General features: G+C 71.6%; 94 protein-coding genes, 2 tRNA genes and 2 pseudogenes (1 of these 98 cut by a window edge). 62 read left to right on the top strand and 36 right to left on the bottom strand.

Translation table 11 applies throughout. From position 1 onward, the window contains the following. Positions 1 to 1,303: the 3' portion of a GGDEF domain-containing protein gene (locus AB0C12_RS20835; RefSeq protein WP_360550213.1), read on the top strand. Its footprint begins 215 nt before the window's first position; 1,303 of the gene's 1,518 nt are visible here — the last part of the coding sequence; the start codon falls outside the window, past its left edge; it ends in the stop codon at positions 1,301 to 1,303. 94 nt (positions 1,304 to 1,397) lie between these two features. Next, complete coding sequence (locus tag AB0C12_RS20830; RefSeq protein WP_360550211.1) at positions 1,398 to 2,516, top strand: substrate-binding domain-containing protein; 1,119 nt, start codon at positions 1,398 to 1,400, stop codon at positions 2,514 to 2,516. On the opposite strand, the gene AB0C12_RS20825 is transcribed toward AB0C12_RS20830, so the two are convergent. Together AB0C12_RS20825 and AB0C12_RS20820 are read right to left on the bottom strand one after the other, a co-directional pair. Beyond that, complete coding sequence (locus tag AB0C12_RS20825) at positions 2,509 to 3,138, bottom strand: Pr6Pr family membrane protein (protein WP_360550209.1); 630 nt, start codon at positions 3,136 to 3,138, stop codon at positions 2,509 to 2,511. The genes AB0C12_RS20830 and AB0C12_RS20825 overlap by 8 nt on opposite strands. Before the next feature lie 73 nt (positions 3,139 to 3,211). Continuing rightward, positions 3,212 to 4,750 (bottom strand): M4 family metallopeptidase, encoded by a 1,539-nt coding sequence (locus tag AB0C12_RS20820; protein WP_360550207.1) that lies wholly within the window; start codon positions 4,748 to 4,750, stop codon positions 3,212 to 3,214. A 159-nt stretch (positions 4,751 to 4,909) separates the two neighbouring features. On the opposite strand from AB0C12_RS20820, the gene AB0C12_RS20815 reads away from it, so the two are divergent. The 3 genes and pseudogenes from AB0C12_RS20815 to AB0C12_RS20805 all read left to right on the top strand — a co-directional run. Then, positions 4,910 to 6,583: a methylmalonyl-CoA mutase family protein gene (locus AB0C12_RS20815; protein ID WP_360550205.1), complete on the top strand. Its 1,674-nt coding sequence runs from the start codon at positions 4,910 to 4,912 to the stop codon at positions 6,581 to 6,583. 83 nt (positions 6,584 to 6,666) lie between these two features. Next, positions 6,667 to 7,581, top strand: coding sequence for a tetratricopeptide repeat protein (locus tag AB0C12_RS20810; RefSeq protein ID WP_360550203.1), 915 nt, complete (start codon positions 6,667 to 6,669; stop codon positions 7,579 to 7,581). A gap of 20 nt (positions 7,582 to 7,601) precedes the next feature. Then, positions 7,602 to 8,501: pseudogene (locus AB0C12_RS20805) on the top strand (arginase family protein); the annotation flags it as partial. 1,776 nt (positions 8,502 to 10,277) lie between these two features. Here the strand turns inward: AB0C12_RS20805 and AB0C12_RS20800 are convergent. Next, a complete protein-coding gene (locus AB0C12_RS20800) occupies positions 10,278 to 12,206 on the bottom strand; it encodes a penicillin-binding transpeptidase domain-containing protein (protein ID WP_360550201.1) in 1,929 nt (642 codons plus the stop codon). 215 nt (positions 12,207 to 12,421) lie between these two features. On the opposite strand from AB0C12_RS20800, the gene AB0C12_RS20795 reads away from it, so the two are divergent. Beyond that, complete coding sequence (locus AB0C12_RS20795) at positions 12,422 to 17,389, top strand: NAD-glutamate dehydrogenase (protein WP_360550199.1); 4,968 nt, start codon at positions 12,422 to 12,424, stop codon at positions 17,387 to 17,389. 213 nt (positions 17,390 to 17,602) lie between these two features. Here the strand turns inward: AB0C12_RS20795 and AB0C12_RS20790 are convergent, their stop codons facing one another. After that, the gene (locus AB0C12_RS20790; protein WP_360550197.1) at positions 17,603 to 18,394 is read right to left on the bottom strand and encodes an alpha/beta hydrolase; all 792 of its coding nucleotides are present in this window, start codon (positions 18,392 to 18,394) and stop codon (positions 17,603 to 17,605) included. A 51-nt stretch (positions 18,395 to 18,445) separates the two neighbouring features. Between AB0C12_RS20790 and AB0C12_RS20785 the strand changes: the two genes are divergently transcribed. Further along, the gene (locus AB0C12_RS20785; RefSeq protein ID WP_360550195.1) at positions 18,446 to 19,051 is read left to right on the top strand and encodes a TetR/AcrR family transcriptional regulator C-terminal domain-containing protein; all 606 of its coding nucleotides are present in this window, start codon (positions 18,446 to 18,448) and stop codon (positions 19,049 to 19,051) included. 752 nt (positions 19,052 to 19,803) lie between these two features. On the opposite strand, the gene AB0C12_RS20780 is transcribed toward AB0C12_RS20785, so the two are convergent. The 4 genes from AB0C12_RS20780 to AB0C12_RS20765 form a co-directional block, all read right to left on the bottom strand. Beyond that, positions 19,804 to 20,505, bottom strand: a complete 702-nt coding sequence (locus AB0C12_RS20780; RefSeq protein ID WP_360550574.1) for a TetR family transcriptional regulator — start codon at positions 20,503 to 20,505, stop codon at positions 19,804 to 19,806. A 175-nt stretch (positions 20,506 to 20,680) separates the two neighbouring features. Beyond that, a complete protein-coding gene (locus tag AB0C12_RS20775) occupies positions 20,681 to 21,106 on the bottom strand; it encodes a DCC1-like thiol-disulfide oxidoreductase family protein (protein WP_360550193.1) in 426 nt (141 codons plus the stop codon). Next, entirely contained in the window at positions 21,103 to 21,927 is an 825-nt protein-coding gene (locus AB0C12_RS20770) for a hypothetical protein (protein WP_360550191.1), read from the bottom strand. The genes AB0C12_RS20775 and AB0C12_RS20770 overlap by 4 nt, the downstream gene beginning before the upstream one ends. 138 nt (positions 21,928 to 22,065) lie before the next feature. Beyond that, a complete protein-coding gene (locus AB0C12_RS20765) occupies positions 22,066 to 23,523 on the bottom strand; it encodes a glycoside hydrolase family 3 N-terminal domain-containing protein (protein WP_360550189.1) in 1,458 nt (485 codons plus the stop codon). A 173-nt stretch (positions 23,524 to 23,696) separates the two neighbouring features. Here AB0C12_RS20765 and AB0C12_RS20760 point away from each other — a divergent pair, with 173 nt between their 5' ends. The 3 genes from AB0C12_RS20760 to AB0C12_RS20750 are packed head-to-tail and all read left to right on the top strand — an operon-like array spanning position 23,697 to position 26,659. Beyond that, positions 23,697 to 24,875 (top strand): ROK family transcriptional regulator, encoded by a 1,179-nt coding sequence (locus tag AB0C12_RS20760; protein ID WP_360550187.1) that lies wholly within the window; start codon positions 23,697 to 23,699, stop codon positions 24,873 to 24,875. 36 nt (positions 24,876 to 24,911) lie between these two features. After that, positions 24,912 to 25,745 (top strand): ABC transporter ATP-binding protein, encoded by an 834-nt coding sequence (locus tag AB0C12_RS20755; RefSeq protein WP_360550185.1) that lies wholly within the window; start codon positions 24,912 to 24,914, stop codon positions 25,743 to 25,745. Between the two features lie 8 nt (positions 25,746 to 25,753). Continuing rightward, positions 25,754 to 26,659, top strand: a complete 906-nt coding sequence (locus AB0C12_RS20750) for a ribokinase (protein WP_360550183.1) — start codon at positions 25,754 to 25,756, stop codon at positions 26,657 to 26,659. On the opposite strand, the gene AB0C12_RS20745 is transcribed toward AB0C12_RS20750, so the two are convergent. The 4 genes from AB0C12_RS20745 to AB0C12_RS20730 are packed head-to-tail and all read right to left on the bottom strand — an operon-like array spanning position 26,656 to position 28,985. Next, a complete protein-coding gene (locus AB0C12_RS20745; protein ID WP_360550181.1) occupies positions 26,656 to 27,543 on the bottom strand; it encodes a methyl-accepting chemotaxis protein in 888 nt (295 codons plus the stop codon). The two genes, AB0C12_RS20750 and AB0C12_RS20745, sit on opposite strands and share 4 nt — an antisense overlap. Next, on the bottom strand, positions 27,543 to 28,082 hold the full coding sequence (locus tag AB0C12_RS20740) for a PAS domain-containing protein (protein WP_360550179.1): 540 nt from the start codon (positions 28,080 to 28,082) through the stop codon (positions 27,543 to 27,545). Before AB0C12_RS20740 ends, AB0C12_RS20745 begins: the two co-directional genes overlap by 1 nt. A 53-nt stretch (positions 28,083 to 28,135) precedes the next feature. After that, the gene (locus tag AB0C12_RS20735; protein WP_360550177.1) at positions 28,136 to 28,498 is read right to left on the bottom strand and encodes a hypothetical protein; all 363 of its coding nucleotides are present in this window, start codon (positions 28,496 to 28,498) and stop codon (positions 28,136 to 28,138) included. Positions 28,499 to 28,520: 22 nt separating this feature from the next. Beyond that, a complete protein-coding gene (locus tag AB0C12_RS20730) occupies positions 28,521 to 28,985 on the bottom strand; it encodes a DUF6232 family protein (RefSeq protein ID WP_360550175.1) in 465 nt (154 codons plus the stop codon). Between the two features lie 88 nt (positions 28,986 to 29,073). Between AB0C12_RS20730 and AB0C12_RS20725 the strand changes: the two genes are divergently transcribed. The 4 genes from AB0C12_RS20725 (at position 29,074) to AB0C12_RS20710 (ending at position 34,411) form a co-directional block, all read left to right on the top strand. Next, on the top strand, positions 29,074 to 29,847 hold the full coding sequence (locus AB0C12_RS20725) for an enoyl-CoA hydratase-related protein (RefSeq protein WP_360550173.1): 774 nt from the start codon (positions 29,074 to 29,076) through the stop codon (positions 29,845 to 29,847). 73 nt (positions 29,848 to 29,920) lie between these two features. Beyond that, positions 29,921 to 30,469, top strand: a complete 549-nt coding sequence (locus AB0C12_RS20720) for a hypothetical protein (RefSeq protein ID WP_360550171.1) — start codon at positions 29,921 to 29,923, stop codon at positions 30,467 to 30,469. 40 nt (positions 30,470 to 30,509) lie between these two features. Then, positions 30,510 to 32,729, top strand: coding sequence for an Hsp70 family protein (locus AB0C12_RS20715; RefSeq protein ID WP_360550169.1), 2,220 nt, complete (start codon positions 30,510 to 30,512; stop codon positions 32,727 to 32,729). 59 nt (positions 32,730 to 32,788) lie between these two features. Continuing rightward, positions 32,789 to 34,411, top strand: a complete 1,623-nt coding sequence (locus AB0C12_RS20710; protein ID WP_360550167.1) for an acetolactate synthase — start codon at positions 32,789 to 32,791, stop codon at positions 34,409 to 34,411. 10 nt (positions 34,412 to 34,421) lie between these two features. Here the strand turns inward: AB0C12_RS20710 and AB0C12_RS20705 are convergent, their stop codons facing one another. From AB0C12_RS20705 to AB0C12_RS20695, 3 genes are read right to left on the bottom strand one after another with little or no spacing between them, the layout of a single operon-like run. Beyond that, positions 34,422 to 34,754, bottom strand: coding sequence for a PLDc N-terminal domain-containing protein (locus AB0C12_RS20705; RefSeq protein WP_360550165.1), 333 nt, complete (start codon positions 34,752 to 34,754; stop codon positions 34,422 to 34,424). A gap of 38 nt (positions 34,755 to 34,792) precedes the next feature. After that, the gene (locus AB0C12_RS20700; protein WP_360550164.1) at positions 34,793 to 35,095 is read right to left on the bottom strand and encodes a DUF202 domain-containing protein; all 303 of its coding nucleotides are present in this window, start codon (positions 35,093 to 35,095) and stop codon (positions 34,793 to 34,795) included. Beyond that, the gene (locus AB0C12_RS20695) at positions 35,092 to 35,499 is read right to left on the bottom strand and encodes a DUF202 domain-containing protein (RefSeq protein ID WP_360550162.1); all 408 of its coding nucleotides are present in this window, start codon (positions 35,497 to 35,499) and stop codon (positions 35,092 to 35,094) included. The genes AB0C12_RS20700 and AB0C12_RS20695 overlap by 4 nt, the downstream gene beginning before the upstream one ends. 182 nt (positions 35,500 to 35,681) lie before the next feature. Between AB0C12_RS20695 and AB0C12_RS20690 the strand changes: the two genes are divergently transcribed. The 5 genes and pseudogenes from AB0C12_RS20690 (at position 35,682) to AB0C12_RS20670 (ending at position 41,610) form a co-directional block, all read left to right on the top strand. Continuing rightward, the gene (locus AB0C12_RS20690) at positions 35,682 to 36,461 is read left to right on the top strand and encodes an electron transfer flavoprotein subunit beta/FixA family protein (protein WP_212994079.1); all 780 of its coding nucleotides are present in this window, start codon (positions 35,682 to 35,684) and stop codon (positions 36,459 to 36,461) included. 14 nt (positions 36,462 to 36,475) lie between these two features. Beyond that, positions 36,476 to 37,426 (top strand): electron transfer flavoprotein subunit alpha/FixB family protein, encoded by a 951-nt coding sequence (locus tag AB0C12_RS20685; RefSeq protein ID WP_360550160.1) that lies wholly within the window; start codon positions 36,476 to 36,478, stop codon positions 37,424 to 37,426. 101 nt (positions 37,427 to 37,527) lie between these two features. Then, complete coding sequence (locus tag AB0C12_RS20680) at positions 37,528 to 38,703, top strand: cysteine desulfurase family protein (protein WP_360550158.1); 1,176 nt, start codon at positions 37,528 to 37,530, stop codon at positions 38,701 to 38,703. 680 nt (positions 38,704 to 39,383) lie between these two features. Next, a pseudogene (mnmA, locus tag AB0C12_RS20675) lies at positions 39,384 to 40,445 on the top strand (tRNA 2-thiouridine(34) synthase MnmA); the annotation flags it as partial. A gap of 166 nt (positions 40,446 to 40,611) precedes the next feature. Then, positions 40,612 to 41,610 (top strand): methionine synthase, encoded by a 999-nt coding sequence (locus AB0C12_RS20670; protein WP_360550156.1) that lies wholly within the window; start codon positions 40,612 to 40,614, stop codon positions 41,608 to 41,610. Positions 41,611 to 41,619: 9 nt separating this feature from the next. On the opposite strand, the gene AB0C12_RS20665 is transcribed toward AB0C12_RS20670, so the two are convergent. Continuing rightward, positions 41,620 to 42,021, bottom strand: a complete 402-nt coding sequence (locus AB0C12_RS20665) for a type II toxin-antitoxin system PemK/MazF family toxin (protein ID WP_360550154.1) — start codon at positions 42,019 to 42,021, stop codon at positions 41,620 to 41,622. Positions 42,022 to 42,124: 103 nt separating this feature from the next. Here AB0C12_RS20665 and ligA point away from each other — a divergent pair, with 103 nt between their 5' ends. From ligA to gatB, 6 genes are all read left to right on the top strand, one after another. Further along, on the top strand, positions 42,125 to 44,401 hold the full coding sequence (gene ligA, locus AB0C12_RS20660; RefSeq protein ID WP_360550152.1) for an NAD-dependent DNA ligase LigA: 2,277 nt from the start codon (positions 42,125 to 42,127) through the stop codon (positions 44,399 to 44,401). A gap of 663 nt (positions 44,402 to 45,064) precedes the next feature. Continuing rightward, the gene (locus tag AB0C12_RS20655; protein ID WP_360550150.1) at positions 45,065 to 46,975 is read left to right on the top strand and encodes a bifunctional diguanylate cyclase/phosphodiesterase; all 1,911 of its coding nucleotides are present in this window, start codon (positions 45,065 to 45,067) and stop codon (positions 46,973 to 46,975) included. A gap of 8 nt (positions 46,976 to 46,983) precedes the next feature. Then, complete coding sequence (locus AB0C12_RS20650) at positions 46,984 to 47,460, top strand: GNAT family N-acetyltransferase (protein WP_360550148.1); 477 nt, start codon at positions 46,984 to 46,986, stop codon at positions 47,458 to 47,460. 247 nt (positions 47,461 to 47,707) lie between these two features. Next, a complete protein-coding gene (gene gatC, locus AB0C12_RS20645) occupies positions 47,708 to 48,007 on the top strand; it encodes an Asp-tRNA(Asn)/Glu-tRNA(Gln) amidotransferase subunit GatC (protein ID WP_360550146.1) in 300 nt (99 codons plus the stop codon). Between the two features lie 5 nt (positions 48,008 to 48,012). Continuing rightward, a complete protein-coding gene (gatA, locus tag AB0C12_RS20640) occupies positions 48,013 to 49,494 on the top strand; it encodes an Asp-tRNA(Asn)/Glu-tRNA(Gln) amidotransferase subunit GatA (RefSeq protein WP_360550144.1) in 1,482 nt (493 codons plus the stop codon). Positions 49,495 to 49,496: 2 nt separating this feature from the next. Further along, complete coding sequence (gene gatB, locus AB0C12_RS20635; RefSeq protein WP_360550572.1) at positions 49,497 to 50,990, top strand: Asp-tRNA(Asn)/Glu-tRNA(Gln) amidotransferase subunit GatB; 1,494 nt, start codon at positions 49,497 to 49,499, stop codon at positions 50,988 to 50,990. A 241-nt stretch (positions 50,991 to 51,231) separates the two neighbouring features. Here gatB and AB0C12_RS20630 read toward each other — a convergent pair whose 3' ends face one another. Both AB0C12_RS20630 and AB0C12_RS20625 read right to left on the bottom strand, forming a co-directional pair. Beyond that, positions 51,232 to 52,854 (bottom strand): metallophosphoesterase, encoded by a 1,623-nt coding sequence (locus tag AB0C12_RS20630; RefSeq protein WP_360550142.1) that lies wholly within the window; start codon positions 52,852 to 52,854, stop codon positions 51,232 to 51,234. A 50-nt stretch (positions 52,855 to 52,904) separates the two neighbouring features. Beyond that, the gene (locus AB0C12_RS20625) at positions 52,905 to 54,074 is read right to left on the bottom strand and encodes a PQQ-dependent sugar dehydrogenase (protein WP_360550140.1); all 1,170 of its coding nucleotides are present in this window, start codon (positions 54,072 to 54,074) and stop codon (positions 52,905 to 52,907) included. A 107-nt stretch (positions 54,075 to 54,181) separates the two neighbouring features. On the opposite strand from AB0C12_RS20625, the gene AB0C12_RS20620 reads away from it, so the two are divergent. Next, a complete protein-coding gene (locus tag AB0C12_RS20620; protein WP_360550138.1) occupies positions 54,182 to 55,108 on the top strand; it encodes a 2-hydroxyacid dehydrogenase in 927 nt (308 codons plus the stop codon). On the opposite strand, the gene AB0C12_RS20615 is transcribed toward AB0C12_RS20620, so the two are convergent. Continuing rightward, positions 55,052 to 55,474, bottom strand: a complete 423-nt coding sequence (locus tag AB0C12_RS20615; RefSeq protein WP_360550136.1) for a PH domain-containing protein — start codon at positions 55,472 to 55,474, stop codon at positions 55,052 to 55,054. The genes AB0C12_RS20620 and AB0C12_RS20615 overlap by 57 nt on opposite strands. Before the next feature lie 64 nt (positions 55,475 to 55,538). Between AB0C12_RS20615 and AB0C12_RS20610 the strand changes: the two genes are divergently transcribed. From AB0C12_RS20610 to AB0C12_RS20600, 3 genes are all read left to right on the top strand, one after another. After that, complete coding sequence (locus tag AB0C12_RS20610) at positions 55,539 to 56,615, top strand: exo-alpha-sialidase (protein ID WP_360550134.1); 1,077 nt, start codon at positions 55,539 to 55,541, stop codon at positions 56,613 to 56,615. Continuing rightward, positions 56,615 to 56,890, top strand: coding sequence for a ubiquitin-like small modifier protein 1 (locus tag AB0C12_RS20605; RefSeq protein WP_360550132.1), 276 nt, complete (start codon positions 56,615 to 56,617; stop codon positions 56,888 to 56,890). Before AB0C12_RS20610 ends, AB0C12_RS20605 begins: the two co-directional genes overlap by 1 nt. 900 nt (positions 56,891 to 57,790) lie before the next feature. Continuing rightward, on the top strand, positions 57,791 to 60,412 hold the full coding sequence (locus tag AB0C12_RS20600; RefSeq protein ID WP_360550130.1) for an EAL domain-containing protein: 2,622 nt from the start codon (positions 57,791 to 57,793) through the stop codon (positions 60,410 to 60,412). A 2-nt stretch (positions 60,413 to 60,414) separates the two neighbouring features. Here AB0C12_RS20600 and AB0C12_RS20595 read toward each other — a convergent pair whose 3' ends face one another. Beyond that, entirely contained in the window at positions 60,415 to 61,434 is a 1,020-nt protein-coding gene (locus tag AB0C12_RS20595) for a LacI family DNA-binding transcriptional regulator (protein ID WP_360550128.1), read from the bottom strand. A 304-nt stretch (positions 61,435 to 61,738) separates the two neighbouring features. Between AB0C12_RS20595 and AB0C12_RS20590 the strand changes: the two genes are divergently transcribed. From AB0C12_RS20590 to AB0C12_RS20575, 4 genes are read left to right on the top strand one after another with little or no spacing between them, the layout of a single operon-like run. Continuing rightward, on the top strand, positions 61,739 to 63,025 hold the full coding sequence (locus AB0C12_RS20590) for an extracellular solute-binding protein (RefSeq protein ID WP_360550126.1): 1,287 nt from the start codon (positions 61,739 to 61,741) through the stop codon (positions 63,023 to 63,025). 60 nt (positions 63,026 to 63,085) lie between these two features. After that, entirely contained in the window at positions 63,086 to 64,084 is a 999-nt protein-coding gene (locus AB0C12_RS20585; protein ID WP_360550124.1) for a sugar ABC transporter permease, read from the top strand. Continuing rightward, positions 64,081 to 64,968, top strand: a complete 888-nt coding sequence (locus AB0C12_RS20580) for a carbohydrate ABC transporter permease (protein ID WP_360550122.1) — start codon at positions 64,081 to 64,083, stop codon at positions 64,966 to 64,968. The genes AB0C12_RS20585 and AB0C12_RS20580 overlap by 4 nt, the downstream gene beginning before the upstream one ends. Positions 64,969 to 64,990: 22 nt before the next feature. Further along, positions 64,991 to 67,393 (top strand): glycoside hydrolase family 2 protein, encoded by a 2,403-nt coding sequence (locus AB0C12_RS20575; RefSeq protein ID WP_360550120.1) that lies wholly within the window; start codon positions 64,991 to 64,993, stop codon positions 67,391 to 67,393. Here AB0C12_RS20575 and AB0C12_RS20570 read toward each other — a convergent pair. After that, positions 67,377 to 68,792, bottom strand: a complete 1,416-nt coding sequence (locus tag AB0C12_RS20570) for a methionine--tRNA ligase (RefSeq protein ID WP_360550119.1) — start codon at positions 68,790 to 68,792, stop codon at positions 67,377 to 67,379. The genes AB0C12_RS20575 and AB0C12_RS20570 overlap by 17 nt on opposite strands. A 335-nt stretch (positions 68,793 to 69,127) precedes the next feature. On the opposite strand from AB0C12_RS20570, the gene AB0C12_RS20565 reads away from it, so the two are divergent. Together AB0C12_RS20565 and AB0C12_RS20560 are read left to right on the top strand one after the other, a co-directional pair. Then, positions 69,128 to 69,817 (top strand): lytic transglycosylase domain-containing protein, encoded by a 690-nt coding sequence (locus tag AB0C12_RS20565; RefSeq protein WP_360550117.1) that lies wholly within the window; start codon positions 69,128 to 69,130, stop codon positions 69,815 to 69,817. Continuing rightward, positions 69,817 to 70,275: a hypothetical protein gene (locus AB0C12_RS20560; protein ID WP_360550115.1), complete on the top strand. Its 459-nt coding sequence runs from the start codon at positions 69,817 to 69,819 to the stop codon at positions 70,273 to 70,275. The genes AB0C12_RS20565 and AB0C12_RS20560 overlap by 1 nt, the downstream gene beginning before the upstream one ends. Before the next feature lie 97 nt (positions 70,276 to 70,372). On the opposite strand, the gene ilvD is transcribed toward AB0C12_RS20560, so the two are convergent. Continuing rightward, the gene (gene ilvD / locus AB0C12_RS20555) at positions 70,373 to 72,220 is read right to left on the bottom strand and encodes a dihydroxy-acid dehydratase (protein ID WP_360550113.1); all 1,848 of its coding nucleotides are present in this window, start codon (positions 72,218 to 72,220) and stop codon (positions 70,373 to 70,375) included. Between the two features lie 145 nt (positions 72,221 to 72,365). Here ilvD and AB0C12_RS20550 point away from each other — a divergent pair, with 145 nt between their 5' ends. From AB0C12_RS20550 to mpgS, 5 genes are all read left to right on the top strand, one after another. Then, positions 72,366 to 74,750 carry a bifunctional diguanylate cyclase/phosphodiesterase gene (locus AB0C12_RS20550; RefSeq protein WP_360550111.1) on the top strand — a complete coding sequence of 795 codons (2,385 nt, stop codon included), beginning with the start codon at positions 72,366 to 72,368 and terminating at the stop codon, positions 74,748 to 74,750. A gap of 157 nt (positions 74,751 to 74,907) precedes the next feature. Next, positions 74,908 to 76,740, top strand: a complete 1,833-nt coding sequence (locus AB0C12_RS20545) for an acetolactate synthase large subunit (protein ID WP_360550109.1) — start codon at positions 74,908 to 74,910, stop codon at positions 76,738 to 76,740. 5 nt (positions 76,741 to 76,745) lie between these two features. Further along, a complete protein-coding gene (gene ilvN / locus AB0C12_RS20540; protein ID WP_023561968.1) occupies positions 76,746 to 77,261 on the top strand; it encodes an acetolactate synthase small subunit in 516 nt (171 codons plus the stop codon). Positions 77,262 to 77,279: 18 nt separating this feature from the next. Continuing rightward, entirely contained in the window at positions 77,280 to 78,293 is a 1,014-nt protein-coding gene (gene ilvC / locus AB0C12_RS20535) for a ketol-acid reductoisomerase (protein ID WP_360550107.1), read from the top strand. A gap of 182 nt (positions 78,294 to 78,475) precedes the next feature. Next, positions 78,476 to 79,726, top strand: a complete 1,251-nt coding sequence (gene mpgS / locus AB0C12_RS20530; RefSeq protein WP_360550105.1) for a mannosyl-3-phosphoglycerate synthase — start codon at positions 78,476 to 78,478, stop codon at positions 79,724 to 79,726. Positions 79,727 to 80,192: 466 nt separating this feature from the next. On the opposite strand, the gene AB0C12_RS20525 is transcribed toward mpgS, so the two are convergent. Next, complete coding sequence (locus tag AB0C12_RS20525) at positions 80,193 to 81,320, bottom strand: hypothetical protein (RefSeq protein ID WP_360550103.1); 1,128 nt, start codon at positions 81,318 to 81,320, stop codon at positions 80,193 to 80,195. Positions 81,321 to 81,472: 152 nt separating this feature from the next. On the opposite strand from AB0C12_RS20525, the gene serA reads away from it, so the two are divergent. Continuing rightward, entirely contained in the window at positions 81,473 to 83,074 is a 1,602-nt protein-coding gene (serA, locus tag AB0C12_RS20520) for a phosphoglycerate dehydrogenase (RefSeq protein ID WP_360550101.1), read from the top strand. Between the two features lie 79 nt (positions 83,075 to 83,153). Here serA and AB0C12_RS20515 read toward each other — a convergent pair whose 3' ends face one another. Then, entirely contained in the window at positions 83,154 to 83,516 is a 363-nt protein-coding gene (locus AB0C12_RS20515) for a hypothetical protein (protein WP_360550099.1), read from the bottom strand. Positions 83,517 to 83,873: 357 nt separating this feature from the next. Between AB0C12_RS20515 and AB0C12_RS20510 the strand changes: the two genes are divergently transcribed. The 3 genes from AB0C12_RS20510 (at position 83,874) to AB0C12_RS20500 (ending at position 86,965) form a co-directional block, all read left to right on the top strand. Beyond that, a complete protein-coding gene (locus tag AB0C12_RS20510) occupies positions 83,874 to 84,905 on the top strand; it encodes a 3-isopropylmalate dehydrogenase (protein WP_360550570.1) in 1,032 nt (343 codons plus the stop codon). A 152-nt stretch (positions 84,906 to 85,057) separates the two neighbouring features. Beyond that, positions 85,058 to 86,155: a branched-chain amino acid aminotransferase gene (locus tag AB0C12_RS20505; protein WP_360550097.1), complete on the top strand. Its 1,098-nt coding sequence runs from the start codon at positions 85,058 to 85,060 to the stop codon at positions 86,153 to 86,155. 60 nt (positions 86,156 to 86,215) lie between these two features. Continuing rightward, a complete protein-coding gene (locus AB0C12_RS20500) occupies positions 86,216 to 86,965 on the top strand; it encodes a P-loop NTPase (protein WP_360550095.1) in 750 nt (249 codons plus the stop codon). Between the two features lie 59 nt (positions 86,966 to 87,024). Here AB0C12_RS20500 and AB0C12_RS20495 read toward each other — a convergent pair whose 3' ends face one another. From AB0C12_RS20495 to AB0C12_RS20485, 3 genes are all read right to left on the bottom strand, one after another. Continuing rightward, on the bottom strand, positions 87,025 to 87,642 hold the full coding sequence (locus AB0C12_RS20495) for a hypothetical protein (RefSeq protein ID WP_360550093.1): 618 nt from the start codon (positions 87,640 to 87,642) through the stop codon (positions 87,025 to 87,027). 1,032 nt (positions 87,643 to 88,674) lie between these two features. Then, positions 88,675 to 89,826 carry a glycosyltransferase gene (locus AB0C12_RS20490; RefSeq protein ID WP_360550091.1) on the bottom strand — a complete coding sequence of 384 codons (1,152 nt, stop codon included), beginning with the start codon at positions 89,824 to 89,826 and terminating at the stop codon, positions 88,675 to 88,677. A 37-nt stretch (positions 89,827 to 89,863) separates the two neighbouring features. Continuing rightward, positions 89,864 to 90,610, bottom strand: a complete 747-nt coding sequence (locus AB0C12_RS20485; protein WP_360550089.1) for a tyrosine-protein phosphatase — start codon at positions 90,608 to 90,610, stop codon at positions 89,864 to 89,866. Between the two features lie 246 nt (positions 90,611 to 90,856). Here AB0C12_RS20485 and cimA point away from each other — a divergent pair, with 246 nt between their 5' ends. Further along, the gene (gene cimA, locus AB0C12_RS20480; protein WP_360550087.1) at positions 90,857 to 92,464 is read left to right on the top strand and encodes a citramalate synthase; all 1,608 of its coding nucleotides are present in this window, start codon (positions 90,857 to 90,859) and stop codon (positions 92,462 to 92,464) included. Positions 92,465 to 92,470: 6 nt separating this feature from the next. Here the strand turns inward: cimA and AB0C12_RS20475 are convergent, their stop codons facing one another. Together AB0C12_RS20475 and AB0C12_RS20470 are read right to left on the bottom strand one after the other, a co-directional pair. Continuing rightward, positions 92,471 to 93,208: an ABC transporter permease gene (locus AB0C12_RS20475; protein WP_360550085.1), complete on the bottom strand. Its 738-nt coding sequence runs from the start codon at positions 93,206 to 93,208 to the stop codon at positions 92,471 to 92,473. Beyond that, positions 93,189 to 94,094 (bottom strand): ABC transporter ATP-binding protein, encoded by a 906-nt coding sequence (locus AB0C12_RS20470; protein ID WP_360550083.1) that lies wholly within the window; start codon positions 94,092 to 94,094, stop codon positions 93,189 to 93,191. Before AB0C12_RS20470 ends, AB0C12_RS20475 begins: the two co-directional genes overlap by 20 nt. Before the next feature lie 84 nt (positions 94,095 to 94,178). Here AB0C12_RS20470 and AB0C12_RS20465 point away from each other — a divergent pair, with 84 nt between their 5' ends. Continuing rightward, entirely contained in the window at positions 94,179 to 94,799 is a 621-nt protein-coding gene (locus tag AB0C12_RS20465) for a TetR family transcriptional regulator (RefSeq protein WP_360550081.1), read from the top strand. Here AB0C12_RS20465 and AB0C12_RS20460 read toward each other — a convergent pair. The 4 genes from AB0C12_RS20460 to AB0C12_RS20445 form a co-directional block, all read right to left on the bottom strand. Further along, entirely contained in the window at positions 94,768 to 95,766 is a 999-nt protein-coding gene (locus tag AB0C12_RS20460; protein WP_360550079.1) for an endonuclease/exonuclease/phosphatase family protein, read from the bottom strand. The two genes, AB0C12_RS20465 and AB0C12_RS20460, sit on opposite strands and share 32 nt — an antisense overlap. Positions 95,767 to 95,824: 58 nt before the next feature. Beyond that, complete coding sequence (locus AB0C12_RS20455) at positions 95,825 to 97,279, bottom strand: hypothetical protein (RefSeq protein WP_360550077.1); 1,455 nt, start codon at positions 97,277 to 97,279, stop codon at positions 95,825 to 95,827. Positions 97,280 to 97,404: 125 nt separating this feature from the next. Then, positions 97,405 to 98,751, bottom strand: a complete 1,347-nt coding sequence (locus AB0C12_RS20450) for a pitrilysin family protein (protein WP_360550075.1) — start codon at positions 98,749 to 98,751, stop codon at positions 97,405 to 97,407. Further along, positions 98,748 to 100,064, bottom strand: coding sequence for a pitrilysin family protein (locus AB0C12_RS20445; protein WP_360550073.1), 1,317 nt, complete (start codon positions 100,062 to 100,064; stop codon positions 98,748 to 98,750). Before AB0C12_RS20445 ends, AB0C12_RS20450 begins: the two co-directional genes overlap by 4 nt. 187 nt (positions 100,065 to 100,251) lie before the next feature. Between AB0C12_RS20445 and AB0C12_RS20440 the strand changes: the two genes are divergently transcribed. Genes AB0C12_RS20440 through arfB form a run of 8 tightly spaced genes read left to right on the top strand, consistent with a single transcriptional unit; the run spans position 100,252 to position 107,590 of the window. Next, positions 100,252 to 101,271, top strand: coding sequence for a MoxR family ATPase (locus AB0C12_RS20440; protein ID WP_360550071.1), 1,020 nt, complete (start codon positions 100,252 to 100,254; stop codon positions 101,269 to 101,271). Beyond that, positions 101,268 to 102,233, top strand: coding sequence for a DUF58 domain-containing protein (locus AB0C12_RS20435; RefSeq protein WP_360550069.1), 966 nt, complete (start codon positions 101,268 to 101,270; stop codon positions 102,231 to 102,233). The genes AB0C12_RS20440 and AB0C12_RS20435 overlap by 4 nt, the downstream gene beginning before the upstream one ends. Continuing rightward, positions 102,230 to 103,210, top strand: coding sequence for a VWA domain-containing protein (locus tag AB0C12_RS20430; RefSeq protein ID WP_360550067.1), 981 nt, complete (start codon positions 102,230 to 102,232; stop codon positions 103,208 to 103,210). The genes AB0C12_RS20435 and AB0C12_RS20430 overlap by 4 nt, the downstream gene beginning before the upstream one ends. Positions 103,211 to 103,222: 12 nt before the next feature. Continuing rightward, entirely contained in the window at positions 103,223 to 104,098 is an 876-nt protein-coding gene (locus AB0C12_RS20425; RefSeq protein ID WP_360550065.1) for a trypsin-like peptidase domain-containing protein, read from the top strand. Between the two features lie 7 nt (positions 104,099 to 104,105). Further along, on the top strand, positions 104,106 to 104,789 hold the full coding sequence (locus AB0C12_RS20420) for a response regulator transcription factor (protein WP_360550063.1): 684 nt from the start codon (positions 104,106 to 104,108) through the stop codon (positions 104,787 to 104,789). After that, positions 104,786 to 105,973: a HAMP domain-containing sensor histidine kinase gene (locus AB0C12_RS20415; RefSeq protein WP_360550061.1), complete on the top strand. Its 1,188-nt coding sequence runs from the start codon at positions 104,786 to 104,788 to the stop codon at positions 105,971 to 105,973. Before AB0C12_RS20420 ends, AB0C12_RS20415 begins: the two co-directional genes overlap by 4 nt. 39 nt (positions 105,974 to 106,012) lie before the next feature. After that, the gene (locus tag AB0C12_RS20410; RefSeq protein WP_360550059.1) at positions 106,013 to 107,119 is read left to right on the top strand and encodes a hypothetical protein; all 1,107 of its coding nucleotides are present in this window, start codon (positions 106,013 to 106,015) and stop codon (positions 107,117 to 107,119) included. Positions 107,120 to 107,164: 45 nt separating this feature from the next. Beyond that, positions 107,165 to 107,590 (top strand): alternative ribosome rescue aminoacyl-tRNA hydrolase ArfB, encoded by a 426-nt coding sequence (gene arfB / locus AB0C12_RS20405; protein ID WP_360550057.1) that lies wholly within the window; start codon positions 107,165 to 107,167, stop codon positions 107,588 to 107,590. 4 nt (positions 107,591 to 107,594) lie between these two features. Here arfB and AB0C12_RS20400 read toward each other — a convergent pair whose 3' ends face one another. Next, positions 107,595 to 108,533, bottom strand: coding sequence for a 3-methyladenine DNA glycosylase (locus AB0C12_RS20400; protein ID WP_360550055.1), 939 nt, complete (start codon positions 108,531 to 108,533; stop codon positions 107,595 to 107,597). Between the two features lie 28 nt (positions 108,534 to 108,561). Further along, positions 108,562 to 109,386, bottom strand: a complete 825-nt coding sequence (locus tag AB0C12_RS20395) for an alpha/beta hydrolase (RefSeq protein WP_360550053.1) — start codon at positions 109,384 to 109,386, stop codon at positions 108,562 to 108,564. 47 nt (positions 109,387 to 109,433) lie between these two features. Here AB0C12_RS20395 and AB0C12_RS20390 point away from each other — a divergent pair, with 47 nt between their 5' ends. Genes AB0C12_RS20390 through AB0C12_RS20375 form a run of 4 tightly spaced genes read left to right on the top strand, consistent with a single transcriptional unit; the run spans position 109,434 to position 112,346 of the window. After that, on the top strand, positions 109,434 to 110,396 hold the full coding sequence (locus AB0C12_RS20390; RefSeq protein WP_360550051.1) for an ABC transporter ATP-binding protein: 963 nt from the start codon (positions 109,434 to 109,436) through the stop codon (positions 110,394 to 110,396). After that, positions 110,393 to 111,241, top strand: coding sequence for an ABC transporter permease (locus tag AB0C12_RS20385; protein WP_360550049.1), 849 nt, complete (start codon positions 110,393 to 110,395; stop codon positions 111,239 to 111,241). The genes AB0C12_RS20390 and AB0C12_RS20385 overlap by 4 nt, the downstream gene beginning before the upstream one ends. Positions 111,242 to 111,251: 10 nt before the next feature. Next, the gene (locus AB0C12_RS20380) at positions 111,252 to 111,500 is read left to right on the top strand and encodes a helix-turn-helix transcriptional regulator (protein WP_360550047.1); all 249 of its coding nucleotides are present in this window, start codon (positions 111,252 to 111,254) and stop codon (positions 111,498 to 111,500) included. A 42-nt stretch (positions 111,501 to 111,542) separates the two neighbouring features. Further along, positions 111,543 to 112,346, top strand: a complete 804-nt coding sequence (locus AB0C12_RS20375) for a fumarylacetoacetate hydrolase family protein (protein ID WP_360550045.1) — start codon at positions 111,543 to 111,545, stop codon at positions 112,344 to 112,346. Here the strand turns inward: AB0C12_RS20375 and AB0C12_RS20370 are convergent. Further along, entirely contained in the window at positions 112,301 to 113,098 is a 798-nt protein-coding gene (locus AB0C12_RS20370; protein WP_360550043.1) for a TetR/AcrR family transcriptional regulator, read from the bottom strand. The genes AB0C12_RS20375 and AB0C12_RS20370 overlap by 46 nt on opposite strands. Positions 113,099 to 113,154: 56 nt before the next feature. Here AB0C12_RS20370 and AB0C12_RS20365 point away from each other — a divergent pair, with 56 nt between their 5' ends. The 4 genes from AB0C12_RS20365 to AB0C12_RS20350 all read left to right on the top strand — a co-directional run bounded on the left by AB0C12_RS20365 (position 113,155) and on the right by AB0C12_RS20350 (position 115,125). Further along, entirely contained in the window at positions 113,155 to 113,958 is an 804-nt protein-coding gene (locus tag AB0C12_RS20365) for an NAD(P)H-binding protein (RefSeq protein WP_360550041.1), read from the top strand. A 93-nt stretch (positions 113,959 to 114,051) separates the two neighbouring features. Continuing rightward, positions 114,052 to 114,123, top strand: a tRNA-Gln gene (locus tag AB0C12_RS20360). A gap of 133 nt (positions 114,124 to 114,256) precedes the next feature. Next, a tRNA-Glu gene (locus tag AB0C12_RS20355) sits at positions 114,257 to 114,329 on the top strand. 103 nt (positions 114,330 to 114,432) lie between these two features. After that, positions 114,433 to 115,125, top strand: a complete 693-nt coding sequence (locus AB0C12_RS20350) for an N-acyl homoserine lactonase family protein (RefSeq protein ID WP_360550039.1) — start codon at positions 114,433 to 114,435, stop codon at positions 115,123 to 115,125. The last annotated feature ends 218 nt before the right edge of the window (positions 115,126 to 115,343 follow it).

Here is a 115,343-nt window from a genome sequence, read left to right as displayed (position 1 = left end):
GCTCTGGCTGTCGTTCTCGCTGGCCGGCGCCGCGTTCCTGGTCGGTGACGCGGCTCAGCTGGTGGCGGCGGTCCGCGCCCCGCTGGCCCCGTCGTCCCTGGTCGGCACCGAGTTCCAGTTCGGCTCGGTCGCGGTCGGGATGGTGCTGCTGGTCACCGGCCTGCTGCGCTACCCGCTCGGCGAGCTGACGGGCAGTGCCCGGGCCCGGCTGCACCTCGACGCGGCCACGGTGCTCGCCGCCGCCACGACGTTCGGTCTCTGGCTCTTCGAGGTGCCGGCCGGGCCACGGGACGCCGGCTGGGTACTCGGCCTGCTCGTGGCGCTGCTGGTGATGCCCGGGATCTTCCTGGTGGCGATCTTCGCGGTGCTCCGGCTGGTGCTCAGCGGGCGGACCCCGTTCACCCGGATGTGCGGGATCGTCGGAGGCGTCGCGGCGGTCCTGCAGGCCGTGCTGCAGACGGTGCCGGGCTCGGTCTACCTGACGCCGCGGTACACACCCTGGCTGTTCGCCGGCAACGTGGTCGCGAGCACCTTGCTCGCCCTGGTCGCCCGCACCCAGCAGCTCGGTGCGGGCAGCACGCCGCGGCCCGGTACGCGGGAACAGCGCCGGCCGTACAGCGTGCTGCCGTACGCGGGGATGGCCGCCGTGTGGGCCCTGACCCTGACCGTGCTGGTCACCCGGGGCCTGGACGCGCGCTCCTGGGTGGTCGGCATCGGGGCGTCGGTGACCACGGTGCTGGTGATCAGCCGGCAGCTCAACGCGTTGCGGCACATCACCGAACTGCTGCGCGAACGCGACGAGCTCACCGCCCGCCTGACCGAGCTGGCCTACCACGACGCGCTCACCGGCCTGGCCAACCGCGGGCTGTTCATGCGGCTGCTGGACGAGGGGCTGGCGGCCGGGCCGGTGACCGTGCTGCTCATCGACCTCGACGATTTCAAGCCGGTCAACGACGCGTTCGGGCACGCCACCGGCGACCAGTTGCTGATCGAGGTGGCCCGCCGGTTGCGCGCCGGGGTGCGCGCGGGCGACACCGTGGCCCGGCTGGGCGGTGACGAGTTCGCCGTCCTGATGCCCGGGCTGGCGGCCGCGCGGGGAGCCGAGGTGGTGCGGGAGCTGACCGGCAGCCTGACGGGCGCCGTCCGGATCCGCTCCGCCGACGTGCCGCTGCGGGCCAGTGTCGGCCTGGCCACCGGGCGGCCCGGGGAGCACGACCCGGACAGCCTGCTGCACGCGGCCGACATGGCCATGTACGCGGTGAAGGAAGCCCGCCGGCACCTGACTGCCAGTGACCTTCGGTAGCGATGCGTATCCATTGAGTCGCAGTCGCGATCATCGGGTTACCCAGCGCGGATGCCTGGTAACCTTGCCGCCCTGTGCCCGGGAGGAAGTCGCGATGCGTACGAAAATGGTCGCTCTGGTAGCGGTGGGTCTGCTCACGCTCGGTGGCACCGCCGCCTGCACCGACGATGACGGTGACGGCGCCGGCTCCAACGACGGCGGGCCTCGTGGGGGCACCGGGAGCGGCAAGGTCGGCGTCATCCTGCCCGACACCACCACGTCGCAGCGCTGGGGCACCGACGACCCGAAGCTGCTGAAGGCCGCCTTCGACGCCGCCGACGTGCCGCTGGACATCCAGAACGCGCAGGGCGACAAGGCGAAGTTCGTGCAGATCGCCGACAGCATGATCGCCAGCGGCGTCAAGGTGCTGATGACGGTCAACCTCGACCCGGCCAGCGGCAAGGCCGTGCTCGACAAGGCCAAGGCCGCGGGCGTCAAGACCATCGACTACGACCGCCTGACGCTCAACGGCGGCGCGAACTACTACGTCAGCTTCGACAACGTCGCGGTCGGCAAGCTGCAGGGCGAGGGCCTGGTCAAGTGCCTGGCCGACAAGAAGGCCAAGCTGCCGCTGGTGGCCGACCTGAACGGCTCCCCGACCGACAACAACGCGACCCTGTTCAAGGTCGGTTACGACGCGGTCCTGCAGCAGCGGTACGACGACGGCTCCTTCCTGAAGGGCCCGGACCAGTCGGTCGCCGACTGGAACAACAAGGAGGCCGGCGTGGTCTTCGCGGAGATGTGGCAGCAGACCGGCAAGCAGATCGACGCGGTGCTGGCCGCCAACGACGGCCTGGGCAACGCGGCGATCGAGGTCCTGAAGAAGGACAAGAAGAACGGCATCGTCCCGGTGACCGGCCAGGACGCCACCATCCAGGGCCTGCAGAACATCCTCGCCGGTGACCAGTGCATGACGGTCTACAAGGAGATCAAGAAGGAAGCCGAGGCGGCCGCCGACCTCGCCATCAAGCTGTACAAGGGCGAGAAGCCCGACACGAAGGGCGTGGCCGTCAAGGACCCCGAGTCGGGCGCCTACGTGCCGGCGGTGCTGCTTCCGCCGACGGCCATCGACATCACCAACATCAACAAGGTGATCAAGGACGGCTTCGTCGAGAAGAAGGCCGTCTGCGCGGGTCGCTTCGCCGCCCTCTGCAAGGAGAACGGCATCAAGTAGTGGTGGTCGGGGCCGCCGCGCGGTGCCGGCGCAGCAGCCGGCCGCTCCAGCGGTCGATCGCCACGAAGAGCAGGCCGAGGATCCAGAAGGCGACGGCGAAACCGGCCGAGCTGATCGAGACACCGTCGTAGCCCAGCTCGTTCACGTCGATGAACGGGTACGGGTACTTGTCCACGACCAGGCCCCGGATCAGCGCGAAGGCCAGGTAGCCCAGCGGGAAGGCCAGCCAGTACAACGCGTGGCGCCACCGGAAGCGGCCCCGCTCGTCGAAGACCAGCCAGTCGAGCACCGCGAGCAGGGGCACCACGGTGTGCAGCAGCTGGTTGCCGATCGCCTCCGGCAGGTCGCGGTGCACCGGGTCGACGGCGAAGCCGCTGGCGGGATTGGTCAGTACGAGGTGGTAGACCAGCCCGGTGATGGCCACGTAGAGGGTGACCGCGCCCTTGAGGGCCGCCGGAGTGTCGCGACCCCGGAACGCCGCCCAGGCCGCGAAGACGCCGTACGCGACATTGCTCTGGATGGTGAAGAACGGCAGCAGGCCGGTCACGGTCGCGGGCCCGGCCGCGGTGAGCACCACGCCGGCGATCACCGCGGCCACGGCGATCAGCCTCATGATCTTCATGGCGACACGGTAATGCCCGGCGGTGCTCGTGGCACCGCCGGGCATCCTCAGCACTGTCGATCCGTCCGGTGCGTCAGCAGGCCGCGTCGGTGCCGGTCACGTTGACCGCGGTCCAGGCCTTCTGCACGGCCTTGTACTCGGTGCCGCACCGGCCGTAGAGGTCGGTCGCGGCGGAGAGGGTGTAGCCGCGGGCGGCCTTGTAGTTGGTGCTGGAAGTGAAGTAGGTGCTCAGCGCCCGGTACCAGATGGCGGCGGCCTTGGTGCGGCCGATGCCGGTCACCGCGGTCGCCGAGCCGCACAGCGGCGAGGTGCCGTACGCGGTGGCGCCGCTGCCCTCGGCCAGGTTGAAGAAGAAGTGGTTGCCGACGCCGGAGGAGTAGTGCACGTCGACGTTCTTGGTGGTGCTCGACCAGCAGCCGATGCCCTTGCCGTCCAGCGTCGGGTTGTACATGTAGCGCAGCGGCTTGCCGTTGCCGTTGATGTTGATCTTCTCGCCGACCAGGTAGTCGCCGGCGTCGGTGCTGTTGGCCGCGTAGAACTCGACCATCGTGCCGAAGATGTCGGAGGTGGCCTCGTTCAGGCCGCCGGACTCACCGGAGTAGGTCAGGTTGGCGGTGCGCTCGGTGACGCCGTGCGACATCTCGTGGCCGGCCACGTCCAGCGAGACCAGCGGGCGGGTGTTGCCGCTGCCGTCGCCGTAGGTCATCGACGAGCCGTCCCAGAACGCGTTGACGTACGCGTTGCCGTAGTGCACCCGCGACGGGACGCCGGTGCCGTTGTTGAAGATGCCCTTCCGGCCGAAGGTGCTGTTGTAGTAGTCGTAGGTCTTGGCCGCGCCGTAGTGCGCGTCCACCGCGGCCGACTGCCGGTTGGAGGTGGCGCCGGTGCCCCACACGTTGTCCGCGTCGGTGAACAGCGTGCACGTGCCCGAGGTCTTGTTGTTCATGTCGCAGGTGGTGCCGTTGCCGTGCGCGGCGTCCTTGAGGCTGAAGCTCGACGTCGACACCTGGGTCGTGTTGATCGACACGGCCCCGGAGTAGACGCTGTTGCCGGTGGCCGTCTCCACGGTGTCCCACGAGCTCAGCACCGCTCCGGTGTTGGCGTCGGTGACGACGTGCAGCTTCGACGGCGTCTGGCCGTCCGCACCGAAGCCCTCGACGACCGTCTCGTAGGCCAGCGTGCCGGTGCCGCTGGTCGCGTCGACGACCAGTTCCGGGGCGCCGACCGCGCTGACCGTACCGGTGAAGTGCGCCTTGGCGGTCGCGCTCGCGGTGGCGGCAGCCCGCTTCGGGGTGGTGCTCAGGCTCAGCGGCGCGGCCAGGCCGACCGAGGCCTGGCGGAGAGCCCCGTCCTTGGTGCCGTGCAGGACGAAGTCGCCACCGAGCACCCGCAGGCCCTCGTACGTGCGGGTGTAGCGCACGTGGCTCGTACCGTCGGCGTCCTTCACGCTCGCCTTGAGCGCGAAGGCGTCCGCGGCGCCGGCCTTGACGGCGGCGCGGTGCGCGGACGGCGAGAGGGGATCGGGCGCGGCGGCAGCCGACGTCGCGCCCACGCCCGCCAGCAGGCCGCCCATGAGCAGGGCGGAGCCGACAGCAGCGAGAGATCGTTTCACGGGGACTCCTGAACGGTGGGGGACCGTGGCGGTAGCCACACCTGTAGATATATCGATTCATGCACATGCTGTGAACATGCTGAAAACGTCATAGCTTTCGTGAGAGCAAGACGCCCGAGGCCTTAGCGATCGTTCAGCTTTGGGCCTACGATGTGCGCCATGGACGCAGCCGACATCGCCGCCGGCCGGGAGCGCTGGCAGCAGCGCTACGACGCCGCCCGCAAGCGCGACGCAGACTTCACCACGTTGTCCGGGATGCCCGTCGAGCCGGTGTACGGGCCCGCCGACGGGGACACCTACGCGGACTTCGACCGGATCGGCTGGCCGGGGGAGTTCCCGTACACCCGCGGCCTGTACCCCACCGGCTACCGCGGCCGCACCTGGACCATCCGCCAGTTCGCGGGTTTCGGCAACGCCCGGCAGACCAACGAGCGGTACAAGATGATCCTCGCCGCCGGTGGCGGCGGACTGAGCGTGGCCTTCGACATGCCGACGCTGATGGGCCGCGACTCCGACGAGCCCGAGTCGCTCGGCGAGGTCGGCCACTGCGGGGTGGCGATCGACTCGGCCGCCGACATGGAGGTGCTGTTCGACGGCATCGACCTGCAGCAGACCACCACGAGCATGACCATCTCCGGCCCCGCCGTGCCGATCTTCGTGATGTACCTGGTCGCCGCCGAGCGGCAGGGCGCCGACATCAGCAAGCTCGACGGCACCCTGCAGACCGACATCTTCAAGGAGTACATCGCGCAGAAGGAGTGGCTCTTCGCCCCCGAGCCGCACCTGCGCCTGATCGGCGACCTGATGGAGTACTGCGCGGCCGAGATCCCGAAGTACAAGCCGCTCAGCGTGTCCGGCTACCACATCCGCGAGGCCGGCTCGACCGCCGCGCAGGAGCTGGCGTACACGCTGGCCGACGGCTTCGGCTACGTCGAGCTGGGCCTCTCCCGCGGCCTGGACGTCAACACCTTCGCCCCCGGCCTGAGCTTCTTCTTCGACGCGCACGTCGACTTCTTCGAGGAGATCGCCAAGTTCCGCGCCGCCCGCCGGATCTGGGCCCGGCACCTGCGCGACGACTACGGCGCCACCAGCGACAAGGCGCTCTGGCTGAAGTTCCACACCCAGACGGCCGGGGTCTCGCTGACCGCGCAGCAGCCGGTCAACAACGTCGTGCGTACGGCGGTCGAGGCGCTCGCCGCCATCCTCGGCGGCACCAACTCACTGCACACCAACGCCCTCGACGAGACCCTCGCCCTGCCCACCGACGAGTCCGCCGAGATCGCCCTGCGCACCCAGCAGGTGCTGATGGAGGAGACCGGGGTGACCAACGTCGCCGACCCGCTCGGTGGCTCGTGGTACCTCGAGGCGCTCACCGACCGCATCGAGGCGGAGGCCGAGGAGATCTTCGCCCGCATCCGCGAGCTGGGCCACGACGGCAGCATGACGGCCGGCATCCTGCGCGGCATCGAGGACGGCTGGTTCACCGGCAACATCGCCGAGGCGGCCTTCGTCTACCAGCAGGCCCTGGAGAAGGGCGAGAAGCGGATCGTCGGCGTCAACGTGCACACCGGCACGGTCGCCAAGGACCTGGAGATCCTCCGGGTCTCCCACGAGGTCGAGATCGAGCAGAAGCGCGCGCTCGCCGAGCGCAAGGCCGGCCGCGATCCGGTACGCACCGAGCAGGCGCTGGCCCGGCTCGTGGCGGTCGCGCGTACGACGGGGAACATGATCCCCGCCATGCTCGACGCGGCCCGGGCCGAGGCCACCCTGGGCGAGATCTGCGCGGCGCTGAAGGGGGAGTGGGGCAGCTACCGCGAGCCCGCCCGCTTCTGACCGGCCGCACCCCCTGTGACGTCCGATATCACCAGCCCGGCGGCGCGGCGAACAGTCCGGCGCGCGTGCGAGACTAGATAACCATGAGCGACCCACGGACCACTCCGTCGATCTTCACCCGCGGCGCGGTCGATCTCGGTGCACTGCGCCCCGCGAGCAAGCCCGCACCCGCGGGCCCCGCCGGCCCGGCCGCGAGCCCCGCGGCCACCCCGCAGCCGGGCGGGTCGCCGCCCGCGGTCATCGACGTCACCGAAGCGAACTTCCAGACGACTGTCCTCGAACTGTCCATGACCACCCCGGTGATCCTGGACTTCTGGGCCGAGTGGTGCGAGCCGTGCAAGCAGCTCTCCCCGGTCCTGGAGAAGCTCGCGGCCGAGGGCGGCGGCAGCTGGGTGCTCGGCAAGGTCGACGTGGACGCCAACCCCCGGCTGGCTCAGGCGCTGCGGGTCCAGGGCATCCCGATGGTTATCGCGGTGGTCGGCGGCCAGCTCGTCGAGGGCTTCACCGGCGTGCTGCCCGAGGCGCAGGTCCGGCAGTACATCGACGCGGTGCTCAAGGCCGGCGGCGTCGAGGTCGCCGCCCCCGAGGACCCGCGGCTCGACGCGGCCGACGACGCGCTGATGACCGGGGACCTGGACGCGGCCGAGGCGGCGTACCGCAAGATCCTGGCCGAGTCACCGCAGGACCACGCGGCCGAGTCCGGCCTGGCGCAGGTCGAGCTCTACCGCCGGGTCACCGGCGTGGACGCGGAGAAGGCCCTGGCCAAGGCCGCGGCCGACCCCGACGACGTGGCCGCCCAGCAGCTCGCCGCCGACATCGAGGTCCTCAGCGGGCAGGCCCCCGAGGCCTACGAGCGGCTGGTCGCGGCGGTGCGGCGGTCCAGCGGCGAGGAGCGGGACAGCGTACGCAAGCATCTGCTGTCACTCTTCAACGTGGCCGGACCCGACGATCCGGCTGTGGCGAGCGCGCGGCGCGCGCTGGCCCGCGCGCTCTTCTAGGCAAAGGTACGGGGGGCTCCATGCGCCGCATCGCCGTGCTCGACGCACCGTCCAACCTCGGCCTGCGCCCGCCGACGGCGACGTCGGTGCCGGGCTGCGTCAAGGCGCCCGGAGCTCTCCGTGACCACGGCCTGCTGCGCCGTCTCAACGCCCGCGACGCCGGCTGCCTGACCCCACCCCGGTACGACCCGGGCGACTGGAGGCCCGGTGACGGGGTGTGCCACGCGCCGGAGATCTCGGCGTACTCGCGGAAGCTGGCCGACCGGATCGGCGCCATCCTCGACCAGGGCGAGTTCCCGGTGGTCCTGGGCGGCGACTGCTCGATCGTGCTCGGCTCGGCGCTGGCCATGCACCGCCTGGGCGAGGCGGTCGGCGGCCGGATCGGCCTGGTCTTCGTGGACGGCCACTCGGACTTCCGCCACCCCGGCAACGCGTCCTACGTGGGCGCGGCGGCCGGCGAGGACCTGGCGCTGGTCACCGGCCGAGGCCAGACCGACCTGGCGGCGATGGAGGGCCGGCGGCCGTACTACCGCGACATCGACGTGGTGGTGATGGGCATCCGGGCCCAGGACGAATACCGCCTCGACCTGCAGGCGGCCGGCATCGTCACCCGCCCGGTGCCGACCCTGCGCGTGGAGGGCGCGGCCCGCAGCGCCCAGTGGGCGCGCGACCAGCTGGTGGACTGCGCCGGGTACTGGGTACACATCGACGTGGACGTGCTGGACCCGGCGGTGATGCCGGCGGTGGACGCGCCGGAGCCGGGCGGCATCGCGTTCCCGGAGCTGGAGATCCTGCTGGCCGGGCTGGTGGAGTCGCCGCACTGCCTGGGTGTGGAGATCACGGTCTTCGACCCGGACTACGACCCGGACGGCAAGTACGCGGAGGAGATCACCTCGGCGATCGTGGCTGGGTTGAAACCGGCTCAGCTGGTCGACGCCCGCCCGGACCTGGTGGCGGCCCGTCGCGACCTCGCCGGTCCGGGTCGTCTCGGTCCCGGTCGTCTCGGTCCGGGTCGGCTTGCGCCGGGGCAGCGCGGTCCGGCCGAGCAGGACCCGGTCGAAGCGCGCCGGGCCGCGGCAGCCGGCGACGACGTACGCGCGGCTGCGGCGGCGATGTCGAACGGGGAATCCCTGGCGACGACTCTGGCTGGTGTCTCGCAGGGCGGTGAGGTGCCGGCGTTCCCGGCTGCGGAGGAGGCTTCGGACCAGGCGGAGTTCGAGGCTTTCGCACGGCGGGCTGATCCGGACGGTGTCTCTTCCCAGGAGGCCGAGGTCGTGTCCTCGGGCTTGGGCGTTGCGTCGCCATCCGCTGGGGCGGGTCGAGATGTTCCCTCGCCCTTCGCGGACGGCGATGAGGGTCCTGAGATCGCCTCGCCGTTCTCGGGTCCTGGCGCCTCTCACGACAGGGCCACGGATGACGCCGGACTGCCCGATGGTCCGAACGCAGCCTGGCGTGACGCGGGGTCGGTTGATCTGGACTATGGCGCTCAGGCCGACGTCAGCACCTTCGCCGATGCGGACGACAGCTCATCCGACACCGGCGACGGAGTGCTGGCCACCGACGAGGCCGGGGACGATCACACGGCGACTGACGAGGCCGGGGACGATCGCACGGCGGCGGCCGTGGATGCCGGTGGTGATCTTCCGGCGGCGGCCGTGGATGCCGGTGGTGATCTTCCGGCGGCGGCCGTGGATGTCGGTGGTGATCTTCCGGCGGCGGCCGTGGATGCCGGTGGTGATCGCCCGGCGGCGATCGTGGATGCCGGTGGTGATCGCCCGGCGGCGATCGTGGGTGCCGCGGAGAACGAGCCCGGCGAGGCGGCGGACCCGGACCGAGACGACCCCGACTCGGTCGCCGACCGCGGCGATGTGAACTCCTTCGAGGAGGGGGACCACGAGCCGGCGCCCGAACCCGAGCACGATGATTTCGGTCTGCCGGCCGCCGAGCAGGCCTACGAGGATGCCGAAGAAGCAGGCTTCGCCGAAGCCGCCGAAGCCGCCGAAGCCGCCGAAGCCGCCGAAGCCGCCGAAGCGGTAGAGGCCGCCGAAGCGGTAAAGGCTTCCGAGGCCGCCGAGGCCGCTGAAGCGGTAGAGGCCGCCGAGGCCGTCGAAGCGATAAAGGCCGTCGAAGCCGTAGAGGCTTCCGAGGCGGTAGAGGCCCTTGAGACTGCTGAGGGGTCCGCCGGGCCGGAGGCCGACGACCGGCCTGCTGAGCCTGAGGCCGACCAACGGTCCGCCGAGCCCAAGCCCGAGGCTGACGAGCCGCCGGCGGAGCCCGCGCCGATCCGGCCGCTCGGCTCCGCGCCGCTGCTGGACTCCAAGCCGTTACCCGCGACCATGCCCGGCATGCTCCGCCCGCGCCAGATCGAGGACTTCACCCTCCCGGCGCAGCGCCCGGCCTTCGAGGTCGGTCCCGAACAACCGGCCGACCGCGGCTGACCAAACTTCGGCCTTGGCCTCGGGCCTCCGGCCTTGGCCCCGGGCCACGGCCCGCCTCTTACCCCGGCCCCGGCCTCTGACCCCGGCCCTGGCCTCTGACCCCGGCCTCTGAACCCGGCCTGCCCCGGCCCGGCCTGCCCCGGCCCGGCCTGCCCCGGCCCGGCCTGCCCCGGCCCGGCCTGCCCCGGCCCGGCCTGCCCCGGCCCGGCGAGACGGCCCGGGCAACGAGTCGTTCCCGACAGCAGCCGCTCGCGGCCGCTACTTGTTGAGCGCGGTCAGGAATCGGGAGGCGATCGGCACCGCCGCCTCAGCCCCGGCCCCGCCCTTCTCCACCATCACCGCGAACGCGATGTCACCCTGCCAGCCCACGAACCAGGCGTGAGTTTCCTCTTCGCCGTCCTTGAACTCGGCCGTGCCCGTCTTGCCCAGCACCGGCTTGCCCGGCACGTCGGCCAGGTCCGTCGCCGTGCCCTTGGTCACTACCTCGCGCATCATCGTGTGCAGCGGCTGGATCGATGTCGCCGCCAGTTTCGGGCCGTCGGCGATCGGTGCGGCCGGGGCCGGTTCCGTCACGAGTTTTGGCTGGATGAACTGGCCGCGGGCGACCGCCGCCGTCGCGCCGGCCATCGCCAGTGGGCTGACCGCCGTCGCGCCCTGGCCGAAGGTTGCCGCGGCCAGCTCGGTGGGGCTGTTGGCCGGGGAGATCTTGCCGCTGAAGGAGTCCGCGCCGAGGTCCCACTTGGCGCCGAGGCCGAGCTTCGTCGCGGCGTCCTGGAGGCCGTCGGCGCCCAGCTTCGGGGCCAGGTTGACGAACGCGGTGTTGCACGACTTCGCGAAGTCCACCCGGAACGGGACCGAGCCGAGCTCCATGTCGTGCGAGTTCTTGAACGAGCGGCCGCTGACCTTCTTGGTCTTCGGGCAGTCCACCTCGCCGTCGAGGGTCACCGCCTTCTTGTCCAGCAGGCCCAGCGTCGACACCATCTTGAACGTGGAGCCGGGCGGGACCTGGCCGGTCATCGCGGTGTTGACGCCGGCGCCCTCCGGGCCGTTGGCCACCGCGACGATGCTGGAGTCGCTGATCCGGATCGCCACCAGGGCGCTGGGCTGCTTCTCCTTGGCCACCGCGGCGTCGGCCGCATTCTGCGTCGCGACGTCCAGGGTCGTCTTGATGGGTTTGCCGGCGACCGGCTCGTTGCTGAACAGCTGGGAGTCCTCGACCTGGTCGTCGGGGGTACGGCGGGCGATCACCACGGACTGGCCGGCGGTGCCGCGCAGCTGGGCGTCGTACCGCTGCTGCAGGCCGCCGTGGCCGACCTGGTCGTTCTCGCGCAGCGCTTCGGGGTTGGCGTCCAGGTCGTCGCGGGTCGCGGGGTCGACCGTGCCGAGCAGGGCGCGGGCGAACGGCCGGGTGGGGGCGAGCTCGCGCTGCCCCTCCTGGAAGACGGTGCCGTCGAGGGCGCGTACCCGATCTCGGATCTTGTCGTAATCGGGGCGCCGCAGGGTGACGATGTCGATGAAGGCACCGTCGTCGGTCGCGTCCTTGACGCGTTCCCCGATGAGTTTGAAGTCCACGGTGACGCCGATGGACTTGAAGAGCTTGCCGAGCTCGGTGAAGAGCTTGGCCTGGTCGGTGATCCGGTTGGGGGTCACCCCGACGGTGACGACCGGCCGCTGGGTGACGATCGGCTTGCCGTCGGCGCCGAGCACGTCGGCCCGGTCGGCGGCCTTGCGGCGCAGCTCGAGCCGGTCACCGGCGGTCAGCTCGCTGTGCACGATGGCCGGCTCCCAGATCACCCGCCAGCCGTCGGTGTTGCGCTTGGTGAGCCGCACGGTGCTCTGGTACGACCAGGAGGTCCCGCCCGGCAGCGTCCAGTCGAGCTTCACCGGGCCCGAGGCGATCTCGCCGGTCTCCTTGGGCTTGCCCTCGGCCGAGAGCAGCAGCGACGACTTCTTCAGGTCGCCGGCGAGGCCCTGCAGCTGGGTGAAGACGTCGTTCGCCGAGATCTTGGCGCCGTCGGCGGTGACGAAGCCGGTCTTGCTGAGGTCGCCGTTGCGCCAGCCCTTGAGGAACGTGTCCAGGGTGTCACCGGGGCCGTCCGAGCCGGAGCAGGCGGCCGCGCCGCCCGTGATCAACAGCAGGCCGGCCATGGCGGCCAGGACCCGGCCAGCACGTCCGTTGCCGCGCATGATGCCACCCTTCCCTCGGCTCGATTCGAGAAACCTACGGAACGGTAACCGGAGTCGGGCCGCCGCGTTGACCCGTGGTGGGTGAGATGTATCAAATTCGGGTGTCGGATCTCTTCCGCGCACCCCGGGTGTGGCCCGGACTGTCGGGGGGACGTTCTAGGCTGATGCCCGAAACGTCGAACCCACAGTGTCGTGGGTGAGGGGAGCCCTAGGTCATGGCCGTCGCCGATGAGGCAGCGATCGAATCCGATCCCGAGCTGGATTTCGGGCCCGGCCCCGGGCTGGCCCTGACGGGCCGGCTGGGGACGTCCGACGATGAGCTGGACGAGCCGCTGCCCAACGCCGAGCGCCTGGTGGCGCAGGCGGTGGAGCTCGCGGGGGCGGACCACACCACCGCGTCGCTGGTCGGCCGCTTCTGGCGGTTCGCACCCGACGAGGAGCTGGTCGGTTACACGCCTGCCGAGATGCATGCGGCAGCGCTCGCGCACCGTGAGCTGGCCCAGACCCGGCGCCCGGGTGAGCTCCGGCTGGACATCAGCGCCCCGACCGAGCGGCAGTCGCACACCGTGCTGTCGATCGTCACCGACGACATGCCGTTCCTGGTCGACTCGGTCACCGCCCTGCTCGTCGCCCACCAGCTCGACGTGCACCTGCTGGTGCACCCGCTGATCGTGGTCCGGCGCGGGCCCGACGGCGAGCTGACTCAGGTCGAGGCCGACGTGGAGCCCGACGACGCGATCGACGGCGACCTGGTGGAGAGCTGGATCCGGGTCGAGGTCGACCCGGTCCGCAGCGCCGAGGCGCGCGCCCAGCTGCACCAGGAGCTGTGCCGGGTGCTGACGGACGTGCGCGACGCGGTCGACGACTGGCCCCGGATGCGCCAGCGCGCGGTGGTCATCGCCGACGAGCTGGCGGCGGCGCGCGGCTCCGAGCGCAAGCTGCCGGTGCCGGACAAGGACGTCACCGACACGATCGAGCTGCTCAAGTGGCTCGCCCACGACCACTTCACCTTCCTCGGCTACCGGGAATATCAGCTCCAGGGCGACGACGTGCTGACCGCCGTGCCGGGCACCGGCCTGGGCATCCTGCGCGGCGACAACAGCACTCCCCGCAAGCTGTCCTCGATGGCGCCCGAGGCGCACCGCCGCGCCCTGGAGAAGCGGCTGCTGGTGATCACCAAGGCCAACTCCCGGGCCACCGTGCACCGCTCGGCCTACCTGGACTACATCGGCGTCAAGGTCTTCAACGAGTCCGGCGAGGTGGTCGGCGAGCGCCGCTTCCTGGGCCTGTTCTCCAGCTCGGCCTACCGCACCAGCGTCCGCGAGCTGCCGGTGGTCCGCCGCAAGGTGATGGAGGTGCTGGACCGCTCCGGGCTCTCGCCGCGCGGGCACTCCGGCAAGGACCTGCTGCAGATCCTCGAGACCTATCCGCGTGACGAGCTCTTCCAGATCAAGACCGATGACCTGTACGAGGCGGTCGTCGGCGTGCTGCGGATGGCCGGCCGCCGGCAGCTGCGGCTGTTCCTGCGCCGCGACGGGTACGGCCGTTTCATCTCCTGCCTGATCTACCTGCCCCGGGACCGGTTCACCACCAGCAACCGCCAGGCGATGCAGGAGATCCTGCTGCGGGAGCTGAACGGCATCGGCGTCGACTACACGACCCGGGTGACCGAGCGGATGCTGGCCCGGGTGCACTTCATCGTGCGCACCGACCCGGCCGACCCGCCGGGCGCGGTGGACCCGAACGTGCTGGCCGAGCTGCTGGCCGACGCGACCCGGATGTGGGACGACGACTTCTCCCTGGTGCTCGAGCGCAAGCTGGGCGAGGAGCCGGCCAAGGACCTCTTCCACCGGTACGCGCCCGCGTTCCCGGACAGCTACAAGGACGGCCACACGCCGTACGAGGCGGTCCAGGACATCGCCAAGCTGGAGCTGTTGGAGGAGGCCGGCCAGCTGGAGATGCACCTCTACCGCAAGCGGCACGTCAACCGCGACGGCAATGCCGAGCCCGACGACGCCGACGTGCGGTTCAAGGTCTTCCGGTACGGCGAGCCGATGATGCTCTCCGCCGTCCTGCCGGTGCTGCACTCGCTGGGCGCCCAGGTCGTCGACGAGCGGCCGTACGAGGTGCGCCGCCCCGACGGCACCGTCTACCTGTACGACTTCGGTCTGCTCCCGCCGGCCGCCCACCGTGAGCTCTCCGAGGTGCGCCCGCAGGTGGAGAACGCGTTCGCGGCGGCGTGGCGGGGTGAGGCCGAGGTGGACGGCTTCAACGAGCTGGTGCTGCGGGCCGGGCTGACCTGGCGGCAGGTCGTGGTGCTGCGGGCGTACGCGAAATATCAGCGGCAGACCGGCAACGTCTTCTCCCAGCGCTACGTGGAGTCGACCTTCATCGCCTACCCGGAGATCGCCCGCCTGCTGGTGCAGCTCTTCGAGGCGCGGTTCTCGCCGCGGCTGGAGCTGGGCGAGGAGGAGCGCACGCGGCGCGGCGACGAGTTGGTCGAGCAGATCACCACGCTGCTGGACGGCGTCGACAGCCTGGACCAGGACCGCATCCTGCGTTCCTATCTGACGCTCATCCAGGCCACGCTGCGCACGAGCTTCTTCCAGCGCGGCGCCGACTCCCGCCCGAAGTCGTACGTGGCGTTCAAGCTGGACCCGCAGGCCATCCCGGACCTGCCGGCGCCGCGGCCGAAGTACGAGATCTTCGTCTACTCGCCCCGCTTCGAGGGTGTGCACCTGCGCTTCGGCGCGGTCGCCCGCGGTGGCCTGCGCTGGTCGGACCGCCGGGAGGACTTCCGCACCGAGGTGCTGGGCCTGGTCAAGGCGCAGATGGTGAAGAACGCGGTGATCGTGCCGGTCGGCGCCAAGGGCGGCTTCGTGCTCAAGCAGGCTCCGGGCGACCGGGACGAGGCCGTCGCGTGCTACCGCCTGTTCATCGGCGCGCTGCTCGACGTCACGGACAACATCCACAGCGGCAAGATCGTGCCGCCGGTCGACGTGGTCCGCCACGACGGCGACGACCCCTACCTGGTGGTCGCGGCGGACAAGGGCACAGCCACGTTCTCCGACATCGCCAACGAGATCTCGGTGAGCAAGGACTTCTGGCTCGGCGACGCGTTCGCCTCGGGCGGCTCGGCCGGCTACGACCACAAGAAGATGGGCATCACCGCCCGCGGCGCCTGGGAGTCGGTCAAGAAACACTTCCGCGACCTGGGCGTCGACACCCAGTCGCAGGACTTCACGGTGGTCGGCGTCGGCGACATGTCCGGCGACGTCTTCGGCAACGGGATGCTGCTCAGCGAGCACATCCGGCTGGTGGCCGCCTTCGACCACCGGCACATCTTCCTGGACCCGGACCCGGACGCCGCCACGTCCTACACCGAGCGCCGCCGGCTGTTCGACCTGCCGCGCTCCTCGTGGGCCGACTACGACGCCTCGCTGATCAGCGAGGGCGGCGGCATCTATCCGCGAACGGCCAAGTCCATCCCGGTCACGCCGCAGGTCCGCGCGGTGCTGGGACTGGGCGACGCGAAAGCCGTGAGCCCCACCGAGCTGATGCGGGCCATCCTGGCCGCTCCCGTCGACCTGCTGTTCAACGGCGGCATCGGCACTTACGTGAAGGCGAGCACGGAAACCCACGCCGAGGTGGGGGACAAGGCCAACGACCCGATCCGGGTCAACGGCCATGAGGTACGGGCCAGGGTCGTCGGCGAGGGCGGCAACCTGGGCCTGACCCAGCGCGGCCGGATCGAGTACGCCCGGGTCGGCGGGTCGCCGGACGAGAGCGGCAGTGGCCACGGCGGCCGGATCTTCACCGACTTCATCGACAACACGGCCGGCGTGGACTGCTCCGACCACGAGGTCAACATCAAGATCCTGCTCGGTGCCGCGGTCACCGATGGCGAGCTGAGCCTGCCCGACCGCGACGAGCTGCTGGCCGCGATGACCGACGAGGTCGCCGCGCTGGTCCTGCGGGACAACTACGAGCAGGCCACCGCGCTCGGCAACGCCCGGTCGCAGGCCCACTCGCTGCTGCCGGTGCACCGCCGGATGCTCACCACACTCGAGCAGTCGGGCCAGCTCAACCGCGAGCTGGAGGCGCTGCCGAGCGACAAGGAACTGGCCGCGCGGCACGAGGCCGGTGAGGGGCTGACCGCTCCGGAGTTCGCGGTGCTGCTCGCGTACGTGAAGATCTCGCTCGAACGCCAGGTCCTCGCCGACGTCCTGGTGGACGAGGCCTGGACCAACGACGTGCTGGCCCGGTATTTCCCCACCCCGCTGCGCGAGCGTTACGCGGCCCGGATGGCCGGCCACCGGCTGCGCCGCGAGATCATCTCGACGGCCCTGGTCAACGAGGTGGTCAACCGGGGCGGCACGTCGTTCGTCTTCCGCGCGATGGAGGAGAGCGGCGCCTCGGCGGCCGACGTGATCCGCGCGTACGTCGTGGTCCGCGACGTCTACGGCCTCCCCGACCTGTGGGCGGCGGCGGAGCAGCTGGACAACGAGGTGGCGACGCCGGCGCAGACCCTGGTCTACCTGGAGACCCGGCGGCTGCTCGACCGGGCGGTCCGCTGGCTGGTCAGCAACCGCCGCTCGCCGATCGACGTGGCCGGCGAGATCGCCCGGCTCCGCCCCGGCGTCGAGGCACTGCTGGCCCAGCTCCCGACGGTGGTCGTGGGCGTCGAACGCCGCTCCCTGGAGAGCCACGTCACCACGCTGGCGGAACGTGGCATCCCGGAGCCGCTGGCCGACGCGATCTCCCGGGTGGTCTACGGCTTCGGCATGCTGGACATCCTGGAAACGGCCCGGGCCACCGGCCACGACGCGACCGAGGTGGCGAAGGTCTACTTCGTGATCTCGGAACGCTTCCAGATCGACGTGCTGCTGTCACACATCTCCCGCCTCCCGCGCGGCGACCGCTGGCAGACCCTGGCCCGCATGGCGCTGCGCTACGACCTGTACGCGGCCCTGGCCGGCCTGACGGCGGAAGTGCTGCAGTCGACTCCCACCTCGGCGGCGCCGGAGGACCGCCTGGCCGAATGGGAACAGGTGAACGCGGCATCGATGGCCCGCACGGGAAACGCGATGGGCAACGTGGAAGAGGCCCCCGCGGACCTGGCGGCGTTGTCGGTGCTGCTGCGGCAGATCCGTACGTTGGTGAAGACTTCGTCGGCTGTGTAAGGGCTGAGGCCGCGTCCGGCACTGCCGGGCGCGGCCTTGCTCCCGAGTAGCGCGGGCGGCGCGGCCTTGCTCCCGAGTAGCGCGGGCGGCGCGGCCTTGCTCCCGAGCAGCGCGGGTGGCGCGGCCTTGCTCCCGAACAGCGCGGGTGGCGCGGCCTTGCTTCCCGAGCAACTCGGGCGACTCGCTGTCTTGCTTCCCGCGCGACCGTGGGGGTCAGCGAGGGGCGACGTTTTCGTCGATGAACTTGGCGATGGCCTTTGCCACTCTCTGCGGTGCGCGGCGTTCGGCGTTGTGGCCCTGGCCGTGCAGCAGCAGCCGTCGGGTGTTGGGCAGCGCCTGCTCGAGCGCGTCCAGCCGTTCCGCCAGATGTCGCGGTGACTTGTCCCCGCCGAGCAACAGGATCGGCATCTTCAGCTCCGCGTACGCCGCCAGCCGCACCCCCAGCGCATCCAACGCGTCGTTGTCGTCCAGCTGCCGCACCACCCGCTGCCGGTACTCCGGGTGCCGCCCGACGATGAAGCCCGCCAGCCAGGCCAACGGCGCCGGCATCCGGACCACGTCCCACAGGAAGATGGCCAGCGCCTTCCCCGGCCTGTCCTGGGCGATCGCCACGCGGGCCCGTGCGAGCTTGTCGTCACTCAGCGGCGCGCCGATCACCACCGGCGGCTCGTAGAGCACCGCGCCCGCGTATGCCCCCGGGTTCGCGACCAGTGCCTCCAGTGCCACCACCGCTCCCGACGAATGCCCGACCAGCACCGGTCGGTCCAGTTGCGCCGCGATCGCCGCCACGTGGCCGACCTCCTGCGCCATCGTCGACGGGCCGGGCAGGTCCATGCGGTAGCGGCGGCGTTCCAGCCGTACCGTCCGGAAGCGGTCCCGCAGCAGGTCAGTGACCGGCTGCCAGGCCGTGCGGTCTCCCATGCCGCCGTGGATGACCAGGATCGGCGTGCCGATGCCCTCCTCCACTGCTTGTGCTTCCGTGCCGTCTCCCGCGAGTGCCAGCATGACTCCTCCTTAGCGCCGCTAAGGGAAACTTAGCACTGCTAAGGTGAAGCCGTGAAGGGCTTGACGCGCGACGTGCTCATCGAGGCCGGGCTGAAGTTGCTGGACGAGGTGGGCCTGGAGGGTCTGACCGTGCGCCGTCTCGCCGCCGAACTGGGCGTCCAGTCGCCGGCGCTCTACTGGCACATCCGCACGAAGCAGGAACTGCTCGACGGCATGGCGAACGCGATCATCGTGCGCGCCGGGATGGGACCACCCTTGCCCGGCGAGCCCTGGCAGGAGTGGCTCGCCCGGCGTGCCAGGTCCTACCGAGCGTCACTGCTCGCCAGTCGCGACGGTGCCCGCGTGGTCTCCGGAGCCGTGCGTGGCGGTGACTCGGTCCGCCACTTCGAGCAGGAACTCGCGGCGATGGTTGAGCGCGGCTTCACCCCCGTCCAGGCCCTGCGCACGATCACCGCGCTGAGCCACTACATCAACGGCCACGTCCTGCAGGAACAGGCAGTGGCCTCGACCATGGCCGAGCGCGGCGAGCGCCCGGACCTGAGCGAACTGCCGACCCTGGCCGCGGCCCTCCGGTCCGGCAGCCCGATCGGCGACGAGGTCTTCGAGTACGGCCTCGCGACGCTCATCAAAGGTACGGAATCCGTCCTGCGGCCATAGCCGGTTATCCACAGCCCCAACGTTGTCCACAGGGGTGCCCGCGGGAACCGTGGTTTGCGGCAAGCTCTTCGCATGACTTCCACGACGGCGACAAAAGGCCTGGCCGGCCGCGTTCGGACTGCTCGCGGCGCTGGTCAGCCGGTGTCGCCGGGCAAGCGGTCGCGCGGCACTCAAGGTCGTGCCGACGGCGGGGCGCCTGGCCTTGACCGACGCGGTGATCCCGACGAGCAATGCCACCGTCGCGGCGGCGGCCCGGTTCGCTACGCGGTCCGACGGTCGCTGGCGCTTGTGGGGTGTTCGTGTCGAGGGCGGCCCGGCGGTCGCTGGCGCTTGTGGGGTGTTCGTGTCGAGGGCGGCCCGGTTCGCTGCGCGGTCCGATGATCGCCGGCGCTCGTTCGGTGTCCGGGTCGGCAGCTGATTCGCTGCGGCAGTGTGAGCCGGGCGCTTCACCCGATGATTGCTCCCGAAATCATCGGAGCGCCCGGCCCACCATCCGTGCCGCAGGGTGGTCTCGAACCGGTCCCGAGGTTCGAAGCCCTGCGACATCCCCAGATCCACCTGCGAAAGTGACGCTACGTGGTGATCGGTGCACCGGGGAAGCACTGGGTGTGCGATATGACCGTTCGGCTGGCCGATTCCAGGCGACAGATCCGGCTATAGCTGCCCGCCCGGTCGGAAACCACCACCCAGCAGCGCGCCCAGCTCACCTGGCGGTAACGCAGAGTAAAGGAGGTTCCCGGTGCGGAACGTGATCAGTCTTCGCGGCGGATGGTGTCGAGCAGGGCCAGGACCTGGCGCAGGGCGGGCCGCAGCACGCGCAGCCGGGACAGCCCGACCAAGCGGTCGATCAGCGGCACGACGCCGTCGATGAGGCGCCGGGTTCGGCGCTGGTCGGGGGAGCGGTCGTAGACCCAGAAGAGGACTACCCCCATCCAGCCGAGCCACAGCAGCTCGGGCAGTTCCTTGCGCAGCTCCGGGTCGAGCTTCGCGGAGGAACCGTCGACCGCATCCCGGAAGATCGCGATGGCTGCCTCCCGGGCCGGCGACGACTCCTGGGAGAACGGGCTCAACGGCGAAGTCGGCTCGGCAGCGGTCTTGAAGAAGGTGGCGGCGAACGAGTGGTAGGGCTGGTTGACGTCGATCCCGGCGTGCAGCGCGCCCCGCAGCCGGGCGGCGAAGTCCTTCTCGTTGGCGAACACGACCTCGGCCGCCGCTCGGTGCGCGGCCTGGGTGCGGTCGTAGAACCCCTGGATGAGGTGTTCCTTGGAATCGAAGTAGTAGTAGGCGTTGCCGACCGCGACCCCGGCTTCCTTGGCGACGGCCCGCATGGTGGTTTCGGTGTAACCCCGCTCCCGGAACAGCCGCAGTGCGGTTTCCAGGATCAGCTGCCGGGTCTGCTCACCTCGCGGCCGCCGCGGCTTCTCCTCGCCACCCTCCGACTTCCCGCCGGCGATGGCGCCACCGTCGTCCGTGCCGGAACCGGAGGCGGCTTCGACCGGGTTCACGCTTTCAGCCTTCGGAGCAGCGCCAGGCCCACCCGTCGGAGCCGTTCCCGTGGCCGTCGCCGGCTCAGGGGGCGGACTGTGGGGGAGCGCCGGAGAGCCGACGCCGGGCTCATCGGCGGCGGGTTCAGCGGCACTGGTCGTCACACACGTCACCGTAGTCGTCCGCCCGCGTCGACTGGCGGACGGCAGCGGCCGCGGCGATGAAGCGCCGCGCCGTCGGCAGCAGCCGCGGGGAGCTGAGCCGCTCGGCCATCCCGCGGTAGTCCGCCAGCGCCCAGAGACAGGCCAGCCAGGCCCCGTCCGAGACATAGACCAGGCCACCATCGGTGATCACGGTCAGATCCCGCAGCGTGGCGGCATGGTCCAGGCCGGGAAAACGCCGGCGGGCCTCGGCCGACCCGGCGGGCACGAAGAGCAACGGTACGAGCTGAGCGCGGCCCGCAAGCCACCGATGCGCGGCGCGGCAGATCGGGCAGCCCTCGTCGTAGAGAACGGTGAAGTACCCGACCCGGCCGGCCCCGTGACCGGCCGGATCGATGGTCCCCGTCACGCCGGCGCGGGCGGCGGAACGGGCCCCGCCATCCCCTGCCCAGGCCACTCACTCGACCGGGCGCCGCCTTGGTCCGCTCCGGCGTGGCCCGCACCGGAATAGCCGGCCCCGCTCTGGCCACCGGGATGCGCGGCGGCGCCCGACCCGGCGGCGCCCGACCCGGCGGCGCCCGGCCCGGCAGCGGCCCCGCCCGGACCTGCAGCGCCCGACACAGCTACGCCGTGCCCGGCCGTACCAAGACCTGGCCCACCCGGTCCCGCCGTCCCGCCAGGACCAGCCGCGCTGGGCCCACCGACGCCCGGCCCGGCCCACCCGCCGGGACCAGCCATTGCGCCGGGACCAGCCATCGCGCCGGGACCGGCCATGCCGCCAGGCCCACCGGGCTGTCCAGCCCCACCGGGCCCGCCACCCGGCCCCCCAGGCCGCGGAGGCATAGGCAACCGCCCAGCCGGCGGCAACGGCGGCATCCCCTGCTGCTGCCGCAACCGCCCCCGCCGATACCGCCCCAGAAAGAAGACGTTGCAAACGTGCAGCACCCCGAGCACGAGCAACACGAACCCGATCTTGTAAGACAACGTCTCCAACGCCCGGGCCGCGTCCGGCACCCGGGCATCCGAGCGCATGGCCACCGCGACGAAACCCAGGTTCAGCAGGTAGAAGCCCATCACCAGCAGCTGGTTCACCGCCCGGGCCAGACGGTTGTCGGCGAAGACGTCTTCCAGGAAGACCAATCCGTTGCGGGACAGCGTGGTCGCCACCCAGACGGTCAGCGCGATGCTGACGATCAGGTAGGCGAGGTACATCCAGACCTTGTGATCCACGACCTCCGCCTTTCTTGAACGCGTTCAACTGGTGTCGTGATCAGCGTAGGGCGTTAGTTGAACGCGTTCAAGGAGATTTGAGGCACAAAAAGAGGCAGCGGCGGGTGGCGGCCCGCCGCTGCCCCGGTTCCGGGTGTCTCAGGTGGTTGCGGTCAGCCCGAGGGCTTCCGCCGCGGCGCGACCACTGGCATGGCTCGCGCCGTACGTGGTGACAAAAGCTCGCGCCCCGACCGGCCGCCAGCTTGCCGGCCAGCCCATCTCCACCACCGCCACAGTATGCCGCGCCGCGAGGGTTTCGATGAGTGCTCGGCTCGCCTGTGCTCGATGGGTGTGTCGCCCGACGATCACGATCGGCCGGGACCCCGCCCGCTCGACCAGGGTCTCCGCATTCGTTTCAGCGGCCACCACGGACACTTGCTCGGTTCCGTTCAGGTGCGGCCGCAGGCCCCACGGCACGCGACCTTCCGCTATCGAGTGACCCGACTGGAGGTGCACCACCAGCGGGTCGGTGAAGTCCGCGAGGGAGCCTTCGACCCGTACCGCCCGGCGGGCCGCCGTGTAGCCCAGCCCGGCGTCGTGCCGCAGTGGCGCCACCGAGCGTTGGGTCCACGCGGTCAGCGCCGCTGTTCGTTCCGCGGCGTTCTCCAGCCTGCTCAGCGGAAGCCTGCCGTCGCCGAGGCCCGTGACGATCTCGGCCGCCACCAGTTCGACCAGCTCCAGGCTCACCCGGGCGCCGATGCACAGCAGATCAGCGCCCGCCACCAGGGCCAGCACCGCGGCTTCGCCGATGCCGCCCGCCGCCTGGGCGGCCCCCTTCATCTCCAGCGCGTCCGTGATGACCGCTCCGCGGAAGCCGTATTCGCCGCGGAGCAGGTCGGTCAGGGCCGCGTGGCTGAAGGTGGCCGGACCGGCGCCGGTCAGTGCCGGTACGCGAATGTGCGCCGTCATGATCGCTTGCGTGCCCGCCGCCACCGCAGCCGCGAACGGTGGCAGGTCGCGGTCGCGCAGCACGTCCAGCTCGGCGTCCACCGTAGGGAGTTCGAGGTGGGAGTCGGCCGTCGTCGCGCCGTGGCCCGGGAAGTGTTTGGCGCAGGCGGCGACGCCCGTTGACTGCAGGCCTTCGATCGCTGCGCTCGTGTGGCGGGCCACCAGTGCGGGGTCCGCGCCGAACGAGCGGGTGCCGATGACCGGGTTGTCGTCGGCCGTGTTCACGTCGACCGTCGGGGCCAGGTCGAGGGTGATCCCGGCCTCGGCCAGGTCGGTGCCGATGGCCGCGTAGACCGAGCGGGTCAGCTGCGGGTCGTCGACGGTGCCGAGGGCCGCGTTGCCCGGGTACGGGCTCCCGACCCGGTGGGCCATCCGGGTCACGTCACCGCCCTCCTCGTCGATCGCGATCAGGGCGTCCCGCCGTACCGTGCGCAGCTCGGCCGTCAGCCGGCCCACCTGGGCCGGGTCCGCGATGTTGGTCCCGAACAGGGTGTGCCCGGCCAGGCCCTCGGCCAGCAGCGCGGCCGCCCACTCCGGGGCCTCGGTCCCCGGGAACGCCGCGAGCAACGTGCGCAGAGCCAAGCGGCGCAGTCCTGGGTCGATCGCCATGGTGTCCTTCCTCGGGTCCGGCTCTGGTTTTCCGGCCGGCCGGCCTGCATGATCGTCAGATGTCTATCGGGTACGCGGCGCAACCAGTGTGCGCGCTGACCGTTACGCTGCGGCTACATGATCTGCGCCGGTCACCGCAATAGGAAGCACTCCTAAACACCAAGGGACGAGTTATGGCCGCCACCCGCCTACCGGGTACCCCGCGACTGCTGCGGGCGCTCAACGACCGTGCCGCGCTCGAGCTGTTGCTCGCCAAGGGTCCGCTGACCCGCGCGCAGCTCGGCGAGATGACCGGGTTGAGCAAGGTGACCGCCTCCCAGCTGGTCGAGCGGCTCGAGGAGCGGGGCCTGGTGCGCCGGGTGGGTGAGCAGGCCGGCGGCCGCGGCCCCAATGCCCAGCTGTACGCGGTCACGCCCGGCAGCGCGCACGTCATCGGCGTCGAGGTCCTGCCGGACCGGGTGATCGCGGCCTGTGCGGACATCACCGGCGAGGTGGTCGGCCGCAGCGAGCAGTCGACCCAGGACAGCGACGATCCGGTACGCGCAGTGCACAGCGCCGTGGTCCAGGCGGCCGGCCGGGGTGGCACCGACATGGCCTCGGTGCGCCGGGTGGTCCTCGGCACCCCCGGTCTCGTCGACCCGAAGACCAGTGAGGTCTCCTTCGCCTTCGACCTGCCGCGCTGGCACCGCGGCCTGCTCGCCGAGCTGCGCAAGGACCTGAGCACGCCGGTGGTGTTCGGCAACGACGTCAACCTGGTCGCCATCGCCGAGCAGCACGTCGGCGCGGCCAAGGGCGTCGACGACTTCGTGCTGATCTGGGTCGGCCGGGGCGTCGGCCTCGCCACGGTGATCGGTGGCCGCCTGCACCACGGCAGCACCGGTGCCGCCGGCGAGATCGGCTACCTGCCGGTGGCCGGCGCCGAGATCCCCCGCGACGTGACCAAGCGGGGCGCCAAGGGTGCCTTCCAGACCCTCGTGGCCTCGGACGCGGCCAAGGCGATCGGCAAGAAGTACGGCTTCCGCGGCGCCGAGTCCGCCGACGTGGTGCGCGCGGCCGTCGCGGCCGGCGCGGCGGGTGAGCCCCTGCTCGACGAGCTCGCCGCCCGGCTCGCCCTCGGCGTGGCGGCCACCTGCGTGGTGCTGGACCCGCCGCTGGTGGTCCTGGCCGGCGAGGTCAGCCAGGCCGGTGGCACCGCGCTGGCCGAACGGGTCGAGAGCGAGGTCGCCGCGATCACCCTCGTCGCGCCCAAGGTTGTGATCAGCGAGGTCGCCGTCGAGCCGATCCTCAACGGCGCGCTGCTGACGGCCCTGGAGTCGGTCCGCGACGAGGTCTTCGGATCCACCACCGGTTGACCGGGCACGGCGTCCGGGGCCCCGGGCCCTGCATGGTTGGATGGATGCGTGCTCGAGGCAGCGACTGCGACCCCCACCCCACCTGACGAAGACACCGTCATCTCCTTCGACCGGGTGAGCGTCATCCGCGGCGGCAGCCATCTGCTGCGCGGGCTCTCCTGGCAGGTCGAGCTGGACGAGAGATGGGTCGTGCTCGGCCCCAACGGCGCCGGCAAGACCACGCTGCTCAACCTGGCGTCCGGTCGGCTGCACCCGTCCCGCGGCACCGCCTGGATCCTCGGCGAGCGGCTGGGCCGCACCGACGTCACCGAGCTGCGCACCCGGATCGGCATCACTACCGGTCAGCTCGCCGACCAGGTGCCGCCCTCGGAACGCGTGCTCGACGTCGTGGTCACCGCGGCCTGGTCGGTCGTCGGCCGCTGGCGGGAGAGCTACGACCCGCAGGACGAGGCGCGGGCCCGGGCGCTGCTGGTCCAGCTCGGCATGGGCGCGCTGGTCGAGCGGGAGTTCGGCACCCTGTCCGAGGGTGAGCGCAAGCGCACCCAGATCGCCCGCGCGCTGATGACCGACCCCGAGCTCATGCTGCTCGACGAGCCCACCGCGGGCCTGGACCTGGGCGGCCGCGAGGACCTGGTCGGCCGGCTGACCGAGCTGGCCGAGGACCCGGACGCCCCGGCGATGGTGCTGGTCACCCATCACGTCGAGGAGATCCCGCCCGGTTTCACCCACGCGATGCTGCTGCGCGAGGGCACGGTCGTGGCGGCGGGCCTGCTCGGCGAGACGCTGACGGCGGCCAATCTGTCCAAGACGTTCGGGCTGCCGTTGCAGGTGCAGCGTTCCGGTGACCGGTACATGGCCCGGGCGGCCTGAGGCAGACGATGGCCGAGATCTCCCCGCGCATCGTCGTCGCCGGCAGCGCCAACATGGACCTCGTCGGGCTCGCGCCGCGGCTGCCGCTGCCCGGTGAGACCGTGCTCGGCGACGACTTCGTCATGACACCGGGTGGCAAGGGCGCCAACCAGGCCATCGCCGCCGCCCGGGCCGGCGGCCGGTGCGTGCTGCTCGGGGCGATCGGCTCGGACGCGTTCGGCGTGACCATCAAAGCCCGGCTCAACGCGTCCGGGGTGGACACCGAGAACGTGCGGACCAGCTACGGCGCCTCCGGTGTCGCCGTCATCATGGTCGACCGCGCGGGGGAGAATTCCATCATCGTGAGCCCCGGCGCGAACAACTCGTTCGCCGGGCTGAGCGCGGCCGAGACAGCGGTGATCGCCGACAGCGACGTGCTGTTGTGTCAGCAGGAGATCCCGGCGGACACGGTGATCGCGGCGGCGCAGGCGGCCCGGGCCGGCAACACGCGGATGATCCTGAACGCGGCCCCGGCCCGCGAGCTGCCGCAGGAACTGCTGGACGCGGTGGATCTGCTGGTCGTCAACGAGGGCGAGGCGAACGCGATCACCGGGTCGGCCGAGCCGGACATGCCCGGCCTGCTGGCCCGGGTGCCGCGGGTCGTGCTGACCCTGGGCGGCGCCGGCTCCTGGTACGCCGACCGCGACGGGCACGACGAGCGCATCCCGGCCTGCCGGGTCGAGGTGGCGGACACCACCGCGGCCGGTGACGCCTTCACCGGGGCGCTGGCGGTCGCCTGGGGCGAGGGCCGGGATCTGGTGCAGGCCGTGCGCTGGGCGAACGCGGCCGGCGCGGCGTGCGTGCGCAAGGTGGGTGCCAGCAACGCCCTGCCCAGCCGGGCCGAGATCGACGCGATCTACGCCCAGAACTACTAGGACTGGCGGGCCATCGTCACGAAGCGGTGCACCTCGCTGCGCAGCACCTCGGCCAGCTGGCTCAGTCCCGCCGTACCGGAGTCCTGACCGCCGTCGACGGCGGCCGCGATGCCGTTCACCAGGCCGCTCATCTCCCGGATGCTGCCGGTCACGACCTCGAGCACGCCGACCGCGTCCGCCGCCGCCTGCTGCACCGTGTTGACCTGGCCCAGGATCTCCGAGCTGGACTCGCTGGTCTCGTTGGCGAGGTTCTTGACCTCGCCCGCCACGACGGCGAAGCCGCGGCCGGCGTCGCCGGCCCGGGCCGCCTCGATGGTGGCGTTGAGGGCCAGCAGGCGGGTCTGCGAGGCCACCGAATTGATCAGATCGACGGCGGTACGGATCTGCTCCGACGCGGTACGCAGCGAGCCCACCGTCTCCACCCCACGCTCGGCCCCGGTGACCGCCTCACGCGCGAAGTCCGCGAGCCCGTTCGCCGAGGCTCCCATCTCGGTCGCCGCCGTCGCCACCTGCTCCGAGACGGTGAGCACCGCGTTCTCCAGCTCGTCGGCGAGGGCGGACCTCGACCGGGCCGCCTCGGCGAGCTGCGCGGTGGACCGGCTCATCTCGTCGGTCGACTGGGCGATCCGAGCGGCCGCGTCGCGGAACGCGCCCTGCATACCGCGGGGCAGGAAGCGCCGGTGAAAGCGGCCCTCGGCGGCCGCGCCGAGCGCCGCGCCGGCTTCGCGGACGAACGAGTCGGTCTTGTCGAGCAGCCCGTTGAGCGCGTGCCGGGCCGCCTGCGCCTCCGGTGACTCGCCGATGGACGGCAGCCTGGCCTCGAAGTCGCCGGCGGCGGCGCGGGCGCAGACATCGGTGATGAGCCGCAGGGTATCGGTCTGCACTAGTACGCACCGTTCGTGAGGGACCAGACGAATTCGTCATATGTCTGGTTGCGTTCGGCCAGGATGCCCTGCAGCCGGGCCCAGGACGCGTCCAGCCCGGCGGGCGAGTTCTCGTGCCGGCGTTCCTCGGCGCGCAGCTCGGCATAGATCTTGCTGATCGCCGCCACCGGGCCGGGTTCCGGGCGCCGCCGGCTGGAGTGGTAGCCGACCAGCCGGCCCTGCGCGTCCGACGACGGCGTGACGTGCGCGAGCACCCAGTAGTGCGCGCCGTCGGTGGCCAGGTTGACCACGTAGGCGAAGACCTCCTGGCGCTCGCCGAGGGCGTCCCAGAGCAGTTTGAAGATCGCCCGGGGCATGTCGGGGTGCCGGATGATGTTGTGCGGCTTGCCGATCGTCTCGTCCTCGTGCAGCGCGGACAGGCGCAGGAAGACGTCGTTGGCGTACGTCAGCACGCCGCGGGGATCGGTCTTCGTGACGATCAGTTCGTCTTCGCCGAGCGTGCGCTCCACGCCGGTCGGTCGTACCTGGGTGGCCCTCATGATGTACGTATCGTCGCCGCCCCGCAGCCCATCGCGGGGCGATTTCCGGGAAATCAGCGGCGGGCCACGCGCAGCCCCCAGAGCACCAGCGGAATCTGCAGCGGCAGCCGTCCATAGGCGATCGCGCGGCGCGCCGGCGGAGCGTCCCGCCAGTCCATCGCCATCTTGACGTTCGCGGGGAACACCGCCGCGAACAGGCCGGCGGCGGCCAGCCCGCCGAGCCGGCGGGTGCCGGGATTGGCGACAGCGGCGGCGACAGCCAGCTCGGCCGCGCCGCTGAGCAGGGTCCACGTGCGCGGGCTGCCCGGCAGCGAGCGCGGCACGATGGAGTCGAACGGCCTCGGGGTGAGGAAGTGCAGCACTCCGGAGGTCGCGAGCAGGCCGGCGAGCGGCAGCGCGCCCCGGGCGTTCGTCATGGCACTCCTCGCCCGTGGCACCTCAGTGGGCGACGGTGTCGTGGTCCAGGGCGCGTTGCAGGGCCCGGTAGATCTGGCCGAAGCGCTGGGCGTTGTCCGTGTCCAGCAGCAGGACCTCGGAACCGCGGATGCGGGCCCAGATCTCGCGGCGGCGGCTGCCCTTGTCGTACGAGCGGTCGACGAACTCCAGCAGGACGTCGGACAGGGGCGCGGCGGCCAGGCCGATCAGGATGCCGCCGCCGATCAGGGCGACTGTGGTGGCCGTCGAGGCGTTGATGACCAGGGCCACCAGGACGCCGACCGCGCCGATCACGAGCGGGACGATCATCGCGATGCCGAGGGCGCCGCGCCCGGCCACCGCACCCCACGAACGGCGGCCCTGCCGGTGCCACACCTGGGCGAAATCGCCGAGGCGGTACTCCCGGCCGCTCATGCGGACCCCGGCGGACGTGACCAGCACGTCCGGATCGCGGTAGTAGGTGATCATCGCCCCTCCTCGGTGTTCCATGCTACTTACCCTGGCGAGCCTGGCCTTACGCTGTCGGTGACTGAACGATCGCTAGGGAGGCATGCGCGTGGGTGAGTTCGTACGACTCGAGACGAGCGACGGCATCGGCACGATCCGGCTCGACCGTCCCCCGATGAACCCGTTGAACACCCAGGTGCAGGAGGAACTGCGCGAGGCGGCCCGGGCGGCGGCCGAGGAGCCGCAGATCAGGGCGGTGATCGTGTACGGCGGGGAGAAGGTGTTCGCCGCCGGCGCCGACATCACCGAGTTCACCACCACGACGTACCAGGAGATGACCGTCCGGGCGGCCGCCCTGTCCAGCGCGTTCGACGCGATCGCCCGGATCCCGAAGCCGGTCGTCGCCGCGGTGACCGGCTACGCGCTCGGCGGCGGTTGTGAGCTGGCGCTGGCCTGTGACTGGCGGGTCGTCGCGCAGGACGCCAAGCTCGGTCAGCCGGAGATCAAACTGGGCCTGATCCCGGGCGCCGGTGGCACTCAGCGGCTGGCCCGGCTCATCGGCCCGGCCAAGGCCAAGGACCTGGTGTTCTCCGGCCGGATGGTGGACGCCGAGGAGGCGCTGCGGATCGGGCTGGCCGACCGGGTGGTGCCCGCCGCCGACGTGTACGCGAGCGCGGTCGAGCTGCTCAAGCCGTACCTGAACGGCCCGGCCCTGGCCCTGCGGGCCGCGAAGCTGGCCATCGACGGCGGCCTGAGCACCGACCTGGCCTCGGGTCTGGCCTGGGAGAGCCAGCTCTTCGCCGGGCTGTTCGCCACCGACGACCGGATCGAGGGCACCACCGCGTTCGTCGAGAAGCGCAAGCCCAAGTTCACCGGCCGCTGAGCCGCCCGGCTCGACCGAGAAACGCCGCGACAGATCTCGCGGATATCGATCTGTTGCCATAAAGTTCCCCTCTGTGACGATGCCCGGTGTGCGCGTGACCTCGGTCCGGCGCACCGTGCGCATGGCCGTGGCCCTGGTCACCGGCCAGGCCCTGCTCTGCGGGGTCATCGGATTTGTCACATTCGGCGGTGACGATGCGAAGTCCGGCGGGCGGGCCGCGGAGCCGCAGCTCGCCGGGCCGCCGATCGTCGTGCCGAGCACCAACTCGCCACCGCCCAGCGAGCAGGCCGAGCGGCCGGTGTCCGCCAGCACCGAGCAGACCCGCACGGAACGGCCGACCTCGCCGGCTCCGGCCGCCGTGCGGAGCTCCCCCACCCGGTCGATCAGCCCGACCCGGACCTCCGCGACGCCCGTGGCGCCCGTCCCACCGCCGACACCGACCACGTCACCGACGGATCGCGCGCTGCTGCCGCCGTCGGCCCCGGCGCCCGCGGACGACGCGCCCATCCCCGTGGTCGACGAGCCCTGCGACGACGCGGGCGCGACCGGCCGGACCGCCGAGGGCAAGGCCGTCCGCTGTGAGCGGAACCGCAACGGCGACCTGCGCTGGCGCCTCGTCTAGCGAGATCATCAACTTCCCGGCTGCGCCTACACTGGCGCGCATGTCCATCGACCAGGGTCGGCACTCGCTCGGCGTCGACTTCGGCACCTCGAACACCGTCGCGGTGGCCCGCTGGCCCGACGGGCGGGCCCGGCCGATCCTCGTCGACGGCTCCCCGCTGCTGCCCTCGGCCGTCTATGCCGAGGCGGGCGGGCACCTGGTGGTGGGCCGCGACGCGGTGCACAGCGCCCGGCGCGACCCGGGCCGCTTCGAACCCAACCCGAAACGCCGCGTCGACGACGGGCTGGTGCTGCTCGGCGACGAGGAGTTCGAGGTCGTCGACATGATCGCCGCGGTGCTGGTCCGGGTGGCCGACGAGTGGCACCGCGCGGTCGGCCCGGTCCGCCCCGAGCTCACCCTCACCTGCCCGGCGACCTGGGGCGCCACCCGCCGAGGCCTGCTGGCCGAGGCCGCCGCCCGGGCCGGGCTGACCCGGGCCCGGTTGGTGGCCGAGCCGGTCGCCGCGGCCACCTACTTCGCCGAGGTGCTGGGCCGGGAGGTGCCGATCGGCTCGGTCGTGGTGGTGCACGACTTCGGTGCCGGCACCTTCGACGTCAGCGTCGTCGCCCGCACCGCGGAGGGCTTCGAGGTGCTGGCCGTGGACGGCCGGGACGACCTCGGCGGGCTGGACATCGACGCCGCCCTGGTCGAGCACATCGGCCGGCTCTGCGCCGAGCGCGACCCGGCGATCTGGCAGCGGCTGACCGAACCGGCGACCCTGGAGGACCGGCGCGCCCAGCGGCAGCTCTGGGACGACGTCCGGATCGCCAAGGAACGCCTGTCCCGGCTCCAGTCGGCCGACGTGGTGGTGCCGCTGCTCGACCTGGAGCTGCACGTCACCCGCGAGGAGCTGGAGGAGCTGGCCCGGCCGGTGCTCGACCAGACCGTGCAGGTGACCCGGGACCTGCTGCGCTGGGCCGACCTGGCCGACGGGCGGCTGGCCGGGGTGTTCCTGGTCGGCGGAGCGAGCCGGATCCCGCTGGTGGCGACGCTGCTGCACCGGGCGCTGGGCGAGGCGCCGGTGGCGATCGAGCAGCCCGAGCTGGTGGTCGCCGAGGGCAGCATCCTCGCGGACGCCGCGCTGCTGGCCGAGGAGCCGGCCGCGCCTGGGCCCACCGCCGAGATGCGGCTGCTCTCCCGGCAGCCGCAGAGTTCCTTCCCCGCGCCGCCCGATTTCCCGGCACCGCCCGCTTTCCCGGCACCGCCCACGGTGTCGCATGCCGCCGCTGGGATGCCGCACGCGGCGGCGTCCGCCTCGCATTCGGGCGCTCCCGCGGATTCCGCGCCGCATTCAGGTGCTTCCGCTGGATCCGCGCCGCATCCGGGCGGCCCGGCGGCGGCCCCGCATCCGGGATCCTCAGCGTCTTCTGCGCCGCATTCGAGCGCTGCGACAGCATCCGTGTCGCATTTAGGTGCTTCCGCCGGATCCGCGCCGCACCCGGGCGCCCCAGCGGCGGCCCCGCACCCGGGAGCCCCAGCGTCTTCTGCGCTCCATTCGGGCGCTGCGGCGGCTTCCGCGCCGCATTCGGGCGCCGCAGCGGGATCCGCACCGCACTCGGGGCCTCCGGCGACCTCTGCGCCGCGCTCAGGGCCCTCGGCGACTTCGTCGCCGCGCTCGCGGCTGGACGACGCGGAGACCGTGCCGTCAGCGCGGGATCAGCTGCTGCCGCCGCCGGCCGTCGACCCATGGCCCGACGCCCAACAGCACTGGGTGCCGGACCCGGACCAGACCGTCGCGTCCGAACCCTCCTGGGACGTGCACGCCCTGCCACGGACCCCGCCGCCGACCAGCGACGCGGCCTCGGCCGGGGCAGCCGACAAGACGGCGCGGCGGCCCACGGCCGTGACGCGTCCGATCTCCCCGTCCGGCGCCCGGCTCGCGACCGGTTCCGTGGCCGGCCGGCCCGTGTCCCCGCCCGGCGCGCGCTCCGCCTCGGGCACGGTGTCCTCCCGGCCGGTGCCACCGCAGGCACGTCCCGCGGCGGTCAAACGGCCTGCCCGCACGACCAGACGAGGTGCGCCGTCGCAACCGGCGCCCCGTCAGCGCAAGCGCACCGGCGGACCGCTGCGCTTCCTGCAGGTGCTGCTCAGCATGCTGGTTCTGGTCACTGTGCCGGTGGTGGCGATGGTCGCGGCGTACAGCGTGATCGCGAGCGTGTCGATGGAGGAGGCCGTCCGGTTCATCGCGGACGACCTGCGGCGGCTGCTGGAGCGAGTCTGATTCATCTTTTCCCGATCGACCGGTAGCGTGCTGGCGAGGACCGAGCGGCGGGAGCTGGCATGGCGGAGATGATCGAGGGCCACGGCGGGGACCTGGCGCTGGCGGCACTGCGGGCGTACGGGGTGACGGAGATGTTCACCCTCTCCGGCGGGCACGTCTTCCCGCTGTACGACGCCGCGCACAAGGCCGGTTTCCCGATCTACGACGTACGGCACGAGCAGTCAGCCGTCTTCGCCGCCGAGGCCGTCGCCAAGCTCCAGCGCCGTCCCGGCCTGGCCGTGCTGACCGCCGGGCCCGGTGTCACCAACGGCATCTCCGGCCTGACCAGCGCGTTCTTCAACGCCTCGCCGGTGCTGGTGCTCGGGGGCCGGGCGCCCGCCTTCCGCTGGGGCTCCGGCAGCCTCCAGGAGATCGACCACGTCCCGCTGGTCACCCCGGTCACCAAGTACGCCGCCACTGTCACCGGCACCGAGGAGATCCCCGGCGAGGTGGCGAAGGCGCTGACCGCCGCGCTGACCGCCCACCGCGGCCCGGCGTTCCTCGACCTGCCGCTGGAGGTGTTGTTCTCCAGCGAGGACGTCGCCGCGCCGGGCGCGCCCGAGATCCCGGTCGTGCAGCCCGACCCGGAGCAGGTCGCCCAGGCCGCGACGCTGCTGGCCGGCGCCGAACGCCCGGTGATCATCGCCGGTTCCGACGTGTGGAGCGGTGACGCGATCGCCGAGTTGCGGGCGGCGGCCGAGGCGCTGCAGATCCCGGTCTTCACCAACGGCATGGGCCGCGGCGCGCTGCCGCCCGGTCATCCGCTGGCCTTCGCCAAGGCCCGCCGCCCGGCGCTGAACGAGGCCGACGTGGTGGCCGTCATCGGCACTCCGCTCGACTTCCGGCTCGGCTTCGGCGAGTTCGGCGCCGCCCGGGTCGTGCACATCGTCGACGCGCCGAGCCAGCGCGCCGGGCACGTGGAGACAGCCGTCTCACCCGCCGGTGACCTGCGGCTCATCCTCACCGCGCTGGCCGAGCACAGCGGCCGGCGGGCGGATCACAGCGAGTGGATCGAGGGCCTGCGCGCCGCCGAGGACGCCGGTAAGGCCCGCGACGCCGAGGCGATGGCCGCGGAGAGCGACCCGATCAAGCCCGCCCGGATCTACGGCGAGCTGCGCAAGGTGCTGGCCCCGGACGCGGTCACCATCGGCGACGGCGGGGACTTCGTCTCGTACGCGGGCCGCTTCCTGGAGCCCGCCCAGCCCGGCACCTGGCTCGATCCGGGCCCGTACGGCTGCCTCGGCACCGGGCTGGGTTACGCGATGGGGGCCAGGGTCACCTACCCCGACCGGCAGATCTGTGTGCTGATGGGCGACGGTGCGGCCGGCTTCTCGCTGATGGACGCCGAGTCGCTGGCCCGGCAGGGGCTCCCTGTGGTGATCGTCGTCGGCAACAACGGCATCTGGGGCCTGGAGAAGCACCCCATGCAGGCCATGTACGGCTACGACGTGGCCGCCGACCTGCAGCCCGGCCTGCACTACGACCGGGTGGTCCAGGCGCTGGGCGGGGCCGGCGAGACCGTGGAGAAGTCGTCGGACCTGGGCCCGGCCCTGGAGCGCGCGTTCGACGCGGGCGTGCCGTACCTGGTCAACGTGCTGACCGACCCGGCCGACGCCTACCCCCGGTCGTCGAACCTGGCCTGACCGGCCCGGTTCACTCGTCCTTCTCCAGGTCACGCTCCCATTGGGCGAGCAGCTCCCGGTCGCGCTTGGACTGCTCGGTGTCCACCGAGCGCAGGAAGTCGGGATCGTCGTCCGGCGCGGCCGGACGCGGTTTGCGCAGCACGGGGCCGCGCTCACGCGGTGGCGCCTTGGGGCGTCCCGTGAGGAAGTAGGCGAGCGGACCGAGCAGGGGGATCAGCAGGATGACGAGCACCCAGAGCGCTCGGGGCATGTTGCGGACCCGGGGGACCGACAACGCGCTGATGAGCGCGAGCACCAGAAGGACGAGCTGCACCGCAGCCAGGAAGACGAACAACCGGACCATGAGGCAATGATGACGCGCCGGCGGAGTAACGGCGACGATCAGAGCGTGACAAGCACCGTTGCGAGGATCGCGAAGGCCACCGTGATCCCCGCATAGGCGGTGATAGTGCGCTGACCGGGCCGCGGCGGCTGCAGCCTGAGACCACGGGCGCGCCGGTACGCGAGAGCGACCAGCGCGGCCCAGCCGGCCAGGGCGCCCGCCGCCACCAGATACGTGCCGGGCCCCGCCGCCGGGCTGAACGCGGGCCGCGCCGCCAGCAGTGCGACCGCGGCCGCCGACAGGCCGGTACGCCGCCAGGCCAGCCTCGTGCGCTCGGCCGACGCGCCGGGATCGGCGGTCACCCGACGGCCTTGATCACCACGGCGGCGACCAGCAGCAGCGCGCCGAACGCGACCACCAGCGCCAGGATCGCCGGGAAGCGGGACTTGGGCAGGTCGGCGCCGAGCCGCATGGCCCGTTCCGTACGCGCCCAGTGGTCCACCGCCCGCAGCGCGACCACCCCGCCGAGCAGCAGCAGCGCGATGGCGATGCCCTCACGCAGGTGGGCGATCGGCAGCGGCGGCAGGAACTGGGCGCAGGCCAGTCCGCCGGCCAGCAGGGCCAGCGCGGTCCGGATCCAGGCCAGGAAGGTGCGCTCGTTGGCCAGCGAGAACCGGTAGTCCGGCTTCTCGCCGACCACCGGGGTCTTCTGCGGGTTGAACCACTGGTCGAGCACTGGCTGATTATCGACCAGCGAAGTGAACATTCGCACCCGGCTCCTGCGGCCCCTCCGTCGCTGCCGTGGGAGAAGATGGATCAGATCCATCGGTGAGGTGAGTCACTCTCGGTGGTGGAGACCCCTATGCTACCGACGGGTAACATCGGCCGGGGGGACAGCGGCCACGGCTGCAGGCGTGCGTCCACAAACAGGAGGGTCGTCGAAGCGCGATGAACATCGTCGTACTGGTCAAGCAGGTACCCGACTCCGGTGCTGAGCGCACCCTGAGCCCGGGCGACAACACCGTCGAGCGGTCCTCGGCGAACAACGTCATCAACGAGATGGACGAGTACGCCATCGAGGAGGCGCTGAAGATCAAGGAAGCGCACGGTGGCGAGGTGACCGTGCTGACGATGGGACCCGAGCGCGCCACCGAGTCCATCCGCAAGGCACTCTCCATGGGCCCCGACAAGGCCGTACACATCACCGACGACGCCCTGCACGGCTCGTGCGCCGTCGCGACCTCCAAGGTCCTGGCCGCCGCCCTGGGCACCCTCAACGCCGACCTCGTGCTCTGCGGCGCGGAGTCGACCGACGGCCGGGTCCAGGTCATGCCGCACATGCTGGCCGAGCGGCTGGGCGTCGCAGCGCTCACCGGCGCCCGCAAGCTCACCGTCGACGGCAGCCAGCTGACCGCCGAGCGGCAGACCGACGAGGGCTACGAGGTCGTCACCGCGGCCACGCCGGCCGTGGTCAGCGTCTGGGACACCATCAACGAGCCGCGCTACCCCTCCTTCAAGGGCATCATGGCCGCGAAGAAGAAGCCGGTGCAGACGCTGTCGCTGGCCGACCTGGGCGTCTCCGCCGACGAGGTCGGCGCCGCCGGCGCGACCTCCGCGGTGGTCGAGTTCGCGAAGCGGCCGCCGCGGTCGGCCGGCACCAAGATCACTGACGAGGGTACGGGTGGCGAGCAGCTCGTCGCGTACCTGGCCGCCGAGAAGTTCGTCTGAGAAGGGCTCCCACCATGGCTGAAGTACTGGTCGTCGTCGAGGCCTCGCAGGCTTCCGGCGTCAAGAAGGTCACCCTCGAAATGCTGACGCTCGCCCGCACGCTGGGTTCACCCAGCGCGGTCGTCTTCGGCGACGCCGCGGCGTTCGCGGCCAAGCTCGGCGAGTACGGCGCCGAGAAGATCTACGCCGCGTCCGGCGACGACATCGAGAACTACCTGGTCGCGCCGAAGGCCACCGTGGTCGCCGAGCTCATCAAGTCGGTCCAGCCGGGTGCCGTGCTGCTGGGCTCGACCCAGGAGGGCAAGGAGATCGCCGGCCGGCTGGCGGTCAAGCTCGACAACGGTCTGCTGGTCGACGCGGTCGAGGTGACCGCCGACGGCACCGCCACCCAGGTCGTCTTCGCCGGCTCCACGATCGTCAAGTCCAAGGTCACCAAGGGACTGCCGATCATCACGATCCGCCCGAACTCGGTCACCCCGGCCCCGCAGCCGGCCACCCCGGCCGTCGAGCAGCTCACGGTGGCCGTCACCGAGACCGACAAGCTGACCAAGGTCGTCGAGCGGGTCGCCGAGCAGAAGGGCTCACGCCCCGAGCTCAGCGAGGCCTCGATCGTCGTGTCCGGCGGCCGCGGCGTCGGCAACGCCGACAACTTCAAGCTGGTCGAGGAAACGGCCGACCTGCTCGGCGCGGCCGTGGGCGCCTCCCGCGCGGCGGTCGACTCCGGCTACTACCCGCACCAGTTCCAGGTGGGCCAGACCGGCAAGACGGTCTCCCCGCAGCTGTACGTGGCCCTGGGCATCTCCGGCGCGATCCAGCACCGGGCGGGCATGCAGACCTCGAAGACCATCGTCGCGGTCAACAAGGACCCCGAGGCGCCGATCTTCGAGCTGGCCGACTTCGGTGTCGTGGGCGACCTGTTCAAGGTCGTACCGCAGGCCAACGACGAGATCCGCAAGCGTAAGTAAGCAGCGTGCGGAACCGGCCCGGCGGGTTCTCCGCCGGGCCGTTCCGCGCTCCATCCAGCCGGATCGTTTCGGTTGACGGCTCAAGGCATAAGCTTCACTTGATGGCCTACCTGGATCACGCGGCGACCACGCCGATGCTCGCCGAAGCGCTCGACGCCTACGTCGCGGCCGCCCGCGAGGTCGGCAATCCGTCGTCCCTGCACGCGGCCGGTCGCTGGGCCCGCCGCCAGGTCGAGGAGTCCCGCGAACGCATCGCCGCGGTGCTCGGTGCCCGCCCGTCCGAGGTGATCTTCACCAGCGGCGGGACGGAGAGCGACAACCTCGCGACCAAGGGCATCTACTGGGCCCGCCGAGGCGCCGACCGCCGCCGCAACCGGGTGGTGGCCTCGGCCGTCGAGCACCACGCGGTCCTGGACGCGGTCGAATGGCTGGCCACCCACGAGGGCGCCGAGGTCAGCTGGCTGCCGGTCGACGCGACCGGCCGGGTCGACCCGGAGTCCCTGGCGGCCCTGCTGGCCGAGCACGGCGACGAGATCGCGGTGATCAGCACCCAGTGGGCGAACAACGAGGTCGGCACGATCCAGCCGATCGACGAGCTGTCCCGCCTGGCGATCGGGGCCGGCATCCCCTTCCACACCGACGCGGTGCAGGCGGTGGGCCAGGTCCCGGTCGACTTCGCCGCCAGCGGCGTGGCCGCCCTCACGGTGACGGGACACAAGCTGGGCGGCCCGATCGGGGTCGGCGCGCTGCTGCTGGGCCGCGACATCGCCGCGACCCCGCTGCTGCACGGCGGCGGCCAGGAGCGCGACGTACGCTCGGGCACCCTGGACACCCCGGGAGTGGTGGCGTTCGCGGTGGCGGTCGAGGCCGCGGTCAAAACCCGCGAGGAGTACGCCCAAAGGGTGGCCGCCCTCCGCGACGAACTGGTGGAACGGGTCCACCAGGCGATCCCGGACGCGGTCTTCAACGGCCACGCCGCAGACCGTCTGCCGGGCAATGCTCACTTCTCCTTCCCGGGATGCGAGGGAGACGCGTTGCTGCTGCTCCTGGACGCTCAGGGAATCGCATGCTCGACGGGATCGGCCTGCTCGGCCGGGGTGGCGCAGCCGTCGCATGTCCTGCTGGCCATGGGCGCGGACAACGACCGGGCCCGCTCGTCGCTGCGCTTCACTCTGGGCCACACGTCGACGACCGAGGACGTGGACACGCTGCTGGCGGCGTTGCCGGGGGCGGTCGAGCGCGCCCGCCGGGCTACGGCCTGGAAAACACCCCGCTGACCCAGCGCACAACCGACCGCTGCCCCCGCTGCCGCTGCTTGACGTCCGCCGCCGGTTGGCCCCGCCCGCTGCCCGCTGCCCGCTGGCTCGCCGGCCCGCCGCCCGCCCCCCGCCCGCTGCCCGCTGGCCCGCTTCCCGCTGCCGGCCGCCTGCTGGCCTGCCCGCTGCCGGCCGCCCGCTGGCCCGCTTCCCGCTGCCGGCCGCCTGCTGGCCTGCCCGCTGCCGGCCGCCCGCTGGCCCGCTTCCCGCTGCCGGCCGCCCGCTGGCCTGCCGCCCGCTGGCTTGCCCGCTGCTGACCGTCCGCTGCCGGCCGCCCGCCGCCCGCCGACCAACCGCTGCCTGCCGACCGCTGCCCGCTGCCAGCTGGCCCGATGGCCCGCTCGCTGCTAATCGCCCGCTGCCAGCTGGCCCGCCGACCGCCGGCCCGCCCGCTGCCTGCCGCCTGCTACCCGCTGGCCCGCTTGCTACCCGCTGGCCCGCCTGCTGCCCGCTGTCCGGCGGCTGCGGAGCAGCTCTCCACCGCTCTCAGCCCGGATGGTGGCGCGGCGGGGTCGGGACGGCAGGTGCTGGGCCGTGTGTCACTGGACTTTGCGGTGCGCGTACCGGAAAAGGTTCGGCGGTTGAGACAGGGGGTTGAGGCGGCACGGGGGGATGTCGGTGGGGGCGGATAGGCTGAACGGGTGCGAGTTCTTGCAGCTATGTCCGGCGGGGTCGACTCCGCTGTCGCTGCCGCGCGCGCTCGGGACGCCGGCCACGATGTGACCGGGGTGCACCTGGCGCTGGCGCGGAATCCTCAGACCTACCGGACCGGTGCGCGGGGGTGCTGCACGCTCGAGGATTCGCGGGATGCGCGGCGGGCCGCCGACGTCATCGGGATCCCGTTCTATGTGTGGGACATGGCTGAGCAGTTCCACGACAACGTGGTCGACGACTTCGTCGCGGAATACGCGGCCGGGCGCACGCCGAACCCGTGCCTGCGGTGCAACGAGAAGATCAAGTTCGCCGCGGTGCTGGACCGGGCGGTCGCGCTGGGCTTCGACGCCGTGGTCACCGGGCACCACGCCCGGCTGGGGGCGGACGGTCTGCTGCGGCGCAGTGTCGACATCGCCAAGGACCAGTCGTACGTGCTGGCTGTGCTGACCCGCGAGCAGCTCGACCGGGCTGTTTTCCCGCTCGGGGATTCGACCAAGGAGCGGGTCCGGCAGGAGGCGGCCGAGCGTGGGCTGGCCGTCGCCGACAAGCCCGACTCGCACGACATCTGCTTCATCGCCGACGGTGACACCAAGGGCTTCCTGGCCGAGCGGCTGGGGGCGACGCCGGGCGACATCGTGGACGGTCGCACCGGGGCCGTGCTGGGGCAGCACGACGGCACATTCTCGTACACGATCGGTCAGCGCAAGGGTCTCGACCTGCGGGTTCCGGCGCCGGACGGGCGTCCTCGATATGTGCTCTCGATCACGCCGAAGACCAACACCGTGACGGTCGGGCCGCGGGAGGATCTGGCCGTCGACACCGTGACGGCGACCCGGCCGATCTGGCACGGCGAGCAGACTCCGGTCGAGTGCGACGTGCAGCTGCGTGCTCATGGCGAGGTCGTTCCCGCTGTGGTGAGCGTCGGTCCGGACGGGCTGGTGGCCCACCTGCGCGCGCCGGCTCGGGGTGTTGCGGCTGGTCAGGCCATCGTGGCTTATCGGCCGGATCCGGCTGGTGACATCGTTCTCGGCTCGGCGACGATCGCTTCCGGCACCTTGGGCTCGGGCGGTTCGGGCTCGGGCGGCGCGGGTGCGGGCGGTTCAAGCGCGGGCCTTTCGGGCGCCGGCGGTCCAGGCGCGGGCAGTGGCGGCGGGTCCGGCGACGGTTCGGCTGACCGGGTGTCGGCGGGCTCCGACGGGGTCGGGCCGGCGCGTCGTGCCTGATTTTCCCTGGCCGGCCGGTGCGGCCACCGGGGTCGGCTCGCTTCCCGGCACCGACATCGCCGAGGCCCAGCGCCTGATCATGGGCGAGCTGCCCGATCTGCCACACCTCGCCGAGCTGCCCGACCGCGGTCCCGGCGCCGACATGATCGGGCGCACCGCCGGGCTGCTGGTCGAGCTGCCGGTGCAGATCTACGTCGGCCGCTGGCAGATGGCCCCCCGCCCCGGCCGGGACCAGCGTCGCATCGCCGACCTGATGGAACGGGACCTCGATCAGCTCTCCGAGCAGGCCGACCGGTTCACCGGGCCGGTCAAGCTGCAGGCCGCCGGCCCGTGGACGCTGGCGGCCAGCCTGGATCTGCCGATCGGTGGCCGCCTGCTGCGCGACTCCGGTGCCGTGCGTCACCTGACCGAGTCGCTGGCCGAGGGGCTGCGCCGGCACGTGATCGAGGTGCAGAAGCGGCTTCCGCAGGCCTCGGTGCTGCTCCAGCTCGACGAGCCTTCGCTGCCGGCTGTGCTCGCCGGACGTATTCCCACGGAGAGTGGGCTGGGGGCGTACAAGGTTGTCGACGGGCCCGATGCCGCGACGGGGCTGCGGACGGTGGTTGAGGCTGCCGGGGTGCCGGTCATCGTGCACTGCTGCGCTCCGGCCGTACCGTTGCCGGTAATCCGGGATGCGCGGGCCGCCGCCGTCGCGCTCGACCTGTCGCTGATCAAGGATCTTGATCCGCTGGGGGAGGCGCTGGAGGGCGGGCTCGGTCTTTTCGCCGGTGCGGCGCCCACCCGGCCGCCGGCCGACGGCCGGGCGTTGACGTCGGCGCAGGTCGCCGATCGGGCGCAGAAGCTGTGGAGCCGGCTCGGCTTCCCGGCGGCCCGGCTGCCGCAGCAGGTCGTCATCACGCCTGCTTGCGGGCTCGCCGGCGCTTCGCAGTCCTACGTGCGCGAGGTGCTCAAGGCCTGCCGTGACGCCGGCCGGCGGCTCAGCGAGGTCTGACGCCCGGCTTCACCGGGACCGGCTGCCGAAGCGGGCGACCTGGCGGCGGGTGCGCAGGTCCGCCGCGCCCGCGCGGCGCTGGAAGGCGGCCGGGCGGACGACGATCGGTTCACCCAGATTCAGGTACGAGTCATGGCTCGCTCGCGCGTCCCATCGGCGGGTCGGGATCAGCACGTGGTCGCGGCGATGGCTCTTGTCCTGACTGGTGATCTTCAGGACCACGATGCCGTCGCCGCGGCGGCGCAGCACCAGGCACGGGCGCAGCTTCGAGCCCTGCCCGCGGGCATAGGGCACGTCGGCCCACCAGATGTCGCCGCTGCTCGGCCGCCCGGCCCGCCACCGCCGGCGCAGCCACCAGCCGGCCGCGACCAGCACCGCAGCTCCACCCACCCACAGCCACCAGTCCGCCACCGGCAGAACGTACCCGGGCGCCGCCGGCCGCGCATGTCGATGGTTTTGTCGGACCGGGCGACTAACGTGCCGGTAGAGAAGAACGAACCACGGAGGTCTCCCGGTGCCGGAAAAGCAGCCTGTCGATACGCCCGCCGACGGTGCCGAGGCGGCCGCGGTCGCCGAGCAGCTCGCGGAGGGCCGGCCGACCGCCGAGCAGGTCGCCGCCGCCGGTGCCGAGCCCACCCCGGAGGCCAGCGCCCGGCACGCCGAGCTGAGCGACGAGGTCCGCGGCCATCAGTACCGCTACTACGTCCTCGACTCCCCGACGGTCTCCGACGCCGAGTTCGACAAGCTCCTGCACGAGCTGGAGGCATTGGAGGAGCAGTTCCCGGCCCTGCGCACCCCCGACTCCCCGACGCAGAATGTGGGCGGCACCTTCTCCACCCTGTTCACCCCGGTCGAGCACGCCGAGCGCATGTTGTCGCTCGACAACGTCTTCGACGACGCCGAGCTGGGCGCCTGGGCCGAGCGCACCGAGCGGGACGCGGGCGGCCCGGTGCCGTTCATCTGCGAGCTCAAGGTCGACGGCCTCGCCATCAACCTCACCTACGAAAAGGGCCGCCTGGTGCGCGGCGCCACTCGCGGCGACGGGCGCACCGGCGAGGACGTGACCTCCAACGTCCGCACCATCCGCGAGATCCCCGACCGGCTGGCCGACGACGATCCGCCCGAGCTGCTCGAGGTGCGCGGCGAGATCTACTTCCCGGCGTCCGCGTTCGCCGATCTCAACGCCTCGCTGGTTGAGCAGGGCAAGGCCCCGTTCGCCAACCCGCGCAACGCTGCCGCCGGCAGCCTGCGGCAGAAGGACCCGCGGATCACCGCGTCCCGCGGCCTGCGGATGGTCGTGCACGGCATCGGCGCCCGGAAAGGGTTCCGGCCGGATTCGCAGTCCCACGCGTACGAGGCCCTGCGCTCCTGGGGACTGCCCACCAGTGACCGCTGGCGGCTCGTCGACGGGATGGCCGAGGTCCGCGACTACATCGCCTACTACGGCCAGCACCGGCACGACGTCGAGCACGAGATCGACGGCGTGGTGGTCAAGGTCGACCCGGTCGCCATCCAGGGCCGGCTCGGCTCGACCAGCCGGGCGCCCCGCTGGGCGATCGCCTTCAAATACCCGCCCGAGGAGGTCACCACCAAGCTCCTCGACATCGCCGTCAACGTGGGGCGCACCGGGCGGGTCACGCCGTACGCGGTGCTGGAGCCCGTGCTGGTGGCCGGTTCCACCGTGGCCCAGGCGACGCTGCACAACGCCCGCGAGGTCGAGCGCAAGGGCGTCTGGATCGGCGACACCGTGGTGCTGCGCAAGGCCGGCGACGTTATTCCGGAGATCCTCGGTCCGGTCGTCGACCTGCGGCCCGACGACGCGCACCAGTTCGTGATGCCGACCCGGTGCCCCGAGTGCGACACCCCGCTCGCGCCGGCCAAGGAGAGCGACGTCGACATCCGCTGCCCCAACCAGCACTACTGCCCGGGGCAGCTCCGCGAACGACTCTTCTACCTGGCCAGCCGCAACGCCCTGGACATCGAGGTCCTCGGCTACAAGGCCGCCCGCGCGCTCTACGAGTCGTCGGTGCTGACCGACGAGAGTGACCTGTTCGGCCTGACCGCCGACGACCTGCTGCGGTCCCCGTTCTTCGTCAACATGGACGGCACCCTGGGCACCAACGCGGTCAAGCTGCTGGAAAAGCTCGAGGAGGCCAAGAGCCGGCCACTGTGGCGGGTCCTGGTGGCGTTGTCGATCCGGCACGTCGGCCCGACCGCCTCCCGGGCGCTGGCGCTGGAGTTCGGTTCGATGGCGGCCATCGAGGCCGCGGTCGAGGAAGGCCGGATCGAGGAGCTGTCAGCGGTCGACGGCGTCGGGCCCACGATCGCGGAAAGCCTGCGGGAGTGGTTCGCCGTCGACTGGCACCGCGACATCGTCCGCAAGTGGCGCGAGGCCGGCGTCAAGATGGCCGAGGAACGCACCGACACCGGGCCGCGGCCCCTGGCCGGCATGACCCTGGTGGTGACCGGCACCCTGTCGACCCATACCCGCGACGAGGCCTCCGAGGCGGTGCTGGCCCGGGGCGGCAAGGTCAGCGGCTCGGTGTCCAAGAAGACGGCGTTCGTGGTGGTGGGGGACAACCCGGGCAGCAAGTACGACAAGGCGTTGTCGCTGAAGGTGCCGGTGCTCAACGAGGACGGGTTCGCGGTGCTGCTGGCCGACGGGCCGGAGGCGGCTCGGGCGGTGGCCGAGATCGCCGAGGACGCGCCCAAGGAAACGGCGGACGGCGAGCCGAAGAAGGCGGCGGCGGCCCGGAAGCCGAGGAAGAAGGCGGCTGAGCCGGCCGAATAGGACACGCCGAGCGGGCGGTCCTGATGCTTGGCGTGCCGCCGGTGAAGATCCACCAACGGGTGAATCTCGGGAGGTTCCACGTTCAGGTCGATACGGCAATTTGGTAACGGCGAGTCTGTTTCGCGTAGTTTTGTCCATGCGGATCTATGGTGAGGAAGATCGTTCGGTCGACGCCACCGTGGAGGTCGCATGGGTGCCGCAGAACAGCGCAGCTCCATGCCGGGTGAAGAGCAGCCGGCCGGCGAGCCGATCACCGACGTGCGCGCGGATGGCGGTTCGCTGGATCATGCATTGCCCGGTGGGGGAACTGCCGGTCGGCGGTCTGACGGCCGCGAGGCCCGCAGCCGGGAGTCGCGTGACCGCGAGTCGCGTGACCGCGAGTCAGGCGGCCGAGGGGCATGGGGTGGATCGCTGCGGGGCTGGAGGTCGCGCGGCTGGAGGCCCGGTGGCGGGCGGGCCGGCGCCGGTAAATCCGCGGCCACGCCAGGAACGTCGGCATCGGCGCTGCTCGGAGCGCCGTTCGAGTCTTCACCGGCCGGGACCAGCCCGGTCACCGCCCGGCGAGGCGCGGTCACAGCAGTCGGCGGCGCCCTCCTGGTCGACCTCGTCCTCTGGCTCACCTCGCCGCGCACCTTTGCGGAACTGCCCACCGCCTTCTGGGTCATGGCCGCCCTCGCCCTGGCCGTCGACGCACGGCCCTACGTCGTCGCCAACCGGCGGGCCAGTTCCGTGATCCTGCCGTCCATCTGCTTCACCTTCGGCATCGTCCTCGCCTGGGGTTTCGTGCCCGCGCTCGCAGTACAACTGGCGGCCATGGCCGTCGCCGGCGTACGGATGCGCCAGTCCCCGCGCCGCGCCCTGCACCTGGCCGTGCAGCATGCTGTGGCCCTGGCCGGAGCCGCCGCCGTCGCGGCCCTCGCCGGTCTCCATGTCGGCGCCCAGCCGCACTGGGACGACGCCCTGCTCACCGTTGCCGCCGCGGTCGCGTGGATCGGCGCCCGCACCGGCGTCGACGTGCTCTTCGCCCGGTGCGCGACTGCCGGTCGCCGCCGGCGTCGGGTGCAGCGGTGGGGAGTGGAGCTGTTCGCCACCGCCGCGCTCCTGTTGCTCGGGCCCGTGGTGCTGGCCGCGGCCCAGGTCGGCATCGCCCTGGTCCCACTGGTCCTTCTTGCCCTGCATGCCGTGCACCGGATGGTGCGTTCCGCCGGCGAGTACGAGCGGGCCGCGCGGGTCGACTCCCTGACCGGGCTGCCCAACCGGCGTGCCCTGCAGACCTCCGTCGCCGAGCGGGGAGCCGCGCGCGGTCTGCACCGGTCCGAGCGCGGGCTCGCCCTCCTCCTGCTCGACCTCGACCGGTTCCGTACCGTCAACGACGCCCTCGGGCACACCACCGGGGACCGGCTGCTCGTCGAGGTCGCCCGCCGGCTGGCTGCGGTCGTACCGTCGCATGATCTTGTGGTCCGGCTCGGCGGTGACGAGTTCGCCGTGCTGGCCACCCGGGTCGACGGGCCGGCCGCGGCCCGGCGGCTCGCGGCGCATCTGGCCGAGGAGCTCGGCCGGCCGTTCGCCCTCGACGGCCTGCCGATCGACGTCAGCGCCTCCATCGGCATCGCGCTGCAGGGCGAGTGCGGCGGTGACGGCGCCTCCCTGCTGCGCCAGGCCGAGGCCGCCATGTACGACGCCAAGGAGCGCGGCGATCACGTCGCCGTCTACGCGCGCGACACCGACCACACGCCCGACCTGGCCCTGCTCGCCGATCTGCGCCGCGCCGTGCAGGCCGAGCCGGGCAGCGACCCGGCCACCGACGGGATCACCCTCTACTACCAGCCGCAGATCGCCATCACGACCGGTGAGCTGGTCGGCGTCGAGGCGCTGCTGCGCTGGCGGCATCCCGTGCGCGGCATGGTCGGGCCGAGCGAGCTGCTGCGGGTCGCCGAGCAGACGCCCGTCATGCGGCTGCTCACCAGCCGGGTGCTGCGCGAGGTGATCGCCCAGCTCGGCGCGTGGCGCGCGGCCGGCCGGCCGCTGCGCGCGTCCGTCAACGTCAGCGTCCGGGACCTGCACGCGGCGGACATCGCGGTGGAGATCGACACCCTGTTGCACCGGTACGACGTACCGCCCGACCTGCTGCAGCTCGAGATCACCGAGAGTGCGCTGATGGCCGACCCGCACCGGGTCCTCGACACGATCACCCGGCTGGACCGGATGGGGGTGGCGATCTCCCTGGACGACTTCGGCACCGGCTACTCGTCGTTGCAGCATCTGCGCCGGTTGCCGTTCGCCGAGGTCAAGATCGACCGCTCGTTCGTGCTGGGGATGGCCGCCGACCGGGGTGACGCCGCGATCGTGCGGTCGGTCATCGCGCTGGCCGACTCGCTGGGGCTGCGAGTCGTCGCGGAGGGCGTCGAGGACGAGCGGACCTGGCGTCTGCTCGCCGCGGCCGGCTGTCACGCGGCGCAGGGCTGGTTCCACGCGCGGCCGATGCCCGCACCGGATCTGGCGGTGTGGCTGTCGCGTTATCGTCCTCTGCGACCCGGCCGCGAGCCCGGCGCCCTGGCGGTGCCGACGTCCTGAGGAGTGCCATGGCGATCGAGGTGCGTCCCGTCACGCCCGCCGACATCGCGTACGTGCAGCAGTCGTTGACTGCCGCGTTCCATGGCACGGTGGTCGCCGTCCATGACGAGTTGATCGACGCCGGGGATCTTCCCGGCGGGATTGCCTGGGACGACGGCGAGCCGGTGGGACTGCTCACCTACCGGGTCACCGGCTCGGAGTGGGAGGTCATCTCGATCGCCGCCGACCGGCCGGGGAGCGGGGCCGGCAGTGCGCTGCTCGGCTGGGTCCGCGAGGCGGCCGTCGCGGCCGGCGCCTCCAGGCTCTGGCTCGTCACGACGAACGACAACGTCACGGCGCTGCGGTTCTATCAGCGCAACGGCTACGACCTGGTCGCCGTGCACCGGGACGCGGTGACGCGGGCGCGCGCCCGCAAGCCGGCCATCCCGCAGGTCATCGACGGCATCCCGCTGCGCCACGAGCTGGAGCTCGAACTCCGGCTCTGACCCGGGCGTGGCCCTGGGGGAGCACGGACCCGGCAGGGTGAGGGTGGCCGTTCATGAGCCGCCAGGCGATTGGCCGCCCTCGCCCGGTCTCGGCGGGAGCGACGGTCAGGGCCATGCAACCAGGCACGACGTCGTCAATTGATCTTCGGATTGCTGGGTTGTCCACAGACCGGGGAGCCGCCGCCCGCCGCCCGGGCCGAAAGAAATAGACTTCCCCGGTCAGCGACATCCACACCAAGGGGGCACGATGGCCGCCATCTCCCGCGAAGAGGTCGCGCATCTGGCGCGCCTGTCGCGGCTCGCCGTGACCGAGCAGGAGCTCGACCAGTTCGCCGGTCAGCTCGACGTCATCCTGCAGTCGGTCGCCCGGATCGGTGATGTGGCCGCCGAGGACATCCCGCCGACCTCGCACTCCGTGCCGCTGACCAACATCTACCGCGACGACGTCGTGACACCGTGCCTCACGCAGGAGGAGGCGCTCTCCGGCGCGCCCGATTCCGCCGAGGGCCGGTTCCGCGTGCCGCGCATCCTGGACGAGGAGGACTGAGCGCCGTGACTGACGTCACCAGGATGACCGCTGCGCAGGTCGCAGGCCTGATCAGCGGCGGCGACGCCTCCGCCGTCGAGGTCGCGACCGCGCACCTCGACCGGATCGCCGCCGTCGACGGGCAGGTGCACGCGTTCCTGCACGTGGACCGCGACGGTGCGCTGGCCGCGGCCCGCGCCGTCGACGAGAAACGGGCCCGGGGCGAGGAGCTCGGACCGCTGGCCGGGGTGCCGGTGGCGGTCAAGGACGTGATCGCCACGCGTGGCATCCCGACCACCGCCGCCTCCAAGATCCTCGAAGGCTGGAAGCCGCCGTACGACGCGACGGTCGTCGAGCGGCTGCGCGCCGCCGGCACGGTCATGCTCGGCAAGACCAACATGGACGAGTTCGCGATGGGCTCCTCCACCGAATATTCGGCCTACGGCCCCACCAACAACCCGTGGGACCTCGGGCGCATCCCCGGCGGCTCCGGCGGCGGCAGTGCCGCGTCGCTGGCCGCCTACGAGGCGCCGCTGGCGATCGGCACGGACACCGGTGGCTCCATCCGGCAGCCCGGCGCGGTCACCGGCACGGTCGGCGCCAAGCCGACGTACGGCGGCACCTCCCGCTACGGTCTGATCGCCTTCTCGTCCTCCCTCGACACCCCCGGGCCCTGCGCTCGCAACGTCGAGGACGCGGCCCTGCTGCACTCGGTCATCGCCGGCCACGACGTGCGCGACTCGACCTCCATCCCGCAGCCCGTGCCCGACGTCGTGGCCGCGGCCCGGCTCGGAGCCACCGGCGACCTCACCGGGGTCAAGCTCGGGCTGGTCAAGGAGTTCGCGGGCGAGGGCGCCGAGCCCGGCGTGCTGGCGGCCTTCCGTGAGTCGGTCGAAGCGCTGGTCAAGCTGGGTGCCGAGGTCGTCGAGGTGTCCTGCCCGCACTTCGAGTACGCCCTGCCGGCCTACTACCTCATCGCGCCCAGCGAGGCGTCGTCCAACCTGGCCCGCTTCGACGGCGTGCGCTACGGCCTGCGGGTCGGCGACGACGGCAACCGCTCGCTCGAAGAGGTCATGTCGCTGACCCGGGACGCCGGCTTCGGCCCCGAGGTCAAGCGCCGGATCATCCTGGGCACGTACGCGCTGTCCAGCGGCTACTACGACGCGTACTACGGCCAGGCGCAGAAGGTCCGCACGCTCATCACGCGCGACTTCACCACCGCCTTCGAGCAGGTCGACGTGCTGATCTCGCCGACCACGCCGTTCGTGGCGTTCCCGTTCGGCTCGCGCACCAGCGACCCCTACCAGATGTATCTGGCCGACCTCTTCACCATCCCGACCAACCTCTACGGCGGCCCGGCGATCTCGGTGCCGTGCGGGCTCTCCGAGGGACTGCCGGTCGGATTCCAGGTGATGGCGCCGACGATGGCCGACGACCGGATGTACCGGGTCGCCGCCGCTCTCGAGTCCGCGGTCGGCACCCTGACCCCACCGACGCTGGAGGCGTGAGCATGACCACCACCGCGTTGCCCTCCTACGAGGACGCGATCGCCCGCTACGAGCCGGTCATCGGCCTGGAGACGCACGTCGAGCTGGGCACGAACACCAAGATGTTCTGCGGCTGCCCCACCGAGTTCGGCGCGGAGCCCAACACCCAGGTCTGCCCGGTCTGCCTCGGCCTGCCCGGCGCGCTGCCGGTGGCCAACCGCGCCGCGATCGAGGCCACCATCCGGATCGGGCTCGCCCTCAACTGCGACATCGCGTCGTGGTGCCGGATGGCCCGGAAGAACTACTTCTACCCGGACATGCCGAAGAACTTCCAGACCAGCCAGTACGACGAGCCGCTCTGCGTGGACGGCTACGTCGACGTGCTGGTCGACGGCGAGACCGTGCGCATCGAGATCGAGCGGGTCCACCTCGAGGAGGACACCGGCAAGTCGCTGCACGTCGGCGGGGCCACCGGGCGCATCCACGGCGCGACCGAGTCGCTGGTGGACTACAACCGGGCCGGCATCCCGCTGGTCGAGATCGTCACCAAGCCCGTCCCCGGCATCGGCGCCCGGGCCCCCGAGGTCGCCAAGGCTTACGTGACCGAGCTGCGCGACATCATCCGCTCGCTCAACGTCTCCGATGTGCGCATGGAGCAGGGCTCGATGCGCTGCGACGTGAACACCTCGCTGAACCTGCCGGGCGAGGAGTGGGGCACCCGGACGGAGACGAAGAACGTCAACTCGCTGCGTTCGGTCGAGCGGGCGGTCCGTTCCGAGATCATCCGCCAGGCGGGCCTGCTCAGCCAGGGCACCCGGATCTTCCAGGAGACCCGGCACTTCCAGGAGACCACCGGTGACACCCGGCCGGGCCGCTCCAAGGAGACCGCGACCGACTACCGCTACTTCCCCGAGCCCGACCTCGTGCCGATCGCGCCCGACAAGGCGTGGGTGGCCGACCTCAAGGCAGCCCTGCCCGAGCTGCCCAGCGTCAAGCGCGCCCGGCTCGCCGAGGAGTGGGGCATCTCCACGCTCGACATGCAGTCGGTGGCCAACGCCGGCGCGATCGAACTGATCGAGGAGACCATCGCCGCGGGCACCACCGCGGCCGGCGCCCGCAAGTGGTGGATGGGCGAGCTGGCCCGGCGGGCCAACGAGACGGGCGTCGAGCTCGCCGCGGTCGGCGTGACGCCGGCCCAGGTCGCGCAGCTGCAGGGCCTGGTCGACGCGGGCAAGCTCAACGACAAGCTGGCCCGCCAGGTCCTCGAGGGCGTCGTGGCCGGCGAGGGCGACCCGGCAGCGGTGATCGAGGTCCGCGGCCTGGGCGTGGTCTCCGACACGGGCGCGCTCACGGCGGCGGTCGACGAGGCCATCGCCGCCAACCCGGACATCGCGGCGAAGATCCGCGACGGCAAGGTGGCAGCGGCGGGCGCGCTGGTCGGCGCGGTCATGAAGACGACCCGCGGCCAGGCGGACGCCAAGACCGTCCGGGAGCTGATCCTCTCCCGGCTCTCCTGATCAATTTGTACGGTACGGCCGGCGCCCGGTCCTGTGGCACACAGGGCCGGGTGTTGCCGTCCCGGCCTGGTGACGCCGCCGTCCGGGCTGAGAGCGGTGGCTGAGCTCGGCGCCGGGCGCGCGGCGCGGCGCCGCCCGCTTTGGGTGGCCCGCTTTGGGTGGCCCGCGCCGGGTGGTCTGCTCTGGGTGGTCCGCTTCGGGTGGCCCGCGCCGGGTGGTCTGCGCCGGGTCGCCCGGCGCGTCAGCGGCCGGGTGGCACGCTGCCGTTGGGGCGGATTTCCGGGGTCACGCCGCTGATCGCCGACGGGTCTGTGGTCGGTTCCGGCTCGTCCTTGCCGACGACCTTGCGCTGCATCGTCACGTTCTGCTCGCCCGTGCCGCCCAGCTGGATGTCGTCGTAGGCCTTCAGCGCGTGCGTCTCGTCGAAGTACAGCACCGACATCATCAGCGGCGTCGGCTCCTCCTTCTCCAGCCCGCGCAGGCCCGCGCCACCGCTCGAACCCTCCACCAGCAGCCGCGTCTCCTGCGGCGGTGCCGTCACCCCGGCCGACGCGCTCGGCGCCGGCGCACTCGGGGCCACCGACGACGAGGGCGCCGGGGACGGTGCCGCCAGCACGCTCACCTCGCGCTTGTGGGTGTGGCCGGCCAGCACCACCGGTACCAGTCCGGACAGCGGTGGCGCCATCGCCGGGTCGTGCACCACCGCCACGTCCACCTTCGTCTGCGCCGCGCGGATCGTTGTCGCCAGGCGTTCACCGCTGGTCAGCAGGGGGGACGTCACCGGCTCGTCCGCGTCGGCCGGCGGGTTCTCGCTCTTGTCCGGGGTGAACTCCGGGTCGCCGATACCCGCCAACGTCAGACCATCGATCGTCACCGTGGTGTCGTCGAGCACGATCGCGTTCTTCTGCCGGGCCACGGCCTCCTGGATCGCCAGTGAGTCGTGGTTGCCGCGCACGTACACGTACGGCACCCCGAGCTGGCCGATGTTGCTCACGTACGAGGTCTCGGCGTTGCTGCCCCAGTCCACGATGTCACCGGTGTCGACCACCGCGTCGATGTCCCACTGCTTGACGACCGTACGGATCACGCCCCACGACGTCGGGTTCAGGTGCAGGTCGGACACGTGCAGGATGCGGGTGCTGTTACCGGACGGCTCGAAAACCGGCAGCGCCGACACCGTCGTGTAGATCCGGCTGACGTTGCTGACCAGCTGCTGGAGCTGGTCGGCGTACCGGCCGTAGTTGTCCGCGATACGCCGCGCGTCACCGACCACCGCCGGCGCGTTGACCAGCAGGCCCTCGTACCTCGGCTCGCTGATCGAGTCCGGCCGGATCGTGCCCGCGGCCAGTCCCAGGCTGCCGCCGGTCACCACCAGCGCCAGCACCCCGGCCGCCGCCACCCGCCGGACGTTGCGGAAGATCAGCGCCGACAGGATCAGCGCGCACACGATCGCCGCGCCCAGCGCCCGCAGGCCCAGCTGCAGCACGCCCTTGGTCACGTCGTCCACCGCCGACTGCCCGGCCGCGCTGATCGCCGTCGGGTCGTCGATCAGCGCCTCGGTGCGTCCCTGGTCCAGCGAGCCCAGGTTGACCTTCAGATGGATCGGGCCGTCGTGGCTGTCCAGGTGCAGCGAGCCCAGGGGCGGGATCTGCACCTCGGTGCCGCCCTCGACCGACGGGCTGATCGACATGTCGGCCCGGAACGGGCCCACCGCGATCTCCGCCTGGGCAAACAGCATCGTGCCGACGACGACGCCGGTCAGGCTGACGGCCACGACCGCCGCCCAGACGCTCAGGCGCCGGGCCCACGGCCGCTGCCAGGTACGTTTCACCGCGTCGCGGGCCTGCAAGATCTTCTCGTTCATGGTCGCCGGCTCACCTGCCCCGTGCGCTGGTCGTCAAACAATGACGACGGTCAGCTCCGGCCGGCTCCGCCGTCGGAGAACACCAGCCGGATGATCTGATCGTCGTCCGGTCCCGGCTCGGCGCCTTTCTCCCGGTTGGACGTGGTGACCCAGAACGAGCCGTCCGGGGCGGCGACCAGCCCGCGCAGCCGGCCGTACTCACCGGCCAGCACCGACTTGGGCTGACCCAGCAGGGTGCCGTTCTCGGTCATGTCGACCATCCACACCCGCTGGCCCAGCAGACAGGCCGTCGCGACCATGCGCTCCAGCACCGCCACACCCGCGCAGGACGAGTCGCCGAGCGGCCAGCTCACCACCGGAGCGGTGAGCTTGGCGTCCGAGCTGGCGCCGTCCGCCTTCGGCCACCCGTAGTTCTTGCCCTTCTGGATCACGTTCAGCTCGCCGGACTTCTTCTGATCCGACTCACTGGCGTACATCTTCTTGGCCGAGTCCCAGGCTATGCCCTGCACGTTACGGTGACCGGACGACCAGACCGGCGAGTTCTTGACCGGATTCCCCGGTGCGGGCTTGCCGGCGGTGGTGATCCGCAGGATCTTGCCGCCGAGGCTCTTCGGGTTCGGCGCCTGGTTGCCGGTCGACGAACCGTCACCGGTGGTGACGTAGAGCATGCCGTCCGGGCCGAACGCGAGCTGACCGCCGTTGTCGTTCGCCGAGTGCGGGATGCCGGTGAGGATCGGCTCCGGCTTGCCCTTGAGCTTGAGCTTGGCGACGCGGTTGTCCTTGGCCGTCGAGTAGTAGATGAAGACGGTCGCGTCGGTCTTGTACTTCGGGGAGACGGCGATGCCCAGCAGGCCGCCGTCGCCGCCCGGCTCCGGCTCGGTGAGCCGCTGCACCTCGGTGACCTTGAGCCCCTCGGCATCCGACTCCGGGCCGACCTGCAGGATGCGGGCGGTGTCACGCTCGGTCACCAGCGCGGCGCCGTCGGGCAGGAAGGCCAGGCCCCACGGCACCTCGAGGTCCTTGGCCAGGACCGTGGCCGCCGCGGTGGCCTCGCCGGCGCTGCCGCTGTCCGGGTCGGCGGAGGCGGACGGAGCCGGCAGGTTCGGCGGCTCCCCGGCCACGTCGGGCTCCGGCGGGCCGAAGCTGCACGCGGTGGTCAGAGCCAGTACGGCACCAAGTGTCACGGCGCCCGCTCGGAACCGGCGACTGCGCTCGATCACACGACCTCCTCGTTTCCCCGGTCCAGGGTAGCGGGGCCGGCTGGGACGTCCGGCACACCTGGATCTCCGGCCGGGCAGCCGGCGCCCGGCGCGGCTAGGTTGGCACCGTGAAGGTCTGGATCGCCCATGAGAAGGGCCGCGAGCTGCTCGGCGACGTGCCGGCCGGCGTCGAGGTCGAGGTCTGCGCCGATGCGGCCACGCTGCCGTCGGACCCCATGGACGTCCAGTTCTGGGTGCCGCCGTTCAGCTCCACCGTGCGCGCCTCCGACCTGCTGCCGAAGCTCACCGGCCTGCGGGTCGTGCAGCTGCTCTCGGCCGGCGCGGACAACTGGGTCGGCCACGTGCCCGCCGGCGTGCAGCTGTGTGACGCGGCCGGGGTGCACGACGCGGCGGTCGCGGAATGGGTCCTGGGCGCCACGATCGGCTCGCTGCGGCAGTTCCCCGCCTTCGCCCGCGCCCAGCAGCGGCGGGAGTGGGCCCCGGGGGCGTTCACGCCCACCGAGGAGCTGACCGGCAAGCGGGTGCTCATCGTGGGGGCCGGTTCGATCGGCCGGGCCGTCGAGCAGCGGCTGGCCCCGTTCGAGGTCACCGTGACCCGGGTGGCCCGCACCGCGCGTCCCGACCAGGACGTGCACGGGGTCGGCGAGTTGCCCGGCCTGCTGCCGCAGGCCGAGATCGTGGTGCTGCTCGTGCCGCTGACCGAGCAGACCCGCGGGCTGGTCGACGGTTCCTTCCTGGCGGCGCTGCCCGACGGGGCACTGCTGGTCAACGCGGCCCGCGGGCCGGTCGTGGACACGGCGGCGCTGCTCACCGAGGTGGCCTCCGGGCGGATCGGCGCGGCCCTCGACGTGACCGATCCGGAGCCCCTGCCCGTGGGGCACCCGCTGTGGGAGCTGCCCAACGTCTTCATCACCCCGCACGTCGGCGGGGCCGTCGTGGGTCTGCTGCCCCGGGCCTACCGCCTGGCGGGAGAGCAGCTACGTCGGTTCGCCGCCGGGGAGCCGCTCGTCAACCGGGTCGTCGACGGCTACTGAGTCGTCCCGCAGCTCCTGCCCACCGGCCGCGATGACCGCGGGCAGATTGGCGGTGGTGACCCCGGTCAGCCGGATCACCGAGCCGTCGGTGAGCAGGGCGGACACCCGGCCCCGGTCGTCCGGCCCGAGCTGGTCGACCCGGGACCACGGGATGTCGACGCTGCCGAAGAGCGCGCGCACCCGCAGGCCGGCGGGACCCACGTCGGTGCCGGCCCGCACCGCCCAGATGAGCACGGCCAGCGGGATCAGCAGCAAGGGGGCCAGCGGCCAGGCCGCTCCGGCGAACGGGGCGGTGCCCACGAACGCGATCAGCGCGGCGACGACGAGGGCGCCGGACTTGCGGACGCGCAGGGCGGGTCGACTCACGTTCTCATCCTCGCACCCGCCGGATGCGGCGTTTTTGTCGGACCGGGCGGGGATACTGCTGGCCATGACCGAGCTGATAGCCATCGGCACCAAGAAAGGCCTCTTCCTGGCCACGAGTGAGGACGACCGGCGGAGCTGGCAGCTGAGCTCCGCGCACTTCCCCGGCATGTCCATCTATGCCGTCGCCATCGACAACCGCGGACCGCGGCCCCGCCTGCTGGCCGGCGTGGACAGCTCCCACTTCGGCCCCAGCGTCGCCATCAGCGACGACCTGGGTGCCACCTGGGAGGAGCCCGACGTCGCCCCGCTGGCCTTCCCGGCCGACGCCGGCGTGGCGGTCGAGCGGGTCTGGCAGATCACCCCGGCCGCCTCCGGCGTCGTCTACGCCGGGGTGCAGCCGTCCGCGCTGTTCCGCTCCGAGGACGGCGGCCGGACGTACGAGCTGGTCCGCGCCCTGTGGGACCACCCGCACCGGCCCGAGTGGGGCGCCGGATTCGGTGGGCAGGCGGTGCACACGGTGCTGCCGCATCCCGAGGATCCCGACCGCGTGCTGGTGGCCATGTCCACCGGCGGCGTCTATCGCACCACCGACGGCGGCGCGTCCTGGGCGCCGGCCAACACCGGCATCAAGGCCTACTTCCTGCCCGATCCGTGGCCCGAGTTCGGTCAGTGCGTGCACAAGGTGGCCCGCGACGGCGCCGACCCGGAGCACTACTACGCGCAGAATCACCACGGCGTCTACCGCACGGTGGACGGGGGCGACACCTGGCAGTCCATCGCCGGGACGCTGCCGGCCGACTTCGGCTTCCCGATCGTCGCGCATCCCCGGCGCGGCGGCACGATCTGGAGCTTTCCCCTGGTCAGCGACGGGCAGCGGGAGCCGGTCGACCTGCGCTGCCGGGTGTTCCGCTCCACCGACGCGGGCGAAAACTGGGAGCCGCAGCAGGCGGGCCTGCCTGAGGAGCCGTTCTATCAGGTGGTGCTGCGCGACGCGATGTGCGCGGACGACGCCGAGCCGGCCGGTGTCTACTTCGGCACCCGCTCGGGCGAGGTGTTCGCCAGCCGCGACGAGGGCGAGAGCTGGACGACCGTGGCGGCGCACCTGCCTGACGTGCTGTGCGTGCGGGCGGCGAGCCTCTGATGCCGACAGTGCTGGTCCCAGGAGTGCTGCGTGCCGAGGCCGGCGGCGCGGCGCATCTCGAGGTGGGAGACGGCGGGACATTGGGCGCGGTCTTGGACGAGATCCGGGAGCGGTGGCCCCGGCTGGAACGGAGGATCCGCGACGAGAGCGGTGCGCTGCGGCGGTATGTGAACGTCTACGTGGACGGGGAGGACTGCCGCCGCTCCGGCGGCCTGGATACCCCGGTGCCGGTCGGGGCGGAGATCCAGGTGCTTCCGTCGGTCGCCGGCGGCTGACGGCCCGGGGTACGGCCGTTCGGGGGCGTGCGCTGACGAGCTCGGGTATATCCGCCGGGCGGGTGGAAGGATCGCGGGTGCTTCCGGTCGTCCGAGTGGGTGATCCGCGCGGCCAGGCGGCTGACGGAATGGCCGCTGCTGCCGTGCTGGTCGCTGGGCTGCTGGGCCCGGCAGGTCGCTGAGCCGCTGCGTCGCTGACCTGCTGGGTTGCCGGGTTGCTGGGCCGCTGCACCGCCGCGCGGCCGCTGGGTCCGCCGGGCCGCCAGGGTTGCTGGGCCGCCGCGCCGCCAGGGCCGCTGGGCTGCTGGGCAGCGATGGCTGCTCGGTCGCCGTGCCGCCAGGGATGCTGGGCTCGCTGCGCTGCCCTCGCTGCCCGCGCTGCTGGGCCGCTGGGCTCGTCGCGCCGCCGCGCCGCCGCGCTGCCCGGGCTGCTGGGCCGCCGCGCCGCCAGGGCCGCTGGGCTCGCCGCGCTGCCTGGCTGCCTGGGCTGCTGGGCGCGCCGCGCTGCCCGGGCTGCTGGGCCGCCGCGCCGCCGCGCCGTCAGGGCCGCTGGGCTCGCCGCGCTGCCTGGCTGCCTGGGCTGCTGGGCTCGCCGCGCCGCCAGGGCCGCTGGGCTCGCCGCGCTGCCTGGCTGCCTGGGCTGCTGGGCTCGCCGCGCCGCCGCGCTGCCCGGGCTGCTGGGCCGCCCCTCCGCTGGGCCGTCGGGAAACGCTCGCGGAATCTTTCGGCCGGATTGCCCTGCGGCTGTCCATACCCGACGATCTCGACGTGCGAAGCGATACCGCGCGCACGTAACCTGTCCGGGGGACACTCGTTACCCGGTGTGGGTGCAGTGACTTCCCCTCGTCGCCGCCGCCTGTTCCGCTCAGCCCTCACCGTCCGCAGAGGATCACCCCCCACGTGGCAGTGCAGCCCATCGCGCGTATAGGCACCTGGCGCCACCGGGTGGCGTTTCTGGCCGTCCCCGTGACGGGCGCCCTTGTGCTGGTCGCGGGCCTGATCAACCTGATCTCCGATCCGGCCGCGCTGGCTGTCGGCGTCGGTGGCGTCGCCATCTGGGCCACTGTGGTCCTCGTGCACACCGCCCTGGCGATCCACCACCGGGACGGCACGTTCGCGGCCTGTCGCGGCGCCGGCTACATCGGGATGGGCGCTCTGGCCACCGGTGCGACCACCGCCGTGCTCGTCGCTGATCCGCCCGGCCGGGGCATCTACGCCGCTGCCGGGGTGGGCGCGGCCGCGGTCCTCTACATTCTCGGCACCATGCTGCTGCCCGGCGCGGCCTCGACCGTCGCGGTCCGGCTGCGGCGCGCGTTCGACGGGCTGGGGCTCGGCGTCGCTCTGGGTTTCGCGGCGTACCTGGTCACGCCGATGAAGGACACCCCGGCCGCGGCGTTGATCTGCGTCCTGCTGGCCGCGGCCGGCATCTCGATCGTCACCGTGATCGTGCTGCGGGCCCGGCTGCATCGACCGGCTGCCCTGCGGTGCGGGGGTGGCGCCATCGTCGTGCTGCTCTCACTCTGTGCCGCGGCCAACCTGATCCTTTCGGACCGCGCCGGGTGGGTCGTGACGATCTTCGGTCTGCCGATCGTGGCCGGTCTCGGTTTCACCGCCGAGGGCGGATCCCGGCGCAACCTGCCCGATGCCACCGCGCCGCGTGAGCAGGACCGGTATCTCTCCGGTTATCCGCTGCTCGCGGTGCCCGCCGGCATCGGGGTCGTCGCCGCGCTGTACCACCTCGCTTTCCTCGGGCCGTTCGACAAGACCGCCGTGCTGCTCGGCATCTCGATGGTGGCCGTGTTGACCATGCGCGAGCTGCTGGTCGTCAGCGACATCCGCCGCTACACCAGCCAGCTGCGCACCAAGGAGGCGCACTTCCGTTCGCTGGTCGCCGGCGCCACCGATCTGACGCTGGTGCTCGACGACAAGCTGACCGTCCGCTGGCAGTCACCGGCCGCGGCCCGGCTCTTCGGTCTCTCCGATTCCGAGGTCGTCGGCCGCACGTTCCTGCAGCTCATCCACCCGGAGGACGTTCCCGGCGCGCAGGCCGGCCTGGAGACGCTGCTCTCCGGCGAGCACGACGACGGCCCGCCCGCGCTGCTGAACGCCCGGATCCGTGACGGGCACGGGATGTGGCGCGACACCGAGTCCACGGTGGCCGACCAGCGGTCGGTGCCCGAGGTGGCCGCCCTGGTGGTGCACGTCCGTGACGTCGGCGAGCGCCGGCATCTGGAACGCACCCTGCACAAGCTGTCGTACACCGACCAGCTCACCGGCCTGGCCAACCGGCGGGCGCTGATGCGGGACGTGCTCGAGCACCGGCGCCGCGCCGGGCAGCACGGCACCCTGCTGGTGATCGACCTGCACGGGCTCGCGGAGATCAACGACAGCAAGGGGCGTGAGATCGGCGACGCCGTCCTGATCCAGGTGGGCCGGCGGATCCGCAGTCTGCTCGCCGAGGACGACGTGGCTGCCCGCTTGGGCGGGGACGAGTTCGCGGTGCTGACCACCGACGGCGCGGTGCTCGCCTATGCGCTGGCCACCCGCATCGTGACACTGCTGATGGAGCCGTACCAGCTGCCCGGCACGATCGTCGAGCTGCACACCAGCGTCGGCCTGGCCGAGCTGACCGGCGGCAGCGACTCCGAGGAGGTGCTGCGCCACGCCGACCTGGCCCGCAGCCGGGCCCGGCAGCTCGGCCACGACCGCGTCGAGTGGTACGACACCGACATCGAGATGCAGCTGCACCGCCGGATGGACCTGGAGCGCGAGCTGCTCGGCGCGGTCGAGCGCGGCGAGCTCGACCTGGTCTTCCAGCCGGTCGTCTCGCTGCGCGACGAGCAGCCGGTCGGCGTCGAGGCGCTGCTGCGCTGGCGGCACCCGAAGCTGGGCACGATCATGCCGGCCGAGCTGCTGCCGATCGCCCGCGCGGTCGGCTGCGCCGCCGAACTGGACGAGTGGGTCCTCGACGCGGCCTGCCGCCACCTGGCCGGCTGGAGCGCCGGCGGCAGTGACTTCTGGCTGTCGGTGAACGTGTCGCCCCGTGAGCTGCTGACGGCCCGCTTCCCGGAACGGGTGGCGGAGATCCTCGACCGCTACGACCTGGAACCGGAACGCCTGGTCATGGAGGTTCAGGAGACCTGGGTCGCGGAGGACCTGCCGGCGGTGGTGGCGTCGCTGACCAGCCTGCGCAAGCTGGGCGTCCGGGCGGCGCTGGACGACTTCGGCGCGGGCCAGGCGGCGCTGTCGCACCTGCGCAGGCTGCCGGTCGACATGCTCAAGCTGGACCAGGTCCTGGTGAACACCCCGCCGGAGCCGGCGGTCGGTCCGGCGGTGATCGACGTGGTGGTGAGCCTGGGTCGCCGGCTGGGCCTGGAGACGGTCGCCAAGGGCCTGGAGACACCGGAGCAGATCGAGCGCGCCCAGCGCGCGGGGTGCCTCTACGGGCAGGGATTCGCGCTGGCCAGGCCCGCGCCGGCGGAGCGCATGGAAGCGTATCTGGACACCCACCGAACCTCGTGAGATCAATTCTCCCGGGGCGGGGCGGTGCTGCCCCGGGGAGTCAGGTGGGCCGTTCCCTCTTCCACGTCGCCCACCGGCTCGCCGGCTATCGCGGCCAGGAGCTGGCGGGCCGCGTGCGCCCCGTACGCCGCGATGTCCCGGCTCAGGGCGGTCAGCGGCGGGTGGACCAGGGAGCACAGCGGGGAGTCGTCCCAGGCCACGATCGACAGGTCGCCCGGCACCGACAGGCCCATCTCCTGCGCCACCGACAGGCCCGCCACGGCCATCACGTCGTTGTCGTAGATGATCGCCGTCGGGCGTTCCGCGTTGATCAGCAGGCGGCGGGTCGCCCGGCCACCCTCCTCGCCGGTGTAGTCCGACGGGACCGTGATCGCCTCGCTCAGGCCCAGTGAGGCGCAGACCTGGGAGAACGCGCGCGTACGGGTCTGCGTGTGCAGCAGGTCCGGCAGGCCGCCGACCCGGGCGATGCGCCGGTGGCCGAGCGCCATCAGGTAACCGACCGCCTCCGTGATCGCACCGGCGTCGTCGGACCAGAGCTGGGCCAGCTTCCCCGTGTCGCCGGGGCCGCCGATCACCACCGCCGGTAGCTGGAGTTCGTTCAGCACCGGGATGCGGACGTCGTTCTCCCGCAGGTCGGTCACGAACACGCCGTCGACCCGGCGTTCGCCCCACCACCGGCGGTAGACCTCGGTCTCGGTCTGCGGGGTGGCCACCACCTGCAGCGTCAGCGCGTACGACCGGGCGGCCAGCTCCTGCTCGAAACCGCTGATCAGGCCCATGAAGAACGGCTCGATGCTCAGTATGCGGGCGGGCCGGCACAGGGTGAGGCCGACCGCGCGGGCGCTGGCCCCGGACAGAGCGCGGGCCGCGCTGTTGGGGTTGAAGCCGATCTCCTGGGCGATGGCCACGATCCGCTGCCGGGTCGCGTCGGAGACGCCCGGTTGCCCGTTCAGCGCGTACGACACCGCCCCTTTGGACACGCCGGCTCTGCGCGCGATGTCGGCGATCGTCGGCCGCTTCACTCGGGTCGCCTCTCTCTTCCAGGAACATCGCCAGTGGAGCGCTCTCACGCTACCTCGCTCCACCATGCCCCTGGCGGGGGCTGGGAACTTGATCGGTTAAGTGTTGCAGACCACAACCGATCGCGTAACCCCACCGAAGCATAGTGGGGGCTTTGCCCCGCTTTACGGGCGCTTACAGCGGTTGGTAACGGGCGGGGATATCAATATGAAACACGCTCTTGACACCACGTGAGCCGCGTCATACGGTCGCGTCACTTATCCGGTTCAGTAAATTCTCACAGCACTTTCCCTGGGTGGAGGAGTAATGGAACGGTTCGCCAAGCGGGGCGTGGCGCTGATCGCCGCCGGCCTTGCCGGAAGCCTGGTTCTTGCGGGCTGCAGTGGCCAGGACCTGGAGGGCGGCAGCGACAAGGCCGCCGAAGGGCAGGTCACCCTGAAGGTCAACTTCTGGGGTGACATGGGTCTTGACAAGCTCAAGGCCGCGTACGAGAAGGACCACCCGAACGTCAAGATCGTGCTGAACTCGGGCGAGTACAACGCCCAGCACGAGGACCTGCAGAAGAAGCTGGTCGCCGGCTCCGGCGCGCCGGACATCTCCGCGGTCGACGAGGGCTTCATCGTCCAGTTCCGCGGACAGAGCGACAAGTTCGTCAACCTGCTCGACAAGGGCGCGGCGAGCTACGAGTCGAAGTACCTGCCGTGGAAGTGGCAGCAGTCGATGTCCACCGACAAGAAGACCCAGATCGGTCTCGGCACCGACGTCGGCGGCCTGGCCATGTGCTACCGCTCCGACCTGTTCAAGAAGGCCGGCCTGCCGACCGACCGCGAGTCGGTCTCGAAGCTCTGGGCGACCTGGGACGACTTCATCGCCACCGGCCAGAAGTACACCAAGGCCACCGGCAAGAAGTTCGTGGACTCCGGCACCAACATGTTCAACCCGGTGCTCGCGCAGCAGCCCCAGGGCTTCTACGACGAGTCCGAGCAGCTGCAGATGGAGGGCGGCCCCAAGGTCGCGTTCGACGTCGCCATGAAGACGATCGACGCCGGGCTCTCGGCCAACCTCGCCAGCTTCCAGCCCAACTGGGACCAGGGTTTCAAGAAGGACCAGTTCGCCGTGCTGGCCTGCCCGGCGTGGATGCTCGGCCACATCCAGGACACCGCGCCCGACCAGAAGGGCAAGTGGGACATCGCCACCATCCCCGGTGGCGGCGGTAACTGGGGCGGTTCCTGGTGGACCATCCCGAAGCAGGGCAAGAACGCCGACGAGGCCTACAAGTTCGTCGAGTGGATGGTCCAGCCGGCGCAGCAGATCGAGGTCTTCAAGACCGTCGGCAACCTGCCCTCGCAGCCCGCGCTCTACAAGGACCCCGCGGTGCTGGACTACAAGAAGGAGTTCATGAGCAACGCGCCCACCGGGCAGATCTTCGCGTCCACCGCGGAGGGCCTGAAGCCGCAGTACCTGGGCAAGAAGAACGGCCCGACCCGGGTCGCGGTGGAGAACGTGATCACCCGCGTCCAGCAGGGTTCGCTCAAGTCGAACGCGGCCTGGCCCGAGGCGGTCAAGGCGGCCCAGAAGGCAGCCACTTCTTAAAGCGAAACGACGGCGGGGCGGCCCGGGTGGCCGCCCCGCTGCTCCCTGGAAGGAGTGGCCGTGTCCCTCACCCGTAGCGCGCCGCCGACCGCGAATCCCGAACCGGCGCACCGCCGCGCCGCCGAATCCGCGCCCAAGCAACGCAACTGGCTCCACCGCTTCGACAACAAGCGCGTCCCGTACCTGTTGATCTCGCCGTTCTTCCTGCTCTTCGCGATTTTCGGGTTGTTCCCGATCGTCTTCAACGGCATCGTCGCGCTGCGCAACTGGCGGCTCGACGACCCGACCCTGACCGGCTGGGCCGGCCTGGCCAACTTCGAGAAGCTCATCCACGACGAGGCCTTCTGGAACGCGCTGGGCAACACGTTCGGCATCTTCATCCTGGCCACCGTGCCGCAGCTGCTGATCGCGCTGATGGTCGCCAACCTGCTCAACCGCAAGCTGCGCGGCAACACCTGGTGGCGGGTCGGCGTGCTGCTGCCGTACGTGACCCCGGTGGCCGCATCCACGCTGGTCTTCGCCGTGTTCTTCTCCCGTGACAACGGCATGGCCAACTGGCTGCTGTCGCTCGTCGGCTTCGGTCAGGACGCGCCGCTGGACTGGCGGGCGTACAAGTGGAGCTCCTGGATCGCCATCGCCACGATGGTCAACTGGAAGTGGATCGGTTACAACGCCCTGCTGTACCTGTCGGCGATGCAGTCGATCCCGAAGGACGTCTACGAGGCGGCGGCTGTCGACGGCGCCGGGCCGTGGCGGCAGTTGTGGCGCATCACCGTGCCGATGATCCAGCCGGTGCTGATCTTCACGGTGGTCCTGTCGACCATCGGCGGCCTGCAGCTCTTCAACGAGCCCATGCTCTTCGAGGAGAACCCCGCGGCCGCTTCCGGCGGCTCGAACGGGCAGTGGCAGACCATCGCCCAGCTGATCTACAAGGTCGGCTGGAAGGACCTCAACCTCGGATACGCGGCCGCCATGTCGTGGGCGCTGTTCGTGATCATCCTCATCGTCGCCGCCCTGAACGCCCTGGCGACGAACCGCCTCGGAGGAGGACGCCGATGACCGCCACCGCACCGCGGTTGAAGCCACGCCGCCGGGCCGAGATCGGCCGCGCACCGCAGGACACCGGCGGGAACTGGCGCACCTACATCGCCCTGGTGGCGGTGCTGGCGCTGTCGGCGTTCCCGCTGTACTGGATGTTCGTCATCGCCACCAGCACCGACGAGGCGGTCGCGCAGATCCCGCCGTCGGTGGTCCCCGGCGGCGAGTTCGTCAACAACCTGCGCGAGGTCTTCACCCTGCAGCAGGTGTACTTCGCCGCCTCGCTGATCAACAGCTTCATCGTCGCCTTCGTGGTGACGGCGTCCACGCTGTTCTTCTGCTCGCTGGCCGGCTTCGCGTTCGCCAAGCTGCGGTTCCCGGGCCGGGACAAGCTCATGATCGTGGTGATCCTGACCCTGACCGTGCCCAACCAGCTCGGCATCGTGGCGCTGTACATCCTGATGGGCAAGCTGGGCTGGAACGGGACCCTGCTGTCGGTCATCGCGCCGTTCCTGGTCAGCGCGTTCGGCGTGTTCTACATGCGGCAGTTCATCATGCACGCGGTGCCGGACGAGCTGATCGAGTCGGCGCGCATGGACGGCGCGCTGACCATGCGGGTGTACTGGAGCATCGTGCTGCCGGCCATCCGGCCCGCGCTGGCGGTGCTCGGCCTGCTGACCTTCGTGGCCACCTGGAACGAGTTCCAGTGGCCGCTGATCCAGCTCAACGGCACCGAGTTCCCCACCTCGATGGTGGCCCTGTCCGACCTCGCCAGCGGTAACTACGTCATCTACCGCCGGGTGCTCGCGGGCGCGTTCGCGGCCACGGTTCCACTGCTCGTGCTGCTGGTACTGGGTGGACGGCAGATCGTGCGAGGGATCATGGAAGGCGCCGTCAAGTCCTGACACAGGACGTATAAGGAGAAGCGTGACCTCGTACCGACCTCTGCACGAGGGTTGGGCGCTCAGCGGCGGCGACGTGGACAGCGTCGCCGCCACCGTGCCCGGCTGTGTGCACACCGACCTGCTCGCCGCGGGCCTGATCGACGACCCGTACCTGGACGAGAACGAGAAGAAGCTCGCCTGGATCGGGCGCACCGACTGGGTCTACGACACCGTGTTCCAGCACGAGCCCGGCCCCGGCCGCACGGACCTGGTCTGTGCCGGGCTCGACACCGTCGCCACCGTCGTGCTCAACGGTGTCGAACTGGGCCGCACCGCCAACCAGCACCGCGGCTACCGCTTCGACGTCCGGGACGCGCTGCGCGACGGTGAGAACCAGCTGCGGATCCACTTCACCTCGGCGTACAGCTATGCCGAGGCGCAGCGGGACCGGCTCGGCGACCGGCCCAACGCCTATCCCGAGCCGTTCAACTTCATCCGCAAGACGGCCTGCAACTTCGGCTGGGACTGGGGTCCGACACTGGTCACCGCCGGCATCTGGCAGGAGATCGGCCTGCAGAGCTGGTCGTCGGCCCGGCTGGCCGAGGTCCGCCCGCAGGTCACCGTGGCCGGCGGGGTGGGCACGGTCGAGGTGCGCGTGCGCCTCGAACGGGAGACCCCCGGACCGGTCACGCTCACCGCGACCGTCGCCGGCGAGCGCGTGGAGACCACGACCGAGGGCGACGAGGCCGTCCTGTCGCTCACCGTGCGCGATCCCGAGCTCTGGTGGCCCATCGGGTACGGGGACCAGCCGCGTTACGACCTCGAGGTGACCGCGTCGGGGCCGGACGGCGACCTGGACAACTGGTCCCGCAAGGTCGGCTTCCGTGACGTGCGCGTCGACACCGCAGCGGACGCCGACGGCAGCGCGTTCACCCTGATCGTCAACGACGTCCCCGTTTTCGTGCGCGGCGTCAACTGGATCCCCGACGACGTCTTCGCCAACCGGGTCACCCGCGAGCGCCTCGCCGCCCGCTTCACCCAGGCGATCGACGCGAACGTCAACTACCTGCGGATCTGGGGCGGCGGCCGGTACGAGTCCGAGGACTTCTACGACCTCGCCGACGAGCTCGGGCTGATGGTGGGGCAGGACTTCCTGTTCGCCTGCGCGGCGTACCCGGAGGAGGAGCCCTTCGCCTCGGAGCTGGCCGCGGAGGCCCGCGAACAGGTGGTGCGGCTGGCGTCGCATCCCAGCCTGATGATGTGGACCGGCAACAACGAGAACATCTGGGGCCACGAGGACTGGGACTGGAAGCCGGCGCTGGGCGACAAGACGTGGGGCGCGGGCTACTACTTCGACGTGCTCCCGGGCATCGTCGCCGCCGAGGACCCGAGCCGGCCGTACTGGCCGGGCAGCCCGTACTCGGGCCGCGACGACAAACACCCCAACGATCCCGCGTACGGCACCATGCACATCTGGGACGTGTGGAACACCGACGACTACACCAAGTACCGCGAGTACCGGCCGCGGTTCGTCGCCGAGTTCGGCTACCAGGCACCCCCGGCGTACGCGACCCTGCGCCGGGCCATCGCCGACGAGCCGCTGACCCACGACTCACCGGGCATGCGGGCGCACCAGAAGGCAGCGGACGGCGACGCCAAACTGCAGCGCGGCCTCGACGCCCACCTGCCCGCGCCCCGCGACTTCGACGACTGGCACTACCTGACCCAGCTGAACCAGGCCCGGGCACTGTCGATGGGGATCGAGCACTTCCGGTCGCTGCGCCCGCACTGCATGGGCACGATCATGTGGCAGCTCAACGACTGCTGGCCGGTCACCTCCTGGGCGGCCGTGGACGGCGACGGCCGCAAGAAGCCCCTCTGGTACGCCCTGCGCCGCTCCTTCGCCCCGCGACTGCTGACCATGCAGCCCCGCGACGGCGGTCCGGCCCTGGTGGCGGTCAACGACTCGGTCGAGCCGTGGACGGTGTCGGCGGTCGTCTCCCGCCGTACCCTCGATGGGCTCGTGCTGGCCGAGGTGACGCTCGACGCGACGGTCGCACCCGGCGCGGCCACGACGCTGCCGTTGCCCGCCGAGGTCGGCGCAGCCGGCGACCCGGCCGGGGAGGTGCTGGTCGCCGTGGCCGAGGAGCACCGGGCCTGGTGGTTCTTCGCCGAGGACAAGGACATCGCCTGGCCGCCGGCGAAGTTCGACGCCGTTTTCGAGGCGGTGGGCCCGGACGCGCGCGTCAAGATCACCGCGCACCACATCCTGCGGGACCTGACCCTGTCGCCGGATCGCCTCGACCCGGCGGCCGAGGTGGACGAGGCGGGCGTGACGTTGCTGCCGGGCGAGTCGGCGACGTTCCTCATCCGCGGCGGGGCGGGGCTGGAACCGACGGCCCTGTCCACCCGCCCGGTGCTGCGCTGCGTCAACGACCTGGTCTGATCGCCGGCGCCGCCGCGCCCAGCCTCGGAAACACCGGGCGCGGCGGCCCGTCGCAGCGCAGTTGTCCGGCCAGCCGATCGGCGCCGGAGGGCAGGAACGGCCGGAGCTCGCGGGCCAGCAGGTGGCAGAGGCCGAGCACCTCGGCCAGCACCGGCCCGGGATCGGCCAGCTTCCAGGGCTGCGTGGCCTCGATGAGCCGGTTGCCGCGGTCGACCTCGGCCCACAGCGCACTGGTGGCCGCCCGGAAGTCACCGACGCGCAGTGCGGCATCAACGCGCCCGGGCAGTCCTGATTCCACGGCGGCCGGCCGGATCCGCTCCTGGCGGCGAGCCAGGGTCAGCGTCCGGTTGACCAGATTGCCGAGGCCGTTGGCGAGATCCCGATCGGCCCGCGCGACCAACCGCTCGACGGTGAAGTCCGTGTCTCCGACCGGCGCAACCTCGCTGAGCAGCCACCAGCGCACCGCATCCACACCGAAGCGACCGGCCAGCGCGACCGGATCCACGGCGTTGCCGGTGCTCTTGGCCAGCTTCGCGCCGTCCACGGTCAGGTAGTCGTGCACCAGGATCGTGGTGGGTAGCGGCAATCCGGCGGACAGCAGCAACGCCAGCCAGTACACGGCATGGAAGCGCACGATGCCCTTGCCGATGACGTGGACGCGTTCATCCGAGCCCAGCCACCACGTGCGCAGCTCATCCCCCTCGCCGAGAGCGGTGACGTAGTTCGCCAGCGCGTCCCACCAGACGTAGACGGTCTGGCCGGGATCGTCCGGCACCGGGATGCCCCAGCCGCCGGCGCGCGCGGCAGGCCGAGAGACGCTGAGGTCGCGCAGCCCGGCCCGGACGAACGCCAGCGCCTCGTTGCGCCGGGCCGCGGGCTCGACGCGCACCTGCCCGGACTCCAGCAACTCCAGGATCTGCCCCTGATAGCGGGACAACCGGAAGAACCAGTTCGTCTCCTCGACCCGTTCCGGGACGGCCGGATGTTCGGCACAGCCGGTGTCGTCCAAGAACTGCTCGCAGCCGCCACAGTAGAGACCGGTGTAACTGTGGCGGTAGAAGTCGGCCGCGGAGCGCCGCCACAGCGCGGCCACGCCGGGCGCATGCCGTGGGTCGGACCCGGTCCGGATGAAGTCGTCGAACGACAACTCCAGCGGCTCCCGCAAGGCGGCGAACCGGCCGGCGTTGGCGCGGACGAACGCGCCGACCTCAACCCCGGCAGCCCGGGCGGCGGCGACATTCTTGAGCGCGTTGTCATCGGTCCCGGTGAGGAACCGGACGCGCTCACCGCGCTGCCGGCGATGCCGGGCCAGCACATCGGCCTGCACGAGCTCGAGCGCGTGCCCGAGGTGCGGCGGCGCATTCACGTATGGGATGGCAGTGGTGACGTAGAAGGCCATGGCTCCTCTTCCGCCCCGCCCCGAGCACGCAGTCCCCGCCCGAGGCGAGGACTTGTCCGGTGCTGACTACGGCACGCCGAACGGCCCCGCGAGGGGGCGCATCATCGACGGACCAGGCAGCTGCATGAAACCCATGCTGGCAGCGCGCCGTACCCGCGGCCAACGGTTTACCGATGGCGTACGCCCCGCCACCGATCCCTCACGGTGGGCGTTGTGACGAGCGGGCGATCGGCCGACAACTCATGTGATTCCGGTCATCGTCGGTGATCGCTATTCCCTTCCGTCGTTGGTTGGGCCAAGGTGGTCGTCGCGTCTTCGAAGCGACGGAGGTTTTCGTGGATCGGCTCTGGAGCCGGATCGGTGTCCGGGTGGGCTCGGTAGGCCTGCTCGTGGGCGGTCTCGTCGGCGGTGTGTATCTCGGTGAGCATCAGACCGACCAGCTCGCCGGCGCTCAGGCCGGGCTCGTCATGCAGGCCGACGCCGCGGATCTGCGGCTGCTCAAGGAGCGGCACGGTGAGCACGCGGCGGCTCGGGCCCAGCGGCGCCAGGCCGAGGAGGAGGCCGCGGCCAAGGCCGGTACGGCAGCCAAGGCCGCGGCCGGCAAGGCGCGGATGCTGAACCGCCGGGCCATCGAGAAGAAGGCCGACGAGAAGCGCAAGGCCGAGGCCAAGAAGAACGGGACCGTGGGCTTCGACGGACCGATTCCCTCGTCCTGCAACGAGTTCAAGGGCAACCGGGCCATCGGGTGCGCGTTGATGATCGACGCCGGCTTCCCGATCAGCCAGTTCGGCTGCCTCAACAAACTGTGGAACAAGGAGAGCGGCTGGAACCACCGGGCCAAGAATCCCAGCTCCGGTGCGTACGGCATCCCGCAGGCCTACCCGGGCAACAAGATGAGCTCGGCCGGCTCGGACTGGCAGAACAACCCGGCGACGCAGATCAAGTGGGGCCTCGGCTACATCAAGGGCCGGTACAAGACGCCGTGCGGCGCCTGGTCCCGCTCCGAGAGCACCGGGTCCTACTGATGGGCTACACCGGCCGGATCGTGGTCGCGCGATCGGCGGAGCCGCTCACCGCGCTGGCTGACGCCGACGTGCTCGACGAGTCGTCCTACGCGGGCGGGTGGCGCGCCGCGCAGCTGGACGGCGACCTGCGCAACGCCCTGCGGATGCTCGTGGCGGAGACCGGAGCACCGGCGCTGACGGCTTTCATCCTCGACAGCGACGTCGCCGATGTCGAAGCCGCGACGCCGGCCGGCGGCTACTGGCACGTCTACCTGCATCCGAAGAAGGCCGCCGATTACGGCGCGCCCGAGCTCGGGCAGACGCCGACCGAGGTGACGGAACTGGCGCTGGCCTGGGCCGCCGAGGCCGGTCTCCCGGCGGACGGCGAGGCGGTGCGGGCGGCTCTGGACGCCGCGAACGTCTTCGCCGAGGAAACCTTTGACGAACTGCTCGCGGCGCTCGGTATCAGACCGGCTTAGCCCGGAAGCCGGCCGACCGGCCGGCCACGCACGAAGCTCCGTGGGTGGCGGCCGGTCGGCCGGTGCTGCTTCTGCTGTTCGCTGACCCCGTACCGGATTATTCGGGGACCTTGCGGTAGGCGCCGTCGCTCGCGCTGGTCGCCATCGAGGCGTAGGCGCGCAGCGCCGCCGAGACCGGGCGCTGCCGGTCGGCCGGGGTGTACGGCTTCGGCCGGCGTTCCTGGGTGTGCCGGCGCTGGGCCAGCTCCTCGTCCGAGACGTTCAAAGTGATCGTGCGGCCGGGGATGTCGATGGTGATCTCGTCGCCGGTCTCGACCAGGGCGATCAGGCCGCCGGACGCCGCCTCCGGGGAGACGTGCCCGATGGACAGGCCCGAGGTGCCGCCGGAGAACCGGCCGTCCGTGATGAGCGCGCACGCCTTGCCCAGGCCGCGGCCCTTCAGGAACGAGGTCGGGTAGAGCATCTCCTGCATGCCCGGCCCGCCGCGGGGCCCTTCGTAGCGGATCACCACGACGTCGCCGGCCAGCACCTGCTTGCCCAGGATGCCGTCGACCGCCGCGTCCTGGCTCTCGAAGACGCGCGCCGGGCCGCTGAACTTCCACAGCTCCTCGGCCACGCCGGCGGTCTTGACGACGCAGCCGTCGGGCGCGAGGTTGCCGAAGAGGATGGCCAGGCCGCCGTCGACCGTGTACGCGTGCTCGACCGAGCGGATGCAGCCCCCGGCCGCGTCCGTGTCGAGCGTCGCCCAGCGGTTCGTCGTCGAGAACGGCTGGGTGGTGCGGACCCCGCCCGGCGCGGCGTGGAAGAGCTCCAGCGCCTCCTCGCTCGCCTTGCCGCTGCGGATGTCCCAGGTCTCCAGCCAGCTGGTCAGGTCGGGGGAGTGCACCGAGCGCACGTTCTGCCGCAGGGCACCGCCGCGGTTCAGCTCGCCGAGCAGGGCCGGGATGCCACCGGCGCGGTGCACGTCCTCCATGTGGTACTTCGGGCTGTTCGGCGCGACCTTGGACAGGCACGGCACCCGGCGCGACACCGCGTCGATGTCGGCCACGCTGAAGTCCAGCTCGGCCTCGCGGGCCGCGGCCAGCAGGTGCAGCACCGTGTTGGTCGAGCCGCCCATCGCCACGTCCAGGGCGACCGCGTTCTCGAAGGCGTCGCGGCTGGCGATGGCCCGCGGCAGCACGCTCTCGTCGTCGTTCGCGTAGTACTGCTTCGCGATGTCGACGATCAGCGAACCGGCCCGCTCGAACAGGGCCTTGCGGGCGGCGTGGGTGGCCAGCGTCGAGCCGTTGCCCGGCAGGGCCAGGCCGATCGCCTCGGTCAGGCAGTTCATCGAGTTGGCGGTGAACATGCCGGAACAGGAGCCGCAGGTCGGGCAGGCCGAGCGCTCGATGGTGTCGAGCTGGGCGTCGGTGACGTTCTCGTTGGCGCTGGCGCTCATCGCGTCGACCAGGTCGAGCTTCTCGTGCACCACGCCCTCGATGGCGACGGTCTTACCGGCCTCCATCGGGCCGCCGGAGACGAAGACCGTCGGGATGTTGAGCCGCAGGGCGGCGATCAGCATGCCCGGGGTGATCTTGTCGCAGTTCGAGATGCAGACCAGGGCGTCGGCGCAGTGCGCGTTCACCATGTACTCCACCGCGTCGGCGATCAGCTCGCGGCTGGGCAGCGAGTAGAGCATGCCGCCGTGGCCCATGGCGATGCCGTCGTCCACCGCGATGGTGTTGAACTCGCGCCCGATGCCCCCGGCCTCGAACACCGCGTCGGCGACCAGACCGCCCATGTCCTTGAGATGGACGTGACCGGGCACGAACTGGGTGAAGCTGTTGGCAATGGCGACGATCGGCTTGCCGAAATCGTCGTCGGTCATGCCGGTGGCGCGCCACAGGGCGCGCGCGCCGGCCATCGTCCGACCGTGGGTCGAGGTCCGGGAGCGCAGCTCAGGCATTACTACATACTGCCACCGCGGGTAAGGACCGCGCCTGTGCCGGGCGACACCCAGTCCACTGCGCGGGACGCGATCATGTGTTGCGGTTCGAAACCGGTCGATCGGTCGGGTCCCGAAATGCGCTCCGGTACGGCAGAGTGTTCCCGTGCACTCACCGTCCGGCGTGGAGCTGGCCGGGCTGGCGAGCCTCGTGGTCGCGGTCCCGGCTGTCGCCCTCCTGGCCAACTCCGGCCGTAAGCACACCGGTGCTGCCCGCCGGGCCCATCTGCTGCTCGCCGCGGGCGCCGCGATAGCCACCGCCGCCGCGCTCGCCGGTCTGCTCAGCAGCCTCTTCCTGGTGCATGCCCCGATCCGGCTCGCCTCGGCCGTCGCCGTGGCGATGGCCCTGGGCACCCTGACGCTGCTGGTCGGCACGCTGATGTTGCCGGGCGCGGCGGAGAGCCCGGGCGCGGCGGTCCGGCACCTGCTCGACGGCTTCGTCGTCGCGGCCGCGCTGTGGTTCGTGGGCTGGGTGCTGGTCTCGCGGCCCACCCGGCTGCTCGGCGATCAGACCCCCGCGCGGTGCCTGTCGATGCTGCTGCCCGCGGGGGTCGCGGTGATCGCTCTCGGTCTGACCGCGGTGCTCGCCATGCACGCCCACCGGCCGCGGCACGTCACCGTCCGGGTGGCCGCCGGAGTCAGCCTGGTGGCCCTGGCCGCCACCGCGCTGTCCGCGGGCATCTGCCGCGGCTGGGCCGGGGTCGTGCTGCTCGGCGCCGTGCTGCTGCCCGGCGGCCTGGTCGTGGTGGCCCGCGCCGTCAAGATCGCCGATCGGCCGGTCGAGGTGGTCGGTGACGTCACCCAGCGCAACACCGGGTACGCCTTCGTGCCGATGTCCGCCCTGGTCGCCGCGTTCGGCTACCACCTGGCCGTCGGGGGCCGCCTCGACGTCTTCGGCTTCCTCGGCGTGAGCATCGAGGGCTTCGCGCTGGTCGCCCGCCAGTATCTGGCCCTGGCCGACGTCAAGCGGCACACCCTGCGGCTGCGCCAGCGCGAGACGCACTTCCGCGAGCTCGCCCACACCGACCCGCTGACCGGGCTGGCCAACCGGCGCGGCCTGGTCCGGGCGCTGCGCGAACCGCCGGCCCGCGAGCGGGCCCGGGTCCTGGTCGGCCTCGATCTGGACGGTTTCAAGAACGTCAACGACATGCGCGGGCACGACGTCGGTGACGCCGTGCTCACCGAGGTGGGCCGGCGGCTCGGGGCCAACCTGCGCGACGGCGACGTCGCCGCCCGCCTCGGCGGCGACGAGTTCGCGGTGCTGATGTGGGCCACGCCCGAGGAGGCGATGGTCGCCGGCAAGCGGCTGCTGGCGGTGCTCAGCGAGCCCTACGAGACCGAGGACGGCTCGGTCTTCCTCTCCGCGAGCGTCGGCGTCGCCGACTCGCCCGCGCCGGGCGACACCGGCGAGCTGATGCGCGACGCCGACCTGGCCCTGCGGTACGCGAAACAGCGCGGCAAGAACCGCGTCGAGCGCTACCAGAAGCGCTACGACGAGTTGCTGCGCCGGCACAGCGTCCTGGAGAACGAACTACGCCACGCCATCGAACGCGAGCAGTTGCGCCTGGTCTTCCAGCCGGTCGTCGCGCTGCCGTCGATGCGGCCGGTCGGCGCCGAGGCCCTGCTCCGCTGGCACCACCCGGAGCTGGGGGCGGTCCGGCCCGACGAGTTCATCCCGGTGGCCGAGGAATCCGGGCTGATCAGCATGATCGGCTCCTGGGTGCTGGACCAGGCCTGCCGGCAGCTCGCCCAGTGGCTGGCCGGCGGCCACGACGTCTGGGTGTCGGTCAACATGTCGCCCAAGGAGCTGCACGCCGCCGACTACGCCGCACAGGTCGCCGAGGTGCTGGAGCGCTACCACGTGCCACCGCAGCGCCTGGTCCTCGAAGTGACCGAGCACGCGGTGGCCACCGACATGGACGAGCTGATCCGGCGGCTGTGCGAGCTGCGGTCCACCGGCGTACGGATCGCGCTCGACGACTTCGGCGCGGGCTACTCCTCGCTCGGGCAGCTGCGCAACCTCCCGGTGGACATCCTGAAGATCGACCACGCGCTGGTCGCCGAGCCGGAGTCGCGCACCGGCACGGCGGCGCCGCTGGTCGACGTGGTCGTCCGGCTGGGCCACCGGCTCGGCCTGGAAGTGCTGGCCGAGGGCATCGGCACCCCGGCGCAGCGGGCGATCGTCGAGGAGGCCGGCTGCCGGCTGGGCCAGGGGTCGCTGTTCGGCTGGGGCGTGCCCGCCGAGCACCTGCAGGCCCAGCTGGAGACCGTACGATCCTCCGGCGCCCGCCCGGTCCCGGTCCAGCGGGCGCGTCCGCCGGTGCCGCCCAGCGCACCCGCGCGCAGTCAGGTGATCATGCTGGGCCCGGGAATGCGGCAGGTCAGGGCGCTCCTGCCCACCGACCCGGCCTTCGTGACGGAGGACGGCTCGCGAACGAGTGACCAAGATGTGAGATCAGTTGACGCACCCCGTGAGATGGGGCAGTCTTAGCCGCATGTGCTTGTCGTCCCGAGTACTTATGTGAGCGCACTGTCCCTCGATCACGAGAGATGACAGTGCGCTAGGTCCCGTGCTTCGGCACGAGGACCTTTTTTGTTGCTCCGGGACTGTCCAGGCTCACCCATCCCGAACGAAGGTCTGAATCGCCATGACAAGACCCACACCCGAGACCCTCGCCCACCGTGCCAACCCGGCCACCGTCGCCGCGGCAGCCGGCACCCCGGCCGTAGCCACGGTGTCCCCGACCCCCGTCAGCGGGGCCGGCTCGCTCGTGCGGTCGCTCGAGGCGCTCGGCGTCGAGGTGGCGTTCGGGATCCCCGGCGGGGCGATCCTGCCGGCCTACGACCCGCTGTACGACTCCAAGGTGCGGCACATCCTGGTCCGCCACGAGCAGGGCGCGGGTCACGCCGCGACCGGCTACGCGCAGGCCACCGGCAAGGTCGGCGTCTGCATCGCCACCTCCGGCCCGGGCGCGACCAACCTGGTCACCCCGATCGCCGACGCCTACATGGACTCGGTGCCGATCGTCGCGATCACCGGCCAGGTGGCCCGGCCCGCGATCGGCACGGACGCCTTCCAGGAGGCGGACATCCAGGGCATCACGCTGCCGATCACCAAGCACAACTTCCTGATCCAGACGCCCGAGGAGATCCCGCGGATCATGGCCGAGGCGTTCCACCTCGCCCTGACCGGCCGCCCGGGCCCGGTGCTGGTCGACGTCCCCAAGGACGTGCTGCAGGCGGCGACCACCTTCGCCTGGCCGCCCACCCTGGACCTGCCCGGCTACCGGCCCACGCTGCACCCGCACGGCAAGCAGATCCGCGAGGCGGCCCGGCTGATCGCCCAGGCCAAGCGCCCGGTCCTGTACGTCGGCGGCGGCGTGCTCAAGGCCGGCGCCACCGACGGGCTGCGCAAGCTGGCCGAGCTGACCGGCATCCCGGTGGTCACCACGCTGATGGCCCTGGGCGCGTTCCCCGACTCGCACCCGCAGCACCTGGGCATGCCCGGCATGCACGGCACGGTCCCGGCGGTGTACGCGCTGCAGAAGGCCGACCTGCTGGTCACCCTGGGCGCCCGCTTCGACGACCGGGTCACCGGCAAGCTGGACTCGTTCGCCCCGGACGCCAAGGTCGTGCACGCCGACATCGACCCGGCCGAGATCGGCAAGAACCGGCACGCCGACGTCCCGATCGTGGGCGACGCCCGGCACGTCATCGACGAGCTGATCGCGGCGGTCTCCGCCACGGCGGGCGGCACCGCGGCGTACGAGCCGTGGTGGGCGCAGCTCAACGACCTGCGCGAGCGTTACCCGCTGGGCTACGACGAGCCCACCGACGGCACCCTGGCCCCGCAGTACGTGATCGAGCGGATCGGCGAGCTGGTCGGCCCGGAGGCGATCTATGTGGCCGGGGTCGGCCAGCACCAGATGTGGGCCTCGCAGTTCATCCGCTACGAGAAGCCGGGCACCTGGCTCAACTCGGGCGGCGCCGGCACGATGGGTTACGCGGTGCCGGCCGCGATGGGGGCCAAGGTCGGCCGCCCCGACACCGCGGTGTGGGCGATCGACGGCGACGGCTGCTTCCAGATGACCAACCAGGAGCTGGCCACCTGCGCGCTGGAGGGCATCCCGGTCAAGATCGCCGTCATCAACAACGGCAACCTGGGCATGGTCCGGCAGTGGCAGACCCTGTTCTACGAGGGCCGCTACTCCAACACCGAGCTGGGCACCCACAAGCACCGCATCCCCGACTTCGTGAAGCTGGCCGAGGCGCTGGGCTGCGTGGGCCTGCGCTGCGAGTCGAAGGCCGACGTGGACGCCACCATCAAGGCGGCCATGGAGATCAACGACCGCCCGGTGGTCATCGACTTCACCGTCGGCAAGGACGCCATGGTCTGGCCGATGGTCGCGGCCGGCACCAGCAACGACGAGATCATGTTCGCCCGGGACGTGCGCCCGGCCTTCGACGAGGACGACCTGTGACCAGTATGAACAAGCACACCCTGTCCGTGCTCGTGGAGAACAAGCCCGGTGTGCTGGCCCGGGTCTCGGGATTGTTCTCGCGGCGCAGCTTCAACATCGATTCGCTGGCGGTGGGCGAGACGGAGAACCCGGACGTCTCCCGCATCACGATCGTGGTCAACGCCGACTCCTCACCCCTGGAGCAGGTGACCAAGCAGCTCAACAAGCTGGTGAACGTCCTGAAGATCGTCGAGCTGGACCCGCAGCAGTCGGTCCAGCGCGAGCTCCTGCTGGTCAAGGTGCGGGCCGACCGCACCGTGCGCGGCCAGGTGCTCGAGACGGTCGAGCTGTTCAGGGCAAAGGTGATCGACGTCGCACCGGACACCCTCACGATCGAGGCGACCGGCAACCCCGACAAACTCGATGCGTTGCTGCGCGACCTCGAGCCGTACGGCATCAAGGAAATGGTCCAGTCCGGCCTGGTCGCGATCGGCCGCGGATCCCGTTCCATCACCACCGGCCCGGCGCTCCGCGCCGCCTGACCTACAGAGGATTCATCAATGACCGCCGAAGTGTTCTACGACGACGACGCCGACCTGTCCATCATCCAGGGACGCAAGGTCGCCGTTATCGGGTACGGCAGCCAGGGCCACGCGCACTCGCTGTCGCTGCGCGACTCGGGCGTCGACGTGGTGGTCGGCCTGAAGGAAGGCTCGAAGAGCCGCGCCAAGGCCGAGGAGCAGGGCCTCAAGGTGCTCACGCCGGCCGAGGCATCCGCCTGGGCCGACGTGATCATGGTGCTGGCCCCGGACACCGCCCAGCGGAAGATCTACGCCGAGTCGATCGAGCCGAACCTGACCGCCGGCAAGGCGCTCTTCTTCGGTCACGGCCTCAACATCCGGTTCGAGCTGATCAAGCCGCCGGCCGACGTGGACGTGGCGATGGTGGCCCCCAAGGGCCCCGGCCACCTGGTCCGCCGCCAGTACGTGGACGGCAAGGGCGTGCCCGCGCTCATCGCGGTGGAGCAGGACGCCAGCGGTGGCGCCCAGGCGCTCGCACTGTCGTACGCCAAGGCGATCGGCGGCACCCGGGCCGGCGTCATCAAGACCACCTTCAAGGAGGAGACGGAGACCGACCTCTTCGGCGAGCAGGCGGTCCTCTGCGGCGGTACGGCCGCGCTCGTGCAGACGGGCTTCGAGGTGCTCACCGAGGCCGGCTACGCCCCGGAGATCGCCTACTTCGAGTGCCTGCACGAGCTCAAGCTGATCGTCGACCTCATGTACGAGGGCGGCATCTCCCGGATGCGCTACAGCGTCTCGGACACCGCCGAGTTCGGTGACTACGTCAGCGGCCCCCGCGTCATCAACGCCGGGGTGAAGCAGGAGATGAAGAAGATCCTCGCCGAGATCCAGTCCGGCGAGTTCACCAAGGCGCTCATCGCCGACGACGAGGCCGGCGGTACCCGCCTGCAGCAGTACCGCAAGGAAGGCGCCGAGCACCCGATCGAGGTCACCGGCAAGAAGCTGCGCGACATGATGAGCTGGGTCGACCGGCCGATCACCGAAACAGCCTGACCTTTCTCCGACCGGCGAACGCCGGATCGCAGCGCCACCCGGGGCCGCGATCCGGCGTTTTTGCGTAACCATTCGACTACCTGAAACATGGGCGTTACGTCCCGCTTACCAAAGCGGCGCCGTCATCGAATTGTGTACTGTTCGGGCGCGGCGGACTAGACAGCAGCGGGTAGATTCGCCGCATGCGACTGGCTGATTCTTTTCGGAGCGAGCGCTTCGGCGCGGTCCGGATCCACGAGCTTCAGAGGGTCATCGAGCTGGACTCGGGTGCCCTGGGTGACACCTTTTCGGCGGGCAGCCGAGTGGTGTCCTTCGAAGCTTTACGCGCAGTCGAGTCGCAAATGGTAATCGTGGTGCCCTGCATGAACGAATCACGAAGCGTCATCGAGGGCGTGCTCTCCGGAATTCCGCATGACTGTCTCATTGTGCTGGTCTCCAACAGCGACAAGCTGCCGGTGGACCGATACGAGATCGAGGCACAGACGCTCGAGCAGTTCTGCCGGCTGGCCGGCCGCTCGGCGATCAGCGTGCACCAGAAAGACCCCGGACTGGCCGCCGCGTTCAAGGCCGCCGGGATGGAGGAACTGATCGGCGAGGACGGTCTGGTCCGGGCCGGCAAGGGCGAGGCCATGCTGATCGGGATGGCGCTGGCCGCGATGACGGGCCGCCGCTACCTCGGCTACGTCGACGCCGACAACTACGTCCCCGGCGCGGTCCACGAATACTGCAAGGCCTACGCGGCCGGCCTGCATCTGGCCGACAGCCCGTACTCGATGGTCCGCATCTCCTGGCACTCCAAGCCGAAACTCCGCGAGGGCAGACTGTTCTTCAGCCGGCGCGGCCGCAGCTCCGAGATCACCAACGAGTGGCTCAACCGCTTCCTGGCCGAGTATTCGGGCTTCGGCACCGAGGTGATCGCCACGGGCAACGCGGGCGAGCACGCGATGACTCTCGATCTGGGCCTGAAGCTGCGGCTGGCGGGTGGCTTCGCCGTCGAGCCGTACGAGTACATGGACCTGTTCGAGCAGTTCGGCGGAATCCTGGAGAGCGCCAGCCCGGACGTGATGGCCAGCTCGGTGCCGGTGCTGCAGATCGAGACCCGCAACCCGCACTTCCACGACAACAAGGGCGAGGAGCACGTACAGGGGATGCGGATGCAGGCCCTGAACGTGGTCTACCACTCACCGGTGACGCTGCCGTCGGTCCGCCAGGCGATCATCGACTTCATGGTGGCGCAGGGGGCGCTCGAGGTGGGTCAGGAGCCGCCGCGGGAGCGGGTCTATCCGCCGGTGGGGAGTTTGGATCTGGAGCTGTTGTACGACGGGCTGGATGCGGAGGCGTTGACCTTCCGGCAGTTTGATGGGCGGGCGTCGGCGGGGTATGCGGCGGCGCCGCCGATCGAGCGGCACTGCATTCCGCGGCCTACGGTCTGAATTCCGGGGCCTGCGGGTTGAGCTGCGCTTGACCTGCCGGCCCGGCCGGGGTCGGCTGTGGGCCGGGGTCGGCTGTGGGCCGGGGTCGGCTTTGGGCCGGGGTCGGCTTTGGGCCGGGGCCGGGGCGGCTGTGGGCCCCGGTGGCTGCGCATGCCGGGCCTGCCGCTGTGGTGCGGCCTACTTGCTCAACGGACCGTCCGCCGCAATCGGGCTACGGCGGGGTGCGGGCCTGCGGCGGGGTGCGGACCCTATGCCGCCCCATGGCGGGGCGTGGTCCCATTGCGGGCGCGGGCCCGCTGCGGGGCGTGGTCCCATTGCGGGCGCGGGCCCGCTGTTGGGCGTGGTCCCATTGCGGGCGCGGGCCCGCTGTTGGGCGTGGTCCCATTGCGGACGCGGGCCCGCTGCGGGGCGTGGTCCCACTGCGGACGCGGTCCCACTGCGGGCCGCTCGGACTGCTGCCGTGCGCTTACTGCTGCGGCGCAGCAGGGTGCTGGGGTGCGGTCGGATCGGCCGGCCTGATCTGCTCGGTGGGCGCCTGCTGAGCCGCAGCCAGAGGTATCGGCTGCGGCTGGCCCCCGTCCGCTGAAGCCGCCTGCTCGGAAACCCCGCCGGTCTCAAGCTGCACCGGCACGCCCGGCACCGGCACGCCCGGCACCGGCACGCCCGGCACCGGCACGCCCGGCACCGGCACGCCTGGCGCCAGCGGGCCTGGCGCCAGCGGGCCTGGCGCCAGCGGGCCTGGCGCCAGCGGGCCCGGCGCCAGCGGGCCCGGCGCCAGCGGGCCCGGCGCCAGCGGGCCCGGCGCCGGTGGGCCCGAGGCGGGCTGCGCGGGTGGCTGCTGACCGGACCAAGGCGGCACCACTGCCTCCGGCCAAGCCTGATGCTGCTGCCCGCCCCAGCCCTGCGCCTGCTGCGGCGGATATTGGTACTGCGCCGGGTAACCCGGCTGTGCCGCGAACCCGGCCTGCCCCGGATAGCCGGGCGGCGGAACATAGTGCGGCTGCGGCACCCCGCCCCACTGCGGCTGCTGAGGCGGCGGGTAGTGCCCGGGCCCCCACTGCGGCTGCGGCGGTGCTTCCGGCGTCGTCAGCTCGTGCAGCCAGTCCCGCTCGGCGCGCGACCACACCCGGCGGGCCGCCAGGTAGGCCGGGGCCTGCCCGAGCAGTGGCACCAGCAGCACGCCCAGGCCGAGCACCAGGGCCAGCACGCCCAGCCGCAGCACCTCGGTCTCGGGGTCGCTCCCGGCCACTCCGGCGACCAGCATGATCAGTCCGGCCACCAGTGTCAGACCGCCGACGATCATCGGGCCGACAGTGGTGCCGTCGCGGACGAAGGACCACGCGACCGCGGCCACCAGCGCTGCGCAGACGGCGATTAGCGCGACGGCCAGCCCCTGCACGGTGGCCTCGCCAACACTCTGCCGGAACGATCCGGCTGACGCCGCCACCACGGTCGTGACCAGCAGGAGCACCGACAACAAACCGAGCAGGGCCGCGGTGACGGCCACTCCGAACGGCACCCGCCGGGGCGGCTCGGGGATCGCAGAGCCGTGATCCTCGTCGATTTCCTCGGCGTCGGCCGGTGCTGGGGACATGCCGAGGAGGCTAGCGGTCCGGTGCGACAGAAAACGTTTCGTACGTGTGAGGCCGGTCACCATGAGATGACATGCCGTAATGGTCCCGGCACACCCTACGATCGCGGAAAGGTCGGCGGCCGGCCGCCTGCGAGACAAACAGGTGGAGACGTATGACTCCCGTGGTACTGATCGCTGAGGAACTGGCCCCCGCCGCCATCGACGTGCTGGCCTACGACTTCGACGTCCGCCACGTGGACGGCACCGACCGGGCCGCCCTGCTCGCCGCCCTGGCCGACGCCGACGCGGTCATCGTGCGCAGTGCCACCAAGGTCGACGCGGAGGCGGTCGCGGCCGCGCCGCGGCTCAAGGTCGTGGCCCGGGCCGGTGTGGGTCTCGACAACGTCGACGTGCCCGCCGCCACCGCGCGGGGCGTCATGGTGGTCAACGCCCCGACTTCCAACATCGTCTCGGCCGCCGAGCAGGCGATCGCCCTGCTGCTGTCCGTGGCCCGGAACACCGCCGCCGCCAGCGCCGCGCTCAAACGGGGCGAGTGGAAGCGCGCGAAGTACACCGGGGTCGAGGTGCAGGGCAAGACCGTCGGGGTGGTCGGGCTCGGGCGCATCGGGGTGCTGTTCGCGCAGCGGATGGCCGCGTTCGGGACCCGGCTGATCGCGTACGACCCGTACATCCAGCCGGCCCGGGCGGCGCAGCTGGGCGTGCGGCTGGTCGGGTTGGACGAGCTGCTGCGGGAGAGCGACTTCATCTCGATCCACTTGCCCCGTACCCCGGAGACGTTGGGCCTGATCGGGGAGAAGGAGCTGGCCACGGTCAAGCCGGGGGTGCGCATCATCAATGCCGCCCGCGGCGGCCTGGTCGACGAGCGGGCGCTGGCCGACGCGCTCGCCGAAGGCCGCGTCGGCGGCGCCGGCATCGACGTCTTCGTCACCGAGCCGACCACGGATTCCCCGCTGTTCGCCTTCGACAACGTCGTGGTCACCCCGCACCTGGGCGCGTCCACCGCCGAGGCGCAGGACAAGGCCGGGCTGTCGGTGGCCCGCAGCGTCAAGCTGGCGTTGCAGGGCGAGTTCGTGCCGGACGCGGTGAACGTGCAGGCCGGCGGCGTGGTCGACGAGGACGTCCGCCCGCTGCTCGGGCTGGCCGAGCGGCTCGGCAAGGTCTTCACCGCGGTCGCGGGCGGCATCGCGGCCAGCGTGACCGTGGAGGTGCGCGGCGAGATCGTGTCGCACGACGTGGCGGTGCTCAAGTTGGCCGCGACCAAGGGCCTCTTCGCCTCCGTGGTCGAGGAGCAGGTCACCTACGTCAACGCCCCGCAACTCGCGGCGGACCGCGGCGTCGAGGTCGAGCTGGTCGTCGACCGCGAGGTCTCCGACCATCAAAACCTGGTCACGGTACGCGGCGCGCTGCCGGACGGGCGCACGGTCAGCGTGGCCGGCACAGTCACCGGTACGGGCACCCGCGAGGCTCGCAAGCTCACCCAGGTCGACGAGTTCGATCTGGAGCTCGGCGCGGGCGGCGTGCTGCTGTTCTTCCGCTACTCGGACCGCCCCGGCGTGGTCGGGGCGATCGGTTCCATCCTCGGCGAGGCCGGCGTCAACATCGCGGCGATGCAGGTGGCCCGCCGTCAGCTGGGCGGCGAGGCGCTGATGGCGCTGACCGTCGACTCCTCCGTGGACGCCGAGCTGCTCTCCGCGGTCGCGGCCTCGATCGGCTCCGCCAAGGGCAGCATCGTCGACCTCCGCGACGAGGACTGACGGCCCGGCGCGGTCCCGGCGCGGGTCGGCCGGGCTACGCGGGTCGGCCGGGCCAAGCGGGCCGGCCGGGCCAAGCGGATCAACGAGTTTTCACCGGGGGCGGATACACAGTGCCGTCCTGGAGGTCGAGCAGGTCGAGATTGAGCTCGCCGGCCAGTTTCTCGATCGTCTCGAGCACCGCGTCCGGACACTGCTCGTCCAGGCGCATCTGGATGTGGTCCGCCGCGGCGTGCAGCGGGGCGCTCGCCCAGGGCGTGCCGGGCAGCGTCGCGCGCGGCCCGCGGTCGGGGTAGTTGCTGGTCAGGGCGTCATAGAAGGCGACGACGCGCGGATCGGCGGGGCGCTGTGGGTGCTCGCCGCGGGCGCACCGTTCATTTGCGGCACGCACGTCATCCGGCATGGCCGTGTTGTCCATGGCCCACACCACGAGGTCGAAACTCACCGGCGCATGGTGCCATACCGCCGGGCGGTGAAGTCGGTTGTCGCCCCGACACGCGGGGGATGCGTCTTGCGCGACATTAGTCCGCATCGCTAGCGTTGGTCCTGCCGCGCGGGCTCCATGGCCGTGTCTTCGGGTGATGCTGTCGTGGTCGCTCCGCGTGGAGGATGCACCCCCGGCGGGCGCGAGCCACGCGTACCTGTCGTGACAGCCCCCGCGATCGTTGCCGCGATCGACGGGGGTTGTTCGCGTCCGGGGTCCTTAACGAATCTTCATCCATACTCTGGGACCGCCGTGTCAGTGATCGGGACAGCGGACTAAGGTCGAGCGGTCGGACCGACTGAGGGAGTGGACGTGACGGTGGCGCGGATCGCGGTGGTGGCCGGCGACGGCATCGGGACCGAGGTGACCGCGCAGGCGCGCAAGGTGATCGAGGCCGTCCTCCCGGATGCGGAGTTCGACGACTACGACCTGGGCGCGCGCTTCTACAACCGCACCAAAGAGGTTCTGCCGCAGGCCATCGAGGACGAGCTGGCCGCGCACGACGCCATCCTGCTCGGCGCCATCGGTGACCCCAGCGTCCCGCCCGGCGTCCTCGAGCGTGGTCTGCTGCTCAAGCTCCGCTTCGACTTCGACCAGTACGTCAACCTGCGCCCGTCCCGGCTCTGGCCCGGCACGACCAGCCCGCTGGCCGGCCTCAAGCCCGGCGAGATCGACATGGTCGTGGTCCGCGAGGGCACCGAGGGCCTCTATGTCGGCGCCGGCGGCGTCCTGCACAAGGACACCCCCGCCGAGATCGCCACCGAGGAGAGCCTGAACACCCGGCACGGCGTCGAGCGGGTCGTGCGCGACGCGTTCGGCCGGGCCCAGCGCCGCGAGCGGCGCCACCTGACCCTCGTGCACAAGACGAACGTGCTCACCCACGCGGGCGGGCTCTGGGCGCGCACCTTCGCCGCGGTCGCCGCCGAGTTCCCCGACGTCACCACGGAATACCAGCACATCGACGCCGCGAGCATGTTCATGGTGAGCAACCCGCAGCGCTACGACGTGGTGGTGACCGACAACCTCTTCGGTGACATCCTCACCGACATCGCCGCTGCCGTGACCGGCGGCATCGGCATGGCAGCCAGCGGCTCCGTCAACCCGGAGCGCAAGTACCCCTCGACCTTCGAGCCGGTGCACGGCTCGGCGCCGGACATCGCCGGCCAGGGCATCGCCGACCCGGCGGCCGCCATCCTCTCCGCGTCGCTGCTGCTCGAGCATCTCGGGCACCCCGACGAGGCCCGTCGAGTATCCGAGGCGGTCGCGGCCGAGGTCGCGTCCCGCACGCCGGGCGCGCCGCTGCGTACCGCCGAGGTCGGAGACCGGGTTGCCGCCACCGCGGCCGCCTGACTCACCTTCACACCCGCGTCATCCCGCCGGCCTTGCCGGCGGTCGATGACGGCTGCCCGGCTGCCGGCTTTGAACGACCGTTCGGGGTAAGTTCATGGAGCACTGCGGGTGCTACCTCTTCATTCTTTGTGACAGAAAGCAGGTCAACTGCCATGAGTGGTGGTGACAACCTCGACTTCGAGATCCGTCCGAACCCGGCGCCCGTAAGCGACGCGGACAGGACCACACTGCTGGCCAACCCGGGCTTCGGCCGGATCTTCACCGATCACATGGTCACCGTCCGTTATGCGGAGGGCAAGGGCTGGTACGAGCCCCGGGTCGAAGCCCGCGCCCCCATCCCGATGGACCCCGCGTCCGCGGTGCTGCACTACGCGCAGGAGATCTTCGAGGGCCTGAAGGCCTACACGACTGCGGACGGCGGCGTGACGATGTTCCGCCCGGACGCCAACGCCGCCCGCTTCGGGCAGTCCGCCCAGCGGATGGCCATGCCGGTGCTGCCGCAGTCGATGTTCCTGGAGTCCCTGCGCCAGCTGATCAAGATCGACCGGGGCTGGATCCCGGAGAGCGACGAGGGCAGCCTCTACCTGCGCCCGTTCGCGTACGCGAGCGAGGTCTTCCTCGGTGTGCGCCCGTCGATGGAATACCTCTACCTGGTGATCGCCTCGCCGGTGGGCGCCTACTTCAGCGGCGGGGTCAAGCCGGTGACGGTCTGGATCACGCCCGACTACACCCGGGCGGCGCCCGGCGGCACGGGCGCGGCGAAGTGCGGCGGCAACTACGCGGCCGGCCTCTCCGCCCAGGCCGAGGCGATCGAGCACGGCTGCGACCAGGTGGTCTACCTGGACGCCGTCGAGCGCAGGTACGTCGACGAGCTCGGCGGCATGAACGTGTTCTTCGTGCTGGACGACGGCTCGCTGGCGACGCCGCCGCTGACCGGCACGATCCTGCCCGGCATCACCCGCGACTCGGTCATCAAGCTGGCGGAGCGGGACGGGCGCCGGGTCGAGGAACGGCCGGTCAGCTTCGAGGAGTGGCGCTCCGGGGCGGCCTCGGGCCGGATCCGTGAGGCTTTCGCTTGTGGCACCGCGGCTGTCATCACCCCGATCGGCACAGTGCGGTCGCCGGAGGGCGAGTTCACCGTGGCCGATGGCGGCTCCGGCGAGGTGACCATGGGGCTGCGCCAGCAGCTCGTGGACATCCAGCGGGGCCGGGCCGAGGACCCGTTCGGCTGGGTGCACCGGGTTCTCTGAGTTTGCTGGTGGCGGGGATCGCGAGGCGGTCCCCGCCCTGGCCGTCGGTACCGTTGCCGCATGGACATACCGGGCCGGACGCAGCTGCCGATCGTCGCCGTCGCCAGTGGCAAAGGCGGAGTGGGCAAGTCGAGCATCGCCGTCGCGCTCGGGCGCGAGCTGGTCCGGGCCGGATATCGGACCGGGCTGGTCGACGCCGACATCGCCGGTCCCGACGTGCCGCGGATGCTCGGCCTGCGCCGTGACGTGCCGGCCCGGTCGGTCACCCTCGCGCGGTGGACCCGCGGCGGTTCGGGGCTGGAAGCGATGGAGGTGGACGGCCTCAAGGTCGCGTCCGCGGGGTTCCTGATGGCCGGCGGCCAGGGTCTGGCGCTCGGGTCCGACCTGGCCGACCTCATGCTCGGCCGGCTCATCGGGGAAACGGCCTGGGGTGACGTCGAGGTCCTCGTCGTGGATCTGCCGCCCGGTGTCAGCTTCACCCAGCAGGGCGTGCTTTCCGGAGCCGGCCGGGTGGCGACGATCCTGGTGGTCACGCCGGCCGAGGTCTCCCATCTGGACACCGGCCGGGCCCTCACCACACTGCGCGAGGTGCGGACGCCGGTGCTGGGCGGGGTGGAGAACATGGCCTATTTCCGGTGCCCCTGCTGCGGTGAGAAGACGGAGCTGCACGCGCCGGCACCTGACGAGCGCACCATCTGGGCCGGCGGGGTCGAACGGCTCGCGCGGCTTCCGTTCCGGCCCGATGCGGCGATCGACGGCGCTGATCTTGCCCCGGTCCTCCGGGCGGTGGCGGCGCACATCGCGGCGTAGCGCGCGGCTCAGCGACGGCCGTGCAGCGCCTGGCCCAGAGCGCAGATCAAATGCGCCGGTCAGCCCACCCTCACCGCTGGCTGCGGCGGCCGGACCGGGATACGCCAATCCCAATGCCCCTCATGGTCACCCGCGTCGACGGTCTGCCCGCACCGGCACACCCATGGCCGCGCCCTGCCCTCCTGCGGGACCGGCGGCCAAAACCTGACCAACAACCAGGCCCAGTCAGATTGCTTGCTGCCCTGCGGCCATGCCTGGATTGCGACCTCGTACCCGTTCTTCGGTCTCCGACGCGGCACAACCGTCCGGTCCGTGGTGCCGATGCCGTTCGCCGAGGTGAGCACCGCCCTTATCTCATAGTCCCGGTCCAGAGAGAACACATAGATCAGATCCCTATTTCCAGTACCACGGCTGTCAGTGAGAAACCGGCCGTTCAGCGGGGGCGTGTACGCCTCGTGGTCACGGTCGGTCTCTGCCTGCGCAACCCGCGCAGCGGCCTCGGCGGAGGCCTTCGCGTGCGCTGCCGACTCACGCGCATGATCTGACGACTCGCGTGACGTGACTGCGGAGTCCTCGGCGGCGACGGCGCTACGCCGGTTGGAGTTTCCCTGCCATAGCGCGACGGTAAGCGCGGCGAGGCTGATCAAAACGGCGATGGCGGCTAGTGCAGTGGTCATGGCAGCGGAGCGTAGGACACCGGTAAGACAATTTCGGATGCCGCGCCGCGGTCTGATATCCCGGCGCGTGAATCCTCAGTCGGCGCCGAGTCCCTTATCTTTCGGCAGGCGTCAGGGTGGCCATGCGCGACTTATCCGGCGCGTGCGACCACGTCAGAGTCGAAGTCGCCGCCGGGCGTCTCGAACTCCTCCCCCCGGCCGGACGGCAAGAAATCGCCGGCACTCGCGACCCGGAACGTCGGGCCGTGCTCGAGTCGATCCTTCCGTGCACCCCCTGAACCCCGTCGGGCCATCGTGTTCGGCAGGGCACGGTTCGGCCAGGCGCGCTTCGGCTCCGACGTCACTCAAGAAGCGATCCGCGACGGGAACGACCCGAACATCGACGCCGCCATGACTCCAGGGCGGCGATCGTCGACAACTCGATCTTGGCGATTAATGACAGGCAGCCGCAGGGGGAACCGCAGAAGCTGAACGCCGAGTTGCTGTGCCCGCTGGAGTTCCGCCCTGTCTCGGCCATCAGCCGTCAGCGTGAAGAGCAGCCGTGCCGACCCAGTTCGCATCTTTACTGCTGGGCCGGCAGACCTGCTAGGTTCCTCCTAGGCGGCTATCGCACCACCAGCCACAGGAACACTCCAAGCTCGACCGGAGTGAGCAGTATTGCGAGGCGGATAGTCCGGGCCCAGGTCCCCACCGAGTACCGGACTGTCTTGCCTACTTCTTGTATTACCGCTTCCATGCGGCTCCTTCCCCGTCGAGACGGTCCCAGCATTTGCTGATGGGTGGAGCCTAGACCGGCGCGCCCTTACCGGGCACCGATGACATCTGGTCTATTCGGCGAATAGCTCGATCAACGCCGCTGACCTGCGTTTATATCCATTGTGTTGTTCCCGACGAGTCGAAATGCTTGGTGTGCTATCAGGCAGATCTGCTACTAGTACACGAAAGCCCTGCTTATCGGCGGGGCGGCAGGGCTGTCGTCTTCGCTGGCACCGACACACCGAGCAGCGATCTGGGCCGCTCTCGCCCGGCGGCTTAGCGCGGGTTGTCCAGCAGATCCTGCAGGACTTCCTCAGCCGCCGGCATGGCGTTGATCTCGGCCTGCACGACCCGGGCCCGGCGGGTCAGGGCCGTGTCCTCCAGCAGCTCGGTCGCGGTGTGCGCCACCGTTTCCACAGAGAAGTCCGCCGGCGGCACCACCAGGGCCACGCCGGCCTCCACGGCAATCGCGCTGTTGGCGAACTGGTCCGCGCCCTGCGGCAGGATCAGGTGCGGTAGGCCGTGGCAGAGCGCGGCCACGATCGTGCTCGCGCCGCCCTGGGTGACCAGGCCCGCGCATTGCGGCAGGAGCAGGGCGTGCGGTGCGAAGTCGGCGATGCGGACGTTCGCCGGCTGCGGGCCGAAGCGGTCCGGGTCGCTGCCGGGGCCGGCCGTGACCAGCACGTTGACCGGCAGGTCACGGAGGCCGGCCAGTGCGGTCCGGAAGACGTCGGTGGCGCCGAAGAACAGGGTGCCGAGGGTCAGGTGCAGGCTCCGTTGGTAGGGCAGCTCGTCCGCGTTCCACGGCAGGCGTTCGCCGGGCAGGACTTCGCCCGAGGTCGGGCGCAGCGGCCGGCGGTTGCGGAAGGCTCGGACGGCGTCCGCCTGCAGAGCCGGCGGGCAGTTGTCCAGGTACGGAGTGTCGAGGATGGTGGCCGGCAGGTCCGGCACCTCCCACTGGCTGCTCAGGTCGCCGAGCCGCGCCCCGAACCAGTCCCAGGCCTCGGTCGGCAGGGGACCGAGGCCGTGCACCGCGTGCCGGGCGCCGGTGCGGGCCGCGGCCACCGCGCCGGCGAGTTCGGTGATCGGGTGGATGACCAGGTCGGGCTTCCACTCCTCGGCGCGGGGCACCAGGCCGGCGGCCCGTTCGAACGCCGCCGCGCCGAACATGCCGCCGATCACTGTGGCCATCCGCCGTTCCGGCGGGACCGCGCCCAGGTCCGGCACCCGGGAGCGGAAAGCCGCGTCGGACTCCGCCCGGCTCGGGCCGATGTCCCAGGTCGTCAGCCCGCGCCGGCGAGCCTCGGTGACGCCCTCGGCGCCGGAGGCGACGACAACCTCGTGGCCCGCCTGCTGGGCCGCCCGGATCAGCGGGAGCAGGGGGAGCAGATGCCCATGGGCCGGCCAGGTGCTGACGAGGACTCGCATGGACGGCAAGTAGACACCCGCCGCGCCACCGTGTCTGTCAGGCGGGCGTCAGCAGGTGCTCGCGCATGCTCGCCAGCTGCCCGGTGCTGAGACCGATCTCGCGGACGTACTTCTCCACCGAACCGTGGCGTTCGCGCAGGTCCCGCAGGAACAGCAGCATGGCGTCCTGCGGGCAGTCGAACATGTGGTACTTGTCGTGCACCAGCTCCGGCTTGGTCCGCAACAGGTACGCCGTCAGCGACTCCATCGCGGCCTCGGTCAGCGCATAGTCCTGCGCGATGTCCGAATCGGAGACTCCGAGCAGCGACAGCGTCAGCGCACACACCACACCGGTGCGGTCCTTGCCGGCCATGCAGTGCACGACCACCGGGGCCGCCGCCGGATCCGCGATCACGCCCAGCGCGGCGGCCAGCCCGGCCTGCCCGTCCTCGGCGAAGTTGAGGTAGCGGTCGGCGAGCCAGCGCTCGTGCGGGATGTCCCCGGAGTGCTCGACCGACTCCCAGTCGACGTGCTCCAGCACCAGGTTGCGGTAGTCCAGCCCCGCGGAGTGCGGCACCCGCCCGTGCTGCTCGACCTCGAACGGCCGCCGCAGGTCGATGACGGTGCGCACGCCCAGCGCCTGGAAGGTCTCGAGGTCGGTGCCCTTGAGCCGGTGCAGGGAGTCGGCGCGGAACAACCGCCGCCAGCTCACCGTGCGCCCGTCGAGGCCGGGATAGCCGCCGACGTCGCGGAAGTTGTAGCTGGTGGAGAAGGTCAGGCTGCGGGGGTGATTGTCGACGGCCACCCGTCCAACCTAACCGCCGCGGTCACGATGCAGCCGTGTCGAATTACTCACCCGTACGGGATCGGCTGTCTCAGCTTGTGGATTCTGGGCTCCCACCGTGGCGGCGCGTGGCATGCTTCGGGGCGTGACCCACTCCGTGCTGATTATTCGCACCTAGCGCGCCGGCTGAATCTCCGCCGACGTGCAGACCTCCCGCATCCGCGGGGGGTCTTTTTGTTGGGTCGTCAGTCTCGGAAAGGAACCCCCATGACCTACCAGGTGTTCGACACGACGCTGCGCGACGGCGGGCAGCGCGAGGGCATCAGCTACTCGGTCGTCGACAAACTCGCAGTCGCGCGGTTGCTGGATGAGTTCGGCGTCGGCTTCATCGAGGGCGGCTGGCCCGGTGCCATGCCCAAGGACACCGAGTTCTTCGCCCGGGCGCGCACCGAGCTGCAGCTGAAGAACGCGGTGCTGGTCGCGTTCGGGGCGACCCGTAAGGCCAACGTCGACGTGGCGCAGGACCCGCAGGTGCAGGCGCTGCTGGACGCCGAGACGCCGGTCGTCTGCGTGGTCGCCAAGTCCGACATCCGGCACGTCGAGCGGGCCCTGCGCACCACCGGCGAGGAGAACCTGGCGATGGTCCGCGACACCGTCGCGCACCTGGTCGCCAACGGCCGCCGCGCGTTCGTCGACTGTGAGCACTTCTTCGACGGTTTCCGCTACGACCCCGACTACACCGCCTCCGTGGTCAAGGCCGCGTTCTCCGCCGGCGCCGAGCGCGTCGTCATGTGTGACACCAACGGCGGCATGCTCCCCTCGATGATCACCGCCGCGATCAACGACGTGGTGGCGCGCACCGGGGTCACCCCGGACCAGCTCGGCATCCACTGCCAGAACGACACGTCGTGCGCGGTCGCCAACACCGTCGCCGCCGTCGAGGCGGGCGTCGAACACTTCCAGTGCACGGCCAACGGCTACGGCGAGCGGCCCGGCAACGCCGACCTGTTCGCCGTCGTCAGCAACCTGCAACTCAAGCTCGGGCTGAAGGTCCTACCGGACGGATGCCTCGAGAAGGCGACGCGGGTGTCCACCGCGCTCGCCGAGATCGCCAACATCGCCCCCGACACCCACCAGGCCTACGTCGGGGCCGCGGCATTCGCTCACAAGGCGGGGCTGCACGCGAGCGCGATCAAGGTGGATCCGCTGCTCTACAACCACGTCGACCCGTCGGTGGTGGGCAACGACATGCGGATCCTGGTGACCGAGATGGCCGGCCGGGCCAGCATCGAGCTCAAGAGCCGCGAGCTCGGGCTGGACCTGGCCGGCCACCCCGACACCCTCACGGCGGTGACCCGCAAGGTCAAGGACCTGGAAGCGGGTGGTTGGTCCTTCGAGGCCGCGGACGCGTCCTTCGAGCTTCTCGTACGCGGTGAGCTGCCCGGTGCGGACTTCGTGCGGCCGTTCGCGCTGGAGTCGTACCGGGTGCAGGTCGAGCACCGCGAGGACGGCTCGGTGGTCTCCGAGGCCACCGTCAAGGTCCGCGTACGCGGTGAGCGCGTCATCGCCACCGCCGAGGGCAACGGCCCGGTCAACGCCCTCGACGAGGCGCTGCGCGTGGCCCTGTCCAAGCACTACCCGGAGCTGAAGTCCTTCGAGCTGGCCGACTTCAAGGTCCGCATCCTGGAGGGCTCGCACGGCTCGAACGCGATCACCCGGGTCCTGGTGGAGACCAGCGACGGCGCCCGCGACTGGACCACGGTGGGCGTGCACGAGAACGTGGTCGAGGCGAGCTGGAAGGCGCTGACCGACGCGCTGACCTACGGCCTGGCCCGCGCCGCCGCGGCCAGCACGAGCACCAGCACCGCGGCCTGATCCGGCTCAGTCGCGCCTGGCCATCACCCGCAACGTGATGGCCAGGCCGGCCGCGCCCCACGCCGCCAGCACCAGGAACGGCAGCATGGACACGCCTTCCGGCGGAGTGGCCAGCGACTCCCGAATCGCCCGCGCCATGGACTCGAACGGCAGCACCCGGTGGATGTCCTGCAGCCACTGGGGGAGCCGGTCGGCCGGGAAGTTGATCGGCGAGAACATGAGCGCGATGAAGACGATCAGCTGACTGACCATGTTCGTCACCGGCGGCGCGGCCGCGTACGCGATCGCGAAGCCCACGGTGGTCGCGGTGAGCGCGACCAGCAGCACCGCCGGCCCGACCAGCCAGCTCACCCGCAGGGTGAGGTCGAAGCGCAGCACCGCGACCAGCAGTCCCAGCAGCAGTCCCGGGGTGCCGGCCACCAGCCAGGTGGTGATGTCCGCGCCGAGCACCGCGGTCCGCGGCACCGGCAGCGTGCGGTTGTAGGCGAACGTGCCCGCGGTTTTGGCCTCGGCCACCAGTTGCGGTGCCAGCACCAGGCCGATCGTGATGAGGGCCAGGGTGGGCGCGCCGGTGGTGAGGTGCAGTGCGGTCGCGGGGTCGACGTTCGGCAGCAGGAACGCGAAGCCGATGACGATGCCGATCGACATCATGGTCTGGATGACCAGGATCATCGGCAGCAGGTAGCGCAGCCGGATCGCCGACCAGCACAGCAGGAGCAGGTAACTACGCAGCCAGTGCCGCATCGCCGGTGACCTCCTCGGTCAGGCGGACGTAGACGTCCTCGAGGCTGACGGGGTTGAGGGAGAAGCGTGTCGCGCGGGTCTGCGCCCAGGCGACGGCGAGGTGCGCGTCCGCCGCGGCGACCGTGAACGTGCGCCGGCCACCCTCCCGGTGCTCGGCCAGCGACCAGCTCGGTGCGGGGTGATCGTCCGCGCCGGTGAGCTCCAACCGCATCTCGCGGCCGGCGGCGAGGGTGGCCGGGCTGCCCGCGGCGGCGACCCGGCCGTGGTCCAGCACCACGACGCGGTCGATCGCGCGTTCCGCCTCGGTGATGTTGTGGGTGACCAGCACGACGCCGTGCCCGTCGGCGGCCAGCGCGCGCACCTGCTCCCAGAGCAGCCGGCGGCGCACCGGGTCGACGTCGTTGGTCGGCTCGTCGAGCATCACCAGCCGGCCGGGCTCGACGATCGCCATGCAGAACGCGGTGAGCCGGCGCACGCCGCCCGACAACCGTTCGCCGGCCTGGTCGGCCCATTCGCCGAGGTCCAGCGCGGCCAGCAGCTCGTCGGTGCGCCGGCGGACCGCCCGGCGGCCGCCGCCGCGGAGCCGGCCGACGATCTCGATCGCCTGCCGGGCGGTGACGCCGGTGAGCGGCGCCTGTGCCTGCGGCTGGAACGAGCAGGCTGTGCGGGCCCAGGCCGGCTCGGCGACCGGGTCGCGGCCGAGCAGGGTGATCCGGCCGGAGGTCGGCCGGACCAGCCCGACGATCTGGCCGAGCAGGGTGGTCTTGCCGGCGCCGTTGTGCCCGAGCAGGCCGAGCACCTCGCCCGGGGCCACGTCGAGGCTGATGCCGTCGTTGGCCCGTACGCCGCGGCGGTAGACCTTGGTCAGGGTGTCGATGTGCAGCACGATCGCCTCACATACCAATCGGTATTCGGATACCACTCAGTATCTGGATACCGCTCGGAATGTCAATCGGGTAGCTTGGCCACCATGACGCAGCGACTGACCCGGGCCCAGCAGCAGGAGGTGACCCGCGCGCGGTTGCTCGACGCGGCCGAGACGCTCTTCGGTGACCGCGGCATCCACCAGACCTCGCTGGACGAGATCGCCCGGGCCGCCGGTCTGACCAAGGGCGCCATCTACGCCAACTTCGGCAGCAAGAAGGACCTGATCACCGCGATCCTGGAGCGCAAGCTGGCCGCCGACGACGGCGCCGGCGACCGGCCGCCGGGGGAGGCGCTGCCGGCCTGGGCGGACGTGCTGGGCGCCAGTTACGAGCGGAACGTCGGCCGCCCGGAGATCCAGCGTTTCGCGATGGCCTTCGTCGAGCTGTGGCTCTACGGCATGCGCGAGGAGTCGAGCCGGGAACCGGTCGGCCAGTGGCTGCGGACGGTGCGCGCGTCGAGCGCGGAGGAGCTCACCGAGCTCGCCGGCGACGATCTGCCGGTGCCCGCCGAGCAGCTGGCCGCCCTGGTGCTGGCCCTGGACATCGGCGTCGGGCTGCAGCACTGGCTGGACCCGGAGGCGGTGCCGGCGGACACCTACCGGGCCGGGCTGCGAGCCCTCTTCGGCCGGGAGCTCAGGCCGCCGGGAGACGCAGCGTCGCGATGACTGCGCGGTGGTCGCTGTCCGGGATGCCGTGCACGCTGACTGCGCCCACCCCCAGGCGGCGGTCGGCCAGCACGTGGTCGATGGTCACCGGCGGCAGCGGATCGCCGTCGTACGGGCCCCACGTGCCGACCAGCCCCTGTCCCGCGGCGTCGGCGGCGTCCCGGTAGCCATCGCTGATCAGGTCCCGCAGCGCCTTGTGGTCCAGCGTCGCGTTGAAGTCGCCGAGCAGGATCCGGGGGGCGCCGTTCGGGTCCGGGCGCGGCTCGGCGGCCAGGTCGTCGCGCCAGCCGTCGATCATCTCCAGCGCGGCCGGCGCGAGCGGATGCGCCGACTCGACCGTGACGGCGACCGCTCCCGGCGGCTGAACCGTCCCGTACGCCTGGTTGAAGCCGCCACCGTTGCGCCGTACGCCCGGGTCGGTGATCGGGAAGCGGGAGTAGAGCCCCGAACCGCTCGCCCCGAACTCCCCGCCCAGCGACGAGTACGGCAGCAGCTCGCCCAGCCCGGCCGCGGCGAGATTGCGCTGCCCGTTCGGGCTGAACTCCTGCACAGCCAGCACCGCCACGTCGTTGTCCCGGACCAGCTTGACGATCGTGGCCGCGTCGGCGTTGCCGAAGAGCATGTTCGACGTCATCACGTGCAGCGCCACGCCACCCTGCGGGCCCCGGTCACTGTCGGCGAGGGCGCGCGGCAGCACCGCCACCGCGAACAGCGCGAAGGTGACCGTCGCGACCGTCGCCGCCAGCCAGCGCCGGGTCGCCAGCGCGGCGATCATCGGCACCACCGACCACGCCGCGACGTACGGCGTGAAGGCGAGGAACTGCACCAGCGCGCCCCGCTCCCAGCCGCTGAGCCGGAGCAGCACCCAGGCCGCGCCCGGCAGCACGAGCAGCCACAGCAGCACGTGCCAGACCGCCCGCCGGACCCGGACCGGTTTCGCCACGGGCGCCGAGCTGGTGATCGTCATGGCGGCGACGGTATCCGGCCGGGGCCACCATCACCGAGTGATGCCGGGGCACGTCACATCATCGGTAGGGGTTGAAGTTCTGCCCCGCCATCAGGAACCAGGCGGTCGCGCCGACGTGCTGGCGCGGGAAGTAGCCGAACGCGAAGCCGGTGTCGAAGGCGCTGGTGGCGGCCACGATGCCGGCCGCGGCGGGCAGCGGGGTGCCGGTCCAGGTGCCGCCCTCGCCCGGATTGGACAGCTTGCCGTGGTCCGCGTCGGCGGTCAGGCCCACGGTCTGCCCGGCGCCGAGGGTCCGCTGGGCGACTGCGGTCTGCCGCAGCAGCCGCTTGGCCAGGGCCGTGTCACCGCGGTCGTCGCGCTTCAGCAGCGCCAGGGCCGTGTGCCCGTTGCCCTCCAGCCAGACGGCGTCACGGTTGTTCTCCACGGTGCTGCCGGAGACCGGCCCGGTACGGATCTTGGCCTGGCTGCTGTACGTCACGCCCGAGACGGCGCCGTCGGTATTCGACAGGTTCTCGGTGACCCAGTCCACGGCGTCGTCGTAGCGCCGGTTGTCGAGGCTCAGCAGCGCCCAGGTCTGCACGTCCTCGGGGATGTTGCCGATGTTGATCTGGTTCGGGTCCTCACCCGGTACGCCGCCGAGCGTGCCGGTCCACAGGAAGCGCTCGGAGCGGTTCCACATGGCCCGTACGAAGTCCTCGGCCACGTCGGCGCGGGCGGTCCAGCGCCGATCCCGGGTCAGCTGGGCCAGCAGGGTGAAGAGCCCGTACGCGTCGATGTTGTGCTCGGTCGAGGCCCACGGCTGCGGCGTCTCACCGTCGCCCTGCAAACCGCCGTGGTAGCCGCCGAAGCGGTACGGCGACTCCTTGTCCGCGATCCACTCGCCCAGGGCCACGGCGCCGTCGAGGTACTTGGTGATCCGGGTGTCGGCGTAGAGCTGGGCCAGGGCGAGCGCCACCCAGGCCATGTCGCCGGTCGAGGAGCCACCGAAGCCGTACGGCCACAGGAACGCCGCCTTGCCGTCCTCGCGCTTGAGGCCGGGGAAGTACGGGCCGCCACCGTAGAAGAGCATCGGCCCGGCCGCGTACGCCTGCCGGACCCGCCCGTCGGTGTACTTCTCGTCGTTGGCCTGGATCCACAGCAGGGCGTCGCCGATGAGCCGGGCCCGGCGCACGTTGGCCACCGTCGGGTTGGCCAGGTAGGCCAGCGCCGCGAGCGCGTTGTCGTAGACGAACGCGGTCGTCATCAGCTCGCTCTCGTTGTTGTAGCTCTGCAGCAGCCGCGGCTCGCCGCCCTTGACGTAGGCGTCCTGCACCACGTCGAGGTAGTGGTAGGCGCGGCTCACCGGCTCGGCCAGCGTCCGGTCCACCAGGTGCCGCGGGGCGCAGGTGCCGGCGGCGGCGGAGTCCGGGGCGAGCAGCGGGGCGGCCACGGTGGCGGCGGCCGCCGCGGCGGGCAGGGTGAGCAGGCGCCGGCGGGAGAACGCTCCCGAGGTGGAGCTGAGGTTGGTGGGCATGTCGCGGAACTCCAACAGGTGTGAGAGCGCTCTCACAACGAGCGCAGGGCGCCATTGAAACCTGTCGCGCCCCGCCTGGCAAGCCGCGGGCCGCCGGCAGTGTCGCCGGCGGCCCGCGGAACACCTCAGACCTCGGCGTCGACGACCTCGCCCAGGCCACCGGCCACCAGTTCGTCGCGGATCACCGCGGCGTCACCCTCGACGACGACGGTCAGGCCGTCGGGGTGCAGATGCCTCGCCGCGGCGGCGGACACCTCGGCCACCGTCGCGTCGAGCAGGCTGCGCCGCAGGGTCGCGTAGTAGTCGTCGGGCAGCCCGTGCACCACCAGCGTGGCCAGCGCACCGGCGATCGAACCGGACGTCTGCATGTCGACCGTGAGCTGACCGGCCCGCCACGTGCGGGCCACCTCCAGCTCCTCCTCGGTGACGCCGTCCAGCCGGGTGCGGGTCACCTCGCCGATGGTGTCGGTCAGCGCCGGCGCGGTCACCGCGGTCTGCACCGAGGTACTGATGCCGAAGCGGCCGAACCGGCGGGTCATCGCGAAATCGGACCGGATGCCGTACGTGTAGCCCTTCACCTCGCGGATCAGGTGGTTGAGCCGGGACGTGAACGCCCCGCCCAGCACCGTCGCCACCAGCGTCATCGCCACGTAGTCCGGGTTGGCGCGTTCCGGCGCGCGGTGCCCGAGCCGCAGCGTCGACTGCACCGAGCCCGGGCGGTCGACCAGCAGCACCCGGCGGCCGGTGGCGATCGGCACCCCCAGCGGTCCGGCCGGTGCGGTCGGCTCCCCGGTCGCCCCCGCGAACGCGGCCGCCCCGAGCTCGGCCAGATCCAGCTGGTCCAGATCACCGGCGACCAGCAGCACGCCCGGTCGCTTCAGCCAGGACTCGTGGAACGCGGTCACGTCCTCGACGGTGACGGCCGCCACCGACGTGGGATCACCGTGCAGCGGCCGGCCGTACCGTTCGGCTGCCCCGAAGAGATCCATCCGCAGGGCCGCGTCCGCCCGCGGGCCGGGCTGCGCCCAGTCCATCCGCAGCGCGGTCACCTCGTCGTCGCGCACCCGCGCGACATCGGCCGGATCCAGGCGCGGGGTGCGGGCGGCCTCGGCGAGCAGGGTCACGGCCCGGGGCAGCAGCGCCACCGGTACGGACACACCGACCCGGAACGAGTCCCAGTCCACCGAGGTGGACAACTCGGCCCCGAGACCCTCCAGCGCCAGCGCGTACGCCGCGGAGTCCCGGGTCGTGGTGCCCTCCTCCAGGCACTTGGCGAGCACGGTGGCCGTGCCCTCGCGACCCGCGGACTCCCGCGCGCCACCGGCGTCGAGCAGCAGCGCGGCGGTGGCCAGGTGCTGACCCGGCAGGTGCGCGGCGACGACCTCACCCCCGGCCACCGAGACCCGCTGAATGTCCGGGAATGTGTACGGCCGGGACTCGCCGGGGCCGGGCCGGGTGGCAACGAGACTCACTGGTCGGTCCCTTCGTCGGGCAGGTAGGTGAGGGTGACGCGGGACTCCGGGTTGAGCGTGCGGGCGGCGTCGAGGATGTCGCCGGCCGTGACCGACTGCCACTGCGGCAACCGGTAGGCCGCGCTGGTGGCGTCGCCGAACTGGGTCGCGTACCGGCTCAGGGTGTCGGCGCGACCGCCGACTGTGGACATCTGCCGCCACCACGAGGTGGTCAGCAGGGCCTTGGCCCGTTCCAGCTCGGCCTCGGTCACCGGCTCGGTGGCCATGCTGTCCAGCACCTCGGCGACCCCGGCGGCCAGCCGCTCCGCGTCGACGCCGTCCTTGGCCGTGGCCGTGACGATCAGCGGGGCCGGGGCGTGGGCCAGGTCGACGCCGTACGCGCCGATGTAGTCCGGCTGGGCGATCCGGGCGCCGTCGGCGAGCCGCTGGTAGAGCCGGCTGCCCCGGCCACTGCCGAGCACTGTCGCCAGGACGGTGATGGCGTCGTAGCCGGCCGTGCCGAACGGGTGGGTCCGGTGCGACAGATAGACCCGTGGGGCCGGGACCTTGCCGGTCACCGTCTCGCGGATGGGCTCGGTGGCCGCGCCGGTGATGTGCCCGCGCGGCGCCGGCGGGATGTCGGAGACCGACTCCAGCGCCCCGAAGTACTTCTCCGCCAGGGCGAAGACCTCGGCCGGGGTGACGTCACCGGCGACGGTCAGCACCGCGTTGTTCGGCGCGTAGTACTGCTGATGGAAGGCTTTGAACGTCTCGAGACTGGCGGCGTTCAGGTCCTCCATCGACCCGATCGTCGCGTGGTGGTACGGATGCCCCGGCGGATACAGCAGCGGCAACAGGCGCAGCCACGCGTCGCCGTACGGGACGTTGTCGTAACGCTGGCGCCGTTCGTTCTTGACGACCTCGCGCTGGTTGTCGAGCGTCTCCTGGGTCAGCGCCGGGACCAGACCGCCCATCCGGTCCGCCTCCAGCCAGAGCCCCAGCTCCAGGTGCTCGACCGGCAGCGTCTCGAAGTAGTTGGTCCGGTCCGGGTTGGTGGTCGCGTTGAGCGAGCCACCGGAGCCCTGGATCAGGCGCATGTGCTCGGTCTTGGCGACGTGCACCGATCCCTCGAACATCAGGTGCTCGAAGAGGTGCGCGAAGCCGGTCTGGCCGGCCGGCTCATGCCTCGAGCCGACGTCGTACCAGAGGTTCACGCACACCACCGGCGCGGTGTGATCCTCGCTGACGACCACGCGCAACCCGTTGTCCAGGCGCGCGGTTTCGATGGGCCACGGATAGCCGGTCTCGGCGACCGGCGCGGGCTGAGCAGACACGCAACCTCCCTGTAGCGGCGGCCGGCTTCCGCCGGCGCCGCCACCAGTATCGCGGCTGAGCAGGCCGGCGCGCTCCTTCGCTGCGCTTTCGGCCCCGCTTGGTGTCATCGATACCAAGGGCGGGCGTCCGGCGTAACCCCCAGGTCCGCGGCGCCCGCCCCCCGCACCGTTGCCGAGAAGGGGACCCATGACAGACATCGCATCCGACACCGACGCGCGGCTGCTGGAGCAGACGCTGTTCGAGGTCAAGAAGGTGATCGTGGGGCAGGACCGGCTCATCGAGCGGCTGCTGACCGCGCTGCTCGCCGGCGGGCACTGCCTGCTCGAAGGCGTGCCGGGGGTGGCCAAGACGCTGGCCGCGGAGACGCTCGCCGTGGCGGTCGGTGGCAGTTTCCACCGCATCCAGTTCACACCGGACCTGGTGCCCTCCGACATCATCGGCACCCGGATCTACCGGGCGTCGCGGGAGGACTTCGACGTCGAGCTGGGCCCGGTGATGGCGAACCTGGTGCTGGCCGACGAGATCAACCGGGCGCCCGCCAAGGTGCAGTCGGCGTTGCTGGAGGTGATGGCCGAGGGGCACGTGTCGATCGGCGGGCGGACCCATCCGGTGCCACGGCCGTTCCTGGTGCTGGCGACCCAGAACCCGATCGAGAGCGAGGGCGTCTACCAGCTGCCCGAGGCGCAGCGGGACCGGTTCCTGATGCGGGTGGTCGTCGGCTACCCGGGCGACCAGGACGAGCTCGGCATCCTCTACCGGATGGGCGGCGTGCGCCCGGTCGCCCGGCCGGTGCTGGACACCGGCAAGCTGCTGGCGTTGCAGGCGCGGGCCCGCGAGGTGTTCGTGCACCACGCGTTGGCCGAGTACGTGGTCCGGCTGGTGCTGGCCACCCGCGACCCGGCCCGGTTCGGCCTGCCGGAGGTGGCCGGGCAGCTCGCGTACGGGGCCAGCCCGCGAGCCACTCTGGGCCTGGTCGCCGCCGGGCGGGCGCTGGCGCTGTTGCGTGGCCGGGACTACGTGCTGCCGGGCGACCTGCTCGACATCGCGCCCGACGTGCTCGCCCATCGGCTGGTGCTCTCCTTCGACGCGGTCGCCGACGGGATCGCCCCCGAGTCGATCGTCCAGCGCATCGTGGCGTCCGTACCGCTGCCGGTGATCGCTCCCGCGCAGGAGCAACACGGCCCGGGGCTGGGTGTCGCCGCATGAACGAGGGCGCCTCCATCAACGAGCTGGCACCGGAACGGCGGCTGCGGCGGCTCGAGCTCATGGTCACGCGCCGGCTCGACGGGATGCTGCACGGCTCGTACCTCGGGTTGCTGCCCGGCATCGGCAGCGAGCCGGCCGGCAGCCGGGAGTACCGGCCCGGCGAGGACGAGGTCCGCCGGATGGACTGGGCGGTCACCGCGCGGACCGCGGTCGCGCACGTCCGCCAGGTCGACGCGGACCGGGAGCTGGCCACCTGGGTGCTGGTCGATGCCACCGCGAGCATGGACTTCGGTACCGCGGAGTTCGAGAAGCGGGAACTGGCCGTCGCATCCGTCGCCGCGGTCGGCTTCCTGACCACCGGCGCCGGCAACCGGCTGGGCGCGCACCTGCTCGGCCCCGACGGGGTACGGCGGTTCCCGGCCCGGGGTGGCCGCACCCACCTGCTCGGCATGTTGCGCACTCTGCTCGCCGTTCCTCGTTCCGCGCCGACGACCGAGCACGTGCCGCTGGCGGAGGCCGTCGACGGCCTGCACCGCACGGTCAACCGCCGCGGGCTGGCCGTGGTGGTCTCGGACTTCCTCGACGGTCTCGACGAGGACGGGCTCGGGCCCGGCGCCCCGGCCTGGGAACTGCCGCTGCGCCGGCTGGCCGCCCGGCATCAGGTGCTCGCCGTGCAGATCCGTGATCCGCGCGAGCAGGAACTGCCGGACGTGGGGCTGCTGACCCTGGTGGACCCGGAAACCGGTCGCCGGCGCGAGGTGCCCACCGCCAGCCGCAAGCTGCGCGAGCGGTACGCCGAGGCGGCCCGCCGGCAGCAGGCGTCCATCGAGGCCGGCCTGAAACGGGCCGGCGCGGCCCATCTCGGCCTGCGTACCGACCGCGACTGGGTCGCGGACATCGTCCGGCACGTGTACGCCCAGCGCCGCCTGGGCCGAGCCTCGCGAACAGGAGCAAGACCATGACGTGGCTTTCCCCGGAACGGCTGTGGCTGCTGGCCGCCGTCGCGGCGCTGGCCGTCGCGTACGTCGTGCTGCAACGCCGCCGCAGCCGGTACGCCGTCCGCTTCACCAACCTCAAACTGCTCGACCGGATCGCCCCGGCCCGGCCGCAGTGGCGCCGGCACGTCCCGGCCGGGCTGTTCCTGGCGATGCTGGCCCTGCTCGTGGTCGGCTTCGCCCGGCCGCAGTCCGAGGTGCAGGTGCCCCGCGAGCGGGCCACCGTGCTGGTCGCCGTGGACGTGTCCCGGTCGATGCTGGCCACCGACGTGGACCCGGACCGGCTCACCGCGGCCAAGGCCGCGGCCCGCGAGTTCGTGGCCGACCTGCCCGAGCAGTTCAACGTCGGCCTGGTCGGTTTCGCCGGCACCGCCTCGGTGTTCGTGCCGCCGGTGACCGACCGGGCCGCCGTCGACGCCGGCATCGACCGGCTCGCCGAGGGCACGGCCGGCCGGGCCGGTACCGCCATCGGTGACGCCATCGCCACCTCGCTGGAGGCGATCCGCACGCTGGACGCCACCGCCGGCGAGGACGTGCCGCCGGCCCGGGTCGTGGTGCTCTCCGACGGTGCCAACACCGCCGGGCAGGACCCGGCCGAGGCGGCGGCCCAGGCCACCGAGCTCGGCGTACCCGTCGACGCCATCTCCTTCGGCACCGAGAACGGGACCATCGGCGGCAGCGCCCTCGGCGGTGGCGGCGGGGGCGGCAACCAGCCCGTGCCGGTCGACGGGCAGACGCTGCAGGCGGTCGCGGACGCCACCGGCGGCAACTACTTCGAGGCCGGCAGCGCCGAGGAGCTGCGGTCCGCGTACGCCGACATCGGCAGCTCGGTCGGTTGCGAGACGGAGACGCAGGACGTGTCGGCGCGCTTCATCGGTATCGGCCTGCTGTTCGCGGCGCTGGCCGCACTGACCTCCATGTTCTGGTTCGCCCGCCTCCCGTAGAGGAGTTCTCTCATGACAATGACCACTGGGCTGGGCGGGTCGCCCCGGGGACCCGAGTTCCTGTCACCCGGCATCGACGAGCGGGCTGCGGGCGTACCGCCGGCCACAGCTGGTGGGGCACCCGCGCGCGCCGCCCGGCGTTGGCCGCTGGTCGCCGCGGCCGGGCTGACCGTGGTGGCGATCTCCGCCGGCACCGGCGGAGCGGCCGGCTACCTGGCCGCGCCGGAGGCCATTCCCGCCGACCCGGCCGCCGCGCCGCCGTCGGCCGCTCCCGGCGTGCCGTCCGATCTCGTCGGCGCGGCCGCCCGGGCCCTGCCCGGCGTGATCTCCGTGCAGGTGCGCACCGGCTCCGGAGGCGCGTCCGGCTCCGGCTTCGTCTTCGACGACCGCGGTCACATCGTCACCAACCACCACGTGGTCGCGGCCCGGGGCGGGGGAGCGGTCAGCGTGGTCGGCTCGGACGGGCGCCGGCTCACCGCCGAGGTCGTCGGCACCGACCCGAGCAGCGACATAGCGGTGCTGCGGGTCACCCCGTCGGCCGCGCTGCGCCCGCTGGACCGCGCCGACCTCAGGGCCACCCGGGTCGGCGAGCCGGTGCTGGCGGTCGGCTCACCGCTCGGTCTCTCCGGCACGGTCACCGCCGGCATCATCAGCGCCCTCGACCGGCAGGTGCGGCTGGGCGGGACCGTGCGGCAGACCGCGGTGCAGACCGACGCGTCCATCAACCCCGGCAATTCGGGCGGGCCGCTGGTGAACGCGCGCGGCGAGGTGGTCGGCGTGAACACCGCGATCGCGACGCTGGAGGGCGGCGGTTCCATCGGGATCGGCTTCGCCGTGCCGATCGACCGGGCGGCCCAGGTGGCCACGACCCTCATCGGCCGTGGATAGTCGACAGATGCGGCTGCTGGTGGTGGAGGACGAGGAAGACCTGGCGGAGGGCCTGCGGGTGGGTCTCGTCCGGACGGGGTACGCGGTCGACGTCGCGCTCGACGCCGCCGAGGCGTACGACCGGCTGACCGTGAACGAGTACGACCTCATGCTGCTCGACGTGAACCTGCCCGACGGTGACGGGTTCACCCTGTGCCGCTCGCTCCGCAACGGCGAGGTGGACACCCCGGGCGAAACCGACCTGCGGGTGCTCATGCTCACCGCCCGCGGTGGCCTCGAGGACCGGGTGCGCGGGCTGGACGAGGGCGCGGACGACTACCTGGTGAAGCCGTTCGCGCTGGCCGAGCTGCTGGCCCGGGTCCGCGCCCTGCTGCGCCGGGACACGGCCGGCACGTCGTCGGTGCTGACCGTCGGCGACGTGGTGCTCGACGTGGCCCGGCACGTCGCGACGCTGCGCGGCGAACGGCTGACGTTGACGCCCAAGGAGTTCGGCGTCCTGGAATACCTGATGACCCGGCCCGGGCACGTGGTGTCGAGCGAGGAGCTGCTCGAGCACGTGTGGGACGCCAACGCGGACCCGTTCACCCAGACCGTACGGGTCACGGTGGGCACGTTGCGGCGCAAGCTCGGCGAGGGCTCGATCGAGACGGTGGTCGGCCGGGGCTACCGGCTGCGGGACGGGGCGGCGTGAAGCGCCCGGAGCTGTTCCGGTCGATCCGGTTCCGGCTCACGGTCATCTACTCCACACTGCTCTTCGCGCTGGCCGGGGCGGCCCTGGCGGTCACCTACTTCGCAGTGGCGCAGACCACGGACCCGCAGCCGATCACCGAACAGGTCGCGGTCAACAAGTTCACGAAGGTCAGGGTCACCGTCGCCGAGGTCAGCGAGATCGAGGCGGCGGTGAACTACAACACGCTGGAGAACCTCCGCCGGTATTCGCTGTTCGCACTGGGCGGTCTCTTCGTCGTCAGCCTCGGCATCGGCTGGGTGCTCTCCGGCCGGGTGCTGCGCCCGGTCGGCGCGATCGCCCGGACGGCCCGGGAGATCCAGGCCACCGACCTGTCCCGGCGCATCCGGCTCAGTGGTCCCCGCGACGAGCTGCGGGACCTCGCCGACACCATCGATTCCATGTTGGACAGACTGGACGAGGCCTTCCAGTCGCAACGCCAGCTGATCGACGACGCCTCGCACGAACTGCGCAGCCCGCTGGCCATCATCCGGACCAACCTCGACGCCTCCCTCACCCCGGCGGAAGCGACCCCGGAGGAACGCGAACGGGCGGTGGCCGTGGTGGACCGGGCCACCACACGGATGTCGCGACTGGTGGAGGACCTGCTGGCCACCGCCCGCCGGGACGCGCACGGGCTGTCGGACGCCGACGTGGAGCTCACCACCATCGCCCGGGAGGCCGGCGAGGAGTCCTTCATCACCGACCGCGGCCTGCACCTGCACTACCACCTGCCCGAGGAGCTGCACCTGATCGGGGACGCCGACGGGCTGCGCCGGGCGGTCGGCAACCTGCTGTCCAACGCGGTACGGCTGGCCCCGGCGTCCTCCACGGTGACGGTCGCGTCCGGCCGTACCGGATCATGGTTGTGGCTGGCCGTGGCCGACGAGGGTCCGGGGATCGCCTCGGCGGACCTGCCCCGGGTCTTCGACCGTTTCTGGCGCGGGCGAGGGGAATCCGGGCCGGAACGCTCCCGGCAGCGCCGCACCGGGCTGGGCCTGGCCATCGTCCGGCAGATCGTGGAGTCGCACGGCGGTCAGGTCGCGGCGTTCTCCGAGCCGGGCCGGGGCAGCACCTTCGTGCTGTGGCTGCCGGCAGCCGACCGAACGGACACCGAAGCGCCGCCGACGGTCAGTCCCTGGCCGTAACCTCGTGCGGGACGCCGAGCGACGCGCATACTCACGACCATGCGTACTTGGAAGGTGCTCGCTGCCTGCTCAGCGGGTCTGCTCCTCGCCGGTACCGTGAGTCCCACCGCCGGCCTGGCTGCGGCAACCACGACCATCACCTCCCTGACCGTGCCGTCCGAACCGGTCGACCTGGAGGCCTCGCCCGGAGTGATCATCCGGGCCCACATCGTCGACTCGGTCGGGGTGATCCCCGGCGGTGACAGCGAGGACTACGACGCCGCCACGTACCTCTGCTCCACGGAGGCGAACCCTCCGAAATACAACAGCTGTGGCGTCATGCAGGGCCACCTGATCAGCGGCACCGCCCAGGACGGCGAATGGGAGTTCGACCCGTTCCGCGGGCAGCGGGCCCACGGCGGCTGGGAGGTCTGGTCCCTGCAGGTCCTGCGGCTCGACGGCACCCGCCAGCGGATCGACCTGAGGCCGTTGCCGTTCAACCGGACCTTCTACACGATCGGCCGCTTCGGCGCGTTCTTCGACCGTCAGTCCCCGTTGACCAACGAGAACACCACCATCACGTACGGCGGCACGGTGACTTTGCGCGCCCGCGCGTACTGGATCGACGAGCTCGTCAAGCGGCACCCGATCGGCCACCGGCAGGTCCGGATCATGCAGGAGGACCAGACGGAACCGGTCATCGACGGTGACGAGCGGCTGCTGACCACCGTGACCACCGCGGCGGACGGGACGCTCGTTGTCACCGTCAAGCCCGACCGCAAGGCCTTCCGGCTGTACCTGATGATGGACCCGGGCACGACCACCGACGGCTTCCGGTACATGGAGAACACCACCTGGACCGGGCGGGTCGACGTCAAAGTGGGCCTGGGCATCAGGTCCAAGCCGTCGAGCCTGCCCGCCGGAACCGTCGGCTACGTGGAGGGCAACGTCGTGCCGGCCACGCACGCCGGGCAGAACGCGTACCTCCAGCGGTACAGCGGTGGCGCCTGGAAGATCGTGAGCAGCGCGAAGATCCGCAGCTCGGGACGGTTCACCCTGGCCGTGCAGCCGCCCGGAAAGAGCACCTACCGCTACCGGGTGTACAAGGCCAGTGATGCTCTGCACGTCTACAACGTGACCCGGGAATTCACCGTCGCCGGCAAGTGAGACCCGCGATGGCGGGCCGGGCGCGCGCGGTGCCATGCTGGGCGCGTGGCGGACGACGTACGGGTCAGCGACCGGTTGACGATCCCGGCCGCCGAGCTCTCCTGGCGGTTCTCCCGCTCCAGCGGGCCCGGCGGCCAGGGCGTCAACACCACCGACTCCCGGGTGGAGCTGTCCTGGGATCTGGCCGGCTCCGAGCTGCTGCCGCCCTCGTTGCGTGAACGCGCGCTCGAGCAGCTCGGTGGCCGGCTGGTCAACGGGGTGCTGACCATCACCGCCTCGGAGCACCGTTCGCAGCTGCGTAACCGCGAGGCCGCCGCCGCCCGGCTGGCCGCGCTGGTCGCCGGGGCCATCGCGCCACCGCCGCGGGCCCGGCGGGCCACCAAACCGACCCGAGGCTCGGTCGAGCGCCGCATCGGTGAGAAGAAGCGGCGCAGTCAGACCAAGCGCAACCGGCGGGCCGACACCGACTGACGGTTCAGCTGTTGTGCGGGGCCACGGCTTCGCGGTTCTCCGCCGCCAGCGCCGGGCCCAGCAGCTCCTCGCAGACCCGGATCAGCCGGGCCCGCAACGCCGACGCGCGGCGGGCGAACTCGCGCTGGCGGGCGACGTACTCCGCCTTGCCCTCGGCCGTCTCGATCTTCACCGGCTCCTGCCCGTACGACGTCAGGTCGTACGGGCTGGCCTGCATGTCCAGCAGGCGGATGTCGCCGGCCAGGGCGAAGCAGTCCAGCGCCAGGGCGCCGGGCACGGCGGGGCCGAGCTTGCTCGCCCACTTGTGGCAGTCCATCGCCGCGTGCAGGCAGCCCGGCTGGTCCAGGTCGACCTGGGTGGCCCGGGTCGGCTGGAGGCGGTTGAGCCCCACCGCCTCGGGGGTGAAGAAGCGGAAGGCGTCGAAGTGGGTGCAGCGGATCGGGTGCTCCTCGACCACCTTGTCCGTCTCGGCCTGGCCCAGCCGCAGCGGCAGGGAGTGCCGGTGCTCCGGCTGGCGGTAGACCATCGCCCACTCGTGCAGGCCGAAGCAGCCCGAGAACGCGGGCCGGGAGGCCGTGGCCGTGAGCAGGCCGTGGATGTAGCGGACGCTCTCGCCGCGGGCGTGCATGTACGCCTCTGTGTCGAGGGTCACGACGCCGTCCGGATGCGCCTTGTACCACTTCCAGGCGGCGTGCTCGGCCAGCCCGGTCGGTGCCGCGGCCAGCCCGGTGCCCACCCCGGGGTGCCAGCGGCGGAGCTGGGCCGGGCGGGTGCCGTAGTAGTCGTACAGGAAATCCTCTATGGCGTGCTTCTCGCCCGCCGCCTTGCGCGCGCGGTGCCCGGCCGTCATCTCGTCGGCCCGCTCGGCGTGGGCGCGGGCCAGCGGGATCCAGCTGACCGAGGGCAGCACAGTGGTCAGCGCGTGGGTTTCGCTGATCCGCATCGCACCAGCGTATCCAGCAAGTCCACTCCTATCGAGCCTCGGCGTCGTCTGTGGTGAGGAACGCCCGAACGAGGTCCGCCACCGCCGCGGGTGCGCTCTGGTCGGGAGCGTTGTGATCGAGTTCCGGCAGCAGGGCGTAGCGGGCGTGCGGGACGAGCTCGGCGAGCCGTGGCTGGACCCGGCGCAGCCATTCCGGGCTGCGGCCGCCCGCGATGATCAGGGTCGGTGAACCGATGGCGGCGTACCGGCTGCCGTCGGAGTCCAGGCCGGCGGTGACCCGGCACTCGGCCGGCAGCGTCGGCAGCAGCTCACGGGTCTCCCGGCCCTCGGATGTCTGTAGCAGGAACCAGGCGAAGGCCGTGTAGACGGGCATCGGCACGACGCCGACCGGGGCGAAGCCCAGCCCGGTGAGGAAGGTGGCCATCGCCCCGGCGGCCCGCCCGCGCGCCAGCCGGCGCTCGAACTCGGGCAGGAAAGTCGTGTCGAACGAGCCGTCGAGGCTGACGCCGGGCTCGTAGACGACCAGCCTGGTGAGGTCGCGGCGGAGTGCGACGTGCAGCGCGGCCAGACCGCCGTAGCTGTGCCCGAACAGCTCGCCGGAGCCGGTCGCGGCCAGCACCGCCAGCGCGTCCTCGACCTCCCGCTCGATCGAGTAGGCCGGGCCGGGTGGACCGCTGTCGCCGCGGCCACGGCGCTCGATGACGTGCACGGTGCGGGAGTCCGCGAGGGACTCGGCCAGCCGCCGGTAGTGGTGCGAGCGGCGCAGACCGCCGGGGATGACGACCAGGCCGGGGCCGGACCCGGTGCTGGTCACGTGGAGCCGGGTGCCGTCGGCGCTGGTGATAGTTGGCATGCGAACTAATGTAGTACATCTACTACATCCTTGATAGTGTGCTCGACATGGAGACCATGACGGGGGCGGAGGTGGCGGGAGCGGACACGGTGCCGGACGAGACCGTGCTCGACGTCCGCGACCTGCGCATGCGCTACGGCAGCACGGACGTCCTGCACGGGGTGTCGTTCACCGCCCGTCGCGGTGAGGTGCTCGCCCTGCTCGGGCCGAACGGCGCCGGCAAGACCACCACCATCGAGATCCTCGAGGGCTTCCGGATGCGCTCGGCCGGCACGGTACGGGTGCTCGGCGCCGACCCGGCCACCGGCGGTGAGCAGTGGCGGGCCCGCCTCGGCGTGGTGCTGCAGTCCTGGCGCGACCACGGCAAGTGGCGCGTCCGCGAGCTGCTGCACCACCTCGGCAGCTACTACGCCGACTACTCCACGCCCGCCGTCAGCCGCCCGTGGCCGGCCGACGAGCTGATCGAGCTCGTCGGCCTGGGCGCGCAGGGCGGCACCCGGATCAACCGGCTCTCCGGTGGCCAGCGCCGCCGGCTGGATGTGGCGATCGGCATCGTGGGCCGGCCGGAGGTGCTCTTCCTCGACGAGCCGACGGTCGGCTTCGACCCCGCGGCCCGCCGCGAGTTCCACGACCTGGTGCACCGGCTGACCGATGTGGACGACACCACGGTGCTGCTCACCACCCACGACCTGGACGAGGCGGAGAAGCTGGCCGACCGGATCGTCATCCTGGCCGGCGGCCGGATCATCGCGGACGGCTCGGCCGACCAGCTCTCCCGCCGGGTCGCGGGGGAGTCCGAGATCCGCTGGACCCGGGCCGGCTCCCGCTACGTGCACAGCGCCGCCGACGCCACCCGCTTCGTCCGGGAGCTCTTCCGGCAGTACGGCGACGACATCGCCGACCTGGAAGTGCGCCGCGCCAGTCTGGAGGACACCTACATGACGCTGGTCCGTGACTCCGAGGCCGGCCGGGACACCGCCGCCGCCTCCGCCTTCGAGGTGGTCCGATGAGTGCCTTCTCCACCGCCGCCCGCACCGGGCTGGCCCGCGGCGGCATCGAGCTGCGGCAGACCCTGACCAACGTGCTGGACCTGTGGACCTACTTCTTTCCGGCCGCCCTGCTCGTCGGCACGGTCTACTTCATGCGCGACGCCACCGTGCCGGGCACCGACCTGTCGCTGGGTGCCCGCACGCTGCCGAGCACGCTGGGCATGGGCCTGGCCTTCGCGGGACTGCTCACGGTGGCCACGCTGCTGGTGACCGACCGCGAGGACGGCACCCTGCTGCGGGCCAAGGCCACGCCGAACGGGATGGCCGGCTACCTGGTCGGCAAGCTGGTCCTGGTCGGCGGCATGTCCGCGATCAGCCTCCTGCTGCAGATCGTGCCGAGCCTGTTCATCGTCGACGGGCTGGAGATCGACGCGAACGGGTGGCTCACCCTGTGCTGGCTGCTGCCGCTCGGCTTCGCCGCCACCATCCCGCTCGGCGCGGTCTTCGGTTCGTTGCTGGAGAACCCGCGCAACATCGGCCTGCTCCTGCTGCCGCTGGGCGGGCTGGTCGCCATCTCCGGCATTTTCTACCCGATCAGCGCCATGCCGGGCTGGCTGCACGGGGTCGCGCAGGCCTTCCCGGTCTACTGGCTAGGGTTGGGCATGCGCTCCGCGTTCCTGCCCGATGCGCTGGCCTCGGTCGAGCTCGGTCATTCCTGGCGGCACGCGGAGACCATCGGCGTGCTGGGCCTGTGGGCGGTTCTCGGCCTGGTGCTCGCGCCGGTCGTGCTGCGCCGGATGGCCCGCCGGGAGTCGGGCTCGGCGGTCGCCGCCCGGCGCGAGAAGGCCATGACGCGGATCGGGTGACGGACGACGCATGAGCAGTGAGATCACGTACAACCGCATCGCGATGCTGCGCGCCGAACGCGGCATCTCGCGGCGCCAGCTCGCCGACGCTCTCGGCGTGCACTACCAGACCGTGGGCTATCTCGAACGGGGTGAGTTCAGCCCGTCCCTGCACCTGGCCCTGCGGATCTGCGACTACTTCGAGGTGCCCGTCGAGGTGGTCTTCTCGCTCAGTCCGTTCCCCCGGCTGGGCACCGAGCCCGTGCCGCGTACGGCGTAGCCTCGATCCTGCGTTTTCATCGCTCAATGGATGGGGTTATCCGTGCGTTTCGCTCGTTTTGTTCATGCCGGTGGCGTGTCCTTCGGGGTTGTCGAGGGTGAGTCCGGGGCCGGGGCCAAGGGCCTGACCATCGCCGAGATCGGCAGCCTCCCGTTCGAGCAGGTGCGCTTCACCGGGCAGCGCTGGGCCCTGGCCGACGTCCGGCTGCTCGCGCCGATCTTCTCCAGCAAGGTGATCGGGGTCGGCCGCAACTACGCCGACCACGCGGCCGAGCTCGGCAACGAGGTGCCCAAGGAGCCGCTGATCTTCATCAAGCCGTCCACCTCGGTGATCGGCCCGAACGACGCGATCCGGATCCCGCCGCAGTCCCAGCAGGTCGAGCACGAGGCCGAACTGGCCGTGGTGATCGGCGCGACCGGCGCCCGCCGGGTGGACCGGGCCGGGGCACAGCGGGCCATCTTCGGCTACACGGTCGGCAACGACGTGACCGCCCGCGACCTGCAGCGCAGCGACCCGCAGTGGACCCGGGCCAAGGGCTTCGACTCGTTCTGCCCGATCGGGCCGTGGATCGAGACCGACCTCGACGTCAGCGACCTCGAGGTGCGCTGCGAGGTGGGCCGCAACCCGGACGAGATGGAGGTGCGCCAGCTCGGCCGGACCAAGGACATGGTCTTCGACGTGCCGACCCTGGTCTCCTACGTCTCGCACGTGATGACCCTGCTGCCGGGCGACATCATCCTGACCGGCACCCCGGCCGGGGTGAGCCGGATCGTCTCCGGCGAGACCGTGATGGTCAGCGTTCAGGGCATCGGCGAGCTGCGCAACCCGGTCGTCTCGCTGGACTGAGCCTGTCGCTCGATCCCGTCGAGCAGCAGCCCCAGGCCGTAGGCGAAGGCGTCCGCGGCCTGCTGGTCCGGGCCCCGGTCGAAGCCGCCGGCGTGCCACAGCCCGGTCATCGCGGGATGCTGCTCGACGTCGAACCAGTCCTCCCACAGCCGGCCCCGCCGGCTCCACCAGCTGTCGTTGGACTCGCCGCTGGTCCGGCGCAGCTGGGCGTTCTCGCCCTCCTGCCGGGCCGCGGCGGTCACGAACATGGTGATCGTCACGGCGGCCGTGTTGCGGCTCGACACCGGCAGGCCGCCCAGCGTGGACAGCACGTACTCGCTCTCGCGCAGCATTCCGGGGCCCAGCGGCGGGCGGATCCGGGAGACCTGGCACAGCCACGGATGCTCCCGGTACATCGCGATCGTGCGGTCGGCGTACAGGTGGATCTGCTCGCGCCAGTGCGCCGGCCGTTCCTCGCCCGGTCCCGGCAGCCGGCGGCTGCCGAGGACCTCGTCGACCATCAGCTCCACCAGCTCGGCCCGTGACGGCACATAGGTGTAGAGCGTCATCGTCGCCACCCCCAGCCGGGTGGCCACCTGGGCCATCGAGGCCGCGGCCAGTCCGTCCTCGTCGGCCACGGCGATGCCGGCCGCCACCACCTGGTCCACGGTGAGCCGGGGCGGGCGCCCGGTGGTCGCTTTGCGCACGGTCTTGTGCCGCCACAGCAGCGGCAGGATCCGGTCGGGATCGGTGGCCCCGCTGTACTCGGTCATCTCGTATACCCTACGAGAAGAGTTTCCGTAGTGCCTACGAGAAGTGGGGAGGGCACATGAAGATCCTCGTTACCGGTGCGACGGGCGGTGTGGGCCGGCTCGTGGTGGACGAGCTGCTGGCGCTGGGCGCGACCGACGTGCGGGCGCTGACCGTCAACCCGGCCAGGGCCGGGCTGCCGCCGCAGGTCGAGGCCGTCCGGGGCTATCTGGGCCGGCCCGAGACGCTGCCGGCCGCCCTGGCGGGCATCGACCGGATGTACCTGGCCCCGCTGGTGGAGACCAACGAGCAGGTGTGCCGGCTGGCCGCGGCCGCGGGGGTACGCCGGATCGTCGACATGGCCGGCGCCAAGGGGGACCACTGGCAGGTCATCGAGGACGGCGTCGAGGCGTGCGGGGTGCCGTTCGTGCACCTGGAGCCGGGAGAGTTCATGACCAACTCGGGGATCTGGTCGGCCCAGATCGCCGCGGGGGACGTGGTCCGCGACGGCTACGGCGACGTCGCGAACGCGCCCATCGCGCTGGAGGACATCGCGGCCGTCGCGGCCCGGTGCCTGCTGGAGGAGGGTCACGAGGGCCACTCGTACGAGCTGACCGGTCCGCAGTCCCTGACCCGCCGCGAACGGGTGCGGCAGATCGGCGCGGCGCTGGGCCGGGAGCTCACCTACGTCGACCTGCCGCACGACGAGCTGGTCGAGCAGTTGACGCCGGCCATGGGCGAGTACGGCGGCTGGTACGCCGACGGCCTGCGCCAGCTGGTCGGACATCCGCAGGTGGCGGTGCAGACGGTGGCCGAACTGACCGGCCGTCCGGGCATCACCTTCGCCGCCTGGGCGCGGGACAACACGGACATGTTCCAGTAGTCACGCGGTCACGGAAACGCCGGGTGGTAACCCGATTTGTTCGCCACCATGGGCTCGGGTAGAGTTTCCACTCGGTACGGCAAGCCGTACCAATGGGGTATGGGGTAATTGGCAGCCCGACTGATTCTGGTTCAGTTAGTCTAGGTTCGAGTCCTGGTACCCCAGCGCGACCGACTCCCCGCAAGGGCGGTGGTGCTGGACTTCTGATAGAGTTCCGCACCGTTGCTCACGCCAAAGAGCCGGAAGCAGCAGGTAAGGCACCACAGAAGTGCAGCGTTTCTGCAGTACAGCGTGTTCTGGCCCCGTCGTCTAGCGGCCTAGGACGCCGCCCTCTCAAGGCGGTAGCGAGGGTTCGAATCCCTTCGGGGCTACAAGCAGCAAGCGGCTCGTGTCATTCGACACGGGCCGCTTTTGTCTGCTCTGGGCGTATCCGGCGGGGCGTTTTCCGGACGGCTGAGACGGCAGACTGCCCCTGTGACGGACATCAACGTGCGACGCGTCGACTTCGGCTACTTCATCCGGCCCGCCGAGGAGACCGGCACGGGCTCACCCCGGGTCGAGCCGTGCCTCGGCTACCTCGTCGAGCATCCCGACGGTCTGCTGCTGGTCGACACCGGCATGGGCGGTGACCCGGACGTGGACGCGCACTACCGGCCCCATCGCGTGCCGCTGCCCGAGGCGCTCGCCGCCGTTGATACCCGGCCCGAGGACATCCGGCACATCGTCAACTGCCACCTGCACTTCGACCACAGCGGCGGCAACCCGGCGCTGCCCGGGCGGCCCGTCTACACCCAGCGGCTGGAGCTCGACATCGCCCGTACCGTCGAGGACCACACGCTGCCCTGGCTCATCGACCACCCGGGCGCGGTCTACGTCGAGCTCGACGGCGAAGCCGAGATCCTGCCCGGGGTGGTGATCGTGCCCACGCCCGGGCACACCGCCGGCCACCAGTCCCTGGTGGTCCGCCGTGGCGACGGCACGGTTGTCGTCGCGGGGCAGAGCCACGACCACGCGGTCGGGTTCACCGCTGACGTGCTCGCCCGGCGGGCCGGACTGGACGGTGCCGAGGCGCCGCTGCCGTTCCCGCCGGCCTGGATCGAACGGCTGCTGAGCTTCGACCCGGCCCGCGTGGTCTTCGCCCACGACAACGCCGTGTGGACGCCCTGATCCGGTGCGGGGTGGTCGCTGGGCCGGTCTGTCACGCGGCGCTCTCCGCCGGCTGATCGTGACACGCCCCGGATCGCGCGTTGGCCGGGCTGCCTTGGCCGGGCTGTCATGGCCGGGCCGCCTTGGCCGGGCCGCCTTGGCCGGGCCGCCTTGGCCGGGCCGCCTTGGCCGGGCCGCCTTGGCCGGGCCGCCTTGGCCGGGCCGCCTTGGCCGGGCCG

Source organism: Actinoplanes sp. NPDC048967 (assembly GCF_040649415.1).
In the GTDB taxonomy this organism is placed as follows: domain Bacteria; phylum Actinomycetota; class Actinomycetes; order Mycobacteriales; family Micromonosporaceae; genus Actinoplanes.
This window is presented reverse-complemented; position numbering and strand designations above follow the sequence as displayed.

Bases quoted from the DNA above. Each gene is read 5' to 3' on its own strand.
- AB0C12_RS20570 (WP_360550119.1), bottom strand. From the start codon at position 68,792: ATGGCCTTCTACGTCACCACTGCCATCCCATACGTGAATGCGCCGCCG.
- AB0C12_RS20690 (WP_212994079.1), top strand. From the start codon at position 35,682: ATGAACATCGTCGTACTGGTCAAGCAGGTACCCGACTCCGGTGCTGAG.
- AB0C12_RS20545 (WP_360550109.1), top strand. From the start codon at position 74,908: ATGACAAGACCCACACCCGAGACCCTCGCCCACCGTGCCAACCCGGCC.
- AB0C12_RS20730 (WP_360550175.1), bottom strand. From the start codon at position 28,985: ATGATCACCTACTACCGCGATCCGGACGTGCTGGTCACGTCCGCCGGG.
- AB0C12_RS20380 (WP_360550047.1), top strand. From the start codon at position 111,252: ATGAGCAGTGAGATCACGTACAACCGCATCGCGATGCTGCGCGCCGAA.
- AB0C12_RS20800 (WP_360550201.1), bottom strand. From the start codon at position 12,206: ATGCGCGGCAACGGACGTGCTGGCCGGGTCCTGGCCGCCATGGCCGGC.
- AB0C12_RS20390 (WP_360550051.1), top strand. From the start codon at position 109,434: ATGGAGACCATGACGGGGGCGGAGGTGGCGGGAGCGGACACGGTGCCG.
- AB0C12_RS20560 (WP_360550115.1), top strand. From the start codon at position 69,817: ATGGGCTACACCGGCCGGATCGTGGTCGCGCGATCGGCGGAGCCGCTC.
- AB0C12_RS20610 (WP_360550134.1), top strand. From the start codon at position 55,539: ATGACCGAGCTGATAGCCATCGGCACCAAGAAAGGCCTCTTCCTGGCC.
- AB0C12_RS20505 (WP_360550097.1), top strand. From the start codon at position 85,058: ATGAGTGGTGGTGACAACCTCGACTTCGAGATCCGTCCGAACCCGGCG.
- AB0C12_RS20425 (WP_360550065.1), top strand. From the start codon at position 103,223: ATGACAATGACCACTGGGCTGGGCGGGTCGCCCCGGGGACCCGAGTTC.
- AB0C12_RS20495 (WP_360550093.1), bottom strand. From the start codon at position 87,642: ATGACCACTGCACTAGCCGCCATCGCCGTTTTGATCAGCCTCGCCGCG.
- AB0C12_RS20825 (WP_360550209.1), bottom strand. From the start codon at position 3,138: ATGAAGATCATGAGGCTGATCGCCGTGGCCGCGGTGATCGCCGGCGTG.
- gatB (WP_360550572.1), top strand. From the start codon at position 49,497: ATGACCACCACCGCGTTGCCCTCCTACGAGGACGCGATCGCCCGCTAC.
- gatC (WP_360550146.1), top strand. From the start codon at position 47,708: ATGGCCGCCATCTCCCGCGAAGAGGTCGCGCATCTGGCGCGCCTGTCG.
- AB0C12_RS20590 (WP_360550126.1), top strand. From the start codon at position 61,739: ATGGAACGGTTCGCCAAGCGGGGCGTGGCGCTGATCGCCGCCGGCCTT.
- AB0C12_RS20440 (WP_360550071.1), top strand. From the start codon at position 100,252: ATGACAGACATCGCATCCGACACCGACGCGCGGCTGCTGGAGCAGACG.
- AB0C12_RS20435 (WP_360550069.1), top strand. From the start codon at position 101,268: ATGAACGAGGGCGCCTCCATCAACGAGCTGGCACCGGAACGGCGGCTG.
- AB0C12_RS20465 (WP_360550081.1), top strand. From the start codon at position 94,179: ATGACGCAGCGACTGACCCGGGCCCAGCAGCAGGAGGTGACCCGCGCG.
- AB0C12_RS20580 (WP_360550122.1), top strand. From the start codon at position 64,081: ATGACCGCCACCGCACCGCGGTTGAAGCCACGCCGCCGGGCCGAGATC.
- AB0C12_RS20420 (WP_360550063.1), top strand. From the start codon at position 104,106: ATGCGGCTGCTGGTGGTGGAGGACGAGGAAGACCTGGCGGAGGGCCTG.
- ilvN (WP_023561968.1), top strand. From the start codon at position 76,746: ATGAACAAGCACACCCTGTCCGTGCTCGTGGAGAACAAGCCCGGTGTG.
- AB0C12_RS20650 (WP_360550148.1), top strand. From the start codon at position 46,984: ATGGCGATCGAGGTGCGTCCCGTCACGCCCGCCGACATCGCGTACGTG.
- AB0C12_RS20750 (WP_360550183.1), top strand. From the start codon at position 25,754: ATGGCCGAGATCTCCCCGCGCATCGTCGTCGCCGGCAGCGCCAACATG.
- AB0C12_RS20370 (WP_360550043.1), bottom strand. From the start codon at position 113,098: ATGACCGAGTACAGCGGGGCCACCGATCCCGACCGGATCCTGCCGCTG.
- serA (WP_360550101.1), top strand. From the start codon at position 81,473: ATGACTCCCGTGGTACTGATCGCTGAGGAACTGGCCCCCGCCGCCATC.
- AB0C12_RS20475 (WP_360550085.1), bottom strand. From the start codon at position 93,208: ATGCGGCACTGGCTGCGTAGTTACCTGCTCCTGCTGTGCTGGTCGGCG.
- ilvC (WP_360550107.1), top strand. From the start codon at position 77,280: ATGACCGCCGAAGTGTTCTACGACGACGACGCCGACCTGTCCATCATC.
- AB0C12_RS20765 (WP_360550189.1), bottom strand. From the start codon at position 23,523: ATGGCGATCGACCCAGGACTGCGCCGCTTGGCTCTGCGCACGTTGCTC.
- AB0C12_RS20810 (WP_360550203.1), top strand. From the start codon at position 6,667: ATGAGCGACCCACGGACCACTCCGTCGATCTTCACCCGCGGCGCGGTC.
- AB0C12_RS20385 (WP_360550049.1), top strand. From the start codon at position 110,393: ATGAGTGCCTTCTCCACCGCCGCCCGCACCGGGCTGGCCCGCGGCGGC.
- AB0C12_RS20655 (WP_360550150.1), top strand. From the start codon at position 45,065: ATGGCCGCCCTCGCCCTGGCCGTCGACGCACGGCCCTACGTCGTCGCC.
- AB0C12_RS20490 (WP_360550091.1), bottom strand. From the start codon at position 89,826: ATGCGAGTCCTCGTCAGCACCTGGCCGGCCCATGGGCATCTGCTCCCC.
- AB0C12_RS20710 (WP_360550167.1), top strand. From the start codon at position 32,789: ATGGCGGAGATGATCGAGGGCCACGGCGGGGACCTGGCGCTGGCGGCA.
- AB0C12_RS20715 (WP_360550169.1), top strand. From the start codon at position 30,510: ATGTCCATCGACCAGGGTCGGCACTCGCTCGGCGTCGACTTCGGCACC.
- AB0C12_RS20685 (WP_360550160.1), top strand. From the start codon at position 36,476: ATGGCTGAAGTACTGGTCGTCGTCGAGGCCTCGCAGGCTTCCGGCGTC.
- AB0C12_RS20795 (WP_360550199.1), top strand. From the start codon at position 12,422: ATGGCCGTCGCCGATGAGGCAGCGATCGAATCCGATCCCGAGCTGGAT.
- AB0C12_RS20680 (WP_360550158.1), top strand. From the start codon at position 37,528: ATGGCCTACCTGGATCACGCGGCGACCACGCCGATGCTCGCCGAAGCG.
- AB0C12_RS20815 (WP_360550205.1), top strand. From the start codon at position 4,910: ATGGACGCAGCCGACATCGCCGCCGGCCGGGAGCGCTGGCAGCAGCGC.
- AB0C12_RS20525 (WP_360550103.1), bottom strand. From the start codon at position 81,320: ATGTCCCCAGCACCGGCCGACGCCGAGGAAATCGACGAGGATCACGGC.
- AB0C12_RS20410 (WP_360550059.1), top strand. From the start codon at position 106,013: ATGCGTACTTGGAAGGTGCTCGCTGCCTGCTCAGCGGGTCTGCTCCTC.
- AB0C12_RS20500 (WP_360550095.1), top strand. From the start codon at position 86,216: ATGGACATACCGGGCCGGACGCAGCTGCCGATCGTCGCCGTCGCCAGT.
- AB0C12_RS20830 (WP_360550211.1), top strand. From the start codon at position 1,398: ATGCGTACGAAAATGGTCGCTCTGGTAGCGGTGGGTCTGCTCACGCTC.
- AB0C12_RS20605 (WP_360550132.1), top strand. From the start codon at position 56,615: ATGCCGACAGTGCTGGTCCCAGGAGTGCTGCGTGCCGAGGCCGGCGGC.
- mpgS (WP_360550105.1), top strand. From the start codon at position 78,476: ATGCGACTGGCTGATTCTTTTCGGAGCGAGCGCTTCGGCGCGGTCCGG.
- ilvD (WP_360550113.1), bottom strand. From the start codon at position 72,220: ATGCCTGAGCTGCGCTCCCGGACCTCGACCCACGGTCGGACGATGGCC.
- AB0C12_RS20460 (WP_360550079.1), bottom strand. From the start codon at position 95,766: ATGACGATCACCAGCTCGGCGCCCGTGGCGAAACCGGTCCGGGTCCGG.
- AB0C12_RS20760 (WP_360550187.1), top strand. From the start codon at position 23,697: ATGGCCGCCACCCGCCTACCGGGTACCCCGCGACTGCTGCGGGCGCTC.
- AB0C12_RS20430 (WP_360550067.1), top strand. From the start codon at position 102,230: ATGACGTGGCTTTCCCCGGAACGGCTGTGGCTGCTGGCCGCCGTCGCG.
- AB0C12_RS20395 (WP_360550053.1), bottom strand. From the start codon at position 109,386: ATGCCAACTATCACCAGCGCCGACGGCACCCGGCTCCACGTGACCAGC.
- AB0C12_RS20365 (WP_360550041.1), top strand. From the start codon at position 113,155: ATGAAGATCCTCGTTACCGGTGCGACGGGCGGTGTGGGCCGGCTCGTG.
- AB0C12_RS20735 (WP_360550177.1), bottom strand. From the start codon at position 28,498: ATGACGAACGCCCGGGGCGCGCTGCCGCTCGCCGGCCTGCTCGCGACC.
- AB0C12_RS20705 (WP_360550165.1), bottom strand. From the start codon at position 34,754: ATGGTCCGGTTGTTCGTCTTCCTGGCTGCGGTGCAGCTCGTCCTTCTG.
- AB0C12_RS20455 (WP_360550077.1), bottom strand. From the start codon at position 97,279: ATGCCCACCAACCTCAGCTCCACCTCGGGAGCGTTCTCCCGCCGGCGC.
- AB0C12_RS20790 (WP_360550197.1), bottom strand. From the start codon at position 18,394: ATGCTGGCACTCGCGGGAGACGGCACGGAAGCACAAGCAGTGGAGGAG.
- AB0C12_RS20630 (WP_360550142.1), bottom strand. From the start codon at position 52,854: ATGAACGAGAAGATCTTGCAGGCCCGCGACGCGGTGAAACGTACCTGG.
- AB0C12_RS20695 (WP_360550162.1), bottom strand. From the start codon at position 35,499: ATGTTCACTTCGCTGGTCGATAATCAGCCAGTGCTCGACCAGTGGTTC.
- AB0C12_RS20740 (WP_360550179.1), bottom strand. From the start codon at position 28,082: ATGAGGGCCACCCAGGTACGACCGACCGGCGTGGAGCGCACGCTCGGC.
- AB0C12_RS20400 (WP_360550055.1), bottom strand. From the start codon at position 108,533: ATGCGGATCAGCGAAACCCACGCGCTGACCACTGTGCTGCCCTCGGTC.
- cimA (WP_360550087.1), top strand. From the start codon at position 90,857: ATGACCTACCAGGTGTTCGACACGACGCTGCGCGACGGCGGGCAGCGC.